This is a genomic window from Chryseobacterium carnipullorum, from assembly GCF_003815695.1.
GTDB classification, from domain to species: domain Bacteria; phylum Bacteroidota; class Bacteroidia; order Flavobacteriales; family Weeksellaceae; genus Chryseobacterium; species Chryseobacterium carnipullorum.
The window spans coordinates 3,312,554-3,427,896 of the sequence record NZ_CP033920.1 but is presented as its reverse complement, the minus strand read 5'-3'; the positions used below and the strand labels follow the sequence as shown (position 1 = coordinate 3,427,896).

Genomic DNA, 115,343 nt, shown 5'->3' with positions numbered 1-115,343 from the left:
TGTCATCCGGTGACGATATCTTTCCGTCATTGTTAAAATCAGTGAACTGATACACGCCCGTAGCCGGATTGATGCCTTCAAACTGATAAACCTTGACAAGATTTGTCGGATATCCGATCACATACTGATTCGCATATGTGGAGCCTTCAAGATTTGGGAATTCCAGAAGTTTGCTGTTGGGAATAGAAATATTAAAAGACGTATCATACCGCAGCTTCGAATTTCTGAGCACCTGCACAGAGGTTTCAATTTCCCATCCTCTATTCTGTACTTTTGCAGGAAGATTGGACTGTATGCTCGGAAAGCCTGTCGTTGCCGGCAGAGGGATTCCCACCAACTGATTCGATGAGGTATTTTCATAGTAAGCAGCCGACAGATTCCAGCGGTTCTTAAACAATGAAAATTCCGCAGCCACTTCTTTCTTCAAAGTCTTCTCCCAGCTAAAGTTCGGGTTGTACAATCTCGAAGGATTAAGCCCTGTGATGTTATTATAAATATTGGTTGAGACGGTGTAAGTGTCCAGATACTGGTAATCCCCTATCCTGTCGTTTCCTGAAGTCCCGATGCTTCCCCTGATCTTGGCAAGGCTCAGCCATGACATATTTTTCATCCAGGATTCTTCCGAGATCAGCCACGCCGCACCGACCGCCCCGAAATTCCCGAAACGGTTGTTGGGTCCGAAACGGCTCGAACCATCCCTTCTCCCTGTTACATTGACAATATATCGCTTCAGATATTTATAGTTCAGCCTTGCAAAGACAGCCGTATAGTTATACTGGTTACTGATCTGATCACCGATCACCTTTGTTTTGGCAGCCGCAATATTTCTTATCAGCGCATTGCTTTCAAAGCCATAGCCCTGTAAGGTTCCTGACTTGGTCTCAGACTGCTGCAAAGTTGCTCCAACCAGCATTTCGACACTGTGGTCATTCCACGAATAATCTCCGACAACCTGCGGTTCAAGGATGTACGAAAAACTGGAACTGTTATTTTTGGAAGAATTGGAATTCGCACTGGTCAGCCCGGATGACGGATTGTACATCGTATGTGGTTTCAGTGAATATTCCTCAAAATTATTATACGTCATTCCTCCGTTGAATTTCAGGGAAACAAACGGAAACAGCTTGTAAGCAATCTGTGTTCCTGTATTGATAAAACTTGACGAGTTGAGATACTCACTAACAAAAGATGCGACCGGATTGGTAAATGTGCTGTTCTCCCAGTTCAGAGAACCATCAGCATTATAAAGTGCCGGCGCATTAGGACTCAAAGTCAGACTCCTTTTGGTCAGGTCATCATTCACCACATTGTTATCCTGAAATGAGACGGTATTGGTCAGATTGACCTCCAGTTTTCTGTCAGGACTCCTATAACTAAAATTCCCAGTAAGATTATTGGTCTTGTACTGAAATCCTGCCGGATAAACAGTAGACTGCTCCTGATGTCCGTAACTGATGAGGTAAGAGGTATTGTCAGAACCACCGCTTAATGATAGCTGAACCACCGATGCATCAGCATTATTCCCGATCAGTTCTTTCTGCCAGTCAGTCTCACGTTCCTGACTCCAGGTATTCAGGTCATAGGCGATTGCAGGAATAGCAATCCCGTCATTCTGAAAAGCCTGTCTCCGCATCCCGAGGTACTCCGATGTATTCATCATCTTTAGACGATTGGCCACTGTACTTATGGAATAGGAAGTATTGAGCTTAAGTTCAGACCTTCCCTTTCTTCCTTTTTTCGTGGTCACAATAATGACCCCATTGGCTCCACGGCTCCCATAGATCGCAGTCGCATCTGCATCTTTCAATACCTCGAAACTTTCGATGTCATTAGGATTGATCGTATTCAAAGGACTGATCGATGAGTATGGTAGTATGGCCGCACTATAAACAGAAGGCGATTCAGAAAGGATCGGTATGCCGTCAATAATATACAAAGGCTCATTCCCTTCACGACGGATGCTGTTCTTCCCCCTGATCTGAATATCAAACCCACCTCCCGGTGTTCCAGAGTTCTGAGTAATCGAAACCCCACTCATCCTACCCTGCGCTGAAGCAAGGACATTGGTGACAGGCTGGTTCTCAATATCTTTAGCAGAGACCTTAGCAATACTCCCCGTTCTCTCCTTATCCCGAACCTTATAATATCCTGCATTAAGAACGACCTCCTCTATTGATTTCTCTTTCTCATTCTCTTTACCTAATGATACATCAAAAGATACCCTATCTCCTAAAGAAACTTTTCGGTCAGGATAATCAGGATGCTTAAAGACAAGAACAGGATTCTCACCTGATACCTGAACCCTATAAATACCTGAACTATTAGTAGTAGCAACCGAATCACTACCCTCCTGAAATATACTTACCCCCGAAATCGGTTTATTATTATTTGTAACAGTGCCTGTGATTACACGCATCTGCCCTATTGCTACGCCGGAGGCGAGCAAGGTGAAGCCAAAAGCCAATTGGATATGACTCAGGCTGCAAAAGTTTTTTTTCATACTTTTGAAAAGATTTAATTCGTTAAATTTTAGGCTCTCTTCTGCACTGCGTAAATTCCACAATACTTATAGTGCTAAGAGGGCTTTCTTGTTTCTATGGTTAGTTATTCTATATTATACTCTCTGTTTCTTAAAAATTCAGTTTTTTGTTTAGCATAGACATAGTTTATTTCGATGATGCTCGGTAGGAAGCCTCAGTAATAACATAGCAAAAACCTCCTGCCCCAGCATATCTTAAAAAATTAATATGAATGAAATTTGTGTCCCGTGTAAGCTTAAAAGCCGCAATGAGTTGTACACCCCATTGTATAGTGCAGTCTGATACTGTATTTTGAGGAAGCGGCTTAGGGTGTAGAGAGAATATCGGACAACATTGGAATAAAACGGCGTGGAACTCTACTTAACGGATTGGGGCACTGGTATACCTGACAACGATAAGAGAGCCCACGCCTAGGTCGTGAGCATCTAGCTTATCATCTCGTTGTCTAAAAATTACCAGTTTTCAATCCGAGAATCTAAGCGAATGCTTCTAATATTTCTTTGAAGTATCGCAAAATTACTTTAATAAGTAATTTGTTCCAAATATAATAAAAATTCTTTTCATTACCGAATTCGGTAATGAAAAATATTATAATAAATGTGAAATTGCAGTAAACAGTGCAATTATGAGTGAATTTAAAACTGATGAAATTAAAAAATTAGTTGCTGAAAAAATTAAAGAAATGAAAGGAGATGCACCTTATTCTAAAATTGCGGAAAAGTGTAATATTACTGCTGCAAGAATTAGCGATGTATCAAATAATAAGATAGATTGTCAATTAAGCACCTTCATTGAAATAGCAACTGGTTTGCGTATTCATCCTAAAGAGTTATTGGATATAGTATTCGATTTTAAAGAATATTATTCAGATTTAGATAAATAAATCCTGACGAGAGTAGACTTCACCCAAAAGTTTAGACAAAAAAAATATTTACAGAAATGATAAGACTGTAAATTTACTAATTCTCATTAAGATAACTATTCATTCCAAAAAATAGAAAGTAATCACATGGAACAGAATATTCGTTAATGTTATACTGATTCGCAGAAGCATAACAAACTTGAACATTATCATTATTTAAAGCTACAAAGGCTACTGCTATTGTTGAAATTTTATTATTTAGTGGAGATAAAACAATATTATAATGATCTCCATATTTTTTTATAAGATTTTCTATGGTTTCCATAGTCTTTTCAATTTCAACACAAGAAAACTCGAATTCTTCAATTATTTTAGAAGAATGCTTGCTCTTAATCTCTTCAAATTTCGCAAGTCCTGTTTCGCATAATTCTTTATTAATCGATTCTGAATAAGATGGTTTACCAAGTAATATGGCATTAGGTTCAAATGATTTAATTATTTCTTCTGTTCGTTCATTTTCAAAACCGTTCAGAACTACTAACATTAATTTTCTACTTGGTAGCATCATTCCTGAAAATCCGAAAATTGAACGAATATAACGGACACCCTTCGTAAGCCAATCACACGGGTAACTTTCAGCTGGAGTATATACTAGATTAATATGTGCCTTATTTAAATAACATGTGTGATTTAATGCCTTAAAAAGAATTAGCAACACCTCTCTAGTAAAAGTAGTTACATCTACAATAATTTCAAACTTTTCTTTTGTCAGATTTTGAGCGTAAAAATTGTCCAACCTTTTCAATATTATATCATATGTTTCAATGGGATTATTTTTTGGATGCTGGATAGTCTCTAAGTTTGTGATTCTACTTTTCAGTTCAATGAGATTTTCGTAGGAAACAGTATAATTTTCATCAATATGAAAAATTATAGCATTTTTGACTTTTTCCTTATCAACAGCTAATGCAAAAGATTTGGATCGGCTTTCAAACCCAGATGAGCATATAAATAAATCAATATTCTTTATATGCGAATTTATTTCAGTGGCAGCTATTCTCATAAATTAATCTTCTATGTTATCAAATAATGATTGTTGTACACCTCCATTCGAGGAAAAACTTTTGGTAGCGTTAGTAATAAATGACTGTGGATTAGTTAATGACGTTTTTAAAAGATCACTATTCATAAATTTATAACCTTTAAAACCTGTTGGATCAAGTTTAAAATATGGAGCTAAAGTCCTGCTTAAAATAAATAATTTACTTCTTCCTGTACCTTGTTTATTTCCTATAGTACTTTGGTGCAAGTAACCATAATGAATAGCAAGTTCAAGTATTTCCTTTAATTCTTCATCTGGTAAGTCATTTAGTGCAACTGAGAAAACAACTCTTTCTGTTCTATCGCTAACAAATATTTTGCGAAACATTCCACCTAAACCAGTAATTAAATTATATAGTTTATCCGCTTTACTCAATCTTTCCGAGCTACTTTTCTCACCATGCTGTTCTATGACTTTTTTAAATTCATCTTCCAAAAATTTCTGCGAAAACTCATTTATAATATCATTTTGAATATTATCAGGAATATATAAAATATCAGATGCTTCTTTGTTATTTCGAGACAAACTTTCAGAAAACATTGTAGATGCTGGTTCTAAAAAATATCTAATTATACCTGAAGATATATTTACCAAATTATCAAATCCTGCATAGCTAAATGTACCACCAGATCTCCCAGCAACCAAACCCTTTACATACTCTGAGGTAGCATAGCGCCTCGCTGCATCAGGTCCAGCATATTTTTTATCTTCCTTAGTAAACTGCTCTTTGATCTGATCATATTTTTTTGAAATTGAGTCTTCCTGCTTCAAATCAGGCGGAAAAAAATCTTTGGGTAAAACATCTTTACCTAGATATTTTTTTATTCTTTTTGTAACTATACTTTCAATCCTTTGATAATAATTTCTACCAGATGAAGTATAAACAGTAGCAATATTTATCTGTGAATAATCATGAGGATAATCAATTGTTTTTTCATTAATAGTATTATAACTTTTATAATCTAATTGCGTAGATATTTTTAAGCTCACAAATTTTGAAGTTCTATATGACACCCAAGTGTTGAGAATTTTAGTTTGTGTGAAATTTAAATATCCTGCATCATCTATTAGTAAAAACAAGGGTTTACTTTTAGGCATGAAAGGAAGTTCCTTTAATTTTAATAATATTGGATACAAAAAATCTAAATAATTACATAACGCACCCTTATATTCATCATATTTGTCTGGAGCAAACGCAATTTTTCTACAGTATCCTTTACATTCTAACAGCATTTTTTCAAGAATTTTAATAATTGATTCAAAATACTTTGTTCCTGTGGCGAAATCTACTTTATATTTGCTTATATCCTCTCCAGAAATATCTACATACCATAAAAAAACATCATCATAAAATTCTTTTATTTCAATCGTAGATTTATCTAAGTCAACATGAAAATCCAGTAAATGCTTGAAGCATTTAATAGCAACATAGGTTGTCAATAAATGTTCATTAAAGAAAGTATTGGAATTACTCTTAAGCCTCTCCAACTCTGGATAATTTATATCTGTTAATTTTACAGGAACATATAAACTAAAATAATCAAGTTTGTCTATGGTGCAATTTTTATCAATGATCTGACAATCAGGCATCATATATCTAAACATCATGCTTTTACCTGAACCTCTAGGTCCATTCAGAAATGTGTGTCCAATTTCTTTTACTTGATAAAAATCTGTAAAAACATCAACAAACAACTCATGTACTTCTGTTGCGGTAACATCTTCAGGAGTCTTAACTTCAAATGGATTCATGATTTAAATTGTTTTCAATAAAGTTTTTAATATATTCTCCATCAATATTTGACTGATCATCTTTTAAAGATTCACATAGATCATAAATATTCTTATTTGAAACATAGGGATAACCTGTCTCTTTTAATTCATATGAAATATTTTTAAGTTCGTCATCATCATCACTTTTTAAGATGTGAATACTTACTTTAACACAATTAATTCTCGCTTTTTCTGGTAAAAATCTACTACAATACAATGATTCCGTAAATGTCTTGAAAGTCCGATCATATATTTCATCTATCAGATATTTATCATCTTTGTCTTTGATTGAATACTTTTTCAATAAAACTTCATCATGAATGTAAAAATCTAATTTCAATTCTCCTCCTGAAAGTACAATGCTCTCAAGTGATGCAGAATAAAGGTGAAATATTATACTAGTTTCTTTAATTTTTCCAATATCTAATAAAAAATTTGATGCTCGAGTCTTATCCTCTGCTAATTCATCAGCTAATCTAAGGATAGATGCTAATAATTGAGGTCGTATTTTCTGATGTGATAAATTTTCTTCTATTGGAAGTTTACCAATTGGATCTTTTTTTCCGCCATGAGCTTTTGCAATATCTCCAATATGTTTCCTTTCAGCAGCTGAAAGAACCTTTCCAGAATCAAATTTTGCCAATAACTCTTTACCCTTTGCGGCATGCTCTTCTCTAGAAGCTATCAAATGTCCGGCATCATGCAATTGAATTGCCATAAGAAGGATAAATAATTCAAATGGTGAAATATAGTACCCATCACTATTTTTATCAAATGTGATTTCTAACGCATTTAAAAGCCACGTAGCTCGAAGAATCACCATCTTTATATGATCTACTCCATGATCATTATAATAGCCATCCTCTTCTATTTCAAGGATTTTAGTTTTAATTTCTGGATGAACTTGAGTATCAAATTTTAACTTTAAATCTTCATATGTGTTTATATAATTTTTTCCAATAGGGAAATCATCTTCATTTCCCCTTAAAGCTAAAAAAGCACTCTCTATATTCTTAATTATTTCGGTCACTACTTGATATATATTCGTTGTTAGTTTTAATAATTTGAAGGACAATGGCATTTGCCAACAAAGGTGGAACGGCATTTCCAATTTGTTGTTGCTTATTCATTAAGCTACCTTTAAAAATAAAGTTGTCAGGAAAGCTTTGTAGTCTAGCAGCTTCTCTGACAGAGAGTCCTCTGTCCTGAAAAGGATGAATTAACATGTTTTTCCTGTAGTTCGCTATTACTACCGAAGGGCTATCTGCCCTTAATCTCCTATAAATACCACTATGACAATTATTTAAATCTTTGTAATTAGCCATTAATTTTTTTGGAATTGCTTGCCAATTTTCACCTTGCTGTATATGCTTATATCTTTCAATAACATATTCTTTATTAGTAGAGACAAGATTTTGGAAAGATTTTTTAGAATTTTTCCTCATAAGCTCAGCATATTTGCTAGGTTTCTTTCTATAAGGTAATTCATCAATTTTACTACCGTTTTCCAATTCAGGTAGATCAGCAATGGCTTCAGCTACAGAAACTTTATTTTCAGTTTGCAAAGGAAATTCAAAGTTTACTCCCAATCTGTTACCAACCATAAAAAATCTATTTCTATTTTGCGGCACTCCATATTCAGATGCCGTCAAAACCTTTTCTTTAGTAACATAACCTAATTCGAGCATTGCCTCTCGTAATATCCTTAACACCTCACCTTTCTTGAACAAAGTAATCCCTTCGACATTCTCAAATATAAACCATTTTGGATTTAATTCTTTCACAGCTCTTATGAACTGATAGAATAATGAATTGTTAGAATTTTGCTCATTACGTGTTTTAGTATTGGAAACAGAAAAGCCTTGACAGGGTGGTCCACCCATCAAAATAAAATAGTCGTCTATAAAATTTTCAAAATTAATTTCTTTAATATCGCAACATATGGTTTCAGCCTCTGGGTGATTGAATTTAAAAGTTTCAATAGCATCCTTATTGTGATCAATTGCTAAGGAAATCTTTATGCCAGCCATTTGTGCTCCTAGGCTCATCCCTCCTGCCCCACTAAAAATATCAATTCCATTATATCTTTGATTATTGGTCATTAGTTTTAATATCTTTTGTACATAAAAAGCACAAAAATACAAATATAATACTTTCTTCACTAAAAATAAATTAAAAGACTGATATTAAACGTATTGCAAAAATTCGCTTGTATCTCGTATTTGTCGATTTAAATAAACTTTTTAAACGAATAAGAATTAATTAATGTTCTGTGTTTAATCCACTCTCCGAAGTCTCTAGACTTTGAAGTTTTATTTTTCAGGACATTATAAGTATCCTTTTTAACGTAGATTTTGATCACACATTATGAATTGGTATGGGAAAATATTTGCTATTATATTCATCATCAAATTATATTTTCGTTTACTGGAATCCGTAAAAGTAATAGGTGTAAGTTTTATATATTTGATTTTTCTCTCTTATAAATTTATTAAACTAAACCATGATTAAGAAAATTACTATTGAAAATATTAAAGGTATTGCTAATAAAACCTTTGATTTAGATATAACCCCAAACAAGCCAAGTATTGTTGTAGCACCTAATGGATTTGGGAAGAGTTCTTTTGCAACCGCATTTAACTCGATGAATAGACAAAGAATCAAACTTGCAGAAGATGATTTTCATACCAACAGTCCTCTACTAAATCCAAGAATTTCAATAGAATATAAAAATGATGATAATTCGATACTCAATTTGGAAGCAACAGAAAATTCAAATTCTATAAGCTCCGTTCTGGATTGTTTTGTTATAAATAATCAGCTTACGCCAAGAGGAATTGGAAGCCAATACGGTGGCAGGGCAACAGCAGTTCTTGATATTAAAAACATAATTTTAGTTGACAATATACCATCTAGTACTGGATTCCCATATCATTTTAGAGATTATAAACAGAAATTTGGCGTCAATTCTAAAATTTTACCAAATGCCAATATATTATTTCAAAATAAAGTTTTGATTGAAAAAATAAGTGAAAATTATCTTTCATTAGAAAGGGGCAATGGCTCAACTTTTCAATCAAGAATAAATAATATCATAATTCAAATTAATAGTAAAGCACAAACTATCACCATGAGTGATTTGCTAGATTGGATAACAGCTAATTTAATATCCACTTTACAGTCAATACCTCATCTAAGTACAATTGCAAATATCATCCTTAGTTACGATTTAAATCTGGGAACAAATTCAGAAACGAAATCATATCTATTAGCAATACAATGTATATGGTTATTTAATGATAATAAAGAGACATTCAAAAATGCTTGCAATTATTCTAACTATCTTTTGGATAAGTCAAGATTTGACACTACTCTATCACACCTTAACAGTACTTGGAGAGGAATTAGAAGTAATCAGATCAATGGGCAATTAATAGTGAAATTTCCTAAAGCAATAGATATATCAAATGGTCAAAGAGATATTCTGACTTTTGTTTCAATGCTCTTCCGAGCGCAGAGAAGTTTAAAAAAATCCTCTAATATCCTTATTATAGATGAAGTTTTTGATTATCTTGATGATGCAAATTTAATTGCAGCTCAATATTATATCACTCTATTCATAAAAGAGTTTAAGGATTCCGGTAAAAGAATTTACCCTATAATTTTGACACATTTAAATCCCCTTTATTTTAAAAATTATGCATTCAGTAATCAAAAAATATATTTTTTGAATAAGACCTCAGCAGTTGCCAATAGTGGTTTAGTTAATCTCTTACGTAAAAGAAATGATGTTTCGATAAAAGATGATGTATCTAAGTATCTATTACATTATCATCCGACCTCAATTAATAAAAGACCGGAGTTTAGAAGTTTAGGACTTAATGAATTGTGGGGACTAGATCAAAATTTTCATTCTTTTTTAAGTCAAGAAATTTCAAATTATTTAAATGATTTACCATACTGCCCTTTTGCTGTTTGTGGAGCAGTAAGAGTAAAAATTGAAGAAATAGCTTATAATAAAATATTAACTCCTTCTTTCCAACAAGAATTTTTGGAGACGTGGAAAACAAGGGATAAGTTAAATTATGTATTTTCAAAAGGCTCTCTTTCGCCAGAAACACACTATTTGTTAGGCATAATATACAACGAAGGCATGCACTGGAAAGATAATATTGATAATGTAACCCCTATTACAAATAAATTAGAAAATTTAACAATTAAAAATATGATTAAAGAAGTTTTTCTCTGACCTCAATTTTAATATTTTCAGACCTTATCCAAGAAATAACGTATTCACGAATAGCGTATGTGGCGAAGAAACTAAATTAATATCAAATTTTAGAGAAGGTTCTATCCTAGAACTGGCATTATGTATTCGAAATGAAATCTGCCAGCCTTCATTCAGCGTTACGAGCAATGTCGTTGTAGAGTTGTTTTGATAGACTACTTCAATAAGCCTTGTTGGTAATTTTAATTTGGGAACCTTTGCTTTGGGCTTCACATTACCAAACGGCAAATTTAAAGTGCCTTGCAAATTATACGCCTGAATCTCTACCTTTCCCTTACCTTTTATAACTTTATAGAAATCCTGATTCCCGATCAAATATTGAACTAATCTCTGTGCAACAATTCCCGGATTATCACGGTCTAAAGCAATCAGTTCATCTCTAAAAGCATCTAGGACAGGCAGGTAGACTGATGAATGATAATCTCCAAGGCTTGCCCATGTTTTAGTTGCTTTACTCTCTCTCCGTAACTGTCCAAGCTCATCAAATATAGGCTTGATCACTGTAAAATAATTTTCAGAACAAGGCGTTTGTAACCATTTTTCACCAAAATCGATATCATTAGACAGTCGCGAATGCTTTACCGCCCGGTGATTATTTTTAGCAGAAATCCCGATCTCCCATTTTTGCAACGACCTGATGGCTAAAACATCACGAACATCACCCGACTGCCCTGCTTTATCAGCAACAATTTCAAGTTCCAAAATATCTTCCTCGTTGATACCATTAGAAAGGCGAGGCTCAAGATCTAATAAAAAGTTGACTGAGAAACTTGCATTTAACCTGTATTGGCTTCTCTCTTTTTCACCGAAACTTTCAAAACAACTTATAGCTGTTTTATAAGAAGCATTATCAACGATGGAAACTTTAGTAAGTAACTTCAATTTTTCGTAAAATTCCAGTAAAAGCGCATATTCGAATGCTTTTCCATTGATGGTCTGAGTTGCGATTTTTGCCATTATGCGGTTACTTTATTTACTATTTCCTGTAATTTTTCGATTACATTATTTCCATTAACTTTTGATATCTTATTTAAACCTTCCTTCATTTTTAAGCTACTCAGGTCGTTATAAATTTTTTCTGCCAATATCTTACCCATCTTCACAGGAACCGCATTTCCAATCATTTTATACCCAGCAACAACACTTTTGTATTCAAAACTGAAATTATCCGGGAATGTTTGGATGCGTGCACACTCACGAACACTGAGCCTACGATATAATTTCTCTTTACCTTTTTTAAATTCACGTACATCTTGTGCAACTAAAGTCATTTTAGGTGCCTGAGGATGAAGCGGAGCATGTCTCCCACCAGCCTGAATCGTGAATGAAACTTCATCCCATGATCTAACCCTATTCCTGGACATATAAATAGAAGAAAAACCACCAATCATATATTCATGATTAAGGACTTTACATTTCGTCCCATTGGTGAAATTCCCTTCTTTAGCAGGCAATACAGTATTTTTCAAATCACCAATCGCCTTATCTAAAGTAATTTTATCTTCGATGGTAGTTCCCTTAGGGAACTCAAATTTGCGTTTTAAATCTTTGCGATAACCAATAAAGAAAACTCTTTTCCTGTCCTGAGGCACACCATAATCTGATACGTTCAAAAGTTGGAAAGATAAGTCATACCCTATTTCTGTAAACATCTGCTTAATATTTTCCAGAGCTTCTTTATGTGCAGGTAATAACATGCCTGACACATTTTCCGCTAAAAAAAACTTAGGCTTTTTATCAGCTAAAATTCGCATAAATTCATAAAAAAGTTGACCTCTTTTATCGGCAATACCTTTTTTTGAACCTGCCTCTGACCAACTTTGACAAGGTGGTCCTCCAATAATTCCGTCACAATCAGGAACTTCTTCCGATGGTATATTGACAATACTTCTTTTATCTAAAATTGTGTGAGTATGGTTCTTCTCGTAAGTTGCCCAAATATCCTTATCGTATTCATTCGCCCAAACCACATCAAAACCAGCTTGCTCAAAACCTAAATCCAAACCTCCTGCACCTGCAAAAAAAGACACTACTTTCATAAATATACCCCCTAAATTTGTTTACAAAATTACCTATTAAAAAACAATTGGCCAAATTTAATATTCCAGAAAACTCATCAAAATATTTCGTGATAAGATACTTTAGCCAAGATTATATAACAAAGGTATTTTTATAATGCGACAAAACTTGACGTATTATCTTTTTTATAGGTTTAATTCCTTATTATCTATTTCTAACAATTTTTCAATAATGTCGTTTTTAAATTTGCTAAATGGTCTTTTATGATAATTATTAGGATTTTTTTCTACACCAAAAAGCAATCTATAGTGTACTTCATCAGAGGGTTCAACTATTTTAAGTTTATCCAATAGAAATGTAATGTAATTTTCAGTATATTTTTTTTTTAGATCATACAGGTCTTTTAGCTCTAAGTAAGCATGCGCTTGATAATTTTGCTGTGTTAAATTAAAATCTAAAGTTTTAGATATTTTTTTTCCTATCATATCACGGAATAGAACGGTAAATTCTTTTGTGGATTCTTTGTAAAAAAAATCAAACTTAAAACTTTCGTTAGGTTCTGGAAAATATGGATGTAGCATTTCTATCAAAGACCTCTTCTGCCACCAAATTTCTTTTTTTTTCGATTGACCTTTAATATGATTGCAAGTACTACATGAAGGAATTAGATTATAAAAGGAAAGTGACAAGAGCGGAAAAAGTGTTTTTGGAAACCAATGATCCATCTGTGCAGAAGCATGATTTATAGAAACATTTAATGTATAATTCCGATTACAGTATGTACAAGTTGATCTGTTAAGATTATTTAAAAACTCTTTTCCATGATTTTTTTGAAAAAAAATAGTATATCCAGCTACTTTAAATAAATTTTCAATGAAAGGTTTATCCACGATAAATGAATTATCTCTTTTATATCGCACATTAATTTTTAATAAATCTTCCGGTTCACTGCTAAGCAAATCATCAATAATCTTTTCTGTGAAAAATGATTTTGTTTCTAGTGAAAATGTATGCTCATAAGATTTTGTAAGCTTACTTTCACAATCACTATCCCCACAGAATTTACAAATTTTATTAATTTTTAATTTACCATGAATTTTTATTTTTAGCCAGCAAGACAAAACCTTTCTATGATACTGTAAAGCTCCCGTATAATTATCAATATAAAGCATATCCAATCCTATTTCAAATTAATTGGCAAAAATAATTTCAACCATTTCCATTATTTTATTTCTCACCAAAGGTTCTCCTACCAATTCTGCCACCTCTAATATTTGATCTTTAGAGTAAGAAATTTCTTTTTCAAGCTTATTATTAATCGAAGAAATCTCCTCTTTCATATGATTTACTAAAGACTTCGAATAAATATCACTAACAATATTTTTTTCCAATTCCAAAATTTGGTTTTTTAGAAATAAAAATCTGATGATTTCATCAATCTTTGAGCTGGCAAATGTACCAACTGTATTTCCCTCTAAAAAAAATTCATCAGCTAGAAGATCATGAATATTAGCTCCAAATGAGTTAACATTATCACTATCTTCAATAGGCAGACCCTCGCTGAGTTTTAAAATATTTTGACTTGGGATATCTGAAAGTATAAAGGGTGAATGTGTTGAAAAAATTAAATTAAATGAAAAATTTTTAAAATCATTTACAGTTAATTTTTGAAGTAGGTTAGCTATAAATTTCCTCTGATATTCGGGATGAAAATACAATTCAACTTCATCGAATATTATATTAATGTCTTCATATTTTCTTTTCCTATCTTTTTTGACAGATTTAATGTTGTAAAGATGATAAGTAATATTAAGTATAGAATGTATCATTTGCTGCTCACCGGAGCTTAGTCGATTAAAAGGATAATTTTTCCCATTTTTATTCATCAGTATTTCTGGTTCAAAGAAAGATATAGGAATATTAAAGATATCTGTGTTCAAAAATTTTTGATTAATATCGACTTCATATAAATCAGAGATAGCCTGGTTATTTTCATCAAATAACGGTTTAACTTTCAAAGAACTAAAAAGTTGATTATTAAAATAGTTGACAGCTTGTTTAAACTTGAACGCTATGTGAGTATCATCTGCATTTAAATCATTAATATAATCTGAAAATAATCCAATTCTTTTAAAATCAATGATTTCGGATAGATTTTCAAATATCAAATTAATGACATTATCTACGCTTACATTGTGTTCAACAGATTTAGACACTTCTTGAATCTTTTGATTAACATCTTCTTTTAGTAAGCTTAAAATCGAATGATTACTAATGTAAGAATTAAAAAAGTCCATGAGAGGGTGATAAAATCTATCAAACGTAAAGAACTCCTCTGATGCCAAAGTTTTTATAGATTTTCTAAAATCCTTTTTGAATTTTAAAATATCCTTTTTTGAAAAATCATAATTCCATGTAAAATCAAATAAAAAATGATACTTCTGATATTCTTCGTAATTGTACGTCTTCAAACCAACTTAGACATTTTAGTTTAAATCCTTAAGGAGGATTTTCGATTTATAAACTTACTAATTTTTGTTGATTATATATTTGTCTTCTTTTTCGGATGGATTCCGCTTTTGTTTGCTTTCTTTTTTCCAAAATCTGTTCTGATCTTCCGAAGTACACATCTGCTGGAGTGAGGTTATTTATCGACTCGTGATAGCGCTTGTTATTGTAGTTTTCTACAAACTTCCCCAGTGCCTGGATGAGTTCCTCGGGGTGATAAAAATGATTTAGTTTCACTACGTTTTTCATCGTTCTGTGATAACGCTCGATCTTACCTTGGGTCTGCGGATGCATTGGTTTTCCGTGAACTTGCTTCATCTTTAAATTATCTTTAAGATAGGTTTTCAGCTCACTGGAGACGTAGCAGGAACCGTTATCTGAGAGCAGTTTCGGTTTAGCTTTGGTCTTTAATTTCGCTTTTTTAATGGCCGTGTCCACCGTTCGTTTCACATCTTCGGCCTTCATCGAGTCGCACAGCTCCCAGTGAATGATGTAGCGGCTGTAATCGTCCAAAATCGTGCTCAGATAGTACCATCCCCATCCAATGATCTTGAAATAGGTAAAATCTGTCTGCCACATTTGATGCACAAATTTCGTTTTGTCTTTGAACTCATTTGCTGCTGAAAGAAGAAAATGATTCGGTGCCGGGATTAAGTCTCTTTGCTTAAAAATACGGTAAACACTGGATTCTGAAATAAAAACACCTTGTTCATCGGTAATTTTGTAGGCCAGTTCCCTTGCAGATAATTCGGTGTGTTCCAAAGCGATCTCTACCACCAGATCTTTCTGTCTTTCAGGAATGCTGTTCCATTGCCTATGGTTTGTTCTTTTCGTAGTTTCCAACCCATCATAGCCGTATTCGAGGTAGCTCCCGTACCATTTGTAAAAGCTGCTTCTTGCAATTCCAAAACTTTCCAAGGTTCGTTTCACGCCGAGTTCACTTGTGGTTACCGTTTGAATGATCTCGTATTTCTCAGCTGCCGATAATCTCATATATTTTCTGTATTTATCGATTAATCCAGCCTGTCTAAACTTTTTTTTACAATGTCATAGCGAACGACCAGATCAGCTACGATCTCTTTCAAACGTGCGTTTTCCTTCTTCAGATCTGATACTTCATCACTCGTAGCCTCGCGAGCGACATCTCCATTGAGACGCTTCTTTCCTGCTTCCATAAACTCCTTGTTCCAGGCATAAAACTGCGACTGTGCAATATTATGATTCCTGCAAAGTTCGGCTACGGAAGTCTCCGCTCGAAGACCTTCCATCACGATTAAAATCTTTTGCTCTGCAGTGAATATTCTGCGGGTGTTTTGCCGAATATCTTTTACAAATTTTTCGGTGGGTTTCTTTTTTGGTGTTGCCATAATTAAAATTACTCTTTTTATGAAAACACTCCTTAACTTTTTAATATCTAATGTCCACTTTTTGCTGACGATTTACAAGTAAAAATTATTGTACCACTTAACGGGCTTATCTGCTCTTATGTGAGAAGTAAGGGTATTAACATAACGCAGTTCTTCCTCAATAAAAGTTTTACGCTTTTTCTTAGCTTCGATAAAGGAGCTAATCTCAAGATAATTCATTAATGTTTTAAGTTATTAGTTTTTAATTTTGGATAAAATATACCAAAACACGGTTTTTCAAATATATTAAAAAAAAATGTTTCCCAATTACGGAAACACTTATTAAATATTTGTTCTCATTCCAAAACTTACTGATATAAGCATATTTGCTAATTTATTCTATTTCAATAAACAAAATCTCCGCAACCTTTTTTCACAACATAGAAAGCGAAGCCCGCCAATGTTTAAGAAATGGGGTTGCTCCAAACTCTGCAAAAATGCATTTCCGACTACAGGGAGGAATTGCATTTTTGCAGCCAAATTTTTCAAATACAAAACTTAACTGATAAAGTAAAAAATTTTAGAATTTTCTGAAAAATAAAGTGTAATAACCCGGTGTCGGTACTACCTTATATCCTTTAAAAATTAAAATTCCTACTCTTTCAAAAGAATAGGAAATCTTGTTAAAGCGATTTTTTACACTTTTAATCCTGCGTTATCTGTTTGATTATAATTTCAATTGCTTCATCTTTACCAACTATATTACCAAACTCTCTTTGTGAGTCCTCATCTTTGTAAACACCATTTCGGTCATTCCAATCTAACCATTCTATTAAATCCATCCTTGGCCACGAATTTAATTCTTTTTCCAATTCAGCACCTTTCAATTCCATTAATTGATAATAAGGATGTTTAAGCTTTTCTTCGTCATTCAAAAAATTGATCATAATAATTTTGCTTAATTTTAAGTAATAAATAATTTTAAGTTCTATAATTCGTCTGAATTATCTAGAAATCATTCTGAACCGTTTTATAATTTTTAAAATGCATTCTTATTTTTTAAAATGCAAATTTGAATTTTTATAAAGTAAAGATAATTAATTTCTGGAAATTTGCATCTTTATCCTTTCTTCGGATTCTTAAACGAAAATACGATTCTCCCTATCGACTTATCAAAGCATATATAACCCTGATAGGTCTTGCCTTTTCTACTCTCCAGTCCCTTGATATACGCCGTCTCCCCTGCCTTCAACTTATCCATCTGCCATTTGCGAAGCTTAACACCTCTGAAATGTGAAGAAACTTCCCTTTCAGAATGATGTACTTCGTTAAAACCAGAACTTCTCAACTTATTCTCAAACATAAACTGCACCCACTGCCAGTCCGCATTGAACTGCACCGTTGCAGAAAAAAGCTTTCCTTTCTTCGATACCATATTTTCAATAAACAATGCTTTCCCATCACGAAGCATCTGTTTCTGTTCCAAATCCAACTTCACCCCACATATCACATCAGGAATCCTCACAAATTCCATCCTTAAAGAGATCAGCTCATTGGTCAACCTGTCCAAACTTATCAATGAAGGAATTATCTTTCCTGTAACCGTATCAATAAGATCCACCACTCTGCCCATATTCCCCGAATTTAAAAGATTGACCCTATCCTCTTTTGTAAACTTATGCCCGTTAAACTTCTTTCTGAAATCCACTTTCTTACAAACCTGATACACCTTCACAAACAATTCTCCATCATCATCGATCCGCAACTGCAAGCGTGCATCAATCTGACTTACCGCTTCCCCATCATTAACAAGTATCGGGATTAGCATCGGTGTCTTATAGCCTTTCAACAGAGCATCCAACGCACCGATTTCTTCCAACTTTTCCCTGTCAAGAGCTAATTCATACATCGTGTCCCACGGAACATCTTCGATCTGATAGCGGTATTGAGAACTATTATTATTAGTAACTGACACGTTACTAAAACCCTTTTTCAAAACAGAGGGTTCATTTTCAATGGTTTTCTTATTTCTGATGGATTCAATCGCTTCAATAGACACTTGAACCGCTTTCAGATCTTGTCTCTCAACCTCCGATAAACAATCAATGTACTCCTGTAAATCTATTGCTGTATCGTGCGCCTCAAATTCCCTCACTTTGAAAAACGAATAGTTGGAGGGATCTTTCAGCTGATGGTAAAAATCTGAATAGAAGTCCATAAAAGAATCCTCCGCCGAATCAATCCGCATGACCGAATCAATGTTGTTGCGGTTCGGCGGAACGTCTATAAGATTTCCGTTGTGTTCGATGCCCTGTACAATTCCGATGGAATTGCTACTGTGACGGAGTACTAATAAAGTACTGACTTCTGAAACTGCTGTATGATTTCCTATTTTGTTCATGATCTTGATTTTAGATATTATTTGATTCTATTATTTTTTGATTGCTTATTATTTTACTATTCAGATCATACCATCATCCGCAAAAGAATAATGAGAATCAGAAGTCAAGATCACATGATCCAGCAACGACATGCTCAGAATCTTCGCAGCCTCTTTGATCTGTGCAGTCATCTTAATATCACAACTTGAAGGTTTCAAATTTCCCGAAGGATGATTGTGGGAAACAATGATCCCCGAAGCATTGCAAAGAAGTGCCGCCTGCATAATAATTCGAACATCTACCAATGTGGAAGTAATTCCGCATTCAGATATTTTCTTAATTCCCAAAACCTTATTCGCCTGATTCAAGTACAGCGCAAAGAAAGATTCCCTGTAGTCCATTTCATCTGCATCAAAATGTTCCCTGAAAACATTCACCGCATCCGCTGACGATGAAATAGACCTTTCACAATTTCCCTTTCTTGAGTAGCTCAATTTAATTTCGTTGACTATATTGAATTTCATAATTTCCTGCTCCGAGTACGGCGGAGACCTGTTTTTCCCGCACTTACATTTAAAAACCTGTCGATTCTGTAAATTGCAGATTGAAGGAAACTTTGACTTTTCTTATCTTTTACTTTGTCATATGATCTGATAAATTGATTTATACTAACATCTGACGAAATGGTTTATAAAATCTGATCAATCGATTTATGAAAGAATCTGATCAATTGATTTTTACCAACATCTAATGAGATGATTTATACCAAGAGAATAATAAGGATCAAAATTTCAATGAACTGCATTTGCATCTTGTGAGGTTTCTGACTTTTTCTATGCAGGTAACCATTCAGGCAGGCACAAGGAAAACTGCAATCAATACCTTGAAAACAATAAGAAAGAACATTGATGAAAGCTTGAAATATTTTTGCGGAGGTTCTGGGAGTTCCGATCCCGGATACCCAAAAAGATTTTTTCCCGCAGTGACCACGGAATATATTTGCTATAGAAAATCAGGTAACCTCATAGGGAATGAGTGTAGTTGAAATAAGATCTGTTTATGAAATTTTCAATAAAAAGAATACTATGTTCTAAGAATAAAGAGATGGTTTGACAGCTTTTAAATGGCAGAGGATAATCGTTAAATGCAGTATCTCATTTCAAACAATGATAATGATGTATGACTATTTCAATATCGCCTGAGTTTGAGTGTAAGTTGAATATGTAATGGGAACAGGATTGTCGAACAAAATTTTTTGCCAGGATTAGTGAAGATTTTTCCTCAGATTCATAAAATATGATTCGGGCAGTACACCTACTGTCAACATAATTTAAAAGCATAGAGAAAAGCCTGGAAGAAATTTTTGACACTACCATTCAACTTCAAAAAAAGTATGAATGTTCAATTAAAATCATTTTTATCATTTTTATACTGACGCTTTTTATAAATTTGTTAAAAAGCAAAGTAACGCAAAGCCGTATAATTTAGGGTCGATATGCGCTACTTTGTAGCGTATATAAATAAGTTAGCAGTAATGCCGTGACGCACTAAAATAACAACCAATTTCAAATATGAAGATTTTTTTTCTACTAATAAGTTTAAGCTTTACAACAATTTCATTTGCCCAGAAATTCGACCAAAAATTTGTTTCAACCGATATTGACAATTTTTGGAAAGCCTATGAAAAAATTGTATCTACGAAAGACAGCGTAAGTCAATACACTTATTTAAAAGAAATTTATCTTGACAAAGCAACACCAGGATTAAAAGGTATTATTGAAGTTCGTAACTATAAAGAGAAGGATTTTGTTGATATGATTACAAAATACCCTAAATTTTGGATGTCTATAAAACCCAATACTTTAAAGGTTAAAAATCTTCATTCTACTATAAATTCTGACATAAAAAAACTAAAAAAAGCTTATCCAGATTTAAAACCATCTACGATATATTTTACAGTTGGTGCATTCAGAACAAATGGCACCATTCAAGGAAATAAAATTTTAATTGGTAGTGAATTGTCTTTGGCGGATAGAAATACTGCAATTGATGAACTTCCAGATTGGAGAAAACCATTTTATAAAACGCAAAATCCAATAGGCGAGGTTGCTTTATTATGTACACACGAGTATGTACATACACAGCAAAAAGAATTGGTGGAGAATTTACTTTCTATGTGCTTATATGAAGGAGTTGCGGAGTTTATTTCTTGCAAAGTTACTGGTAAAAAATCTGCATCTCCAGCAATTGCATTTGGAAAAGTCAATCAAAAAATTGTAGTTGACAAATTTGTATCTGATATGTTTACAATGAAAAATAATTACAATTGGATTTGGGGAGAAAATAGAAACGAATTAAAAATTAGAGACTTAGGTTATTACATTGGCTATGAAATTTGTGAGCGTTATTATAACCAATCAACAAATAAACAAAAAGCAATCAAAGAACTAATTGAACTTGATTACAACAATGAAAAAGAAGTTGAAAGAATTGTAGATGGAGCTAATTTGTTACCTAAGTCATTAGAAGTGCTATATAATGATTATGAAAAACATCGACCAAAAGTAGTTTCATTATCCCCGTTTGAAAATGGAAGCCAAAACGTAAAGTCGGGAATTATTCAAATTTCGATTAACTTTTCTGAGGAAATGGACATCAATTTTAGAGGGTTTGATTATGGTCCCCTTGGCGAAGACCATATTTACAAATTCAAGAAACTTATTGGTTGGAGCAACAACAACAAAACTATTACTATAGAGGTTGAAATTGAACCTAACAAACAATATCAAGCACTAATTACAAATAACTTCAAAAGCAAAAATGGCAATGCACTTAAACCGTATCTTATTGAATTTAGAACATCTGAATAAAGGCACTACTGCTAATAGCTAAGTTTTCGTTGCGTGCGAAGCACGAACAATGAAAACCCTGTTGAACGGAAGCTTCGGGAGCTTTTTTCAACATTATGGGTTTACCGACGAAGGATTTTAAAGATATACAGGAGACTTTCAGAAAGGTCTCTTTTTTTGTTGGTGAATTTGGTGGTTTTTCCAGGTTTTATCGTGTTTTCCTTTACTTTTGGGCATAAATTCCCTTACCCAAAATGCTAGATTTTAGGCGTTTCATAGTTTTGGCTCATCTCCAAAAACCAACTTGGCGGACCGCGTAAATCAAACGTTGCAATCGTTACCAAATTTCCAATTTTGCAGCAAGTACATTTTGGCTGAAAAGCTTTGGGTGGTAGTTTTTCCTTGGGCTGAATGCCTAAATTCTGTTGCAGATTTTTAAGCTTCATCCGTTTCCACGTGCTGCTGAGAAAACCGTAATGGCGGATTTTCACAAATCTTTTCGGCAAAATATGCATCGCAAAACGGCGGATAAACTCCTCATGGCTCAAAACCATCTGCTTTTTGATGCCTTTTTGGCGGTAATCCTTATAACTGAACGTTACATTTTCCGCATCAACTTTCCTGATTCTCTGGTTGCTGATCGCGATTTTGTGCGTATATCTTCCCAAATATTCCACCACAGATTTCGGGCTGCCAAAGGGTTTTTTAGCGAAAACTACCCAAGGTTTTTCCCAAAGTTTTTGTCTGAGTTTTTCATAAGTTTCTGCTTCATTTTTTCGGTTTTCAAATTGATTTTCATCATTTTCCGTCTGATTTTTATTACATTTTAATGATAACCGAACCTTCAGTTTCTCACAAAATTTAGCCCTGAAAACTTTGCTCAAAGCCTTTACAGGAAACAAAAAATTACCGTCGCTTCTGATGTTTTTCCAAACTCCGTTTTCATCCACGCCGCCACCCGGAACGATGCAGTGCAAATGCGGATGCAGACTCAGATCCTGTCCCCAAGTATGCAAAACAGCGATCATTCCCATCTTTAAACCTCGATTTTCACCAAAGGTTTGCAGCGTTTCCCAAGCCGATTCAAATAAAATATCATACAACATTTTCGGTGCATGAAGTGCGGTTTTATTTAAAACTTCCGGAAGCGTAAAAACCACATGCAAATAAGGCACAGGAAGCAGTTCTGCCTCTCTGCTTCCAATCCATTTCTCCCGGTTTTTGCCCTGACATTTCGGGCAGTGTCGGTTACGGCAGGAGTTGTAGCTGATGCTGATATTTCCGCATTCGTCACAAGCGTCAATATGACCGCCCAAAGCCGATGTTCTGCACTTTTTTAACGCAAATAAAGTTCTTAATTGCCAGGAATTTAATCCTAAATTTTCTAGTTTTGAACCTAAAATATTCAACACATCTGCGACTTCGTATCGAGGTTGAGATCCAGGTTGAGCAGACTGTATTTTTGAGATTTCTAAACGTTGATCTTCATTAAATTCAAAGCTTGAATTTTGGCTTTTAACAAATTCAAAACCAACTACTTCGCTCTGCATTCCTCAAACAAAGTATCCAGTGGAGAGAAGAGTTTTTGGGTAGAAAGTTGGGCGATCTGAAGGTAAACGAGGGTCGTTTCGATGTTTTCGTGACCGAGGAGATTTTTGATGCTCACAATGTTCATCCCATCCTCCAAAAGATGCGTCGCAAAACTGTGCCGAAGCGTATGAACACTCACTTCTTTCAATATTTTTGCGGTTTTTGAAGCCTGTTTCACCGCCCATTGTACGCCACGTTGCGAATATCTTGAATCGAATTCTCCACCTGCACGATTTGCTCGAGGTTCTCCAAAGAGAAAATCTTCCGGTTTTTCCGCTTCAATATATTTTTTTAAGCCCCGAATCAAATGTTCGGAAAGTGGCAAATAGCGGTCTTTTTTGCCTTTGCCCTGAACCACTTTCAGCTGTTTTCGGTAAAAATCCAAATCGCATAAACGGAGATTTCTGACCTCCAGACAGCGCAATCCGCAACCGTAAAGCAACCCGATTAAGATTTTATGTTTTAAAAGTTTACAGCATGATAACATCTGCCAAACCTCCTGTTTACTGAGCACAACAGGCAGTTTTTTCTCTTTTTTAATTTCCGGAAGACTCAGAAAATCGTAGCTTAATCCTTCCGATTTCAACAGAAACCGAAGTCCGTAAACCGTGTGTTTAAAATACGATTGCGAGGGTGACCTTGATTTTTTCTGAAGGTAAAAAAGGTAATCGTGGATCTGCTCAGGATCCAATTCTGTCGGGATTTTCCCAAAATGCAGCGACACCGCCGCGACGTGTCTGGAGTAATTATTGAACGTGCTCTGACTGCGTCCCAACACCGAAACCGTACGTTCAAAACGGCTTAAAAGTTCTGTAAAACCAGGCACTTCGCGCTTTGCCTGATTGATGATTTTGTTTTCTCTGAGCTCGTCTAAACTCTTTTTTTTGTAGCCATTCTATTGATTTTTTAATTAACTTTACAAAGTAACTGATTTATGCGATTGGGAAAGCTACCGAAGGTTTAGTTCAACAAGGGTAACCGTTGCACAACTCCTATTTTTCAAAACTTATAAATAAATATGACCTCTTTAGAAGCGATTTTAGAGAGGTTTTTGCTTTTTTGGCAGGTAGATTTTTAATATTTTGAGGCTCTTAATTCAGAGATATAACACTCGTATTTTGCAGTTTGGACAAAAACCAAGACTTTACTTTGGGAAGGTCTTGAATTTGAGCTTTGATTTTTACTTTTCGGGCAGAAAATTTCAGTAGTTTCTTTAAATTATAAGATAATGCCGCCATCAAAACATGCTTGTTGGCAGATTTTATGCCGCGAGCATTGATGCGTTTCATCGAATGATGATTGATAAGCGTGCCTAAAACAGGCTCCACCGTAGAACTCCGGCGTTTGGTGAGGTATCTTGTGTAGTTTTTATCTCTGTTCAGCTTTTCGTGCATGGCATCGTAAAGGGGTTTATGAATGCTGTCGTCAAGCTTTTTAAATTTCGTCACTTTACCACAACAAACCTCTCTAAGTGGGCATTTCCCACAATCTTTTTCGCTGCTTCGGTAGACTTTTTTTCTGTAGCCTTTAGAATCAATCGCTTCTTTTTTGAATGGTAAAAAAGCCTTGTTCCCTCCTTCTTTTGTGCATTCGTAGCGGTTTTCTGATTGGTTAAAAACAAAACCATCACGATGAGATTTGTACTGTCCAAAATTGGGGATAAAAGCATTAATACCGCGTTTTTGACAATAGCTTAAACTTTCTCCACTGCTGTAACCCGCATCGGCTAAAATTTCATCGGGTTGTAAGTGGTTTTCTTTAAAATTGGCTAAAGTCTGATCCATAATTTCATTAAAAATTGCTGAATCTTTACTCCCAGAAGTACTTCCGCAGGCTCCTGTAATCACGTGATAAGCATCGTCTACTGAAACTTGTCCAGAATAATTCAACTGTCTGGCTTTCCCTGGTTTTACAGAGATTTTTGCATCGGGATCTGTGGGAGAATAATGCGTATGGTTACTTAAAAATTTGGGCCTAATTGCGTTACCATCTTCATCTTTTCTTTCGCTTTTAGTATTACCAGGCATGCCTTTATAAGCTTCTTCTTTCCAGCTATGGTGCTGATTGACGAGTTTTTTACGCGTGGTCGTCACTTTATACTCAGAATTTTCTTCCAGTTCATTAACAAAAGCACTCGCATCGTCTAAAACTTCTTTCTCCTCCAAACTATCCATACTCGCATTGGCTTTGATGAAAGCGGAGTCTACCGCCTGACGTTTGCCTCTCACCATTCCTTTTTCTATACATAAACTCAGGATTTTCCGGAAAAGCTGAAGGAAAACATCCTCTCCCAAAAGACCTCTTGTACGAGAAATAGTGCTGTGCCAAGGAAGTTCTTCATCCAGATCATATCCTAAAAACAACCGCACATCTAAGCAATTACTACAAAAGCGAAGCAAAGCCCTGTCGCTATTGATATTATTGAGGTAACCTACCAATAAGATTTTAAAAAACACAACCGGATCAATACTTTGATGACCTTCTGTGCCGTAATATTTTTTGGTGCTTGAATATAGAAATTGAAAATCTAATTCAAAACTGATTTTTCTATAAAAATTATCCATGGGAACCAGCCGATCTAAGCTGAGTTCATAGAATAATTGTGGTGTAAAATTTTTTCGTCCCTGCATATATAAATTTACCAAAAAAACATCACAACACAAAGAGTTTTTTACTATATTTGAGTTGTGCAACAAGCACAAGGGTTTGGCAATAGCGGGCGGAAAGTACAAAGTTCACGTTTTGTGCTTCGGTAGAAATTTGTATTTTAGTTGAAAGTTTCTGCTTCGATTTGCCCGCCATCGCCAAGCCCCGAAACGTCAGGCTGTGAAAAAACCCCAAACTACCTCTCAAAACATGATAAATGGCACGCTCCTGAAGACCAATAAGCGCTTTTAATGAACCCCATTTTTCATGCTGCTAATTTCTGCCAATAATTTTGCTTGCTCATTATCGCCTTAAAATATGCTAATTTTAACAAAAACAAGACTTTCCTTTTGTAAGGTGACTTCCAGCTCTTTAATTTCGCAATTAACTCCGGAACTCCCAGAATATTCATCGCTCGCTTGATGTTGTAAACCAGCATAATTAAACTGTGTTCACCATTGACCTTATCCAGTCCCGTTAAATTCGTATGATTGTAACCCCACTGCCGCTTGATAGTGCCGAAGATATGCTCGTTGATTTCTTGTCGCTTTCGGTACAACTGCCCATTTTCCCGATAACGCTGATTGTTTTCTTCAACAGCTTCTGCAAACTCACTTCTATCGATTTCTCGACCGCCTGATCGGCTCGTGCAAAGGGTTTTCACAGCACATTCTTTGCAAGCCGAACTCCGGTATTTTTTGAAGAGATAACCACCTCCATCACGCGATTTTTTGTGCCACGAACCCGTGGTTTTTAAAGTCTGACTTTGCGGACATTGGTAAGTATCTGATTCTTTATCGTAAATAAAATTGGCTACCAAATAGCCTTTCGTAGTCCCATTCTCATTGGTTTGTACCAAGGTCGGATACGCAACAATAGTTCGGATGTTTTCCGCTTTGCATTGCGTGATTTCCCTACCATTGTGATATCCTTTGTCGACCAAAGCGGTGAAGGTTTCTACACCTAAATTTTCTTTCGCTTCCATTGCAATTGCCGCCAAAGCATTTCTGTCATTGCGATTAATGGTGTGGGTGGCCACAACAAGTTTGTGCTTTTCATCTACCGCTGCCTGAATATTGTAACTCACTTCCACCAACTGCCCCTGAACCAAAAGTGCCCTGGAATCTTCATCCGTCGTGCTGATTTGAGGCTCACCGCTCACTTTCAGTTTTTCTTCCAGAAGTTCGTACCTGATGCGGTTGGTTTTCAAACGTTCTATTTTCTGCTGAATATTGTTAATTTTTTCGCTGTTTTCTTGTACATCATTTTCGGCCAACTGGTCTAAATATTCTTGTGATTTCTCCTCAATATACGCCAGATGTTTCTCAATTTTCTTTTGATTAAAATTGGCTTTCTTGCTATTGTGAGCCCTACTTTTGGTACCATCAATGGCAATGATTTCTCCGCCAATCAAATCAGCATCTTTTAAAAATGAAACAAATACTTTGAAGAGTTTTTTTAAGCCCGAAGGATTGTCTTTCCGAAAGTCTGAAATGCTGTGATAATTCGGAATCAATCCGTACAAAAGCCACTGCAGTTCCATATTGCGAGTGCACTCTTTTTCCAGTTTCCTCGAGCTGCGAAGGCCATTGAGATAGCCGTACAGATAGATTTTGAGAAATATTTTGGTGCTGTAACTCGGTCGTCCTTCTGTTTTCAAGGTTTGAAGCTCGAAACCCAAAGCTCCCAAATCAATATTCTCTACAAAAGCATCAAGAAAACGAACCGGATTATCATCCGGAATATTCTGTTCTAAACTCGTAAAAACCATCTGATTGCGGGCGACCCCAATAATATGCTGCATCATTAAATATACAAATTCCCAAAATCAATTATTGAATTTATTTCCCTATTTTTGAGTAAATAAACGGAGGTTTTTTCACAGACTGACGTTAGCGGAAACCCTTGGAGAACTCAAGAAAAAATGAGTAAAATAACTTAATCCTATAATAATGTTTGATTTTCGTTTACAAGTATTTCACAAAGTAGCAAAACGACTTAATTTTACAAAAGCTGCCGAAGAATTATTTATTACGCAGCCAGCAGTTTCAAAACACATACAAGAAATTGAAAGTTTTCTGAAAACTAAACTTTTTGAAAGAAATGGCTCAAAGGTAAAATTAACAAAAGCAGGACTTATATTATTTTCTCATACCGAAAAAATATTTGAAACCTATCGTAATTTAGAATTTGAAATTAATTCTCTTTCTCAAAATTTCAACGGAAAATTAAGAATTGGTGCGAGTACAACAATTGCTCAATATCTTTTACCTGAAATTTTAGCATCATTTCATAAAAAATTTGACCAACTTATCGTTTCTTTAGAAGCTAATAATACAGAACAAATTGAAATTGCGCTGCAAAAAAATGAAATTGATTTGGGTATCATAGAAGGAAAATCCAAAAAAGCCTATCTAAAATATACCGAATTTGTCAAAGACGAAATTGTTTTAGTTTCAAATAGCACAAATCCTCTCTCAAAAAGACAAAACATTACTATTGATGAGCTGAAAAACATTCCTCTCTTGTTTCGCGAGCAAGGATCAGGAACACTAGAAGTTATTGCACATCATTTAAAATCTTTGAATGTAAAAATTTCAGATTTAAAAATTGAAATGCAATTAGGCAGCACTGAAAGTATTAAAAATTATATACTTCACAGCAACACTATGGCTTTTATATCATTACATTCCATATACAAAGAACTTAAAGAAAATAAATTTACAATAATAGATGTTCAACATTTGTCTATCGAAAGGAGTTTTTACTTTATCCAACAACAAGGTCAAGTTGAGGCTTTACCTGAATTATTTATGAAATTTGCCAATCATTATAACTTTAAGTAATGACGCATAACTTTTTACAATTTCCAACATATCCTTTATTTCAAGAAATTTGTACTAACAATAATATATAAAGTAAGATGGAAAATCAAAAAGGATTCAAAAATTTATTAGACAAAAGTATAACCACTAGAGAAGTGATTTTTTTATTAGCAGTTGTACTCTGCTTGTCTCCATTAATATCACCGCCAATTGCCCTACTTATGGGTTTAATAATTGCGCAATTTATTGGACATCCATATTTACATCTAAATCATAAAGCAACTCATATATTGTTACAGGTTTCTGTTGTTGGTTTGGGCTTTGGAATGAATGTTACAAGTGCATTAAAAGCGGGTAAAGAAGGTATTTTATTTACAATAGTTTCTATTATTGGAACATTAGCAATTGGTTTCTTTATGGGTAAGTTTTTAAAGATAGAAAAAAAGACTTCTTATTTAATATCAGCTGGAACAGCCATTTGTGGTGGAAGTGCTATTGCTGCTATTTCTCCTGTAATAAAGGCAGAGGAAAAACAGATATCGGTTGCATTAGGAACCATATTTATTCTAAATTCTGCAGCCTTATTTTTATTTCCTTTTATTGGGCATCAGTTAAATTTATCACAATCACAATTTGGAATGTGGTGTGCAATTGCTATTCACGATACCAGTTCAGTTGTAGGTGCAGCAAGTAAATATGGTCCGCAAGCTTTAGAGATTGCTACAACTGTTAAATTAGCACGAGCATTATGGATAATTCCTGTTGCTTTTTTATCAACTTTTATTTTTAAAAATAAAGAAAGTAAAATAAAAATTCCTTACTTTATTGGATTATTTGTTCTTGCAATGATTGCAAATACCTATATTCCTTTTGTTCAACAATACAATCATTATTTAACTAATATTGCAAAAGCAGGATTAACGCTTACCTTGTTTTTAATAGGATGTGGATTGAACAGAAAAACAATATCTTCTGTTGGATTTAAACCATTAATTCAAGGTGTAATTCTATGGGTGATTATAGCAACTGCTGCACTTTGGGCTGTAACAACTTTAACAAACTAATAAATTAAAAATATGAAAAATGAATTCAAAATTGGAATGTTAATACTATTCTTTAGTATTATTGCTACCAAAACTCAAGCGCAACAAATCTTTGACGGTAACATAAAAAATAATTCTTTAGCAATAAGTCCAACCGAAAATATTGCATTAGCATCAAACAGCGACGTAAATTTCGTAAGTGTTTATAATCTAAAATCTCATAAATTAATAAAAAAGATATTTGGATTCATTAGTCCAAGAAACATCATTTTTTCGCCTGATGGAATGAAGTTTTACATCACTGACAGCAGCACCGGATTTTTAACTGTACTGGAAACAAAGAAATTTAAAATCATTGAAAAATATGCGGTAGGCTTTGGAGCATTTGGTTCAGCAATTAGCAACAATGGTCAAGAAATTTATATTAATAATGAGGCAACAAATACAGTAACGGTAATTGACCTTTCAAGTAAATCGGTAAAAAAAATAATAACAGGTTTTGCCGAACCAAGACAAGGTATTAAATTAAACGCAACAAATACAAAGATTTACGTGACCAATTTTGCCAGCGACGCTATTTCGGTTGTGGACGCAGCAACTTTAAAAATCGATACAACTATTACTGGTTTTAGCAAAATAAGAGCTATCTCTATTACTAAAGATGGTGAAACATTATTTGCTGCTAATAGTGGTTCCAATTCCATTGCAGTAGTTAATTTAAATACAGGTATAATCGCTCAAACAATTTCTGTAGGCAAAGATCCTTATGGCGCATCATTATCTTCAGATGAAAACATTTTATTGAGTGGAAATAAGGAAGATAATTCTCTTTCAATAATTGATGTATCAACACTAACTAATATTGGAGTGATAACAGGATTTAATGAACCAAGACAAGCGATTGTTTACTCTAAAAACGGTAAAAATGTATTTGTACTAAACAAAGATTTATCTATTAGTGTAGTTAATCTTTCTGAAAAGAAAATAATATATAGTATTCAGAATTAATAAATTTCCTAAAAAAGGTAAAAGGGCTATCCGCTAACAGCCATTTAGCAATATTGCGAGTTTTGTGGTAAATTCACGTTTACGTTTCGCAAGAAATTTTATCTTTAGCGGAAAATAATCGGTCACGAAGCTCGCAACATCGCTAAGTGGCATAACGTTAGGCGACAGTTAACCAAAAATGCCGTAAAGAAAGGGCGAAATAAAAATATGCGATTAAACAGACATCTATTTTCCATTATCATTTTTCTATTATTGTTGACAAATAATGTATTTGCTCAAACAGAAGAAACAATGCAAATTGACTCTTTAATGAAATGGTCAAATAAGATTGGAATTTTTAATGGAAATGTGCTTGTTTCAAAAAATAACAAAATAATTTACAGCACTTCATTTGGTTTTACTGATGCAAGTAAAACAAACCGACTAACGACTGATTACAGATTTAATATTGGTTCTATTACGAAAGAATTTAGTGCAGTTGCTTTAATGCAATTGAAAGAACAGGGCAAACTGAAACTCAACGATAAGATTTCTAAATTTATTCCCGAACTTCCAAAATGGGCAAATGAAGTCACAATTAAGAATTTATTGAGTTACACAAGCGGAATACCTGATGTGAATTGGAAAAACATAAAAAGTGACAAAGACCTTTTTAACGGTTTAATGCTAATTGATATGCTTAATTTTAAGCCTGGTGAAAATTACGAATACAACAATAATAATATTTTTTTAAGACATTTTATAGTTGAGCGATTAACCGGAATGAATTATAAAACGTATGTCGAAAAATTCATCTTTCAGCCTTGTGCAATGAATTCGTCAGTTATGACACTTTTTGAAAATGAAGAAAACATAGCCAAAGGATTTAATAATGATTTTGTACCTGACAAACCAGACTTACCAATAACTGGCGGAACCTATTTAACGACAATCGACTTATTGAATTGGGAAAATTGTCTTTGCTCAAAAAAAGTAATTAACAAAAAATCACTTTATGAAATCGGTCAACAATTTAATTTACCTGAAACTCAATCCGCTTTAGGACAAGCAAAATATAAAAACAAGAAAATAATCGAACATCTACACGATGGCAGAATGGGAAACTATGAAGCTCTTTTGATTTCTAATAAGAACGAAAAGTTCACAATCATTTTATTAGATAATAACTATAACGGAAGAGTTTTTGAAATTTCTGACGCAATAATATCAATCTTAAAAAATCAAAAATATAAACTTCCAGAAAAAACAACTGGAAAATAACCGTCGCCTAATAGCTAAGTTTTCGTTGCGTGCGAAGCACGAACAATGAAAACCCTGTTGAACGGAAGCTTCGGGAGCTTTTTTCAACATTATGGGTTTACCGACGAAGGATTTTAAAGATATACAGGAGACTTTCAGAAAGGTCTCTTTTTTTGTTGGTGAATTTGGTGGTTTTTCCAGGTTTTATCGTGTTTTCCTTTACTTTTGGGCATAAATTCCCTTACCCAAAATGCTAGATTTTAGGCGTTTCATAGTTTTGGCTCATCTCCAAAAACCAACTTGGCGGACCGCGTAAATCAAACGTTGCAATCGTTACCAAATTTCCAATTTTGCAGCAAGTACATTTTGGCTGAAAAGCTTTGGGTGGTAGTTTTTCCTTGGGCTGAATCTAAAGGTCTCCCTGTTTTAGGAGTCAAAATAAAATTAGAAAAGTATAATAACCAATCTAAAATATGGACTTTTGTAGACGAGAAAAATACCGATACAAACGGCAGGATTTCGGATTTTCTACCTTCAGAAAAAGATAATCTGGGTATTTTTAAATTGACTTACTTCACCAGCGATTATTTCAAAAAAAACAATACGGAAAGTTTTTATCCATTTATTGAAGTCGTATTCGAAATCAAGGACAAAAATCATTACCACGTTCCGATAACATTGTCTGCTTATGGCTATTCGACGTACAGAGGGAGTTAATTACCGAATTATCTCACCCATAATTACTATTAGATTTTTATAAAAGACAAACGTTGAATCATGATTCAACGTTTGTCTTTTTGTGATCTTCAAAAAAAAGTTACTGATCATCTAACAATCTTCACTAAAAAATCGTTGTCACAACGTAGGATATTTTGATTGTAAGTACACGGCCACCCTAATGCAGTTATTAAGTGATAATTTGCATTTACCCGCTTAAAGTATGATCATTATCTGATCTTAGTGAGTTCTGAGGATCCAACCTTTATAATGAGCAGAAAGTTCTTTTCCGGCTAAGCCACCAACCACGTGTATTTTAGATGATACCTCGTTCAAATACATATCTGATAAATTATTCATCATGGAAAATAACATATTTAATTTCTAGCGACAAAATATTTCAGTTGTAGCTATGTCTGTATTCACTAGGTGTCAGATTGGTTTTACTCTTGAATAATTTACTGAATGACTGTGGATATTCAAATCCGAGCTGATAAGCAATTTCACTTACTGTCAAATTAGTAGTTGTCAAAATCTCTTTTGCTTTTTCTATTAACTTCTCGTGGATGTGTTGCTGTGTATTTTGTCCAGTAATGTTTCGCAGCATATCACTTAAATAGGGAGAAGAAACATTTAATTCGGTCGCTAATTTTTCTACTTTTGGTAATACAAGATTTGAATTGTCACTAAAATAATGATCTAGTTTTATTTCAAACTTTGTTAACAAGTCGTTTGTTGCCATTTTCCGTGTAAGAAATTGTCGGCTGTAAAAACGGTTGCAATAACTTAATAGCAGCTCTAGGTTTGAAACGATGACATCTTGACTGAATAGATCTAATCTTGAATTGATTTCTTTTTGAATGTTTTGAATGATTATTTCGATTGTTTTTTCCTCTTCGTCCGAAAGATGAAGGGCTTCATTTACGGTATAAGAAAAAAAGCCATAACTTTTAATTGCTTTACCCAATGGGTATTGTCTTATTAAATCAGGATGAAATAATAAAGACCACCCATCCATATTTCTATCTTGGTCATTATCCACACTAAGGATTTGGTTTGGCGCGATAAAGGACATCGTACCATCATCAAAATCATAATTATTTTTGCCATATTTCAATTTCCCTTTAAAACTTCTTTTGATTGAAATATTGTAAAAATCTAAAAGTAATTTTTGATCACTTTCCTGGCTTTTATTTTGTGTCTGTGAATGATCAATGATTGTGATTAATGGATTTAACGGACTTGGCAGCCCCATATAAGAATGCAATTCTTTTACGGAAATTATTTTTTTTATGTTTTGCTCTGTATTTTTCATAATCTAAATAGGCAGGCAGCAATGTCTGACTGCCTAATTGATGCTTTGTAAATTTAAGAATTTAAAAAATCATTTCCTTCGCTTCTATCCATTGTCATTATTTCTAAAACGTTTCCAGGATATTCAACAGGCAATTGACTTACTTCGTCCAGCTGATTGATTTCTTCAGCTGTAAAAACGACATCAACACATTTTAAATTGTCTTGAAGTTGTTCCAGTTTTGTTGCACCGATGATGACACTGCTTACAACTTGCTGATGTAACAACCAAGCCAGAGCCAATTGAGAAATTGAAACTTGTTTTTGCTTTGCCATTGGCGTAAGCACGTCTAAAACATTATAAGCTCTTTCTTCGTGAAAAGGTGGAAATGGAAAACTATTTAGTCGCCCTTCTCCTTTTTGACTATCCCTTTTGTATTTACCAGTTAATAATCCCCCGCTCAATGGACTCCAGACCATCATTCCTACTTTCTGATCAAGTAGCATTGGTACAATTTCACGTTCTACATCTCTCACGTCTAATGAGTAATTGGCTTGCAGGGATGCAAATCTGTCTAAATTATTGTATTGTGAATAATCCAGTGCTTTCATCAATTGCCAAGCCGCAATATTACTAGCACCAAAATATCTTATTTTACCACTTCTCACCAAATCATCTAATGTCCGGATGGTCTCTTCAATTGGCGTCAGCGGATCTGCAGTATGAATTTGATAGAGATCAATATAATCTGTACCAAGCCTTTTTAGGCTACCCTCTACCTGTTGAATGATGTGCTTTTTAGAAAGCCCCAAGTCGTTTTGACCTTTGCCCATCGTACCTCTAACCTTAGTCGCCAAAACCAAATCGTCTCTGTTGATGGAAAGATTTTTTAGTGCCTGACCGATCATCACTTCAGAAAGTCCCTCTGAATAAATGTTTGCTGTGTCAATAAAGTTAACACCAGCTTCTGTTACTGTTTTAATTTGTTCGTCAACTGCATTTTGGTCAAGATTACCCATATAGCCAAAGAAACCTTGTCCGCCATAATTCATTGTTCCTAGACAGAGCGTAGAAACCTTCAAGCCTGTATTTCCTAAAATTTTGTACTTCATTTTTTTATTTTATTGTGAAGTACAAAGGTCAGAAGACTTTAATCTGTCTCTGTGTTCAAAATGAAGTTGTTTGTGTTCAAAATGAGGATTTAATCTAATTTAGGTTTTTCAGTACTGTTCCTTACTCAAGCTCAAAAAATTGAGGGTTATAATGTTACCTTTTTCTGTTTATAGCTGTCCAGTCCTCCAAATTAGACTCTTCTCGCAGACTTAATAATATATCTAAAGAATTTTCATCCTTCGAATTAATAGGATTCTTTACCTGATGAACTTGAAAGAGCATACTATTCTCAATCGCCCTTTCTTTTAAATAGTCCCTAACGCTGTCAACCATATTCGCATCTTTTACTGAATTTTTCTTACTCAAATTATTTTTATTCCGACGATATTTTTTCCCACTTTATCAAAAAAAAAAATTATTACCTCTTAAGAAAAATACCTTATTGTAAGTTGTTGATAACCTGTATTGTATTATCTATATCCTGCAATAATTGGTTTGAATAGAGTCCTGCCAAGTTCACATGACCGACATTTGAAGATTTCACTCTTCGATGTCGGTTTTTTTTATTTCCTAATCCATTATTATACTGATAGATACATTGGGCGACAATGTTCATTTTAGGTGTTTGAAAACTTTTTCCGTCAAATTCGACTTTTTGGGGAAATATCAAACACCCTATTGTTCTTTTTGTTAGCAAATCGCCCTGCTGGTAAAGGTTTGCAAGATTTTTCATTGAATCAAGCGCATTCTCTATTTTTGTTTTGATGTCAAGTTCTTTGCTTTCCGAAACAATGTGTTGAAGCTCCTGCTCCAGTTGTTCAATTTGTGATCTCGTGAGCATTTTGATGTCTTTATAATCATCTTCATCTAATTTGTCCGCAAGATATTTATCTCTCGCACTAGCAACTTTTTCATTGAGTAAATTGATATCTTTTGCTATTGACTTTCTTTTCGCTTCGATATCGAAAGTAAACTGTTTGCGGACGTATTTTTTTGTGCGATGTACCGGCTTGCGGATGCTATAAATGGCATCACAGCCTGGATCAATGGTACATCAATCAATACCTTTCATAAAAGAAGCATTGTTATTTCCGATCCATTTCATGGAGCAATTCAGAGACTCCCACATAAATAGCAGCTAGGCCACAAACTATTCCTTCATAACCCGCCAATTTTGTGACTGTATCACTTGAACTAAAATCTCCTGCGGCTAACAGTATGAAAAGTAATGTCAATAGCCCAAAAACAACCTGCAGCCCTCGGTTTATCCTCAGCGTAGCCATAAAAAGTGAAAAAGTGAAAATCCCCCAAAGCACGAGATACGATCCCATAGCTACCGGTGAGGGAGCGACCGCTATTCCCAGTCTGGGAAAAATAAGCAGAGCCACCAGTGAAATCCAGAAAAAGCCGTAAGAAGTAAAAGCGGTAAGCCCAAATACATTCTTGTTTTTTACTTCAAGCATTCCGGCTATGAGCTGGCCAAAGCCTCCAAAAAAAAGGCCTATTGACATCAATCACCATAGCATTCATTTCATAAAGCCCCGCATTATGCAGATTGAGCAGCACGGTACTCATCCCAAAGGCACACAGTCCCAGAGTGGCTGGATTTACTGCGTTGCCTGCTTGCTCCAGCATGTTCTTTGAAACATCATTTTCCATAAATTATTTTTGAATTAATTGTTTTTGTTCAGCTCACTTATACTTTGGTTTTTAAGACGGCCTAAGGAGTTTACCGCTAAAAAGATTGCGTAAGGAAAGGTAAGCGGTAATCGTGATTAGGACCACAAGCAATGCCAGCATGGCTCCAGCAACATCCCTTACCATTGGATCTTTGCTAATGAAAGCATATTTCAGCGATGCATTTGCCAATGCGCCGGTAGAGAAGCAAGCCCCCCACCAGGATATCATGAACTTCAGTCCTTTTTTGAAAACATTGAAGAATAGGACCACATAGATGAAAAAGCCAAAATAAAAGAGTACGCTTCCAAAGGCATCTATCGAAGTAATCCGCGTCATATAGCAAATAAAACTGACTGTAAAAGGTGCGGACATCAGAAGCAGCGTCGGCACAAGAAAAGGGATTACAGGAGCACGGTGCACGAGGCGATAACTGATTATAACAAAAAATGTAAAAACATAGGCAATCCCCAACGAAAACATGATTGTGTCGATCTCATCTCCAAACCATCCGAATCCCATTGAAATTCCTGTAGTTGCAGCATTTAGGACAGTAAGCCCGGGTATCAGGGTCGGCGGGACGGCATCCAGAACGTTTAGGTCCCCCCTAAATAAACGAGAGGTTAGCACATACATATATACCAGCCCTCCCAGAGCACCCGCAAGCCAGGTGATCTGTGCCAGGAGTAGACAATAAGGTACAGCCAGACCAGCAAGCAAAACCGCCGAAATAAAAAAGGTTCCTAAAAAATTAGCCTGTACCGGATGTTTTAGCTCTGCCATGACCTTATCGGGATATCGAACGAATTTGATTCCATAGCATACGATAAGAAGCAGGAAGACACACCAACCCAGAACAGCGACTATCGTTCCAAGCTCTTTAGGCAAGCCAAATATTACAGCAGACTGTTTGAAAGCGATTCCCAGTCCCGCAAGTGCGACCGTGGATCCAAACAAGCTCACCGGAAAATACTGTAAAGCATTTTCTTTCTTCTGGATATTTTTATCTAGGACTATATCGTTATTCAAATCCATAAAAAAATAATTTTTAAAAACGTAATTGTAATTGTATGAGAAAGCGGGAGCTGTTGTACTGAACGGAGTTTTCAACGTTGTGTCCATAATGGTCAATCACCATTCCTACCTGCAGGCGGACAGCATACTTTTCCGCAAAGTCAATGCCCAGCATAGGTACATATTGCTGACGGACATTACTTCCGCTCAGCACATAACTTGGATCAAGGTATTCATACTTGAAAGATGCTTCAACAGCTTTTACAAAGCTGCCGTAAACTTTGTACTGCACACTAGGCAATACATAAACTCCACGAACTTTATAATCCTTGATCCTCAGGTCAGCGTTACTCTGGTTAAAAAGCAGACTTTGGTTACTGCCATCTTTATATTCTGAGAGGATTGCCAGCAACAACCTCTCATTGAGTTTTTTTTCATAGTTCAGATCCACCCCCCAGGCTTGTACGCTATTACCCCTGCTCTTTCCAAAACCTCCGTTCAGTCCAAGTTCAAGTCCCGGGATCACCTCGGCTGTAACACGGGCTGGAACCTGCTTTCCATTGTCACTGTCCGTAAAACCCTCTCTTCCATTACCGTTAAATACACCAATTGAGTAGGTTACCGGAATACTTGCCACTTTTGTCTTACCCAGTAGGCTTAATCCCAACTGATAGCTCATCCAGCCATTTTCCGCAAAAGCATTGTACTGGTTCGTGTAGTCGAAAGACTGCAAAAAATCAGTGGCAATATCATCTTCCCTTCCGAACTCAGGCCTGAATAATCCAGCCCGCAAGGCCAGTGACTTATTGAAATGATAAGTGGCGTAGGCATATTCTAGAACCTTGTTCTGTGGATTTTGAGCAAATTCCGCAAAGTTCGCCCTAAAATAAACATCCAGTTTATCGGTAATATTACCTGAAAGAACAAGCCTCACCTGAGGTAATGTAAAGGCATTTGTAGTGAACTCATCCGTTTTATCCGTGCTGTGCTCTTTCCCGTTTACGTCAATGTTATTTTCAAGACTCGAAGTATAGCGCATTCTGATCGTACCCGATAGCTCCAGCTTCTTCAATACTTTTAAAAGTGGCCGCTGTAATGTATCGCTCACAGCTGGCTGCTTTGCGTCGGCAATGATAGTTATAAAACTTAGCGCAAAAACAAGAACCATTGTACTCACTGAGGCCAAATATCCTCCGATAAACTTTTTTACCTGATATTTCATTTCCTAAAGATTATTTGAGATTGTTCCACAATGTTGTTCGATCTACAAGGAATGGTCCGGCATCCGACTTCAACAGTACATTGCGTGATATCGCGTACTCCTTCATCGAAATACCTCCTCTAGGAGTTTCAAGTTGTATATCCAGCCTACAGGCGGATGTCTTTTCAAGCAGCGTCAATAAATCGCGTGCTGCCTCCACACTCATTTTTTCGCCGGCGTAGACAACTAGATCCAGATCGCTTGTATCTTTAATCGACTTTATGCCCGTAGCAAGTTCAAATCCCGTACTGCCGGTCGGCCCCCATCTCAGTCCAGTATCCTGAAAGATCGACGTAGCATTGATCAACGAGGTGATTACTTTTGGAATGAATTCCGTTCGGCGGGTTTTCCAATTCAGAGTACTGACAAGCGATTCCGGAGTGATAATTTCTTTGATTGCCTCGTCTCTTATCCAACCGCCACAACGTTGCCCACGCTCAACACCTCGCAGTCCGATCGGAATCAGATTTTTATCACTGCGCGAGTCCCTTCTTATAACTCCATAGATAGCCTCCTTATGGCCGAGAATTTCCCACTCTGGAAAAGATCTGGCCATAAGAAAGTCGTCCATAGTTTTAAAAGACACAATATCATGTGGTCTTAGTTCCACTGCTCACTTATTTTAGATCTGACAAGGATTGAGCTTTTTCTTCCACTTTCCACAGCAGGCTGTGTAGTCAGCCTACGACCAAGTGTAAAATCATTGGCTTCTATCGCTTTGATCAATTCTTCAGACACTTTTTGGAAATCCTCCGCGGTTGGCTGATCAGCGTCAGCCACGTCTACAAGTACATCCAACGCGCCCAAACTGTAATAATTGTGGATATCATAAGCCATTGCGGGAACTTTTTTGGTTGCTTCCTCCAGCTCCGCGATTGTACGTTTGGTAATACGGGCTGCCGATTGTTTAGACATCGCCTGTACATTGATGGAGTCGTCATTTAAGGCGATCAATCTGCTCGATTGTAACCCGTGCGCAAGGAACGCCCCTGAAATTGCATTTCCGACAATTACACCTGTAACCGAGTGTCCTCGAAGTCTCGCTGTCGCATATCCGTCCGCGCTTGCGGCACATGCGTAATGGATACCGAAAAGCTCCTCATTAAATCCGTAAGCCTGGCTCGGAACATCTATAATCGCCACAATATTTCTTTTTTCCTGTTTATCCACGTCTTCCTGGATGGCCTCACGTACATATTTTGCCAGTACCCATCCTTCCTGTAATCCTACCTCGCCGTGTAAAGCTCTCGGAAAACTATTTTTGGCGTTTGGAACCACACTGATAAACCGGGTCTGTTTACCGTTAAACTCGCGATCAGCGACCAGAACCGTAGGATATTCACTTATCGATTCAGCATTATGAGTAAAGGCTGAAAACCATGTTCTTCCCCTGCTGATTGTCTTCGCGTCTTCAAATTCGGGCAGCTCGTAATCCTCATTGTTTAGCAGTTCTAAAATCTTATCTTTGGTAGCTTTACCGTTCATGTCCAGACGGTTTGCGACAGAAAGGAAACGATCTACCTGATGTGTGCGCGGAGCAGTATGTTCTCTATGTACGGCAGTATCGATCGCCGTGATGAAGGACATGATATCATCCTCTACAAGTTGGTCAACAAGACCGATCTCATAACGGGCTTTTCCACCAATAGTGTTCCAGATCAATGCTCTGTCCCTGGAGTTAAATTCTGAAATTCCCGCCTCCTGTTCAATCACTTCAGGACCATTCAGTCCAAAACGTGCCGTTTCGGTCATAATCAAATCGGAACATAACGCCGCTGTGATGGACATTCCACCGAAGCTTCCTACATTACCGGGAATAAGACCGATGACAGGTACGTAATCGCGAAGGCCAACTATTGCTGACTGGATTTCTGAAATCATCAACAGGCCATAATTCGCTTCCTGAAGTCGTACGCCACCGGTATCGAAGATAATAATCGGAATGATCTTCTTTCCTGCCTTGTTGTCTTCTAAAGCTTTTTCAAGCGATCCCGCAATTTTGGTTCCACATACCTCGCCGATTCCTCCACCCTGGAACAAGCCTTCAATTGAAAGTACAACCGCAGGAGTTCCTTTAAAGGTTCCCTTTGCGATGATAACCCCATCGTCACTTTCGGGTACGATTCCCTGTGGGGCCAAATGTGGCGATTCCACCTGGTCAAATGGTCCTAAAATCTCTCTGAAACTTCCATTATCCAAAAGAGCTATGGCACGCTCACGTCCCTTTAACTCTATAAAACTATTTTTTAACATAATTAATTGATTTTTTGGTTAGCTAATTCTAAAACCTGAGAAAGACGAAGACTTACCACCCCCGGTGTAGCTCCGAAGTCATTCAGAATGATCTTCGCGCTGATATCGTTCAACGCTACAAAGCGATCAAAAACTCTCTTCCAGATCTCCTGAAATCCATCAGAAGCAGTTCTCACAACAAATTCCGTTTCATTGAATGCTGTCGGTTCCAGTAAAATTTCTAAATCTCCAGAGCCTAACACTCCTGTGTGGGCTCTCCCTGCGACAGATTTCGTCGCAGGATATTTGAATGAAAATGATTCCATATTATTTTTTTAAACTATCCGTAATTTTTTCTAAATAAATAACCGCTGCCAATAAGTCAGCGCTTCCACCGGGGGAAACCCAGTTTTCTGTAATAAATCTGTCAAGCTCCTGAAATCTTGCCCTATTTTGGACTTTTCCCATTCCACCGTTCTCAACAATCTTATTTGACGTCGCCTTTATTTTATCCAGAACTTCCATATCACTTCGGTTAAGGATACAGGTATCATCGGTGATGGCCATCAGCGAAAGTAGAACGTTCAGTCTTTGAATCTGTTGAGGCTCATGACTAAAATTAGCCAGGGCCGGTAAGGCAACGTTTTGAAGTGAGGGAAACTTCATCGCTGCTTCTTCTCTCGCGCTTCTAACTGAATACCTTTTACGCACCAGCGAACCATTTGTGATACTTTTTGGAACATACCGATCCTGAAACACGGCAATCTGACCGGCGACATTCAGGATAGATTTCGTCGTGATTTCTTCGGGGTATTTCACAGAAAGTAGCATCGCTGCCGCTCCGGTGATCAGTCCTAAAGTCCATATAGCGCCCTTGTGCGTATTTACATTTCCGGTTGCGGCCAGCATTTTCCTTTCACCATCCCTGCCGATCATGGCCAGGATTTCCCTCACCTGCTGTGAAGGTCTTTGAGTGCGGACAGCCTGAGCCATCTCTTTAAATGTGCTACGGAGGGTATTGGCCGACAATTCCATTAAAGAAAGATTCAGATCAAAATGACATCCGTTATTATCATAGTCCACGAGTCCAGGTTTTGGAGTAAGCCTTACTTCCTCAAGTAACGCCTGAACGGCGAAATCAGCCAGCACATCTGCATCTATAGAATGATCGATAGGTTTTTTTTCAGTTACCATGACATCTCTTATTAAATTAGATTGTTTACCAGTTTTTAAATTTTGCTGGTGGATTGTAAAGGCCGTCTGACCATTCTACCAGATCTCTCACATTTTTTGCAGCAAGCAATGATCTGTTCGCCTGATTTCTGTGAATACCTAGATCTTCAGGGTATGCCACAATTCCTCGCTCTCTTAGTGAACTTATAACTGCCGCGTCAGCCTTAGATCCTACGGATGTTACACCAGCAACAGCGCTTAATGCCTGCTTACGCTCTTCTTCTCCCTCCGCTTTATAGATATAGGCAACTCCTTCTTCAGTTACAACGTGTGTAACGTCATCGCCATAAATCATCACTGGCGCTGTAGCAAGATGTGCCTGTTTCGCAACTTCAATGGCATCAAGTGATTCGACAAACACAGGTGTATTCCCATTTTGGAATGTTTCGACGGTTTGAACTACCAGTTTTCTACCTTTACTCAACGGATCATCTGATGTGATAAGATCCAACCAAGCTTCCGATGAGTGTCTTCTTCCTTTAGGATCATGTCCCATGTTTGGAGCGCCCCCGAAACCTGCAAGCCTTCCGGAAACAACTGTTGAAGAATTAGCTCTCATATCCATCTGCAATGTTGATCCTACGAACATATCTATCGCGTACTGGCCAGCAACCTGTGCGAAGGCACGGTTTGATCTTAGGCTTCCATCTTTACCCGTAAAAAATACATCTGGTCTTGCTGCGCAATATGCCTCCATACCAACTTCTCCCCCAAAACAGTGCACCGTATCTACCCAGCCACTTTCAATGGCGGGAATCAATGTCGGATGTGGATTTAAAACCCAATTTTTTGCGATCTTACCTTTTAGCCCGAGACTTTCCGCATAGGTGGGCAACAATAGTTCAATAGCAGCTGTATTAAAGCCTATACCGTGGTTTAGTGATTTTACCTGATGTTTCTCGTAGACGCCACGGATAGTCATCATCCCGATGAGAATATGCAGCTCACTGATCAATTTTGGATCACGCGTAAAGAGCGCTTCTAATTGATAAGGTTGATCTGCCTCAACAACAAAATCGACCCACGAAGCCGGAATATCGATGCGGGGCAGTTCATCCACGATCTCATTTACCTGGACGATGACAATACCGTCTTTAAATGCTGTGGCCTCCACAATGGCGGGAGTTTCCTCGGTATTTGGTCCAGTATACAGGTTACCAAATCTATCTGCCTTATCCGCAGCCACCAAGGCGACATTCGGAATTAGATCAATAAATAAACGGCCATAAAGCTCCAGATAGGTATGGATCTCCCCTATTTCCAGAGTACCATCCTCTATCATCTGCGAAACACGCAGACTCTGTGGACCTGAAAATGAAAAATCAATCTTTTTTGCAATACCTTTTTCGAAGATATCCAAATGCTCCGGACGGGAAACGCTCGACATGATCATGTGGAGGTTGTTCACCTTGGAAGCATTTACCTGTAACAGTGATTCAGAAAGAAAAGATGCCTGTTTCTGATTGTCACCTTCCAGAACAACACGATCACCCGGCTGGATCAGCGCTTCCATTGCTTCAATGATATTTTCTTTATTAAGTATGGCGTTCTGAGTAAGATGTGCGATACTTTTAATCCTGCGGGCTTTTTCATCCCGTCTTGTTGTCCATATTCTTGACATACTGACTTTAATTTAAGTATTAATAATTATTTGAGTTATAGTGGTCATAGAGCCACTTTATTGTATTTAAGTCCTGTTCATCGAAACCGATCACATTCACCTCGGGAAACGTCGAAGAGGCAATTTTCGCGAGCACCCCCGATGGCGCCATTTCTATAAATAGCCTTACTCCGGATTCATAGAGCAATGTGGTGCCTTCATACCACCTGACCTTTTCGGAAATACTCTTGTACAGATCTTTTCTAAGCAGCTCGGCACTCTTTACTATCCGTCCTGTATGGTTCGAAACACAGGGATATATCGGTTCCTTAACTTTAATTTCCATAAGCGCTTCCTCCAGTGCCACCGAAACATCGTTTAAAAGTGGGCAATGAGAGGGCACAGAAACTGAAAGTACCTGTACTTTCCTGGCACCGCTACGCTGAAGTGAAGGGATCAATTTATCGATACTGGACAGCTGTCCGGCAACGACCTGCTGATCATACGCGTTGCTGTTAGCCAGATACAGGGCGTCATTTTCCAGGTTGTGCGCTCCGAGCAGACAAGACAACCTAGATTCAGAAAAACCGACAACCGCGGCCATACCATAACCTTCGGGATACGCCTGTTCCATCATCGTGGCACGCAATAGAACCAAATTCAAAGCATCTGTAAAGGAAATGGCTTCACTGATAACTGCTGCGGCAAACGCTCCTATAGAATGCCCCGCTAAATAATCGGGAGTTATCTTTTGGGAAAGTAGTTGCCTTGCGGATATCACGCCGGAAATAAGCAGGCATAGTTGAACATACACTGTCGAATTTAGCTTTTCCGCCGTATCCAATGATTCCACGGATACCTTCAGCTGGTTTTCAACTTCGGCAAATACCGTATTGACTATGGGATCTTCTCGATCCATTGAACTTAGCATTCTAATGGACTGGGATCCCTGACCCGGAAATAAAAATGTTGTTTTCATATTCTCGTCATATCATCAGATGAGTTAAAGCTTAAAAAAACACCAGTTTAATGGTGCTATTTTTTTATTATAATCTGCGCATTTCTACGATACCTGCGATAGCATCCTCAGGTGATCTGCGGATGATTGCATCAAGTAGACTTTCGTGAACTTTAGTCAGCCTATGCATTGAAACATCCTGTGAGTAACTTTCTTCTATTGAACTTTTTAGCTGCTGTTCGGCAAAGGTTTTATATAAACTTGTCAAAATAACATTTTTGGATGCTTCGGCTATTTGAACGTGAAATGCGATATCTTCCTCCAGCCATTTTAAAAGATCTTTGTTATCCGCAGCCTTATTTCTCTTTTTAAGGGTCTTCTTTAGCGCTTCAATATCTTCCTCTGTACGGTTAAGTGCCGCTTTTTCCACAATTTTCATTTCAAGTAGCTCCCTTACTTCTATCACGTCCGCTGTTCTGGCTCGTTGCAATTGCTTTGATAAAGGATCCTTCGCCGCGGTTTTAGAAGCTAAAAAAATCCCAACCCCCTGCTGAACGCTGATAATACCCTTGTTTTCAAGCATTTTAACTGCTTCACGTACACTTGAACGTCCAACGCCATATTCCTCCATTAACATAGGCTCGCTCGGTAGCTTGTCACCTACACGATAAGATCCAGAAACAATATCCTGCTCTAAACGTCCCGCGACTTCCTCAGCCAAACTCTTTCTTATGATTTTATTTTTCATTCATCCTATCATCTGATGAGACAAAGGTAAGCACAAAATTTTGTCCAACAATTTTTTTCTTCTTTTTTTTTGCTGACTTATATCATAATGAAATTGAAATGACATTTACTTAAGAATAACTTAAACCCTGTGAACTATAACAGACTGAAAAATTTTGGATATATAAATAAGTACACGTGTTTTTAACTAAAAAATACGCTTATACCACACTTCCAATTTCACAATTAAACTTCACGTGATTGATATTCCTCAAATAATTTGGCGGTATCTCTCTACCTAAACTCCACTTTTAAGTATTCATAAAAACTTTCAATCTGATATTTCTTATTATCATAGTCTGCATGCTTTTCTGAATAGATTTCTTTAAGAATATTGGCGTTCAATTCAATAAAGTATTTCTCAGCTTTAAGGCCTTATATTCAATAAGTGTTTACTTTCCAAATAAATGAATTATTTTAAGGCGTTTATTAAGCATATGCAACGGTATATAAAAGCATATAAATAGTATCAATTTTTCTTGATAGTTGTTTATCTTTGTACCGTTCGGGATAAAAACCCGACTTGATATGCAAAAAAACATCGAAATCACATTGCTTCCTCACGAGGTAGAGCAAACTGAGCTAATCAACCAAAAACTGGCTGAAGCCTTAAAACTATCCGAATCTAGGATAAAAGGCTTTGAAATCCTGAAAAGATCTATAGATGCCCGTTCTCGAAAAGTCATTTTTCGCCTTCAGGTAAAGGTTTTTGTGGATGAAGAAGCAGTTCCGGAATTTTACACTGTCAATTACCCTAATGTAGGTACGGCAAAACCCGTAATCATTATCGGTGCAGGCCCAGCAGGTTTATTTGCTGCTTTACAGTGTATCGAAAATGGATTAAAACCCATTATTATCGAACGCGGTAAAGATGTAAAGCAACGTCGTAGAGATTTAGCTGCCATAAATAAACAGGGTTTGGTAAATACCGAATCTAATTATTGTTACGGTGAGGGTGGGGCAGGTACTTATTCAGATGGCAAATTATACACCCGGTCCAATAAGCGTGGCGACATTAATAAAGTGCTTCAAGTTTTTGTAAACCATGGTGCACAGCCGGATATCACGATCGATGCCCGTCCGCATATCGGTACCAACAAACTTCCACATATTATTACTTCCATAAAAAACACTATCTTAAATGCTGGTGGTGAAGTGATGTTCAATAGCCAGATGACCGATATTTTAATCGAATTTGGTAAAGTAAAAGGAATAGAAGTTAATTTTCAGGACAAGTTATTTGCCGATGATATTATCCTGGCAACAGGCCATTCGGCAAGAGATGTTTACGAATTGTTAAATAAAAAAAATATTCTGATCGAGGCAAAACCTTTTGCTTTAGGGGTAAGGATAGAGCATCCTCAGGAAACTATTGATAAGGCACAATACCATTGCGATATCCGATCAGAATTTTTACCACCGGCCAATTATAGTTTGGTAGAGCAGGTTGGTACCCGTGGCGTATTTTCTTTTTGCATGTGCCCGGGAGGTATTATTGCGCCATGTGCCACAGGTGAAAATGAAATTGTGGTTAACGGTTGGTCGCCATCTAAGCGGAACAACCCTTATGCCAATTCCGGAACAGTGGTTCAGGTTACCTTAGAGGATGTTCAGGGTTACGATCCGCTAAGAATGTTACATTTTCAATCAGAAATCGAAAAGAGAGCCTTCGAGGCTGGTGGTGGCAATTTGGTTGCGCCTGCACAAAGAATGGTCGATTTTGTGAACAATAGATTATCGATCGATCTGCCACGAAATTCTTATCTCCCAGGTACCAAAAGTTCAATGCTTGATAACATTTTGCCTGATTTTGTATCAGATAGTTTGCGTGCAGCATTGCCCTTGTTTGGGAAAAAAATTAGAGGTTATTATACTAATGAAGCCATTTTGGTTGGTGTTGAAAGTAGAACATCATCGCCGGTTAGGATCCCAAGGGATAAGGAAACCTATCAGCATCCGCAGGTAAAAGGTTTATATCCCTGTGCAGAAGGTGCCGGTTACGCAGGCGGAATTTTATCTGCCGCAATAGATGGAATTAACTGTGCGAATGCAATATTAAGCGCATCATAACAAACTTTCTATTATACCAATTGTTGTATCCGGGAAATACATAGTTTAACCGTTAGAGGGCTGTGTAACAGTCAATTTAATATACTTAAAAAGAATTTTATAAAAATATTTCAGCCAGAATTTGACGCCTGAAATTTCAGCATTGGTGCAGTCACAGGTACTGAAGCAATCTTTTTAGCAAACTATTGGAGAATAAATGGATATATGAACAACAATTCCAGTCAAATTATTACCTTAATTTACATGTTCGGAACAGTATGGTTCATAATAAAGAAAGTTAGTTTCATATTAATACTTCTAATTCTGATGAATACGCAGATATTCTACATTAATAAAAAGATTTAGAAAAGTTTTAGAAAAATAAATTTCAGATAAATTATCAGTATATGCTCCACAAATCAGTTATCTACCATTGAAATCCTTTGTCAATATTTCACTACATAATTTGATTCTTCTTTGGTTGTGGATACTAGACCATTCAAGCCATCTAATTATTGGAAAATGATAATTTAACTTTTTATGAATGTTCAAAATTAAATTGATAAAAATGAGCTTTGTAGTTCTTGCTTAATTTGGCTCAAACGAACCAAATCATTGATAAAAGTGTTTGAAGATACGCTCGTCTTGGTCACAAGACCGACATTTGAAGATTTCACTCTTCGATGTCTTTTTTTTATTTCCTAATCCATTGTTATACTGACAGATACATTGATCCACAATATTCATTTTAGATTGAAATTTTTTGCGCTTGATCCGGTGATGATCAATCCCAGTAAAAATGCTTTTTGAAAACAACGCCTTCCATTTGAAAAAATGGTATTCTTTAGTTCTGGCTCCTTTTATATCCTTTTTTTCCATTTATAAATCTCCTGATGGATACCTTTTTGCGAAAGCTTTCACTATGCAGATTGATCTCTAAGCTCCGATTTTCCAATATTTTGGTCACATAAGTATGATCAAAACCAATCGGCAATAAATATAATATTCAAAAAAATAATAATGACAGGATATTCGGCTTTGATAAATCCCATAATATTTACAATTTGTTGAATACGGATAAATAAAATACACCAATAATCTAAAACAAATAAATAATAATTCATAAGTTGATGAAAAATCCTTATTTTAGTAATAAATAAAAATTAAAACCAAATGGGGACTTTCAAAATTTTCATAGTTGACGATGACCCTTTTTTCGGAGAAATGCTGAAATACCATCTCCAGTTAAATCCTGACTATGAAATCCACCTTTACACGACTGCTAAGGAATGCCTTTCAGGCCTTTTTCTTAATCCTGATATCATTTGTATTGATTTTGGACTCCCGGATATTCAAGGGGATGAGCTTTTTAAACAGATCAAAAACCTATATCCTGATCTTCCCATCATAATTATCAGCGGTCAGGAAAATATAGAGGTGGCCATCAATTTTCTGAAACAGGGAGCAAAAGATTATATCGTAAAAAATGAGCACACCAAAGAGCTCCTGTGGAGTTCCATTATCAGGCTGAAAGAAAATATATCGCTGAAACAGGAGGTGGAAGACCTGAAAGATGAACTTGAAAAAAAATATACTTTTGAGAACACCATCATTGGACAAAGCGAATCTATAAAAGGCATATTCTCAAAAATAAACAAAGCTTTAAAATCCAGTATTAATGTTTCAATTACCGGAGAAACAGGTACAGGAAAAGAAGTGGTAGCGAAAGCCATTCATTATAATTCACCCAGAAAGAACAAGCCTTTTGTAGCGGTGAATATGGCTGCCATTCCTAAAGAACTTGTAGAAAGCGAATTTTTCGGTCATGAAAAAGGGGCATTTACGGGAGCTGCGGAAAGAGCTTCCGGAAAGTTTGAGCAGGCTAATGGAGGAACCATTTTTTTGGATGAGATCGCAGAGCTTGATCTCAACATCCAAAGTAAACTGCTCCGCGCTCTACAGGAAAGAGAAATTACAAGAGTAGGCGGAAACCAGAAAATAAAGCTTGATGTAAGAGTGATTACAGCAACCCATAAAAATCTCGCACAGGAAGTAAAAAAGGGTACTTTCCGGGAGGATCTGTATTACAGAATTATAGGCCTCCCTATTGAACTTCCTCCCTTACGGGAAAGAGAACAGGATACTTTAATCCTTACCAGACACTTTATAGACCTATTTTCAAAGGAAAATAAAATCAAACCTTTGGGATTATCTGCCGATGCTAAAAAAAAGCTTCTCGCTTATAGTTTCCCCGGAAATGTAAGAGAACTGAAATCTATCATTGATCTGGCCTGTGTAATGTCTGATAATCCTGAGATAACGGCGGATGACATTAGTTTTTATACCCTTGAAAAAGATTCAGAGTCTTTTCTCGACGGGCAAAAAACATTGAAACAATATACTACAGATATCATCCTACACTTCCTGAAAAAAAACAATAATGATGTGATTAAAACATCAAAGGCTTTGGATATAGGCAAATCAACCATTTATAATCTTATTAACAATGTTGAAATAAAAAAATACTAGATGAAAGTTGCCAAATTACTTTTTATAAACGGAGAATGCAGACATGAAAGGAATGATGAAAATCTTGACTATCAGAAAGCTCAACTGGTAATAGGATACGGAGCCAGACACCTTATTGAAAACAATGATTTTTATTTTCAGCTAAAGGAAAAGTTTCCCAATGCAGAGATTGCCTTATCATCATCGTCCGGAGAAATTTTCTGTAATGAAGTATATGATAATACAGTAACCGTTACTATTATCAGTTTTTCAACATCTCATATTAAAACTTCACAGATTAATATAGAAGACTTTCCGAACAGCTACAAAGCTGGGAAAACCCTTATGGCAAAACTTCCTAAAGAAAATCTCAAATGGGTATTTGTTTTATCAGATGGCAGTCGCGTCAACGGCAGTCAACTGGTTCAGGGATTAAACGCCGGACGCCCTGATCATGTATTAATTTCAGGAGGATTGGCAGGTGATGGGGATAAATTTGAAAAAACAGCAGTTGGCTTAAATCAGGTCCCTGCATCTAATCAGATTGTAGCAATTGGGTTTTATGGAGAAAATCTGGAATTATCTCATGCATCATACGGCGGATGGGAAAGCTTCGGATTGGAAAGAACTGTTACCCGTTCTCATCATAATATTCTATATGAAATCGATCATAAAAACGCCCTTGATCTTTATAAGAAATATCTCGGAAAGTACGCAGAAGAGCTACCCGGTTCTGCGCTTCTTTTTCCTCTTTCCCTTAAATCTGATGACGACTCCTCCCCTGTTGTACGCACCATCCTTTCTATTAATGAGAAAGATAATATGATGGTCTTTGCAGGTGACCTTCCCGAAGGAAGTAAAGTAAGATTTATGAAGGCCAATATGGACCGGTTGATTGATGCCGCCAATGATGCGGCTAGTGAATGCCTTAAAATAAGTCATAATAAACCTAAAATGGGAATTATTGTAAGCTGTGTAGGAAGAAAATTAGTTTTAGGAGACCGGACTGTTGAAGAAGTGGAAATGGTAAGGGATGTTTTGGGCTCTGATACCATCATTACAGGTTTCTATTCATATGGAGAGATATCCCCGCTGAAGCCCTTTGATGATTGTGTCTTACATAACCAGACTATTACCATTACCACCGTTAACGAAACTGAATAAAAATGGAGCCGGAATTTCACAACCTATTAAAAAGACAAATCAACAAATATCTTACAGAAGACTGTAAGTCTCATCCGCAGTTCAAAAATTTCATCAATGCTGTAAATCAGTCTTATCAATCTTTTGAAAGAGATAAAGAACTCATGGATCATGCTTTTAAACAAAGTGAGGAAGAGTATCAGGAAATCTACATCAACCTTAAAAATGAGAACATTTTAAAGCAAAAATCGATCTCTAATCTTTATGAATCCATCAAAATTCTTGATCCTACGATTGAACATCAGGATTCTGAGGACCTGACTGAGCTGTCCTTTTATGTATCTGAACAGCTGAAAAAAAGAATCTTCCTGGAGAAACAGCTCAATCAGCAACTCCAATTTCAGAATCTGTTAGTGGACATCTCTTCTGAGTATATTAATATCCCCTTTAAAAAGGTGTCAGAAAGTGTCCAGAAATCACTTCAGGAAATGTCTGAATTTGTGAAGGCAGACAGAGCCTATATTTTCAGTTATGATTTTGCAAACAGCACCTGTTCAAACATGTATGAGTACTGCAATGAAGGGATCAGTCCTCAAATAGACAATCTTCAGAACGTACCTCTTGACATCATCGGCGAGTGGGTGGAAGCCAACAAAAAAGGGGAAAGTATTTATTATCCAGATGTTCAGCGATTACCGGAAAGTAATCTCAAACAACTCTTGCAGGAACAGGATATCAAAAGTCTGCTTGTAATACCTGCTATGCTGCAAAATGAATGTCTGGGCTTTATAGGCTTTGATTTTGTAAGGGATTATCATAAAGTATCAGATACCGAAAAAAATCTACTCACCATATTTACGCAGGTTCTTGTAAACGTGAGGGAGCGTCTTGTTCTTGAAAAAGACCTTTCCAGAACGGTGGAAATTCTGAAAAAATTGTTAGCAAATCTCCAGTCCGGAATCTTAATGGAAGACGAGAAAAGACAAATAATCTTTACCAATGATTTGTTTTGCAAAATGTTTAATATCCCTGTTCCCGCCGATGATATGATTGGAATAGATTGTACAAATTCTGCAGAAGAATCTAAAGCTCTCTTTACTAATGAAGATCATTTCGTCCAGAGAATTAATGAAATACTTAAGGAAAAGAAAATCGTAACCAATGAGCTCCTGGAAACCAAGAACGGAAGGTTTTTAGAAAGGGATTATATTCCTATTTTTATTAATGACTATTACAAAGGGCATCTCTGGAAATATAATGATATAACGGAACGTGTTGTTATCCAAAACCAGCTCAGACAAAGTGAAGAACGCAACAGGATGATCATGGACTCTGCCATGAGCGCCATCATCATTACCAACCACAAAGGCCAAATCACTTTTTGGAATAAAAGTGCAGCTTCTACCTTCGGCTGGACAAAAGAAGAAGTAGAAGGTGAAAAAATTATTGAAAAAATCTTTCCGAAAGCAGATAAAATGCTCTACACATCAATGCTGAATAAACAAGTTGAACGAAGCATTATCAAAAAAAACGGAGCAGAACTTACGGTAGAAATATCGGTAATTGCTGTAGAACAGGATAATAACAAATATTACTGCTACTTCATCAAAGATATTTCTGAAAGAAAAAGAGGGGAAGACCAACTCAGAAGGCAGGAAGAAAAATACCGGAACATCATTGCTAATATGAATTTGGGCTTGCTGGAAGTAGACAACAACGAAACGATCCGTTATGCCAATCAAAGTTTTTGTGATGTATCCGGCTATGATCCGGATGAGTTAATTGGCAAAAGTCCTTCCCAGTTATTTGTATACGGAGACAATAATCTTGAGTTTGTAAAAGAGCAGATCCAATTAAGAAAAAAAGGAGTTTCAAGCGTATATCAGCTTCCTGTAAAAAATAAGAGAGGAGAAATCAGATGGTGGGCAATAAGCGGAGCGCCCAATTATGATGATAACGGTAATCAACTTGGTTCGATAGGAATCCACCTTGATGTTACAGACCAAAAAAAACTGGAAGAAGAACTAAAACAGGAAAAAGCAAAAGCATTGGAGGCATCCAAAGCCAAAGAAGTTTTTCTGGCCAATATGAGCCATGAAATAAGAACACCTCTTAATGCTATTATAGGTTTTCTAAGAGAGTTGAAAAGAATAGGCATTAATCCCACCCAAAAACAGTTTGTAGAAAACAGCTATAATGCTTCGCAACATTTGTTATCGATTATTAACAATATTCTTGATATTTCCAAAATCGAATCCGGTGAAATGTCTCTGGAGAGCAAAAGCTTTTCATTACAGGAAAGTATCGAAAATGTTATTACCATTCTACAGCCTAAAGCAAAACAAAAAAAATTACAGTTATACGCTGTTTTTTCAAAGTCCCTCGCACCTGCTCAAAAAGGAGACTCCTTAAAGATAGAACAGATTCTGTATAATATTATTGGCAATTCATTAAAATTTACAGATAAAGGTGAAATAAAGGTAGATTGTACTATTCTTAAAGACTTTTCCCATTATCAGACAGTCTCTATCTGCATTACTGATACCGGAATCGGAATGAGTGAAGAGTATGTAAACAATATCTTTAAAAAATTCAATCAGGAAGACAGCTCTATTTCCAGGAAATATGGCGGTACAGGTCTTGGAATGACCATTACCAAAGAGCTGGTCTCATTAATGAAAGGAAAGATAGAAGTGAATAGTGAGAAAAATAAAGGAACTGCTATCACCATCACATTCAATGTGGATAAAGGAAATGAAGAATCACCTTCAAAATCTTCCCAAAAGAAACAGAAAATTTCTATTCAGGGAGTTCATGTCTTGCTAGTTGAAGATAATGAACTGAATCAGCTGGTTGCTGAAAATTCTCTGAAACATTTCAAATGCAGCGTTACAAAAGCTGACAATGGCAGAATGGCAGTAGATCTCTTAAGGAAAGAACAGTTTGATATTATCCTGATGGATATCCAGATGCCTGAGATGGATGGTATAGAAGCCACCAAAATAGTACGGGAAGAACTTGGAATTGAAACACCCATTATCGCCCTTACCGCAAACGCTTTCAAAACCGAGATAGACAATTGTATCAGTGCAGGAATGGATGACTATATTACCAAACCGTTTATTGAAGAGAACCTGCTCAATATTATTCACAAATACACCAAAATTCAAAGAAGAACCAACACAACGATATCCAATATGAGCGAAACACTTTATGATCTTAAAAATATACAGATCCTCAGCAGAGGAGATGAGGATTTTATTCAGAAAATGCTTTCGATATTCATTTCGCAGACCCAGGAAACAATTCCTTTGGTAGAAAAAGCATTTGAAGAGAAAGACCATGCAGAAATAGCAAGGCTCATCCATAAGATCAAGCCCAGTATAGAAGGCATAGGTATCTATTCCATTAAAGAAGATGTTAAACAACTGGAAGTCTTAGCGAAGGAACAAAATACAGAACTCTTTGAGATGTATGCCCTATTTGAAAGTATAAAAAAGACGCTTACTACCGCAATAATCCAGCTGAAGGAGGAGATTAAATAAAGAAAAACCATCCAAAATCAAGACTCAATTCCATATTTTGGAAAAAGCAAATGTTTAAATATCTGATTTTCAAATAATTAAATACAGGCACAATAATAGACTTATTGTTTTCAAATTAAAAAAGATGGAAACAAATAGTCAAAATTTAAAGTTCTTTATTGTAGATGATGACAGATTCTGTGCAAGTGTATATGAACAGTATTTGAAAAATCATAGCTATGAAGACATTATTTGCTTCAGCAGTGGAGAAGAATGCCTGGATGAGCTTCATCAGAAACCAGATGTTATTTTTCTGGATCACAACATGGAAGACCTGAACGGCTTTGAGGTTCTAAAGAAAATCAAACGTTTTGATCCCAACATTTATGTGATCATGGTCTCTGCACAGGAAAACATCGATACTGCTATAAACGCGCTTAAATACGGAGCATTTGACTATCTGGTAAAAGATGCAAATGTCTGCGAAAAAATGACAGAAACGATAGACAAGATCTTGAAAATAAGAGAAGAAATGTCTCAAAACAAATTAAAAGGTTTCCGCAAATTCTTTTCAATTTTATTTTAAAAAAACTATGGCCAAAAAATTCATCATATCATCCATTTTCATGCTGTTGCTTTTTTCCTGTAAAACATATAATGTGCTGGAAGAAGAACAGCCATCCCGAGCTATGCAGGATTTCAGTTTCGACCCGAATTACGAATACAGAATCCGCAAAGATGACAAAATAACGCTTTCAGTTTGGGGACAGGATGACCTGAGTGTGGGATCCGTATATGGAATTTACAACTCTAACGAGGTCTATGGAAAATGGCTTTTGGTGGATATTAACGGAAATATTGAAATTCCAAAATTAGGAACAACTTCTGTGATTGGGAAATCTTTGCCCGAGCTGAAGGAAGACATAAAAACCAAGCTTAAAAAATGGCTTGTGAACCCAATTGTTGATGTGAAAGTTCTTAACAAAGAAATTGCCGTGATGGGTGAAGTACGAAATCCGGCAGTGATTCAGGTCGATAAGGATCAGAATACATTACTTGAGCTTATCTCAAAAACAGGAGGTTTTGAAATGTATGCCAATTTAAAATCGGTGAAAATTTTAAGACAGGAAGGTGAAAACGTAAGGGTTACCAACATAGACCTCACCAAAATGAAAGATGTTCCTAATCAAAATATTATGCTCCATCCGGGAGATTACGTTATTGTACCGTCCAAGAAAAGCAAGGACTTTGATAAAAGAGTTTCCACCATAATTCCTTTTACAACAGTGACATCTGCTGCTGCCATATTAATTAACCTGCTGTAAAGATTACCATGATGAACAATGAAAATGTCCGGTTTCTCAAACCTTTGCTAAGAGGTTTACCCATTATAATCCTTGCCATGGCAATTTCTGTATTGGCGGCAAAAAAGTATCTCAACTATGTAACACCCATGTACGAAAGTACAGCAAAACTAAAACTTGCCGATACCCAGCAAGGCGTTCCCAGTGCCAATCTTTTTAAAGATTTCGATGTGTTTGCCTCTGCCAACAAAATCAGTACAGAGATCGAGGTTTTGAAATCGACCTCGTTGATTGAAAAAACACTTTCGAAGCTCCCTTTGTCTACAGAAATCTACAGAAAGGGAAAGGTTCAGTCGGTTGAGCTTTTTAATGATTCGCCTATTAAAGTAGCAGCAACCTTCGGTGATGATAAAAATAATGATAAAAAATTCCTGTTAAACGTCCTATCCAAACAAGCCTACTCTATTACCGTTCCCGGTACTGCCACACCGAAAAAGGGAAATTTCGGAACTCCGGTTCGTATAGACAATGGACAAATACTCATCAGCCTTAATGAAAATTACATCCAGTCCAGACCAGATGTTAAAATCATCGATCAATATGAGATTGAATTTTTAAGCAGAGAAAAACTTCTGGATAACATCAATAAAAACCTGGATATCGTTTCTGTTGACAAAGACGTTCCGGTAATCAGAATCAATTATAAAAGCAATGTACCCGAAAAAGCGGCATTGATCGTGAATACCCTTGCCGAAACCTACATTCAGGATTATATCGAAAATAAATACCGTGCCGCCAATACTACTGTAGATTTCCTCAAAGGAGAAATTGGGCAGGCCAATCATAAACTTTCTGATGTAGAAAATAAAATTGAAGACTACAAAAATAAGGAAAACATCATCAATATTCCACAGGAAACAGAGACCGATCTTAGGAAAATATCCCAGCTCAAAATCCAGAAAAGCAACCTGAAAATGAGTCTGGATGCGATAAAGGATCTTAACGGATATGTTGAGAAGGGTAAAGACAATTATCTGGATCTTGCCACCAATTTTGAGGCCTTTAACGATCTTCTTTCTACGGAAATGATGAAAAATATAAAGCAATTACAGGCAGAAAAGAAAGACCTTCTTCTCACCTACACCCCAGAACACGAAAAGGTAAAAATAATAGATACTAAAATCAAAGATCTTACAGACTACCAAACCGAAAGTATCAGGAATACCCAAAAAAATCTACAGATCAAATACAATGATATCGATCAGGATATCCGCGTCGCTGAACAGGCTTTTGTAGGCTTACCGGAAAAAGAAAAGCTCCTCAACATCATGAACAGAGAGTTTAATCTGTATGAAAAAAATTATAATTTTCTAAATGAAAAGAGAATAGATGCTGAAATTGCCAAAGCAGCGAAAATTTCATTTCACAAAATTATTACCAGAGGAGAGATTTCTACCCATCCTGTATCTCCCATGCGTTCCATCATTATCATTGTGGCAGCTATGATGAGCATGATCGGATCTATTGCCCTTATCTATGCCATCCATTTTGCCAAAGCAAAAGTAAATGATGTCTATACGATCGAGAAAAACAGTTCCATCCCCATCGCTTTTACAACCCCATTTATTAAGAAAAGAGAAAGAATACCTTATTATTTTCTTGAGAACATTCTTGAAATGGAACTCAAAGGCATCATCGCGGAAAAAAATATCATCTGTATCACTTCCTATGACAATCCCGAACATCATACCTTCCACGCCAAAAATCTCATCAAAGCACTACAGATGCAATCTAAAAAAGTTCTGATGGTGGATGTTTCCAATACCTTGAAAGATATTCAGGCAGAGCATTATATCAATTTTTCCGGGGATGAAAATCTTAAACTTACCTCAACGGATATTCAAAATATGATTCGTGAAAAAATAAAAGACACAGACCTTTGTATTATTAATAATCAAGCCATAAGACAAGGGAAAATGCCGCTGCTTTTTCTGAAAATTGCCGATCAGAATCTTTTCCTTTTAGACAGCCGGAAAACAGCCACCAAGAGCATTATGAATGTAGAACTGCTAAAAGATGAATATAAGCTTGATAATCTATGGTTCATCCTTAATAAAGAAGGCTACAATCCGAGCATTCTCACAACCTTAAAAAAATTAATCCAAAAAAAATAAACGGTGAAAAAGCTGAAAGAAATAGCGTCCAAACAATCATCTCTGGTCTTCACAGATCAGCTGATATTCAGTGGATCCAACTTTCTGCTTACTTTTTTACTGGCCAGGAAACTGAGTATTTCAGATTTTGGTTTGTTTTCTTCCGTTCTTTTGGTAACCTATCTACTTGTCGGGATCTGCAATGCAGTTATTGTGCAGCCGTTTCAGATTTCAGCGGCAAAAGAATTCAGCCGAAAATCGCTGGGATTTGTTTTTCAGGCTTCCTTGCTGTTGATTTTTATTTTTGCCCTGCTATTGTTCGCAGCAAAGTTTTTACCTATTTCCGCCATAGAATTTTTTAAGAACAACTTATCAGCGGTTATTCTTTTTACAACTGCTTATATTTTTCAGGATTTTGTCAGAAAGATCTTATTGACGGTTGATCGCATTTACCTCGTACTTTTTATTGACAGCATTTTTCTGGCTGTTTTCCCTTTAATCTGGTTTGAGCAGAGTCTCAATGTATTTAAAAGCCTGTATATCATAGGTATTATTAATTTTATAGCATCCATTCCGGGAGTCATCTACTGCATAAAAAATTCAGACTTTAGCTTCAAAAACAACGCACTCTTCCGCTATCATTTTATGGAAGGGAAATGGCTCCTGAGCGCCTCTGTTGTACAATGGTTTTCAAATAACTTCTTTACTCTGGTCGCAGGTATTTATCTTGGTATTAATGCGTTGGGAGCATTAAGGCTTGTTCAGTCTTTTTTTGGAGTCATTAATATTGTTCTGCAGACTGTTGAAAACTATTATCTTCCGAAAACTGCTCAGCTTCATTATCAGAATAAAGGACAGGAAAAAAAAGAACTTCTAAAAAATATGTCGAAAGGAATGGCAGTACTGGGAATTCTTATTGCCGGCTTCTTTATTTTTTCAGAACCTCTTATTACTTTTCTGGGAGGGCAGAAATATCATCAGTATGGTTTTGTTATCCGGCTAATATCCGTTTTGTATATCGTTATCCTTTACGGCTACCCTACCCGAATTGCCATCAGGGTTTTGGAACAAAATAAAGCTTTCTTTATCGGTTATTGCATTTCTTTTGTTTTCTCGCTCCTGAGTTTTCATTTCCTTTTAAAGTATTTTGAACTGTACGGAGCCGTTTCAGGTCTTGTGATCAATCAGATTCTAATGATTGTGTACTGGAAGGTTCTTCTTAACAAAAAAAATATTTCTGTATGGGCATAGTGCATATTATATTAGGTAAAGCCAATCCCGAAAAAATGAACGGGGTGAATAAAGTCGTGTACAATCTGGCGACTCAGCAGGCAGAAAAATCCGGGAAGGTAGAAGTGTGGGGAATTGCTGAAAATACCGAGATCAACTATCCGGAAAGAAATTTTAAAACCAAAGTTTTTCAAAAAAGCAAAAACCCTTTTTCTATTCCTCAAGCCCTTACAAAAGAAATTCTGAATGCAGATCATAACACTATTTTTCACTTTCACGGAGGATGGATTCCGGTATATTACTCTTTAAGTAAATTTCTGAAAAAACATCAGCGCAAATTTGTAATTACCCCTCACGGCGCTTACAATATCATTGCCATGAACAAAAACAAATGGGTAAAGAAGATCTATTTCAGGTTTTGTGAAAAGAAGGTGGTCAAAAATGCATCAAAAATACACTGCATCGGCGAAAGTGAAATAGAAGGACTCCAATCTATATTTCCGACAGACAAAACCGTTCTTATCCCCTATGGATTTGACAAAATAGTAAACAGCTTTCCTGAAAAAGCACACGACAGCACGATCCTGTTCGGCTTTATAGGAAGACTTGATATTTTCACCAAAGGACTGGATATTCTCATGGACAGCTTTTCAGGTTTTATCAAAGAAATTCCTGATGCAAAGCTTTGGATCATTGGAGACAGCAATGAAAAGCATCAACTTCAGCAAAAAATAAAAGATCTTCAGCTTGAAAAAAAAGTGGAACTGTTGGGAAGTAAATTCGGAGATGAAAAGAATTCTCTGCTGAATCAGATGGATGTCTTTGTGCATCCCTCCAGAAATGAAGGGCTCCCTGTTTCGGTTATAGAAGCCGCCAATTTTGGAAAACCTTGTATCGTTACCAAAAACACCAATATCGGTTATTTAATTGAAGAATATGGTGCCGGTATTACCATTCCCTACCCTGACCGGAAATTATTACTCCAGGCTATGCGGGATATGTACGCAATATGGACAGACAAAAACCAATACAACACAACTTCTCAAAATGCCCTGAAAATGGTTGAAAAAGCATTCGATTGGGAACATATTATCACTGAAATGAATTCCAGATTTTATCATCTTTAAAACATGGAAACTTTACCTATATCCCATCAAAAATTTTTAAAAACGATAAACAACCAACTCTTTATTGTTCTTTTATTAATGGTTGCCTGCTTTTTTACCTGGAGTGAGAATGTTGCGATTACAAGAGCCATAAAAGTAGTGGGAAGAATGGGCGTCATGTTTTCATCTATATTGATTTATCAAAAAATAATCAGGTATGGCAGCATCAATTCTCTTGCCTACAAAAATATTTTCTCTCCTATTCTCTATATGGGTTATCTTACGTTGGGATTTATTTCCTTTTCGTGGAGTACTAACCCCGGTTTTAGCGCTCTCCAATGGTTTATGACTTTCCAGAGTTTTGTTTTTGCCTACTTTTTTGTGAAAAGCCTTAAAATTCTGGATATCTATTTTGAAGGACATACTATCAGGCTCTATCATTTGCTTGGAAACACGGTTTTTATCCTTCAGTTGGTTTTCGTTATTGGAATGTGGGTAGCTCCAGATGTTTTTTTCCGTCTCACAGATGGCGGTGAGGAAGCAAGACTTGGCGGAACCTTAATGAATCCCAACGAGCTGGGAATGTTAGCCGGTGTGGGATGTGCCTGTCTTATTTTTGACCTTTACCGCTTTAAAAATAAAGTATGGACCATCATCAAAATTCTTATCATCATGTATGCTCTGTATATGACAGGGTCCAGATCTTCTCTGATCGGGGTGTTGCTTATTATATTTTTTCACATCAATCAAACCAAACAAAAAACACTGAAATTTTCTATTCTGGCGCTTGTTGCCATGGTTGCCCCTTTTGCTGTATACACGGTTATTTTAAAAGGCGGCGATCAGGAGAGATTAGAAGAAGTAATGAGCCTTACGGGAAGACTGCCTTTTTGGAAAGCACTCATTACAGAAGGCCTTCCAAGAGAGCCCCTTTTTGGTTTTGGTTTTATGCGGATCGACTACAAAGAGTTTTTCCAGAGTGCCCATACCTATCCCGGAAAAATGACCCATAATACCTTTATGCAGGTACTAATGAATCTAGGATTTGTTGGTTTTACAATTGTTTTATTTCAGGTATTTTTTACCGTGAAATCAATTTTATCCGAACAAAAAGAAACTAAGCTCATGCTGATCGGAATCCTGATTCCTATTGTTATTAATTCTTTCACAGAATTTGGAATCTTTGGTGAGAGTAATTATGGCATCATGTTTTACCAGATTATCATTTTTTCCATTGCCTTCAGGAACAATAATCATCTTACCCGCCCGCAAAAAATTATATTAAGAAAAAAACGACAGGATCTTACAGTCTGAAATTCCAACCTTTACACTATTTTTCCATTTTTTGGAAAATAAAAATCAAACAACCAATCATAAAATACTGAAATATAGACACTTAAATACTTGGCAAACTATTTACATCCTGTTTTACTATACAAGAAACGCCATGAAAAATATATTTAAAAATACAGGATACAGATTGTTTACAAAACAGCAGCCGGGAAGCGTGAAAATTGCTTTCTCCTACATCCCTAATCCCGATGGAAGTGTGAGATGGTTTTGGAACTCAAATTCAAAAAGACCGCTATTTTTAAAATTCTATAATATAGCCACTCTTAAAGCAAAACTCTTCTCATGGTTGGTAGAATTTCTATTTGTACTTCGTTTACAGAAACTGACTTTCAAAAAAGAAACGGTATATTATATCGCAGATGGAAAGCCTATTTTCGACATTGAAAACGATTGGGCCATTTTTACAGGAACTGTAGGTCCTAATAATAAATGTCTTTTATACTCTAATGGGTGCTTTTATAAAATAGCAGACACCGTAAATGCAAAAAAACTCATTAAAAAAGAATGTACCGCTATTAGCTATGCCGCAAAAAGCAGCCTGTACACTATTCCATCGGCTTTACTTCATAATGAAAGCATTCTGCAGCTCAGCGATATTTCTGAAAACGGGAATAGAAAAAATGAGTTTGGGGAAATTCATGCCAAAGCTCTGCTGGGAATTAAAGAAAGATATCAGGGAAGCTGCAGAATATCGGAATGGAAGTATTTTCAGAGCCTGAAAGAACATTTCAGTGCAATCAGAGACGAAAGGATCCCGCCCAACATGATAAGAAAACTCAATACGATTCTTACCTATATCAATGAAAATGAAAGCATAGATCTTTCTTTTTCTCATGGTGATTTTACTTCCTGGAACTGCTATATAAAAGATTATACACTGGCAATTTATGATTGGGAACTGGCATCCTTCGAAAGACCAAAAGGGTTTGATTTTTTTCATTTCATCATCCAAAACGGTATTTTAATTCAGAAAAAATCATGGAAGAATATTTTTAAAGAGATTAAGGAAAAAAATGCAATAGCCTTTCAGTATGACGATAAAGAACTTGAAAAGTATTTAAAATTCTATCTTCTCACCAACCTATTATCATATCTTAAAATATATTCGGAACAGGAAAAATGGCATGTACAGATTCACTGGCTTTTACAGACCTGGACTGAAGCTTTAAATATTTTTCTTACAGAAAATAATACAGAGAGAGAACTTTTGATCATGGATATTTTTGATCAGCTGTATCATACCCCTTATGCCACTTTAAAATTTCATAACGAAGCTCCTGAAAATCTGAAATTAAATTCTGATATCGATATGATCATATCTTCCCGGAATGCAAAAAAGATGATCGCTTTTTTATCTGCCAACAGTCTTGTACAAAACATTACAACTGTTAAAAAATCGTTTATGTACTCTGTAAGAATTATCACAAAGCATCATGAAATTCTTAACCTTGACCTCATCTCTCAGTTGAAATGGAAATACCTGCAGATGATGGATACAAATGAAGTTTTGGCAAACAAATTTAAAAACAGTTTTGGAGTTTATAAAGTTTCTGAAAAAGATGCAGCCCGGTTTATTCACCTGTTTTATCATCTTAATGCATCGGAAATTCCTGATTCCTATAAAAATTTTGTTTCAGAACATGTGGATTCAAAAAAAACAAATGATAAAAAAACAATCATAAAAGTTCTGAAAACAAAAGATTATAACAAAGGTTTCCGATTTATAAAAAATGTATGCCAGTATCTGAAAGATTCTTTCTCAGAAAAAGGATTTATCATGACATTCAGCGGTGTGGACGGAGCGGGAAAATCAACTGTTATTTCTGAAGTTTCTGAGCTGATAGAGAAACGTTACCGAAGACCTGTAAAAGTGTTGAGACACAGACCTTCCCTTCTTCCTATTTTAAGTGTCTGGACCAAAGGCAAAGAAAAAGCCCACCAGGATGCAGTGAATTCTCTGCCAAGACAAGGGAACAATAAAAGCTCTGTTTCTTCCTTATTCAGATTCGGGTATTATTACACAGATTATATTTTAGGGCAGTTTATTATTTATCTCAAATATGTCCTAAGAGGAAAAATAGTGCTGTATGACAGATATTATTTCGACTTTATTGCAGATGCTAAACGAAGCAATATCCTACTTCCAAAAGTGGTAACTGAAACCGGATATCATCTGTTGATGAAACCGAAATTCAATTTCTTTCTGTATGCGGCTCCCGAAAAAATCCTCAGCAGAAAAAAAGAACTCTCTTATCGTTCTATATGTGACCTGACTGCAGAATACAGCCAATTGTTTTCAAAACTGGAAAAAAAAGACCAGAATGTAAAATATCTTTCCATCGAAAATAATGATCTTGATACGACTTTGGATACCATAATGAACACCATAATTACTACAAAATGAAAACAATTGCTGAAAAAATCATAAGACTTAGAAATCCTGATTTTACGATCGATGATTCGTTAAATTCCGGAGCCATTCTTCAGATGATATGGATTCAGCTCTGGAGCATCATCAGGGGATTAAAGGTTATTGTCTTCTTTAAAAATCCAAAAGGAATGCTTTTAGGGAAAAGAGTCAGCTTTTTTAATCCTTCAAAAATGAAATGGGGAAAATTCTTGAGACTAGGAAACGATGTCTATGTTTCTGCATTGTCAAAACAGGGAATAGAATTCGGAAATAATGTTTCCATCGGAGCTTTCAGCAGAATCATCGTTTCCACTTCTTTTAATAATATCGGAGAAAAGATAAAAATAGGAAACAATGTAGGCATCGGAGAGTTTGCGTATCTGGGAGGTTCCGGAGGACTGGAAATCGGCGATGAATGCATCGTTGGACAGTACCTGAGCTGTCATCCGGAGAATCATAATTATGAAGATCTTGATATTTCTATAAGACATCAGGGGGTTAGCAGAAAAGGGATCAAAATCGGGAAAAACTGCTGGATCGGCAGTAAAGTCACCATTTTGGACGGTGTAGAGATTGGTGATGGCTGCATCTTGGCGGCAGGAAGTGTCATTACAAAATCTTTTCCCGACAACAGCATTATAGGAGGTATTCCTGCAAAACTATTAAAAACAAGAACTCATGACAACCAATCAAACTGTACTGGCAACCTGCTACGCAGTGAATCCTTATAAAGGTTCAGAAGATGCGATGGGCTGGAATTTTGTATATCAAATTGCCAGATTCCGAAAAGTTATTGCTATCACAAGGGAAAATAACAGAGAACATATTGAGAAATATATGGCAGAAAATCCTGATACCATTTATCAGAATATGAGTTTTCTCTATTTTGATCTTCCCTATTGGATGCGTTTCTGGAAAAAGGGAAACCGGGGAGCAATGCTGTACTATTATCTGTGGCAGAAAGGTATTGTTTCGTTTATTAAAAAACAAAAACTGGACTTTGATATTGTGCATAACGTCAATTTTCATAACGACTGGACCCCAAGTTTTTTATGGAAGCTTAATAAGCCAATGGTATGGGGCCCTGTAGGACATCATCCGCTGATTCCAAAGCAGTATCTGCAGGATTATTCGAAAAAATATTTTATAAAGGACCGTCTCACATGGATGGTGAAAAATTTCTTCTGGAATCTTTCGCCTTCATTGAGTAAGACCATCAAACATTCAGATCATATCTGGTGTATGAATACCGGAGTTCCTGAAAAGCTCGGTCTTTCTGAAAATAAATATTCACTCTATCCGTCCGTAGCTTCGGAAGACTTTTTCCAAAACAATGAGATTCCTGCAAAATCTGATTTTACGGTGATGAGCGTGGGAAGATTTGTTCCGTTAAAAGGCTTTGATTTAACCATAAGATCATTTGCCGGATTTATCAATAAACTTTCGGAAAAAAACAGGGCAAAATGCAGACTGATACTAGTAGGAACAGGTGAACAAAAAGAATTTTACCTACATCTTATTACCGAAAACCAGATGAATGATTATATTGAAATTATTGAATGGATCGACCGAAGAGACCTGATGAAAATGTACCGAAAAGCTTCCGCATTTCTTTTTCCTTCGCATGAGGGAGCAGGAATGGTGGTTCCGGAAGCACTTTCGTTTGGATTACCGGTGGTATGCCTTCAAAATGAAGGTCCAGGAGAATTTGTGAATCATCAGTGTGGCATTACAGTTCCCCAACAGAAATATAATAAGACCGTAGAAGGCTTAAGCGGCGCATTGCTCAGATTATTTTTGGATAAAAATATTCAGAAAAAAATGAGTACCGGAGCCAGAAAGCATTATCTTGAAAGATTCTCCTGGGAAAAAAGAGGAGAACATCTCAACAACATTTATAACCAACTTTAAGATGAAAAGAATTGTTGCCATCCATTTATTGAACGATTACAGCGGAAGTCCGAAAGTACTGATGCAGCTTTTGAAAGCCTGGACAAAAAACGGAATTGACGCCCATCTTTTTACTTCCGGCGGAAGAACAGGGTTTCTTTCCGATATACCCAACGTTAAAAATCACTTCTTTTGGTATCGGTTTTCTCCCAGCTCATGGGTCAGAATAGCGAATTTTTTTGTGAGTCAGTTTCTTTTGATGATCAAGCTTTTGTTTTTTCTAAAAAAGCAGGACATCGTCTATATTAATACGGTACTTCCTTTTGGGGCAACTATTGCCGGAAAAATAAAAGGCTGCAAAATCATTTATCATATCCACGAAACCTCCGTTAAACCTAAAATATTTAAAAATTTTCTTTTCGGAATCGCAAAGCTCACTGCAGATAAAATCGTTTTTGTTTCAGAGTATCTTTTACAACAGGAATCTCTGATAGATGATCAGGTCCTTCTCTATAATGTTTTGGAAAGTGATTTTACAGATCAGGCAGATCAATTCCAATACGTGGAAAAGCCCGTTCCGATTGTCCTGATGATCTGTTCTTTAAAAATATACAAAGGCGTTGACGAATTTTTAAAATTAGCAGAAAAAAACAACAGCTACCTATTCAAATTGGTTGTGAATGCTTCTGAAAAAGAAATACAGGAGTATTTTAGAGGAAAAACAATTCCGGATAACCTTACCATCTATCCTACACAAACCAACACCCATCCTTTTTATCGGGAAGCAAGCATCATTGTCAATTTATCGCATCCAGATCTTTGGGTAGAGACTTTCGGACTGACGATTCTGGAAGGAATGCGCTATCGTCTCCCGGCAATTGTTCCTCCGGTTGGCGGGGTGACCGAATTGGTGAAAGACGGTAAAAATGGATTTTTGATTCATTCTAAAGATATCGACAAATTATCTGAAATGATTACTTATATATTGAGCAATTCAGACGTGTACCAATCTTTCAGCGAGGCATCTTATCAGACAAGTCTTTTGTTTTCAGAAGCCTATTTTGAAAAAGAATCTCTGAAAATTATTTCCAATTTATAATATATTTTCCATTTTCTGGAACTTGGCACCGTGTCTGATAAGATTTAAGTTATTGATTTTTAATCACTTAAAAACAAATTTATTTTTGGAATATGAATAGTAATACTGTTATCAAATACATCTATTATGAAGACAAAAGTAGCCATTATCGGAACTGTGGGTTTACCCGCTAAATATGGAGGATTTGAAACTTTGACGGCGCACCTTGTAGAAGAGCTTGCTGATACTTATGATTTCACAGTTTATTGCTCGTCAAAAAAATATACAAAAGAAGAAAGAACCGAAAGCTGGAAGGGCGCAAAACTAAAATATCTTCCTCTTGATGCCAACGGAATTCAAAGCATCCCTTATGATACCTTGTCTATTCTTCACGCATTATTCCGAAGTGATGTTTTATTGGTTTTAGGTGTTGCAGGCGCATGGTTATTACCATTTGTAAAACTATTTACTGGTAAAAAAATCATCATTTCGATTGATGGTATAGAATGGAAAAGAGACAAATGGTCTTTACCTGCAAAACTATACCTGTGGTGGGCAGAAAAACTGGCCGTGAGATTTTCTCATATTGATATTTCTGATAATGAATCTATTCAGGATTATACTTCATTACGATATAAAACAATCAGCAGAGTTATAGAATACGGCGCTGACCATACAAAAGTAAATTTGACCCCAACTTCTGAAAATATAGAAAAATATCCGTTCTTATCAAAAGAATATGCTGTAAAAGTATGCAGAATAGAACCGGAAAATAACGTTCATACTATTGTAAAAGTTTTCAGTGAACTTCCTGATCGTACACTGGTATTGGTAGGCAACTGGAAAAACAGCCAGTATGGTATTGATATAAAGCAGCAATATTCAGACTACGAAAACATTCATCTTCTGGATCCTATTTATGATCAGGAAATGATAGACCTTATCCGCGGAAATGCTTCTGTCTATATTCACGGGCATTCTGCAGGCGGTACCAATCCTTCTTTAGTAGAAGCGATGTTTTTAGGGCTGCCTATTATAAGCAATGGAGTTTCATACAACAGAACCACAACAGAGCATCAGGCTTTTTATTTCTCCAATGAGGAAGATCTTAAAAATGTTTTAAATGAAATTACAAAAGAAGATCTCCGTAATTGTGCCGTACAGATGAAGAAAATAGCAGAGAGAAGATATACCTGGAAAAAAATCGCAAAAAAATACAGCCAGCTAATTGAAGAAACCTTTACGGTCAATAAAAAAACCAATGTTTACCCTATAATTTCAGGATTAGACAAAAAAATTCTTGAAAAATATAATCTGGAACATTTGAAAAATATAAAACTATTCAACAGTTCAAATAAAACCGCTTAAAACCAAACGCCATGAAAAATTGTATAGAACTATCCATACTGGGAATTCTTGCTTTCACTTTATCGATGTGTATCATTCCGCTGATGAGAACTGCTGCCCAAAAACTTAAATTAGTAGATGTTCCCAATTCAAGAAAGGTTCATCACAAGGCAATTCCTTTAATTGGAGGTTTAGTAATAGGTATTGTTGTTATTTTGCTAATGGGTGTCACCGTAAATAACAGCCTGAAAGAGATGCTTCCCATCATCATCACTTCATACATTATGCTATTAGTAGGAGCTTTAGATGACAAAACGGACATCAGGGCAATCTATAAGCTGGGGATACAACTATGTGTGAGTGTAATAATAGCAACATCCGGAATCAGAATATCTTCTTTGTACGGACTGTTAGGAGTCTATGAAATCAACATTTACCTGCAATATATTCTTACCGTTTTGGTTATTACCACTGCAGTGAACTCCTTTAATCTGATCGATGGAATAGACGGATTAGCAGGAAGCGTTGCAGGAATAGGTTTTGTTTTGTTTTTCATTATCACACTTATAGAAGGCAACATTAGCCTTGCAAAAATTGGCATTTTGTTCATTGGAAGTATCCTGGCTTTTCTCAAATACAATTTTTCTCAAAAAAACAAAATATTTTTAGGAAACTCCGGGGCATTATTTTTAGGATATCTATTAATTTGTCTGGGTATTTATATTACGAAATTTGACCACAGTACACCTCATTTACCTTATGGTATCTTCTTCATTCTGTTTGTATTTACCATCCCTGTCATAGATTCTGTAAGAGTATATACTGATAGAATTTTAAGAGGAAAATCTGCCTTCAAAGCAGATAAAACACACATCCATCATCATCTTTTACAACTGGGTCTGTCTCACAAAAAAATTACTTTGATCTTTTTATCAATCAATGTTTTCGTTCTTGCTATTCAGATCATCTTTTTCAAAAGCTATTCAATTTACACCGTATTATTATCCTTCCTTGTTTTCATCCTAATATTTAAGCTGATCAAAACGATCAATCTATTTGTAACCTGGAAGAAAAAGATAAAATAAATAGAGAATTAATGAACAGATTTTATAAATGAAAATAAAATCATATAAGAGGCAGTCTTGAAAATTTGCTTAATAGGCCTAAAATGATTCGGGCGGTAAAACACTTGATATCCTTTGTAAAATATTCCAGTTTTTTGGTTGTCGATAAAAGACATTGAAAAATATGAATTTCACTTTTTTTGAATTTCAGACATCAGATTAAAAAAACACATTTTATAATACTGAAAATCAAAACCATACATTAAACAACCACTAATTTCCAAGAAAATTTGCATCAAAAGAATTCAAGGATTTCGATGGTTTACCCGGAGAAATATTAGAATTAGCCCTCTGAAAAAAATTTGGAAAAAATCTTAAAAAGTACGTCAGCTAAAATCGTTTTGGCAATAGACGACCCGTTAATTAGTGGTACCTTTACAGCAGACAATAAAATCAGACAATAAAATATATTAAGTCATGAAAAATCTTAAAAAGATACTATTCATTACAACAATGACTCTATTAGTTTACAGCTGTAATACTGAAACCAAAAAGCAAGAAAAAGAAAATCAAACAGAACAAAAAGTCGCTGAAAATGTTAATTTTGAAGGAAACTATGTTAACAATTCCTACAGCCAAAGAAAGGAAGGATACGATTGGGTTGCTGTTATTGTGAGTAAAGAAAGCGACAATCAATTAAAAATCGTAGTTCGTTCAAGAGCAGACAAAAAGAAACCTACTTGCACATTTGATATTATTGCCCAAAAATTTGATGAAAATACTTACACATCGGTTGTTCAAGATAAAAAAGTAATGTTTCGTTTTAGTGAAAATGGTATTACCATCGAAACCGAGAAAAAAGAAGATAGCAGCATCCTCAGTTTTTATTGTTCAGGCGGAGCGAGTATTGCAGATACTTATACCAAAATTAATGAGCCGTTGGACGAAACTCAAATTGATAAAACAAAGTTCAGTAAAGTTCTCAATTTACAAGATGTTGGCTTTAATATTTCGTCTACTGAAAAAAATGGAGCAACACAACTCAGCATCTCTACTTTCGGACTTCCAAATGATTTCAAAGAAACCCTAAACATTAACAACCAAATAGTTGTAAATGCAGAAGTAGATGATTTAGATGCCGACGGCTCACCAGAATTGGTGGTATTTACCAAAGATAGCAGTAATAAAGAAAATGTGTATGCTTATTCTGTAAACAACAAAAAATCTATGAGCTCTGTATATTTCCAACCCACTGTAGAAAATAACAAGATTAACATTGGCTATAATGGACAAGATAGATTTACATTGATGGAAGGTAATTTAGTTCAACGTTTTCCGGTTTTTGAAAACAATGTGGAAACCAAAAAAATAAGACAAGTAGCCTATAAACTTAAAGATGGAGAATCCTCAAAAAAGTTTGAAATAAGCAAACATACCGATTACGAAAAATAAAAAATCGGCTTTTGAGACTTGATTTGAATACATTAAATGAGAAGCTCCAAAAACAGTTATCGATAATCCTTAAAAACAGAAAAATTTGAAAACGGAAAGAAAAACATATTTAATTTTTGGAATAAGTAAAGGTCTCGGAAAAGCAATTACTAAAAGCTTACCTACTGAAAATGATGAAGTATTTGGAATTTCAAGAAGTAAGCCTAATTATTTAAATGAAAAATCGAATGTAACTTGGATTAGCACAGACTTGTCAGACCCGAAAAATTCATCAGAAATTATAAAAGAAAATATCGGGAATAGAAAAATCGATTATTTTATTTATAATGTTGGAATATGGGAAAGTAATGCTTTTACGGAAAAATATAGTTTTGAAGAAAATTCTGAATTTGAAATAGCCAATATGATCAATACAAATATCACATCTTGTATTTTGAACATCAAATCAGTAATTGAAAATTTAAAACAATCTGAAAACGCCAAGATAATTTTAATGGGTTCAACTTGGGGATTAGATAATCACAATGGAAAAGAAGTAACTTTTTCTGCCACAAAGTTTGCATTGAGGGGTATAGTACATTCATTAAGAGAAAATCTCCGTGAGTATAAAATTGGGGTTTCAATAGTAAACTTAGGATATTTAGCGACCGAATTTGAAGATGATGAAAATATCGAAACTATAATAGAGCAAACAGAAGGAAAACTAATTCCTTTACAAGACGTTATTGGTGCTTTGAAATTCATTATATCAACTTCTAACGCAAGCTGCGTAAAGGAAATTAATATGCCTGCAATGAATGATTTTAATTTATAAAAAGGACTACCGATAGCTCGCTGCTGTACTTCAGGCAGAAGATGCTGCAAATTCATCAACAGTACTTCGATTGAATTTTTGTAGTACTATTAAGGCTTCTGTACCCCTATTTCACTGCCATCACAAAGCTCCGAAGTAATATAACCAATCCGTAAACCGTACAAAACAAACTAGAGTAAATCCGGAATTTTACTTCATCAATTTAAAACGATGAAAATAACCGTAAGTAGATTTCTTTTAGAATATTAGCGTTTAATTCAATAAAATATTTCTCTGCTTTAAGATCTTTCAAAAAATAATAGAACATATCTGTCATTTTATGAGCCATAGTTGGTGTTTTTTGTATGACGCTAAGAATATAAAAAATCAGTAATAGTGTATTTCAAATTTAATCCATCAACTTGGTGGTCAATCTGACTGAAATTTAAATCTATTAAAGAGGCAGAGCATTTTTCTGTACCGAACACACCAGCATATCTGCTTCAAAAAGAATATGGCCGCCCGTTTTAAAACCAGACAAAAGCGAATAAATATGTTGTTCCTTTTCCTGGCGTTCATCACCGGAAAGCGCAGACAATAATGTATTTATTATGGGATTGCAGTCTTTGAAAAAGCCCCACAATTCCTGTTCGCTGCCTTCCCAGTTCAAAACGGTTTTTCTTGATACTACCAGAAGATTGCTGACGGGCTTATCTTCGAACAACGTCTTAAGCGTCTGGGTGTCAGAAAACATAAAAGGATCCTGGCCGTCGGGATATTTATGGTCCTCCATAGCGAATGTATCCTTGACGAGCCGGAACAACTGGTTGTCGCCGGTCCAGGTCGTGATTACCATATGTCCTCCTGGTCTGAGTACGCGCAAAAACTGATCTATGGCCCCTGATGGATGCCTGAGGTACATCAGGGAAAAAAAGCAGGTAAGCAGGTCGAAGCTGGCATCGGGATAATCCAGCATTTCTGCGGCACACACTTTGAACGAGATATGGGACAAATTTTCTTCCTGTGCCAGCAGCCCGGCAATTTCGATCGATTCTGTGGCAATATCACACGCCTCAAAACGGCATTGAGGCCAGGCCTTCGCCAGATCAAGTACCGGTGTCCCCGTTCCTGTAGCAACGTCAAGGGCAGCAGCCGGCAATGGCATATCCTCCATCAATTCCTGAATAGCAAGACAGGCGTCTTCTGTCCATCGGGTGAGGTAAGCATGCCACCTGATCCAGGGATCCGAAGTTTTTGCTATGATGGCCGCCCTTCGCGCCACCTGTGCGAACCTGTTATCTAGGGTTAATTTTTCTCTGTTATCCATAATGCTGTTACTTATTTCTGGCCCGTTAAAAGGAGTTATTTAATTTTACAACAAACGGTTCGGCTCAATCTGAAAATCCTGACCGGTAAGTGATGCTATTTCCATTATTGCTTTATTCCAGACTTCTTCCGGTGCATAAATAACCAGTTGGCCCAGCATTTCTAAATGCTCCACTTTGATGTCCATTTGTTCCAGTCGGGTTTTTAATGCTATGAGCCGGTCTCTGTCTGCTTCCTTTGCATCTGGTGCAAGCGATCGGGTATCTGATAAACTTACCAGGAAACTGATTTCTTCTTTTTTCATGACCCTTTCTTTAGCTGCTTAAATTGATTCTGCCTTTGCCGGCCCGCTCTGTATCTTGCAAAGGTATTACCATATTAAGCAATAATTCTTTGAGCTTTAGCGGTTGCGTGATCAGTTCGGGCTGCCTTTCCAGCAATAGTGCCGCTATCCCTGCTGCTACCGGCGAAGCCATTGAGGTGCCGCTTTGTTTGAAGTATTGGTTCCCAGGTCCTGACAGGCTGGAGTACAGCCAGACCCCCGGAGCACTGATGTCCGGTTTGTTGATATTGCCCAGCTGGGCTACTGTGCCCCAGGAGGAGAAAGAAGCTACCTTGTCATTTTCGTCCAAGGCACCGATCCCCAGTGTAAGATCATAATTACCCGGGCTGGAATCGCTGTTTTTTCCTTTGCTTCCGTTATTGCCTATTGCTGCAATCATCAGAGTGCCCGGATCCGTAAGCGCCATGTCCAGGGCACCGTGCAGGTAATCATTAAAACCAGATGCAGATTCTATGGAGGCATTGATCAGATGTACTCTTCCCGCCTGCGTATCATTGTCACGGCCTTGTTCAAGCAGGTAATTCAGACCGCCCAGTATTTGCGCCAGGTATCCTGCGGTACCACCGCGTTCCGTAAGGCAGGCCGCTACAGTCAGCGAAGCATCCGGTGCTACCCCTGCATTTCTGCCGGCCAGCAGACCACATACATGGGTACCATGAGTACCATAATCTTTCGGGGTTGTGCCTACAAGTCTACCGACACTGTCAAATTCTGCAAATGTTATCTGCTTGCCGGCAAACTCCTGGTGACTTGCGTAAATTCCGCTGTCGATAACGCCTACATTGATATTCCTCCCGGTAAGGCTGCCATCCAGGTTAAGCTTTTTCTTATGCCAGAATTCCGGTAATTTTGCCTGTGACTCCTGTGATATTTCTGCAGGTGTAACCGATGCCACTTCTACATTTTCCCTGATCGTGGCGCCAAAAGTATCTTTGAAGTAAGATTCATCGATCTGCTCTTCGTCCATAATAAAAGTACAAAGATTATCGAGCGTGTGATAAACGCCCTGCGACCGGGATGCAGCACGTGCCGATCGCATCTTTTGTTGATATGGCCCATTTTGAATAAGATCATGAATATGGGCGGTTTTACCTTTTGCTGAATAGAGATTAAGATGGGGGCCTGCACTTCTGAGGTTTTGTCCCCTGGACTCCAAATCCTGCAAAAAGGCTTTGGATGGAATAACGATTTTAACTGCCATAACTATTGATTTTTGGGTCTGGTATCCCTGATTGTGATTACGGTATTTTTTCCTTTTAGTTCCTGCGGATCGAGCTGTATTATCCCCATGGGATGCTTAGGCATATACGCCGGCATGGGAATATAAAAGGCCCAGGTAAAGGTAAACCCGACCGGGCCGCTTAGCTGATCTTCGCTAAGGAGATGCGTGACACGGAAATGTTCTCCGCTCCTACCTTTTCGCGGCTGCATATCATGAAGCAGATGCTTTTCTGCAGATACCAGGCCACATTCCAGCTCAAGGTTATAGCTGATGTCCCAGGTAACAGTCGCTTCGTTCTGGTGATCAACGTCATACTGGTGTTTTTCAACAGAGCAAGCCGGCAGGTTAAAGGGAAAATAGTCGGCCGGCCAACGGAAATAAGCGTCCCAGTAAGGGTCCAGGCGAACAATGGATGGTGTTTCAGTATTTATATTTATCATTGGGTTATAGATTTTTGAAAGAATTTAAACGACGGAAGGAACCAAACTTTCCGGCTTGGTCTAACCTTAAAAATAAATGGCATAATGCACCCGTTCCATGAATAACGGACAACAGGTGTATATCGGAAGCCCAGCTATCGGCAAACCATTGGCCTGTTTGCTCTTTCCTGGAGACGATCGTTGCAGCAAAATGACTTGCCTGTACGAGGTATTGTCTGTCTCCGGTAATATCAGATAGATTTAGCGCCAGTTCTGCATAATCGATCAGCTGTTGTACTGTTAACTGCCGGATATCCCGGGACAGAAATGCTTGATAAACATTGGCGCTGTTTTGATCATACCTGTACTCCAAAGCTGTAAATAAAGTTCCCATATCCGGGGATTGCCCGAATGAAAAATTACCGGATTGCCCCTTCATGATCTGGTCGAGGTAGTCGTACCCCGGTTGTAAGGAAGGCAGTACCTCCAGCGGTCTTGCATATCCCGGGAAAACGCTTTTGGATTCGAAAGAATGCCGGGTAAGTTCTGCCAGTTCCCCAGCCGGTTTAAGCCCGTGAAGACTGAACAGCAACCCGGAGTAACCACTGATAAAATCCGGGGAAGTATACTTCCGGAGTTGCTGGAGGGGAATTGCATCGACGTAAAGTTGTAAAGCGGTCCTGGCTTCGGCAGATTGCAAATGCCGCGCGGCATATTCCAGAGCGATGATCTGGGATCCGATCCCTGCATAAGCGCCAAGTAATAAGGGTTTGTCTGTAGTGCCCCATACCAGGTCCAGGTGAGTGAAGTTGGCTATAGAATTTTTCACAACGGATAAGGTGGAGGCCAGGCTGCCCAACGCATAGGTTTTATAATCTTCCAGGCCATACGCCCGGTAAAGATCGATAAACATCATGCTCAGACCGCAGGTACCCGATAACAGGTCAGGCTTCAGTACCTCCAGCATATAAGTCCCTATATGTGGCTGATAATCCAAGCCTATCCAGGCCATATCACCCTTCGGGCTTTTTATAGCTTGATTCATGATCAGAGAGGCACAAGCCTTTGCCTGTGCAGCCCAGTCCGGAATTGGCACCTGCCCGGTTATTTCTTTATAGCCGCCTACAGGTGCTGCATGATCCCCGCAATAGAAGGTGCTGGAAACGATTTGCTGATTTTTTTTGATGTCGAATGAATCGATCGAGCGTAAACGGTCGATCATCAAATCCAGGGCGCTATGGTCAAAATAGTTAAATACAGTCTTATCCACCTTCAGTTGTGTGCTGCCGCCCGTGGCCGTAAAAAGCGGGATGTCCAGATGGCGCATCGACACAATCTCATTGGCCAGGATGGTTGCTTTTTCCTCATTCAGTTTATTGTCTTCCCATACTTCTTTGAACAGTGAGAATAGTGATTTATCCCTGATGATACCATCAACCAGATTTTGTGAATGGGTCGAAATTTTGATAATACGCATATAAGTCCAGGTATCGCGGTGGATATACCGCAGGAGAGCGTCCGAGAATTGATGAAGACAGCTGTTTTCCGCCAGCAGCTTATCTTTTAAGCGTACCAGAGCATGATTCATTTCTGCATAACCTTGCTGGAACTCCTCCATATAATCCGAAGAAAGGGCAAATACTCCCTTGACACTCGGTAGGTAATCCTTTTTTTCCCAGGTAATATATCCCGCCTCCGATTTCTTGATCCCTATACTGATATTGTTATCGGCGGCCAGCGAAAGTTTGAAAGGAGAAGAAAAGGGTTTGATGGCAGCCAGGGTACCCAGATCTTCAGCTTTTACGCCCATGCCTATCGGCGTAGGGAAAGAAATGATGCCGATTTTGATCACGGACTCTTCCAGTTCCTGTAATGCATTTTGCTCTGACGGTAGCAGGTCTTTACCTGATTCTTTTATATGCTGAATCACCATTTCCAGGTCGACAAATACAGGTTGATCTCCGTGTGCCACCAGGTTGTCCAGCCAGAAATCCCGGGCACCGCACAACTGGAACAAACGGGTAAGCATACCCATCCGCCGGAAAAAAGCCGGGAACTCAGAAGTCTCGCTGCACTCCTTATGCGTGATAAACTCCTCCCAGGTATAGTCGCCCATTACCGCTATCCGGCGTGTAGCCAGGTTCAGGGGTAATACGGTATTCAGCTCTGTGATCAATTCAAAAAAATTATTGGCGATCTGTAAATTCTTGGGTTTGTAAACCAACTTCCTGCCGCCTGAAAAAGTAAGTAATGCCACCGATCTTCCGTTGCAATGCACATCACCCGCATCTCCGGAGTAATCCACAAGCAGACCGAGCTTATCCGTATTGAAGAAGGTCTTGGCGATCATCGCCCTATCCCTCGACAAACGTTCTAAAAACTCGGTGATACTATCGGCCCAATTGGTGTAGGCAACGGCTAGTAACCGGCCAAGAACGGGGTAATGTTCGATACGTTGCAGCCATGCCTCAAAACTTGCCAGGTCTGCTGTTTTATCACCAGCGGCAAATGAAGGAATAATACTGTTGAGATAAATCTCGTTATCCAGTACAGAAACAGAAAGCGTAACCAGCCTGCGGCCAATAGCCTGCACCATCTGTGCACCCGACTGGTAAGTGATCCCTAAATCAAGCCTGTCCGATTCAGCAATAACATGTGCTTCCGCCATTTTAACGAAGGGAAGCAATATACTTTCTACGGAGTTATCCTGCTTATTTCCGGGGTGAGACAGGATGGTACAAAAATCGGAAAGATGATGAAAAACTTTTTTTAGCGCTCTGGCCCAGTCCGGCAACAAATCCGGATCGTCAACGATCACATCGGACTGAACTGCACGTAAGAAGGTGGTTTGATCCCAACCCATGAACTCCAGGAACGCATTTAATCTGGCCACATCGCCATAACCTACTATATCTGCCCACTCCTGCTCTATGGCGGGTGTGGAACCTTGTATCTTTTCCGAACAGGTAAAAGCCTTATCGGACATCAGCTCATCAATAGAGCAGGCAAGTGCAATAATCCGGTGCAAGCGCGCTGTTGTTGCTGAGGGAGATATTATTTCGTTAACATCCATAAAAGAAGCCTTTTTTATAAAGTTCGTTAATTAATGAGTCTGATACTTGCGGTGGGATGGAAAGGTGAGCCGCCGCGTACTGCCGGATATCTGCAAGTCTGGCCGGAGCTTCGGTGATCTGCTTTATCAGATGGTACAGGGATGGATTGGCCGGTTCTTCTATAATTTCCTTCTGATTAAAACGTCCTTTTATTTCGATACGATCCGGTGACACACTTACCCCCAACCAGGGATGGAAGCGGAGGATGTCATTATCCTGCAGCTTCTCCTTAAAATACTCCGTGCTCCACGACTGCAGGATCATTTCCAGTCCGGCAGCATTTTCATAGGTTGCCTCCGCAAATATGATATAACCCAAAGGCCATTCATCTGATGCTGTTGTGGGGCTTATCAGTTGTACCTTCCTGCTTACCGCATTAATCAGGAAGCCGGTTACACAACAAATGCTGCCATTGGCATATTCTTCCGATCCGGCGTAGTCGGGGTTAGAACGATGCCAGGGTGCTTTGCGTAGCTTATTGTCTTGCTGCGATAGTATTTCCGGGCGTTCCAAAGCTTTCTTTCTGAAATTTCCGGCATTTCCGTAAGCAAAGCTGGTATTCATATTGAGGGCCAGACATTCCACTTCAGCGAGCTCTTCAGCACTAAATGCTTTATGAACTTTACTCATAATGCCGAGCGAGGTGAGGGAAAACCGGTTGAGCCAGCAGCCATGCTCTGCGGAAAGCCTTATAAAACGGCGTATGCGTTCTGTATCTTTATGAGCTACCGCCGTAGTGGTAGGCGGGAAAACCCCACATGATTCATAAACATCAAGGCAGAATTTTTCATAATCAGGGTTGTCAAAAGGTTCGGTGGCCCAGTAAAGAAATGTGGATTTCATAGCGTCGCCAAGAAAGGAATGCATCGTATCGAGCAGTCCGAGCCACTCTTCGCGGTTGTCATCGTAATTATAGTTTTCTTTAAAGCTATCCGGCGACAGGGCACAAAACCAACATCCTACGGAGCATCCCTGTGTTAACTCAACCGTCATGGAAGAGTGAATATTAGTATCCGTAAAGAAAGGCCCGAGATCGAATCGCTGGCGTGCGATCTGCCGGTTCCTCCAGGCAAGCATGCCTCGATGACTGGGCAGGTTTTCAGACAGGTAAAATGACTGAATAAGATCCTGCTTGCTCTTCGATATTTCCCACATCGTTTGTACTGGTTGCGGCAACTCTGTTATTCGCTCATCGATCATGTATTTTATGTCATCAGGCGTGACCGGTATGGCATGTTTTTCCAGTGTCTCCGTTGTATTGTTGATCAGGTCTTGTTTGAAATCGGGATCGGCCGACCAGCGTTCAAAAAATCTCTTCAAACCTGCATAACGATGCAGATTATCGTGATAGCTGTTTCTGTAACTCAGGCTCTTTTGCATGTTTTTCTAATTTATAGATGGTTTCCTAAAATAAATTCTCCAACAGAACTCTCCTGCAGGACTGTTTTTTTCGTCAGTCTGCCGAGTGTCTCAATATTACCGTTGCCTATCGCACAGGCACCCAGGCCGAGGTCGGTAGCAACAAGGTACAGGGTCTGGAAAACCACGCCGACATTTTTCAGAATAGCGGCGTAAGCCATATTTTCATATTTCCAGAACATACGTTCGAAATCGGCGGCGAAGGTAATAACGGCGGGGGGTAGCTGCTCACTGCCGGTACAGGCCCTGGCATACCACATCATGGTATCGGTATCCTTGTTTTTATGCTGCAACAGGCATAACTTATGCTCAAACGCATTGTATTGATAAAATCCGGGTTCGAGCCCTTCACATTCGTAAATGGTTAAGTAAAATATAAGCTCGTACATACTGCCTCCCGAAGGATAAGGCGCGCTTAATGTTTCTATTTCCGCGGTATCACCTGCCGCGTTGGCTACCGGGTACGGGTGGCTACCCTTGATGCGCAAGCAGCGGTATAACAGTATGCTCAGCAACCGGAGATCGAGACCGTTATAGGCCCGGGTAGAATGTCTTTGCCCCATACAATGATCCAGTGACTGCGATAGGTGCATTTCTTCCGGACCCGGTACGGAAAGGTAAACTTCTGCCAATGCCCCTGCTTCTCCCCTGCTTGCCTTCTTGGGAAGAATACGGTTTATAAATCTATAAGTCGCTCCCAGATTGTAATTATGTCTTCCGTACCGGGTGCGGGTATGAAACAGCAGGTCGTGAAAATTCCATAATTCCTCTGGGGAAGGCGTGTTAACAACAGGGTCAAATTCCAGGAAGTCGCCGGTATGCAGCAGGGTCATAAAAGCTTCAAGGGTAGATGCACTGATGTGCTTCTCCCGGCTTAATGTCCCCGTTGTGGTAAAAGTGGATAGTAGCGAAGTAAGCCCCAGGATACGCTGATCATAGATGAGGATCCTGGCCTGGCCAAGCGCTGATTCCAATAGAAAATGCGATTCTTCACGGCGGATAAGGGCAAACTTTGAAAGCCGGAATCGTTGGGTGATTTGATCCCTGCAAAAAACAGTGGTGCCAGTCATCTGTTCGTAACTGCAAAAAACGGTATGGTCCTCCATCAATGTGTAAGCCAGATAACCCGCTTTTTCAAGTCTGCCGAGGTACAGGTTTAAGTGGTTTAACCCGTCATAGCCCTCTTGTTCAAAAGCAATGCTGCCCAGTTCTGTTTTTGTATATTTATTATTTTCCAGGAGCTTTAACGCAGTAAGTGTAGAAGGACGTAGATTTTCGATCATGAAAAAATTTCCCTGGTTACCAAATAGCAGACCATCTTGTCCTTTTACCTCGACCCGGGTGTTCTGTTTCAGTGAGAGCTTAAGCTCCGATAACTTCTTTGCTGTGATATGTTCCATGGTCATCTGGATAAAGGTTGATTAAATAAAGATGGAAATCGGGTTTAGTTCCGATTCTTTTAAAGGGGCCGGAAGCCAGCCCATTTTTACAGGTACATCATATATACGGCCATCGGCATACCTTGCCCAGAAGTGACGTAAACCCGGCACAACAACCTTTACCACATGCAAGCCGATGTCTGGCCTGGTTTGATCAAGGATGTGCATATCAAGTCCCATCTTTTTTACAACCTCAACACAATAGTCAAGGTCATTTTTTATATCTGTAAACCGGGGAACATTAAAGCTATCCGCAGTGCTTTTCGGGCGTCGTGTATCGGGTACCAGGTAAGGCTGATTTTCCAGGTTTGCCGTTTGCCACCAATGTACGGTTTCCGGGTCGTCATACCGGTATTGGCCCGGTGGGAGGCTTTCGTCCATAGAGGGCATCATTTGGTTCAGCTCGGTCAGCGCCCGTCGTAATGCTATGCTTGGGTCGAGGTGTGCGGCAGGGGCAAATACAATATCCTGGTAAGTGGTACGGTCGTTGCGAGCAGAGATGGCAATAAATGCAGGAATACCGCTGTCGCCGGTGATATCCAACACCCACATATCCCGGTTCCTGCTTTTGTGATAGGCTTTAAGTTTGAGTGCATAGTCATCGCTAAAACTTTCAAGGTCAAGTTCCGGCATCTTCAGCCTGTTATACCACCATATCGCTACACTATCTCTTTCTATAAGTTCCATGAAGCCCTGTAGTACTGCTTCTTCGAGTGTATTACCAGCAGCACATCCGTTGGAATCCGGTGCGCAGAAGAAATGTTCCCCGCCGTTATCCGGATGGCTGTAATAGCAATAAGCGGTTGGCAGATAGACGACTTCATTTCTTGTAACGGACCATAGCGGGCTCCATTCGATAACTGCATTTTCTTCGAGAGGAAGGGGCACTATGTTAAAGAAGCTTTCGCGGGCATTCCACAGATTCATGTCTTCTACTTGCTTTTTGCTGAAAAGCATACAGTCATTGGGATGGATGGCCTTATCGCCAAGAGCTTTAAAACTGGTAAGCTGGCGTGGCTCGTCTCCCCTGTAAACACCTGAGTAACGTTCAATGGCTTCGCCGATTGCACTGACTTTGGCTTGAATTTCTGTAACGCCTTTGCCGCAACTGTTGCTTCGCAGGTTCTTTCGTAACGATTGCAGATTATTGGTTTTTATCGCCATATTCTGACCAGAAATAAATACATGTTGCAGTACATCATCTCCGTTTGTAATACGTTCCAGTTTATTGACAATGCCCGTTATCGGGCTGATGAGGTGTTTAAAACGGTTGTAGGTTTCTTCAGCGGTAACGGACCGGTGACCACCGTCGATAAAGCTTTTCGGGCTGGATTGAAATTGAATATTTCCGGGTATCCTGTCTGTATCTGGTGTGCCGCATACCCTACATTGTGGTCTCCTCACCACTACGTGTTTATGGGTTTCCAGTGTTCCGTAATGGATCGTCAGCATTTTATTTTCCAATTGCTCGTTATGCCCCAGCACGATAAATTTCAAAAGTTCAGTCAATGCCGTGCTGAGGCTTGTATCGATCGTTGAAGGTAAACTGCTGGCTGCAACGAGAGGGGTACTAATTTTACCGGTTTCTTTCAGGTAAACTTCAACATCGCGGTTGGCTATAAGGCGTTGTATCAAACAATCGAAACATGCGGTCTTGCCGGGTCTGAATATGGGGCCAAGCCAGATTTCTATCCCATTAGGTTTACACATCAGGAAAGGAATGTTTTGATACCATAAATCCCTGGCCTTTTCAAGAACGCCATCCTGAAGGTAGTCATCCGTTAAGATTACGGCAAGGTTTTCCGCTTCCCCGACAACAGGAAGCCCTCCAGCATCCATCTGCCGGATAAAATTGCTACTTTCGGCGGTACCATAAGTATAGACACGGACGCGAGCCTGTTCCTTATTCCTTTGTACCACAGCTTCTTCCACACCGAGAGAACTCCAAAATGCAGATTCGGAAACGCTTAATTTATTCTTGGTTTCAAAAATATATTTTTTCTCTTTCAACAGGGACAGTACATACAAAATCTGCGGTGCATCAACCACACCATCGAGATGCTGAATAATGTCGTCCACAGTTTTGACACCGTCCAGGTACTTCGCTACGTGGATAAGCGACTTGCCGGTCAGTAATTGCTGGCCAAATTCCGAACTGAGAATAAGCTTGTCGTCTTCTACAACTATCGGGTGTATATGATCTTTAAATTTTGGGATACGCATGTTGATCTCTTTTATAAGGATAAACGATTTTTCGGAAAATGAACGGGGAAAACCAAAATAGCATCGGGCCTATCAGAAACCCTGTCCATTCGCTAGGGATGAATCCGCTATAACGGGAACCGAATAACCCGGTTCCCGCTATACCGGACCTTTTGGAATAAGCTTATCTAAACCGGCTCATTGTGATTTTTGAACGGAATGATATTTATTCCAAAATGTATTAGCTGCAAGAATTTGTAGATGCGCTTGATACGCAACTTACACAAGATGGTACAGTAACACAGGTACTTGATGTGCTTTGGCAGCTTGCAGCCGCCGCCGTTGCAAGCGATTCATCTTTAATTTCTTCGTTAACCTGTGGTAAAAGCAGATAAACATCTGTACTGGTGCTGTTAGGGATTTCCGAGTTGGCCGGAGCTCCTACAATAACGTGGATATTCATCCCCTCCGGGATTTGCATACCTGCGTCAGAAAGCACTTTGTTCGGGTTGTTTACATACTCATGTGCAAAATCAGGGTTTGCCTGTGCTTTTGCTGTCACTTCGCTGATGACTCTTACGGCTTGGTTTTCCATTGTTTTAATTTTTTAGTTAATAAATTTTGTGATTGTGAAATTCCACGTATTAAAGGTACTTCGAATAGGGAGACAGCGATTATGTAGAAATACTGGTTTTATGCAATGGGTATTTATACTGTAAATATCACTTATTTAGGATTTATTGTATTTATGCAAATGACTTTTCCTTACCAAATGATTAATCAGGAACTTCTATAAATCCGGAAAAGGGTAAAAGGAAGCGTTCATTATTCGCAGCTTTTCAGCAGTGATGCGAAGGTAAAATTGCCTGTTTTTCAGATCAATTAAAATTATTAAATTTAGTTTGCTAAAACTTCTAAAAAAGAGCAACTTTTCAGAAGATCAGATTAGTAATATTCTGAAAGAATATGAATCTGGAAAGCTACAAAAGACATCTGTCGAGAACATGGGATTCCTTCCACTGCCTTCTATCAATGGAAAATATATTATTGTTGAAAAGAATTTGGATTCTGGTTCGGAAAAAACATCTGTTACCAGGTTCTTCATCAAAAAACAAGACACCTAAATAGCAATATGCTTAAATAGGAGAAAATTTACTAAACAGAGGGATTAAAATTCGAAACACCAAAATTTTTTTGATTAATAATCAAGAGGGATCGTCATTCTTTCTCATGACTTAAATACAACCTGCATCTTCAGGTGAGCAGCGAAGAATATATGCTTAGAAGATGTATAAGAAACTAAAGATGAGGAGCCGTTTTTATCATTGGAAAAGAAAATCTACCCAGAACAAGAGCCAATCTATTTTTAGAAATCACCTTTATTTATCATTGGTATCGTGGCAAATATGCAAGTCCCCGAACAGCCAGGTGATCAGGAACAAAGTGGGTGAAGGTCTCGCATCTTTTTTGCTGTAAGACTGACCGGAGAATTGTTGATGTATTAATCTGAAGAATTCACATAGTTTCTGCTACAGCACTATTTTATCCCCGGAACTGCTTCTTATACTCCGAAACCATTATTGGAGAAAGGCTCCGGCTTAAAGTATGTTCTACAACTTTATTATATTTGTCTCTGTACAGTAAAATTGCAGTACCTGGGTTCTGATTAACCGGCAAGTTTAAAAAAAGCTGCAATAAAGATTACAGATGTAGCTGAATATTAACTTCTATCTTGTTCTAAAGCTTTTTATGATATTAAATGATTCATTTCTCCCGGTTCCGGTACTTGAGTCAACCTCTCTGTAAACAAGATTTCCTCCGGTAACTTCAAAAATAAGATCATCACCTGTCTGAACATCAAAAGTGAGTATATTGGTCCCTGATCCTGTAATGTTTAATGAATTAGAGTTATTGTTTCCAAAGTCATGGCCTTTAGAACTTATTATAAATCCTGATCCTCTAGACCATGTAACCGTTGCATATTTAACTACGCCTACCCCATTTTGTCCTTGAACAAAACCTGTATAGACGGTAAATCCCAGGATACTACCGGAGTTCACAGAACATAATATCTTATTGGTTGCTCCGCTATTTGTATAGCTTCCGTCGAAAGTTATGGCATTGGAACTGGCCGTTTTCAGATCAAACTGCTTGATTACTTGTCCACTTTCATCCGAAATTAAAGGCGAAAATATATTATAATTGATGCCTGTATTTTGCTTACCGTTTGTTGTACTTAATGTATTAATCTTTAAAACAGATTTTGTATTAGATCCTGCATTAACAACTAATTCAGCAATTGGCGAAACCGAGTTAATTCCAAAGTTACCATTGTTTAAAAGTGTCACTTCTTCCTTTAAGCCGGAATTAGAAACTCTCAAAGCTTTTGTAGAAGCTGAATTATCTTTAGAGACAATATCAACTTTTGAGGCAGGCGTATATGTATTGATTCCAAAATTGCCCATCTGTGCATTAATAAAACTTCCGGAAAGAAAGCAGCCAATGATAAAGATATCTTTCATAACTATCTTGATTTAAAGCTGTAATATACATTAAAAGGAACTGAAGTTGCCCCGGAGCCGGTAATGCTATAATTTAAAGTCCCCATATTGGAACCTGCTCCAACACTTCCGGTTAAATTTACAGAAAAGATTAAGTCTGTACCATTTAAAAAGTCGAATGTCAGATTATTCGTTCCTACTCCCGTTATTGTCATGGGATTGACTGTTGCAGAAGAATTATCATATCCATAATTACTTACTACAAACCCCGCATTACGAGTCCATGTAATATCAGCATATACTACATCACCTGTTCCCAATGTAAATTCAGGAGTTAATATTTGAAACCGGATAACATTTCCTCCGGAAAGGTTAGTAAGGGTAGCAGCAGCTGACGTGGCAGTATACGATCCGTCAAATATTGAAGCTGCAGCATTGGTAGTTCTTATATCAAACTGCTTAAATACATTTCCATTATTATCCACAACCAAATTGCTGAACTGGTTATAACTTACGCCTGAGGATATCGTTTTATCTTTCGTATTGCTGAGATTTTCTAGTTTTAATACAGATTTTGTAAGAGCTCCGGAATTTATATTTAGCTGCGCAGTATTAGAAGCTGCCAAGGGGCTATTGATACCTACATTACCATCATTCTGTATGGTAAAAATTTCTGTAGGAGTTGAGTTCGAAACTCTCAATGCCTTTGTTGCATTCGTGCTTCCAGATGATATAATATCCAATGTTGCTGAAGGTGTGACATTATTGATTCCGACGTTTTGGGAAAAGACCATCGATGAAATAAAGAGAAAAATAATTTTTTGCATTATATTATTAATATTATTTAAAGTACCTGTTTTGTGTAATACCCCAACTTGATTTGACCATTTTTGATTTCCGTATCTATACCAACTTGTGCTGTAATGTAAATTAAAAAAATATCCAGATCCACAAATTCTTTTCAAATGTTATTTTCGTTAAAGATAAGTTAAAAAAATCAACAATAAGTGAGTTTTAACTTTATTTTTAACACACAAATTTACAAAAAAACAGCAATTTTGGACTGCTCTTAAAAGAACTAACCGCTGTAACTCATAAGCAAATATAAACTGGAAAAATTTATTTTACCTCATCAGGTAGAGATAAAAGAGGATTTTCAACAAGATTTGACTCAAACGAACCCAATCTTTGATAAAAGTATTTGTAGATACGCTCATCTTGGTCATACAAAGTCAAACGGCGACACTTGTCGTAAAGTGGCGCCGTTTTTATAATTACTAAATCCTACATTTAATTTTATACAAATTAGTAAATTATTTTTAGTGAAAATCATTTCTCAATTCACCATATTATAGATGTGTTGACCTATCAATTTGTTTACTGATCATCAATTTCAAATCTCAAAACAGACCGATACGGAAACATAACCAACTTTAAGGCTACAATACATTAAATCATCTTCATAAAACGAAGATAAGCTTCTATTACTTTCTTGTTAAAAACGGCAGGCCGGATATCGGTATCTTTTAAAAAACGCTCTGTATTATCGCTTTTAAAGTAATAGGTGTTTTCATAGGATTCTACGAGAGATTTACCCTCATGAACATCATCGGTAAATAAATAAAGCAGGGAATAAATTGGCAGTTCCTGATTTCGTCTCCAATGCTCAAACCATTTTTGAAAATCTATACCTTTCATTTCCAAACCGCAGTAGTCGCTTATGCGTACACAAAAATCTGTAAGCGACAGATCGTGCTCCGGCAAAGGATTAAGGTTAAAATTCAATCCTATGGCATCTGGTTTCTGACTAATATGGGCAATGGCTTTACAAACGTAATCAACAGTAACAACCTCATCTTTCAGCCCCATCACCAGGGGAAATGCTTTTAACTCTATACAGGAACGCATTAAAGAGCTCCACCACTGATTCAAAGGTGTTGCACCGGTATCTCCGTGGCATACTACAAAGCCTAAACGGAAATTAATCACAGGAAGTCCTTTATCACGAGCTTTGGAAGCCATACTTTCCATTACCCATTTACTTCGTATATATCCCATATCGCGGCATACAGCAGGAAGATTCTGCTCTATTGGCTCATCTTCGGTCATCCACGTTTTTCCTGTAAAACTTCTGCCCCAGCTGTAAACCCCCATTGAAGATGAAATGATAAGAAACTTAATTTTACCACTTATTGCCAGATGCAGTATATTGGCCATGCCATCTACATTAGGCTTTTTGATATGCTCATATGGTTGAACATAGCTTACATCGCTGCCCATATGATAAATGACTTCCATTTCCTTTTGCAGCTCCTGGTATAAATTTTCCTCAACTCCAAGATTGGGCTTCGTAAGATCTCCCAATACAATTTTTATTTTGTCTTCGTACGTTGCTTTCCATACCAACTTGAACTTTGAGAATGTACTTTTGATGCGTTCCATGCCAAGCTTTTCATTTTCGGCGCGCACAAGGCAGTATATGATGGCATCAGGATTTTTGGGGATAAGTTCTTCTAAAAGATGTGAGCCAACAAATCCGGTAACGCCTGTAAGAAAGATCCTAGAAGGATTGGCCAGGACCTGAGGATTGGGTTGTTCTGTAATTTCGAAATCAAAAGGCAATTCAGAATCTTTTAATAATTGCTCTTCTACCAAGCGGGCCTTTTGCTGTTGCGTGACTTCACTCTGGATCAAACGGTTTTGGGCTTCTGTTACAAAGAGATTAATTGTTGGGAAACGATACAGTTCTGGTAATGAAACTTTTTTCCGGACATTTAATGGCAGACGATCGTGCATTTGGGCTAACATTAAAGAATGCCCTCCCAATTCAAAGAAGTTGTCATTTTCGTCAATTTCATTCAGATTAAGCAGATCCATCCAGATTTCGGTCATCTCCTGCTTAAGATCTGAAGCATCAACCTTTTCTTTGGCCTTTTTAACTGCTTGCTGTAGCGGAATATGGAGTTTGCTTTTATCAATCTTCCCTGTTAAAGTGAGTGGAAGTTTATCATAAAGAACAATTTTTTCGGGAAGCATATAAGTAGGAAGACTTTGTTTTAATCTTCCGCGTATGTCTTCTAACGTTATGTGTTCCTTATCAGTATCGTAAAGCTCAAGAAAAGCAACAAGCATGGGCATTCCATGCTCCGGACGGTGGACTTTTACGGCTGCATTGGCAACCTGTGCGAGCTGTCCGATATGGTGTTCAATTTCTTTCAGTTCAATTCTAAAGCCTCTTAACTTAACCTGGTCATCGAGTCTTCCTACAAACTCAATATTGCCGTCTTTTCTCCAAAATGCCCGGTCACCTGATTTATATAACCGGTAATCTGTTCCATAGGCAGATTTCATCCATTCCGGTCCTTCAATATAGACTTCAGAAGTTTCAAGAGGCCTATTGATATACCCTTTTGCCAATTGTTTTCCACCGATATATATTTCTCCGGTGATCCCCTGATCTACTTGTTCAAGATTTTTATCCAGTATGTATATCTGGGCGCTGCTTAGAGGCTTTCCTATAAGGTGAGGGTTTGTATCTTCTTCTTGAAACTGATGGCTCACAACACTTACTGTGGTTTCTGTAGGACCATAGACATTAATGAGCCGAACACGACTGCACCAGTTCTTCACCGTTTGTTCCGAAGGAGCCTCCCCTGCAATGGATAAAGTATGAAGAGATCCGATAGGGATATCCGTAGGAAGTGTACTTAATACTGCAGGAGGAAGATACGGAACAGTATCAATTTTATGATCAATAATAAAATCTAACAAAGGCTTTCCAATAATTTTATTATCAGGATACAAAACTATAGTGGCGCCGGTTAATAAAGGTATCCAGATATCAATGATGGACACATCAAAGCCTATGGAGCTGAATTGAAGAGTTTTGTCCTTACTGGAAAAACCCCAGAGCTCCGTAAAAGATTGCACAAAAGTACAGAAAGCTTCATGATGAATTTCAACGCCTTTTGGTACTCCTGTACTACCAGATGTATAAATGATATACGCAGTCTGCATTGGATTGATATCATCAGGATTCATAATCTCAGTACTCACTTCCATTGGCTTAGCTTTCCATTGATCTATGTTTAACAATCTGATGGCCGTTTCTGAAAACTTCTCAATATAGGTGTTTTCAGTGATGATAAGTTCCGCTTGGGAATCTTCAATCATCATTTTTATCCTGCTTTCCGGTAACTGCGCATCGATAGGAATATAGGCAGCACCTATTTTGAGTACCGCTAAAAAAGAGATAATTCTTTCCACAGACTGAGGCATACAGACTGCTATCGATGTCCCCTTTCTCAGCGGCAAGGAAAGAAGGTGCCCCGCTAGCTCATCAGACCGACGGTCCAGCTCCTGATACGAAAGAGATCCATTCTCTGAAATTAAAGCTAACTTCTTTGGAATAGATTGACTTACTGTCTTAAAAATAGACATCACATTTTTGAATTGACTTTGCTGAATGCGAAAATCATCATTAACATTTTCATGAATGGTTTGGTTTTTCATTGTTTTAGTTTTTGGATTAATATTATTGAACCTGGTATTCTGCTTACTAATACTAAATTTGTTACTGCTTTATTTGCTGTTTTTCAGCTGTATCTTTCGATGGACAAGACATTATAGCTGATAAAATATCAATGGGAATATCTCTAATCATGGGAGCTTAAAACATCCAACAGCTGAATCCAGTTACTTATTTTAATTAAGGTAAGCAACGGATGCCTTTTCATAAGCTTTAATAAATTTAGGATGCCTGCATCTTGCCATAGAACATATCATAACAAATCAGAAAGTCAATGGCAGAAGTATCTCTGGCTAAAAAACATACTTACTTTGGTATCCAAAGCAAGTATATTTAACCTATCTGCAGCAGAAAGCTCAAAACTAAAGACGTCCATTTTTTCAATCAAATGTCGTTTCTTAACTGATTTTGGAATCACCACAAAATCACGTTAGGTTGACCTACGCAGTACAATCTGTACCAGAGATTTATTGTATTTTGCACCGATAGAGAAATCATTTTTATCTTCAGGAAACGAAGTATAATTGATTCAATAGAGTTGAGCAGATTAAAATTTTCTACTATATCCTGACCATTTACTTATCATTACTATATCTAAATTTTTGGATGTGTTAATTCCAAGCTATTAGTATTAAAAAAAAGTATGGGAAAAAGAAAGTTTCATCTTATTTGATTTTTAGAATCATCTACAAAATTATATAAGCAAATATTTCAGTTCTCAGTAGAATATAAATTTTAATTTTAATAAATCTCACTAATTTATTTTGTGTAATTCATTCATATTGTTAAAAAGCAACATGGATGTGAATATTTGGATCAATTGCATTAATTCATTACTAGACATTCATTTACATATAATACAATCGATTCTGCAACTCATTTTTCATCTCAGGGAATTTTTATTATTTTATCCGGACTAAGATCAGTTAGCATTCACCCTAATCCATTCTCCAGAACCTAAATGAATATATTCTGCAGATGTATTAATCTGTATGGAAGTATTATTATCAGACATTATAGAACCGCCCACCGGAGGATCTGTACTTATATCTTGTGTACTTTTATTGACTATAAGAAGCGATTTACCTGCCGGATAGGAAGAAGTAAAAGTATAGGTAACAGGAACAGCGGCATCGTTTACAACAATTTCATCAGTATCTAAAATGGTACGGTTTTGAGTAGTTCTGACAATAGCACGGCTTTGAGATGCAGAAGTACCGGGCGTTCTCCACACTGCTTTTACCTTAGTTATGTCGCTGGGGTTTTGGATTAATGTTAAAACCTGACCTGCTGCTTCAGTTGATGGAGTTACATTTTCTAAGTTAGTTAAATACAGGTCGGTATTATTTATTGTCACCGTTGATCTATAAACACCGGCGCTGATTTCTGTACCCGTTCCATTGATAACCATTGGTGTAGTTGAATTATCAAAGGCATAATTATTTAAATTCAGATCTGCATCAACTACGAAAGAAATAGTCCCGGGATTTGCAACAATTTTACTGTCGGGTATCCCTCCTATAAAAAGATCATTTGTATCAGTCCCATTCGCCGCTCTCCCCGTCATCATCTGCCAAAGCCTTGCTACATCGCTAAAATTACTTGAGAAGAGGTAACTGTATTTAGGATAAAAGCCTACTGTGCTATTAGAAAATAAAGCCCCTGTCGATTCAAATTTATAATCAGCAGTACTTAACGATGATCCATTTTGAAATACCATATTGTTTACTTCCCCACCTAGAAATGAAAAAGTTGGCATACGTGTTTTTTGACTAGTACTGGCAGCACTAAAACTAGCATTAAAACCAATTTTAGAAGCAGTACTGGTATACATTCTAACCGTTCGAAATGGATTCGCAATAGTACCATCATTGGAGTAGATATTTTGATTTGCGACTTTCTGCCATAATGCTCCGTCAAAATAATAATATCCTATAGTGTTGACATTAATACGCTGACCTAAAGCATCTCCACCAGTAATATCAGTAATGTATACCAATGCGCCGTTTTGATTGGTCCCATAAGGTGCAGTGAGAGAAGCTAGTTCTGCCCTGGTTAATCTGGGGGCCTGCAATCCATAAGTTTGAGCTGTGTCAGTTAAAACATTAGCTGAATTTCGTTTTGCAGAGACATCAAGTGTTGTATTAGGTTCTGCAATATTGACACCCACTTGAGCCGTAGTTAATCCTGAAATTAACAACGACAATAAAATCGCTTTTCTGGTCATTAATATTTTGTTTTTATGGTTATTGTTTACCGTAATATTATGTCATAAAATGAAAATAAAAAATGTTTCAGGTGTGAAAAGCTTATATTTGATGAACGTGAAAAAGTATTAACAAATTGATTTTCAGAATAATTTATTTGTAAATCATTGATTTTTCGGTTTCAGCTTTCCTTTGTTCGATAAACGTAGAAGGCGATATACCTGTAATTTTTTTGAAAACTAAAGCAAAAGTATTATGTGAATTGAACCCGGAAATATCTGCCAGGTGACTGATTTTATAATTAAGGAGTTTTGAATCACTGCAAATCTCTTTTATGATATAATCAATTCTTAGTTCATTGATATATGTATTAAAATTTTTATTCTTTGATCTGTTAATTATATCTGACAGATACGAGGCATTGGTATTTAATTCCACAGCCAATACAGCTAAGGTAAGATCTTTCTTCAAAAACCTTTTTTTCGCTTCAAACTTATCTAATCTTTCAATAATATCTAATTCGGTTTTAGTAAATTCTAACTTACACGCCCCTTCATTTTTTATCTTCTTACAAACTTCTACTGGCAGTTTATTATGTATTTGAGACTCTAAATTGGTGATGATCTCCTGATATCTTTCTCCTTCTTTTCTCAGCCTAACATTATACTTTCTGAATAGAAGATAGGTGATGATTAAAGATGATAAAACCCCAGCTACGGTGATAATCTGTAAAAAAGTATGTTGTTGTTCCTTTCGGTTTAATTCATTGTCAACTTTAACAAGTATATCTTTCAATGCCTGAGACTGCTGTGTGGACATTAATGACCTGACCGAGACTATTGCCAGTTTTTCTCTCTCTGATTTTATATCATCCCCTATTTCTTTATAGGCATGATATAAGCTTTCATGAATATCAAGTTGAAAAGGAGGTTCTATATTTTTATCATCTTTTAAAGGTTCCAGTATTTTGATAGCTTCCTGTGGTCTATTTGTTCTGGAATAGATGGTCCCTAATCTTATATTATTTATCCGTGAAATATAATAATTAGTACTGGTTGTCATTAATTGATCAGCCTTATTAGCATAGATTTCGGCTTTCTTGAAGTCGTTAAGAAGCATATAAACATTACTGGTCTCTGAGTTGAGTTGGGTAATGTAATTCATTTTAGTCTCCAGTTGTTTTGGATCATTTACTTTATTGAAATATTGTAAAGCTTTAGAATACTGTAAAAGTGTTTCTTTGTATTTTTTCTGATCTAATAAAATATTGGCATACACCGCATAAATCATTCCTTTCAAACTATTATTTTCCGGATCTTTTTCTTCGATGAGCGCAATTGTTTTTTTAATTTCAGATACACTTCTATCGATCAGCCCTATCCGATAATACGTTTCGATAAGGCACATATTATTATAAACGATCTGATCCGTTGATATTTTATGTTTAGAAAGTTCTTCCTGAGCTTTCAGACAATTTCTGAAAGAATTGAGGTAGTCACCAATACTGTAATATGAAAGTCCTAATGTAGAATAGCTGTGAGCCTTTATACTGTCACTATTACAATTTTTGATAATATTCAAACCTATTGTAATGGATTTTTCTGCCTCACTTACACTTAGCTCTTTTTGTCTGGCAATTTCAGTTTTCCAATTCGGAATTTTATTATTACAATCGAAAAAAGCTGATATGAAAAGAGCTATCATAAAACATTTGTGATGGGAAAAGGGCATAAATTAATTTTTCAGTTAAAATACATACTTAAATTAATATATTCACTACATAATGATATATTCAATAGCAAAACTAAAAAATATTAAACACAATTAACAAACAATTAAAACAAATAATTATTTTATGTTGTTTTTTTTCAATACAACATAGAAGAATTTGCGTTCCGATTAACTATAAATTTTTGAATAAGATTCATAGTATCGATATACTTGAATGTACCATTGTATAGAGCGTTTTGGGTGTTGGTTCATTATAAATAATCTATGCGAAATTACGATACCACCTATTGTATAGTGAACTTAAAATTTTTAGCACATTCAAATCTACAGTCACTGTTATTTAATGAAAATCAAACATCAAAAACACTTATAAATAGTATTTATTTACGAAATTTTAAAAATGAAATAAAAAAAATCCATTTTTAAAAATTATCTATATATTTGCAATAATAAAAAATCCAACAGTAGTGAATAATTCAGATTTTTTATGAAAAAACTAAACCACAAAAACAAATACCTTGAGAAAGAAATTTTTAGTAATTTTTATCTTGTATGAAAATTAGACTCATAAAGATTACTCTGAGCTTTTAGAGTTAAACTTTACACAATCTTTATATCGGCAAAACAAGTTCAGGAATTTTTTAAAAGAACATCCATAAAAATGCATACCTTAAGATCTGTGAAGTTGTCTATTGAAGATTTTAAGTACTCCTTTTCCAAATGCTTCTTACTGCTTTACCATGAAATGAAAAACATGATTCTAACCACATCAAATGATTTTAAAGAACCGGACAAAAGTTCCCTGCGCATCGGCTATTAAAATGTAAGAAAACTTAATTTTTTCCGATTCTTACACCTTGTAAAAGTTATCAGTGCAGCAGGCAAAGGATTTTATTATAACATCCTCCAGAAATGTCGGGGTTAATACTCTTCTACTCAAAAATTACAGGATGAAGATGCACTAAGAATCTGTAATATCGTAAGGCAGGTAACTATGACACAGCTAGTACTATAACATCTTATTTTGACATTAAATAATATTATACTATAATTATAGAAACATGAAAAAAATTATTATTATTTATGGGCTCTTATCTGCGGGTTCTGTTTTCGCACAAATAGGCATAAATACTAAAAATCCAAATTCTACATTATCTGTCAACGGTTCTTTGGAAGGTAAGTATAATCAAATTACAAATTCTTATACTTTAACTCACACGGATTTTTTAGTTTCCTATACAGGTGATTCTGATGCCATAATCACTTTACCGTCGGTCGGAAGTGGAAGTAGTTCTTTTGCCGGAAGATTTTACCGAATAAAAAACATTTCAACAAGTAACATTACTTTACAACCATCCGATGGAAATTTCATAAGATCAACAGATTTAACGGGAGTACCAAACTTTTTAATTCCACCAGGTAATTATGTTGAAGTGGTAAATAATAATAATCCTTCAGCAGCAGGGGTTGCAACATGGGATCTTACTTTTATTGCCAGTACAACAGTTATTAACTCATCTACCGATGCAACTCGATTTCTGGGAGGAACAGTCTATGTTAAATATGCCCAAAATACAGGCGGAACACTAACTGGAAAAACCATCAATGAAAATTATAATGTAGGAGCAAATAATACTAATATACCACCAACTATTGGAGGTATTAATTCTCTCCTAGGCTCTGGCTACACCGTATCCAATCCTTCTGCCGGAATATTTGATATTAAATTTGATACCCTCTTTACAGATATTTATGGTATCTCTGTAAACATTACAGATGCTTATGGTAATTCTGTTACAGCTGGTCAAAATCCGGATCCCACAAGAACAGGATCAAGTCTTAAATCCAATGATAACTCTCAAGTTTCGTTTATAAGTAATTCCATCATACGTATTAAAACAGGAGACTCAAACGGAGGTCTTAGTAATAGGCCTTTCACTTTTCTGGTGACCGGGAAATAAATGCAATTCATAATCCAAAATAGATTCACTCATAACAATTTAAATAATATGAAAAGATTTTTTATTACTTTTTGTTTTTCTTTTACAACCTTAGTATTTGCTCAAGTTGGTATTAATACTTCAAATCCAAACTCTACATTATCCGTCAACGGCTCACTGGAAGTAAAATATAATGAAATCAAAAGTTCGTATCTACTTACCAAAAATGACCATTTCATTTCCTACACAGGAAGCTCTGGTGCAATAATCACCTTACCATCAGTGGGCAATGGGGATACCTCATTTTCCGGAAGAATCTATAAAATAAAAAACATATCTGCCAGCAATCTTACCTTACAGCCTTCTGATGGTAATTTTATAAGATCAACAGACTTAACCGGAATGGCAAATTATACAATTCCACCAGGTAATTATGCTGAAATTGTAAATAATACCAATACTTCTGCAGGTGGAAATCCTACGTGGGACCTGACTTTTATAGGAAATACCACTATTATTAATTCTTCTGCAGATGCGACAAGATTTCTTGGAGGGACTATCTATGCAAGATTTGCCCAGAATTCCGGAGGAACACTTCCTGCGGGCAGCATAATTACAGGCAATTATTCGGTTGGACTTAACAATACCAACCTAACTCCCATCGCAGGTGGAATTAACTCCCTGATAGGTTCCGGATACAGAATTTCAAACCCTTCTAATGGAATATACGACATAAAGTTTGATACGACATTTACACAAATTTATGGTATTTCTGTCAATATTATTGATGCGTATGGAAGTTCAGGAAGTGGAGTAAGCAGCGGGCAAAATCCTGATCCCACCAGAGCAGGAGCACTACTTAGGACAACAGATAATGCTCAGGTATCTTTCATCAGCAATTCCATAATCCGAATCAAAACAGGTGATCAAAATGGAGCCTTGGCTAACAGGCCATTTACATTTTTAGTAACGGGTAAATAAATTTATCCTTTATATATTTAAGAAATTTCGAATATCATAATCAGAAACCGGTTCCATATAGATAAAATAATATTGCAGTATATTATCAAGACAAGAATATCTTCGTGACCCTTATCCGCAAGTCTTGGAGTAAGAATATCCAAACCTAACAGATTTTAGAAATCTGTTAGGTTTAATAATAATGCAAATGATATACTTGAATATACCATTGTTCAAATCGTTTTTGGAATAGGATTATTATCTGATCATCAAAACAGCATTGTGACATATCATTTTTTTGTAGTGAAATTAAAATTTTGGTACATAAAAGTATATCATTGCCGGATTCATTTCTATTCACTGGATTGGTTAGATTTCTTTCTAAATAAGGTTTCTCTATAATCGATTCCCCATTGTGCAATAGCATCAATTACAGGCTCTAATGTTTTGCCGAATTCTGTCAATTCATATTCTACGGTTATCGGTTTGGTATTTTTTACGGTTCTGGTAACCAAATGATTCATTTCCATATCTTGCAATTCCTTGGATAACATTTTGGAACCGATACCGGCTACTTCACGCTGTAAATCCATAAATCGCATTTTTCCACCATACAATAATGTGCCTAATATATGTATTTTCCATTTTCCTGTAAAGATATCCATACTGTCTTTCACAGCATTAATTCTAAATCTGCAAAAGCCTATAAACTGTTCTGAATCATTCATATTTTACTATTATTAATAACAAATATAGGTCAATATCTGTTTTTTTGTATACCCGCTTCCCTGTTGGAAAGCACTTTCCTGTAAGGAAGTGATATTCTTTGTTATAGATATCCTTTATACTTTTGTGATCTGCTATTTAATCAATTAAAAAAAATAAAATGATGTCAACACCAGCAAGACAAATAATAGATGAAATGTTTGCCGCATTTGCGACTAAAAATGTAGATGCCGTAATAGAAACATTTTCAAATGATGCCGAACTAATTTATCACGGTACACAGATAATGCCAGCGGCGAAATTCAAAGGAAAAGAGGGGGCAAGAATGTTTTTTGAGTTTAACATTAATGCTCTGGATGTTGTTTATTTTAATATCAATCAGTTTGTAGAACAAGGAAATACAATAATGGTTTTAGGTAACGAACATTTTATTTCCAAACAGGATGGTACCCATCTTAAAAACCAATGGGTACAGGTGTATACTATAGCCAACGGCCTGATTTCCAGAATGGAGGAATTTGCGACATCTGCACAGCCGGATCAATACGGTGGTAACGCAGGAGGGCAATGATTTTAAGTCAAATAACCAATATTTCCTGGTTCTGATATATTCAATAGTAAGATCAGGGATTTAATAGAAAAATAATATGATACTAATAACAGGAGCCAGCGGTAACCTGGGCTCGGCTGTAGTTGCTCAGCTTTTAAAAACTTTGTCACCGGAAGACTTTGTTACAACATCCAGCAATGCTGCAGGTGTTGAAAAACTGAAAGCTAAGGGATTGCAATCACGATTAGCAAATTTCAGCGATCCTATTACATTGAATGAAGCATTTAAAGGAATAGATAAATTGCTGCTGATTTCCACGATGGATCAAAACCGTTACGAGCAACACAAAAACGTAGTGGATGCGGCTAAGAAACAAGGAGTGAAACAAATCATTTATACTGGTTTGGCTATAAAAGACATTCATACCTCCGCTGTTCAAGATTTGATGATAAGTCATTTCCAAACTGAAGATTACATCAAAGAAAGCGGTTTAACCTATACTATCCTGAGAAATACAATGTATGCGGATGCATTATCGCAAATTTTAGGATCCAATGCTTTACACCAAGACATCAATCTTCCCGGTGGAATCGGAAAAGTCCCCTATGCCTTGAGAAGAGAAATAGGAGAAGCTACAGCGAATCTGTTATTGCAAGATGGTCACGAAAATAATACATATAATATTACGGGTTCAAATAGTTTGGGTTATACAGAGTTAGCTGCAGCACTGTCTCATCTTACACGAGATACAATTAAATACAATGATATTTCAGAAGATGATCTGAAAGCATTTTTGAAGCAAATCGGTTTCGCTGACTTTGCAATCTATCTGCATTCAGGCACTATTCACGATATCAAAATGGCACAATACGAAATAGAAAGCCATACGATGGAAACCTTATTGGGCCGTCCTACAGCATCTATTGAAGACATTATCAAGGAATTATTTAAAAATTAAATCAGATACAATGAAAAATTTTGTTTTATTATTAAGAGCAAACACAAGTATGGATCCTGGATCTTTCACAGACCCTAAAGAAGTAGCAGACAGAGCGCAATGGTTGGAAGATGTAAAAGCGCAAGGAGTTATTAAAAACCTGGGAGGAACAATGCCTCCGATACCTGCTATGGCAAGTTCAATTTTTGCTGACGGAACGCTTAAGGAAGGACCTTTCATGGAAGTAACGCACTTTTTAACAGGTTTTTTGATTATAGAATCCGAAGATTTAGAATCCGCTCAAAAAATTGCCCGATCAAACCCGATTTTGAAAGCAGGCGGAAGTGTGGAAATTAGAGAAATAATGCTTCGATAACAATAAATTTAGATAATGATATATCATTATCTAAATTTATATGAACGTAGTAGAAGATCCACTGGAAGCGACTATTTTAAGAGTTTTTTTAATTAAAATAAGTAAAAAGATGAACCTAAATAAACAAAAAAATTAAATTCTTTGTTTTGGACACCATTAGGTCATTCAGAATCCAAATCATCTTCTGTTTCTTAATAATCTTGTGCCAATTCACCGCCCGCAAACGATCCAAATTCTTACCAGATCAAACCCTCCAATCAAATACAGAAAAGAAAACGAATCAATAAAAGCAGCAGTAAAAAATAATCACTCATAATGATCGCAGACAATTACTCTGCATATCTGTAAAATAGGATCTACGTTAGTATAGTTTTCACTATCCTTTCTAAGGAGTTCTTCGTTGGGCAAAAAATTAAGGTAGAAGTCTTCAACTTTTTCAAAAAAAAGATGCCCGATAACTTTGTAAAGATACTGATAGGTTTCATTTTTTTCATCATTATAAGCTTCTTCTATAGCCAATCCCTTTAACGATTTTCCGAAAACAGATCTGGATAATGGAACGTGCTTTTGGAGATAATACTCCATATCAAACCAGTCATTTTCTTTAACAGGATAAAAAATAGTGACTTTAAACATCGCTTTATTGGTACTTATTATACTTTTTCACATTCAACAATGCTTGAGACTTCAGTATCAGTCTGAATGAGTCTTTTAAAAGTCAGTCCTGCTTTTTCAATCAGAACTTTGAATTCGTTCAATGTTCTTTCTTTTCCTGTGGTCATCGCCATAATATTGATATCCAATAATTTTCCGGCATGCGGAGTGTTTCGTGAATCATCAGGGATAACAGAATCAATAATCAACAGTCTCCCGCCTGTGGGCATTGCTTTATAAACATTGCTTAAAATTTTGATTGCCTCCTCGTCATTCCAGTCATGGATTACCCATTTCGTGGTATAAAGATCAGCTCCTGCAGGAATTTCTTCAAAAAAACTTCCTCCGAAAACCGTACATCTTTCTTTTAAATCTTCCGGAATGAGCAGAGCGGTCTGCTGTATTACATAAGGCTCATCGAAAATGATCCCGGTACTTTCTGAAGATGCGTTCAAAACAGCAAACATCAAAGCTCCGTTTCCTCCTCCAATATCAACCACCGTTTTATATGATGAAAAATCGTAGGTATCTATAATCGTTTTCAGAACAGCTCCAGACATCCCGGCCATTGCTTTGGCAAGATTCATCCCAGCTTCAGGATTCTGTTTATAGTATTCCCAGACAGGGATTCCATGGGCATGTTCAAAAGGAACTTTTCCAGTTTTCACGCCATAGGTTAATTCTCCAAAAGCCGGATAGTGCTCTCCGAGATTAGCCAGAGCCCATGGTTTTACTGATCCGGGAACGTCGCTTAGTAAAACAGCTCCCAAATCATTTAGTTCAAACGCTCCGTCTTCTTTTTCGTTAAAAATGCCTACACTCGTTATTGCCCTTAATAATCGATACAAAGACTTTTCATCACATTCTGTTTCGATCGCCAGCTGTGACAAAGTTTTAGGGCCGCTAAGTAATTTATCCGCGATATCAAGCTGTACCGCTGAACGGATACAGGAAGCCACCCAATACCCGCTTATCAATTCATACATTTTAAAGGTGAGCTCCGGTTTTTGAGGTAATTTTTCCATATGGTATTGTATTTTTGTATTTTTAATTACAATAATGTGAATTTAGTATTTTATTTATAATTTTATTACTTTTAAAAAAAACTTTAACCATAAAACTCAACAAAATGTTAAAATGCAAATCAATCCTATCGCATCTTGAGGATACAGTACATTTGTGCCCATCTAAACCGGCACTTATTTACGAAAACTCAACGCTTACATTTGAAAAACTAGACATTTTTTCGAATCAATTAGCACATTATTTAAAACAAAGAGGAAATTTTTCAAATATTCCTCTTTGTTTCTGTTTAGACCAGTCTCTGGAAAAAGTAATTGCTATGCTCGCTATATGGAAAGCTGAAGGCGCTTATGTTTCCCTCGATCCACTCTATCCGGAAGCAAGACTTCAGCATGTTCTAGAAGACACAGAAAGTCCTCTCCTTATCACAACACGATCTTATGCCGAAAAATTTTCTTTTTTTAAAGGACAGATCATACTCATCGATGAACAGAAAGAGGAAATCAAACAGATGCCTGAAAGCACTCCAAAATACAACATTGCAGAAGGTATGGCTTATTTAGCTTATACCTCAGGCAGCACAGGGGTACCTAAAGCTGTAATGGCTGAACACAAGGGGCTCAATAATTTTGTAGAGCAATTTGGCATTTTTCTGGATCCTCAAAAAGAAGATACAGCCCTTACCATCTCATCATCCAATTTTGATGGTATCGTAGTGGATCTCTGGGTTCCGCTTTCAAAAGGAATGACCGTATTCCTTTATCCCGATAACAGAATGGTAGGAGAACCTCTCCTTCATTATATTCGCGAAAGTGGGATCACTATGCTACCTTATCTTCCTGTGTCTATTCTGGCAACATTACCCACTGATCAACCTATTGGAAAGCTTAGAAAAATATGTACCGGCGGAGAAGCTCCGATACCGTCGGTAATAGAATCCTGGAAGAAAAGGACAGAGCTGATAAACATCTATGGCCCCACAGAAACGACAGTAGTCGTAAGCGGATTTAAATTTGATGAAAACCATCCGATAACTACAATCGGGAAGCCTCTTCCTAATGTAGATTTTTATGTGCTGGATGATGAAATGAATCCTCTTCCCGCAAATGAAACCGGAGAGCTTTATATTGGAGGAATCCAAGTAGCAAGAGGTTATTACAACCGCCCGGATTTAACTGCTGAGAGATTTTTAGAGTATAAAACCCCTGAAAACAAAACAGTAAGAGTCTATAAAACAGGAGATTTGATACGCCGTTTAAAAGATGATACCATAGAGTTTGTGGGAAGAGCAGACCAGCAGGTGAAAGTAAGGGGATTTCGCGTAGAACCAGCCGAAATTGAAGAAAATATCCGGCAGTCTGGTCTTGTAGAAAACTGTATCATTATCGTAAAGCAAAAAAAGGATCTAAAACAGCTCATTTGCTTTTATAAAAACAAAAAAAATAAAAATTCATATCCTGAAGATATCAGAACCTATTTATTTGAACGTCTTCCCTCTTATATGATTCCGTTTAAATTTCTGGAAGTAGAAAGCTTTCCGCTGACTGCTAATGGAAAAATTGATAAATCTGTTTTAAGTACCGATAAAGTTACAGAAGAGAAAAGAAAATTTTTTGTTGCGCCTCAAAGCCCATTACAGAATCTTTTGGCTGATGCATGGAGTGCGATTTTAGGAATAAGATCAATAGGTATTTATGATAACTTTTTCCACTTTGGTGGTAATTCAATTTTAGCATACCGTTTAGTTTCTCTTCTTCGCAGAGAATTTAATCTTTCTTTACAGGCAGCAGATTTATTTTTATACCCAAGCATTCACGAACTGGAGAATTATATTACAGAACAAGACAATCGTAATCAGACGGATGAAATAGATATTCTGGATCAGTATGATCCTGTACCGCTGTCATCGCAGCAGCAAAACTTATGGTTTATTGACAAGTTATATGGCAGTACCCCTTATAACATCGGTGTACTTTATCCTATGCATAAAGACGTTTCTTTTTCAATATTAGAAAATGCCCTGCACAGGCTTGTCAAAAAGCACAGTATACTAAGAACCACTATAGAGGAAAAGGATAATCACCCATACGTTTCGGTAACTAATGCAGACCACTGGTTATTGCATACACAGCACAGTTCAGACAACATAAAAAACCTTGTCACTATACCTTTTGACCTTCAGAGGGACTATATGCTCAGAGCCTATATTATTTATGATTCAAACGCAGCCGTTTCTTTATTATTGGTAATGCATCATATGGTTACAGATGGCTGGTCTATGCCGCTAATTGCTCAGGAAATTAATACATTATATCAAGAGATCATAAACAATAAAGCAGAGGATAGTTTTAATCCGATCATAGAATATAAACACTATGCAGTCTGGCAGTCTAAGCAGAATATAGGGGACGGAATTACTTTTTGGAAAGAATATCTCGAGGATGTTCCTGTATTGCAGACAGCTCATGATTTCAAAAAATTACATAATCATGTTGATTCGGGAGAACAGTATCAATTTGAAATTGATGAAGAACTTACTGAAAACCTTAAAAAAATTTCAGAAGAGCAGTCTGCGACTTTATACATGACACTGCTTTCTGCATTCAGCCTATTGATGCAGTATTACAGTGGGCAGCAGGACATCTGTATTGGAAGCCCGTCTGCCAACCGGCCGCATCCTTTTGATAAAACAATCGGCTATTTTGCGAATATGCTTCCCATCCGCATTAAAATCGATGGAAACCCTGCATTTGTCGATTTTTTACAACAAATCCGAAATATGATTCCACAGATTTTCAGGCATCAGGGAGTTCCTATAGACATTATAATAAGCCAAGTAATTAAAGACCGTTTTGCAGGGCACAATCCATTATTCCAGAATATTTTTGTCCTGCAGGATCCTGTAGAAACGTCCGAAAATTCATTTCCTGTACAGACTGAAAAAGTACAATGGATTCATAATAAACGTATAAAATTTGATCTGCAGTTTGAGGTTCTTCAGACTGATGGAAAATTAATAGTAAACATTGATTATTCTGATGCTTTATTTAAAAAGCAGACGATCATGGAAATGGCATCAAGATTCAGGTATCTGCTGCAATCAATAACTCTAGATCCTAATCAAAAAATTGGGGATATTGACTTGTATTCTGCTGTATCTGAAAAAAAAATCGAAACTCAAAAACAGATTGAAATTCCCAAAACACTCGTACAGATGTTTGAAGAACAGGTGCAAAAAACACCGGATAAAACAGCCTTGATATTATCCGGAATAAGTATTTCTTACCGCAGTTTAGATGAGAAATCAAGTTGTGTTGCAAACCATCTCATTCATCTAGGAATTAAAAGAGGTGATTTTGCGGCCTGTTATCATGAACAATCTATTGAACGGATCATCAGCTTATTAGGAGTTTTGAAAGCCGGTGCAGCCTATGTTCCTTTAGACACTACCTATCCGATGGAGAGAATTAAGCTCCTTCTGGAAGATACTCAACCCAAAGTTATCATCGGATCAGCAAAATTCAGTCAGATAAAAAGGGAGGTCAACCAGCCGGTATATTTCATTGAAGATCTCCTCAAAAACCGATCTGAAACTATACTGCAGAGTTATTGCAGTACCCACACCCATACTGATCTCGCCTATGTCATTCACACTTCCGGAACTACGGGAATGCCTAAGGGAGTTCTTATTGAGCATCAGTCATTGGGAAATTTTATCACAGAATACGGTAATCTTCTTGACATTAGTGAAGAAGACAGAACGCTCCAGTTCTCGCCTTATAATTTTGACGGGTCAGTCATAGATCTTTGGATTCCAATTACTAAAGGAGCTACCGTTCATCTCTATCCCAATAACAAACTGCTTGGAGAGCATTTATCTGAATTTCTTTTCATTCATGCAATTACAGTCATTCCATTCATCTCTCCTTCAGTACTTTCTACCCTGCCTCAAACTTTTGATCTTCCTTCCATAAGAGTAATTGGCACCGGAGCAGAAACATGTCCTTCACAGGTGAGCCAACATTGGAAGCCGCTTGTAAAACTGGTGAATATGTACGGCCCTACAGAAACGACAGTAGCTGTCAATGAATTTGTATTTGATGATATTCATCCTGATCATACGATTGGTACAGCAATTAACAATATGCGTCTTTATGTTTTGGATCAATATCTCCGAAAGGTTCCTGCCGGGGTCACTGGTGAACTTTATATTTCGGGAATCCAGCTTTCGAGAGGATACCTGAATCAGCCGGAACTTACCGCAGAGAAATTTATTAAAAATCACTTTATAAACGAAGAAAGTAACATTTACAGCACAATGTATAAAACTGGAGATCAGGTGAAAACATTATCTGACGGTATGCTTGAATACATTGGAAGAAGCGATCATCAGGTGAAGGTGAGAGGATACCGGATCGAACTTGCTGAAATCGAAAATGCACTGTTGCAGATCAAAGGAATAAAAAATGCAAAAGTACAGGTTCATAAAGCGTCAGAAACCATAAAATCATTAAGAGCATTTGTAACAGGGGACTCTCATATTTCCAATATTAGAAGTGAATTGAGCAGAAAACTCCCTACCTACATGGTTCCGAATGAAATTTTCACCGTCGATATAATCCCCCTAAAATCAAACGGAAAAATAGATATGGAAGCCCTTGCCTCTCTGGCACAACATAAGACCGTGGCACCATTAGAAATGGAAGATGAACCTTGCAATGAATACGAAAAAGTCATCAAAGAGATATGGACTGAGGTACTGGAATGTAGAATTCCAGGTATGGAAGACGATTTTTTCCATCTTGGCGGGCATTCTTTGTTACTGACCAAAATGTATAATAAGCTTTTCAAAAAATTTCCAAATACCATTACTCTCAGTGAATTGTATACCAACAGTACGATCAGAAAACAGGCTTTATTAATTGAAGAAAGAGAGAAGAATCCGCATACTCTACATTATGGGCTGGGAAAAGATCCTTTAAGTGATGAAATACGAAAAGACGCTGATGTAAAGCATGAAAAATTCAAATTCAATATTTCAATAAAAGGAAATTTTGAAAATCCTGAAGAAATTTTACTGACAGGAGTAACAGGGTTTGTAGGAGTAAATATGCTTGTGGAATTATTGAAATCCACCGCTGCAGATATTTATCTTTTAATTCGTGCAGATGATGAACGTGCTGCTGAAAAAAGATTATTAAAAGCGATGGAGGATCAACTCATTCCTTTAGAAATGTATGATAAGAAAAGAGTTATATTACTGCCAGGAGATCTTACAAAGCCATTTCTTGGCCTTACTCCTCAGAAATACGAGGATCTTACTAAAACCATCGATGTCGTACATCATGCCGGAAGCGCGGTAAACTTTATCCAGCCTTATTCCTACATGAGAGCTGCCAATGTAGATGCTTTACATACTATGATTCAGTTTGTAACAACGTACAAGTTGAAACAATTATCTCTTTTATCTACTGTAGGGGTTTTTAGCTGGGAACATTATTTTACCAAACCTGCAATGATCATGGAAAATACAGACAGCACATCTGCTTTTAAATATTTAAGCAGGGATATGGGCTATATACAGAGTAAATGGGTCATGGAACAGGTTGCTCAGGCAGCTATACGACAGGGTGTCCCCATCGTTATTTTCCGGTTAGGATATGTATTCTGCCACAGCTTAACAGGTGCTACAGCACGGTATCAATGGTGGGGACTTTTAGTAAAAACCTGTATCCAATTAAAAGCTTACCCCATATTAATTGACCAGAAAGAAGAATTGGTGATGGTCGATTTTGTAAGCAAAGCAATTGCTCATATTGCTAAAAATTCAGACTCTATAGGAGAGATATTTCATTTAAGCCCTGAAGCCGAAGATAATATGACGGTAATGGAATTTTTTGAACTCCTCCATACCGAATTGAACTTTGATCTGGAGCCCATTCCTTATCTTGAATGGAGGGCTCTTTGGGAGAATGATGAGAACAGCCCGCTCTACCCGCTTTTGAGTTTGTTTAAATTTCCTGCTTATGATCATAAATCCATTATTGAAATTCATCAGAATACCCCGGATTTTGATATCAGCAACACCAATAGATTCTTAAAAGGAAGTTTAATTGAGAATACAAAAATAAACCGTGCTACAGTAGAAGCATTCTGTAAATATTTAGGAGTTCTTTAATATCGGAATACTTGATATGAAAAGAGCTATCATAAAAGATTTGTGAGGAAAAAAGGGAATAAATTAACTTTTCAGTTAAAATACTTACTTTAATTAACGCATTCGCTACACAATGATATATTTAACAATAAAAACTAAAAAAAATTAACACAATTCACAAACAATTAAAACAAATAATGACTTATGTCACTTGTTCTGATCTATACAATTTTGTATAAAAATTATATAAATAAGGCTGATAATCTGGTCAAATTGGCCAGATTATTATGCATTACACCAAACAATACTTTCCGGTTCAAAATAACCATCTATCATCAGGTTCTAAAAATATAAGGGATAGATCCTGTAAAATAGATGAAATAATCCTGAAAAACGTTGATATAGCAAAACACACCTATTCAAAAGTATTTACATGGTCAACCAATGGTAAAAGAGAAATTACTTGAAAAACCTTCTGAAAAACAAAAAATCCTTACTTTTGGAAGTAAGGACTATATTGAGTAACTGACAATTTTTTTTAAAACCCAACTGTCAGATAAAGCTGTGGTGATTACACTGAATTCAAACCGGAAATTTCATTTATTTTTTTTAACTTTATTTAATTTCCGTTACAAACTGTTCTATCGGTTGTCTTACTTTTTTCAATGGAAACAGCCAGTCTTCATCTGTTTTACGCCTTCCCAAAGCCAGTAATGTTACAGACCTTAATCCCTTTTCTCTCAGTTTCAAAAACTCATCCAAACCCTCTTTATTGAAACCTTCCATTGGAGTTGCATCCACCCCTAACTGAGCCGCCGCCACAATTGCGACCCCCATACCGATATGTGCTTGTTTTGCAGTATGGTGGTACTGTTCTTCTTCGGTGAAAGTAAGAAACAATTGTTTCAAACCAGCTACGGTATCTGCAGTGGCAGTATTGGACACCCCTCTTTCATTATTTGTGTAGTTGTACACGCTATCAATTTGTTCATCTGTAATCTTATCCCAAGACGTAAAAACAAGCAGATGCGAGCTTTCTATAATCTGTGGCTGTCCAAAAGCGATAGGCTGAATCTGTTTTTTGATTTCCGGATTACTTATTTTGACAATATGAAAAGGCTGCAGTCCTGCGGAAGTTGGCGCTAATCTCGCGGCTTCAATAATTTCGTTTACAAGAGCTTCGTCGAGTTTTTCTCCGGTCATTCTTTTGGTGGCATATCGCCAGTTCAATGCTTCTAAAATGTTCATTATGTATTGATATTTTATTTTAATTGATATACTTCTTTTAGAAATTCGTTAAGCGGAGCCGTAGGTCTTCCCAATAACTTTTCTAAAATATCGCTTTTTATTTCGTACTGATGATTTTTGATGTCAGCAACTGTTCCGCTCAAAAGATAAATTGGAAAATCAGGAACACCCGCTTCTTTCAAAATATCATGAAAAGCATCTGCATCTGCGTTTATATATTGAATTTCTTTACCCGTAATTGCCTGTAATCCATTGGCAATGTCATGATATGAATAAACATTACTCCCGGTAATGTCATAAGTTTTATTTTCGTGCCCGTCCTGAAATAATAAGTTTGCAGTTGCTTCGCCCATTTCTCTACGAAGCGCGTAGGGCACTTTCCCATCGCCACCAGGCAAAAATATCCCCTGTTCAACTATTTTTTCTCCGGCAATAAGAGGAATGGCATCTGCATACATGGTGTTTCGCAGAAAAGTATAAGTCAAACCTTTTTCTTTGATATAGTCTTCAGTTTGAAAATGGTCAATCATCAAATCTTTAACATGAGAAGTTTGAATATCCCTGATTCCAAGACCTGTGTAAACAATGTGTTTAATATCTGTTTTCAGAGCGGCATCTACTACATTTTTATGTTGTTCAAACCGGTTCTGTTCCATTGTAGAAATCAGTACCAACTTCTCAATACCTGCAAAAGCAGTTTCCAAACTAGCAGGATCATCAAAATTACCCATCCGAACTTCTACTCCTTTTATTTTTAGTGATGATGCTTTCTCTTCATTTCTTGCTAAGGCAACAAATTTATCTGGGGCCGTGATTTTCAACAATTGATCGATTACACTGGATCCCAGATTTCCTGTTGCACCTGTAATTAGAACCATATATTAACTTGTTTTTTAATTGTAGTGAAGCATCTTATATAAATGCATAAAATAAATGTAAATTAAACTTTTATACTCACTGTCCTCCGGCATTTCCGCCGTATTGCTCGGGTTGTGCGGAAGTAGCAAACTCTTCCATACGGGAAATTAACCCATTCGTTACGGTGTAAACCTGTACCCAGCTATTTCTGATATGAGAGTTATCCTCATTGGAAATAAAATGCTCGTTTCCTAGAACTACGACCTTATTGCCTTCCTCAATAAATTGAGTTTTATTGAAGTACACCACTCGAAGCGCATTGATGTTAAATTCAAAAAACATACGAACACCTTCTTTTCCTTTAAATTTTGCTGCAGGCATTATTTGGGTCCCATGATAGATACATACCGCATCATCACTGAATGTTTCAACGATTCCGTCTATGTTTTGACTGGCAAATTCCTCAAACATCTTATCGATAATTATTCTAACTTCTGTTGTCATATTTTGTTATTTATATTGTGGATCTCTGTATATAATTTTCAACAAATTTATAAAGATGAAAAGTTAAAAATAGCATCAGTTTCCATCTTGAAAGTAAGTGTGATATTAGAAAGAAACGTATTAATTTCACTTAATAAGAGATTCAAGTATGGAAAAACAAAATGATACATTCTGCAGATTCAGAATAAATGCTGTAAAGGATAGTATGGAAATATTAAAAGGCAAATGGAAAATACATATCATCTTATGACACGTGCCGTTTTAAATACAAGCCTATTACTGTTGAATATGATTTAACCAATTTTGGAAGGACTCCAGAACCTTTTATTGATACTATCGCACAATGGGGTATCGACTACAGAGAAACTCTTTTCGGTAAAAAAGAATTTTAATAATCCGGGGCAATAATATATTTTAATGCACCAAATTATATTGCAGAAAGTTCGGCTGAATGAGACAACCGGTATATCGTTGTCTTTTTTTACAGCCATAAAAAAATCTTTATCAAAATTTTATAATCTGACATTCAGTATCCGATATGGTAAGCGTAACAAGCTTATTCTGACTGAAATAAGCAGTCTGAAATTTTCTCAATATTAATCTGTGATACCCTGTCAGAATTTTAAACAAAAAAAATCCCGCATTAACGGGATTTGAATTACTTATATTTAGATTTATTTGATCTCTACAGGAACTGAGATTTTATCCCAATCCATTGTGAATCCATTACTGTTTATTTTATACACTAAAGTTTCCTGTGTTGCTGGTAAAGCTTTTGTTTTTACATCTACACGTAAAGCATCTTTTGCTTCTTCGTATTTATAAGCACCCCATTGTTTTGGCTCTTTGTTAAAAATCGCGGTCCAGGTTCCACTCTCTTTAGGGATTAAGAAAAAGCTGTATTTACCTGCAGGCAGCGGTTTACCCTGAACGGTGATGTTTTTATCCGTTTCGAAAGTTGTTGCTTCATTGGCTCCCGCACGCCAAACTTTATTATAAGCTTCCAAACCACCCCAGATGGTACGCCCTTTTACAGAAGGACTGCTGTAGGCAATGGTAATGGTTGCATCTTTAATTTTCCCCGTTGCAGTAGCCGGAGGGCTGGCAGGTTTTTTAGTGTCCTGGGCAAATGCATTCACTGACATCGTCATTGCAGCAAAAAGTACAGTAACAGATTTGATCATTGTTTTCATAATATAATTGTTTGTTGTTTGTTGTTTGTTGTTTGTTGTTTGTTTACGAATTTACTGCTTTCGGCTTATAAAACAATAACCCCATTGCCGAAAATATAATGACGGCCGCTGCCCCAATGACGTTGAGCCAAAGGAAAGAAACGATATCGAAGTTATAAACGGCAATAACCACGATTTCTGATAAAATGGCAGCAATAAATACATTTGAGCCGGTAATTTTTTTATAGTAAAATGCGACCAGAAAAATGCCCAATATCGGACCGTAGAAAAGAGAACCCAATACATTCACCGCTTCAATAAGGGAACCCATCTGAGTAGCAAACATGGCTACACCAATTGAGAAAATACCCCAGGCTAAAGTATGCAGTCGGCTGTACTTCAGTTCCGTGACATCATCAGGAATTTCTTTTTTAAATATCAAATGTACATCTTTTAATGAGCAGGCGGCAAGGGAATTCAGCGCTGCAGAAATGGAACCCCAGCTGGCCAGAAAAATGACGGCAAACAGTAAGCCGATCATCCCTACAGGCAAGGTATTTTTCACGAAATACAGGAAAATATAATTGGTATCCGTTTTCTCCGCATTATAGTTTGAATGATTGATTGCTTCCTCTACCCTGCCGTGCAGTGCTTTTACCTGGGTTTGCGTATTTTTAAAATCCTGAATTGTTTTGTTAAGTTGGGGAGAATGAGTTTCTTTCAACTGTAGAATTTCTTTCGATTCTGCATTGAATTTTAATTGTAAATCCTGATGCTCTTTTTCAAAAACCGCAGCCTGTTCAGGTTGTGTTTCCTTTAAATGTTGATAAGAACGTTCATTAAAATAAATCGGAGCCGGTTTTAGGGAAAAGAATGCGAAAAGCAAAGCACCGATCAGGAGAATAGCAAACTGCATCGGAATTTTAACCAATCCGTTCAACAGCAAGCCCATTTTTGCATTGGTATTGTCTTTCGCAGTAATATATCGCCCAACCTGGCTCTGGTCTGTTCCAAAATAAGAAAGTGCCAGAAAAAAACCGCCAATCAGTCCGCTCCAGATATTGTATTTATCTTTCCAATCGAATTCTGTGGTGATGACATTGAGCTTTCCGGATTTCCCCGCCAGATAAAGCGCATCCTTAAAACCAATTCCATTCGGCATATTCTGAATAAGCAGATACCCTGCAAAAGCCATGGTTCCCAGAATAATAAGAAACTGTAGTTTTTGGGTGTGAGCGATCGCTTTTGCACCGCCAACATAGGTATAAATCAACAGAATTCCACCCGTTAAAACATTGGTTAAATAAATGTTCCAGTTTAAAACGCTTGACAAGATGATACTCGGAGCGTAAATGCTGATCCCTGTTGATAATCCTCTGGAAAAAAGAAAAAGCAGTGAAGTGAGTACCCTTGTTTTTTTATCAAAACGGTTTTCTAAATATTCATAAGCAGTATAAACATTTAAGCGCTGAAAAATCGGGATGAAAGTGATGCAGATCACAATCATCGCCAAAGGCAACCCAAAGTAATACTGAACGAAACGCATGCCGTCTGTATAAGCCTGCCCCGGTGCTGACAAAAATGTAATGGCACTTGCCTGCGTAGCCATAATCCCTATCAGCACAATGTACCAGGGCATTTTGTTATCTGCTTTCAGGTAGGATTCGTTGCTTTTTTGGCCACGACCGATGAATACGCCGTAAACCACCACTGCAACCAGTGTAACAATAAGAACGGTCCAATCTATAGTACTCATGCCCAGGATTTAGTAAACCAATAATAAAATACGATCTGCAATACTAATGCAGCTGCTAATAATACGTACCAGGTATTCCAATTTTTAAGTTGATTGTTCATTAGTTTTTCTGTGCAGATAAAAAGTTAAAAAATAAACGTGCCGCCCCAATATTTCCCGCAGGCAGCTGTCTGAAAAATGCCAACGGTGTATAGATAAAATTACCCTTTCCGTATTTGGCATATAAAGTAGATCCCTGCAGAGGCTCTTCACCGGTATCGTGCATTTCAAAAAGCGGTTCATACGCTGCATCCCATTGAGCTGGGAAATAGGCACCACGCTCCTGTACCCAGCCTTTAAAATCATCCGCAGTAATTTTGTTCGGGAAGTTCAGTAATTTATGATTTGGATTTAAAAAGGTAACCGCAGCATTTTCTTCGGTAACCCGCTTGTTGGCAATACTGAAATTGTACATTCCCAATTGGTCAACGGTTGTATCCTGGTTGGTGTTATACTGCATCACCAGATTACCTCCGGCTTTTGTATAAGACCATAAAAAAGGCATCCAGCGGCCCAGCTTTTTCTCTGTATTATTGGCACGAATACCCAATACGATGGCATCATATTGCGATAGCTTGTTTTGACTACCATTTCCGCCAGATTCATCTATGTTGCCATAAAAATCTTCGTCTTTCAGGACCTCTACCTGAATACCTGCCATGCGTAGAAACTCAGGAATGAAATCGCCCGCTCCTTCTATATATCCCACTTTTTTAACCTTAGCCTGAATATCGCCTTTCATTACGGTTACCGTTGCAGGCGCAAAATATTGTAAAGAAGGTAAATGCGGGTACTGAATTAATATTTGTTTTTTATTATACGTGACTCCATCTGCAACAAAATTGGCATCCAGTTGCAAGCGGGATGAATGTATTGCGGCAAGCTTGGTTTTTGGAATAAAGTAATCGATAGTAGTATCTTTTCCATTGAGCGAGCTTACATCAGCGCCGCCTAAACGTTCTCCGTTATACATCAGGTTTAGTGTACCGTTACTGAACTTTATGCTGGAATTCGCCTTAACATTTAAACTCAAATGTAAGTCTTCATTTTCTTTGACCACATAAAGGGGTTGCGTAAATTTCAGTTCCAATGCAGGAACAATGCGCAAGCCTTCGACTACATCACCCCGCACCGGGTCCAATTTCTTGAAAGATAAAGGAAGTTTAACCTGAAACTTTTCCGAACCGATTTTTAAACCAACCCAAACATTCAGTGGTGATTCTGCCTCAGGCAAACCGATTAAAGTATCACTTGGAACAGAGAAAGTTGCTGCGTTCGTCGGAGATTTCGCCAACCAGTAAGGTTCTGTGAGTGCGGCATCTGAAGGAATCTGAAGGTCATGCTGAATGGTAATTAAAGAATCTTTTGATAGTTTTCTGTTGAAACTTTCTGACTGATTTAACCATTGTACATTTTCTACAACAACAGGATCTGAAGCTCTTGAAATCAGATTTAACCTGAAATTGTAATGATCCCCGGCAACCGCTTCAGCCTGATTGGTCACTACCTCGCCCATAAATCCGGCACAGCTTAAAATGATTTTATCGAGTGTCGCAATTTTATCCTTTTTTAGATCTATATCTTTTAGCGCCATGACCTTTTTTCGCAAAGCAAGCAAAGAAGGTAAGCTGAGGTCAGGATTGTTGAAATTGAAAGTTGAAATAATTTGATCTAATGATTGGTCA

General features: G+C 37.0%; 87 protein-coding genes and 1 pseudogene (2 of these 88 running past the window's edge). 34 read left to right on the top strand and 54 right to left on the bottom strand.

Going from position 1 to position 115,343, the window contains the following annotated elements:
* Window positions 1-2,500, bottom strand: the 5' portion of a protein-coding gene (locus EG346_RS15355) for a SusC/RagA family TonB-linked outer membrane protein (RefSeq protein ID WP_123879782.1). It extends 494 nt beyond the left edge of the window; 2,500 of the gene's 2,994 nt are visible here — the first part of the coding sequence; its start codon is at window positions 2,498-2,500; its stop codon lies off the left edge, out of view.
* Between the two features lie 665 nt (window positions 2,501-3,165).
* Here EG346_RS15355 and EG346_RS15350 point away from each other — a divergent pair.
* Entirely contained in the window at window positions 3,166-3,423 is a 258-nt protein-coding gene (locus EG346_RS15350; protein WP_123879780.1) for a hypothetical protein, read from the top strand.
* A gap of 76 nt (window positions 3,424-3,499) precedes the next feature.
* Here the strand turns inward: EG346_RS15350 and EG346_RS15345 are convergent, their stop codons facing one another.
* From EG346_RS15345 to EG346_RS15330, 4 genes are read right to left on the bottom strand one after another with little or no spacing between them, the layout of a single operon-like run.
* Complete coding sequence (locus tag EG346_RS15345) at window positions 3,500-4,465, bottom strand: hypothetical protein (RefSeq protein ID WP_123879778.1); 966 nt, start codon at window positions 4,463-4,465, stop codon at window positions 3,500-3,502.
* A 3-nt stretch (window positions 4,466-4,468) separates the two neighbouring features.
* Entirely contained in the window at window positions 4,469-6,256 is a 1,788-nt protein-coding gene (locus tag EG346_RS15340; protein ID WP_123879776.1) for an ORC-CDC6 family AAA ATPase, read from the bottom strand.
* Window positions 6,243-7,307 carry an HD domain-containing protein gene (locus EG346_RS15335; protein WP_123879774.1) on the bottom strand — a complete coding sequence of 355 codons (1,065 nt, stop codon included), beginning with the start codon at window positions 7,305-7,307 and terminating at the stop codon, window positions 6,243-6,245. The genes EG346_RS15340 and EG346_RS15335 overlap by 14 nt, the downstream gene beginning before the upstream one ends.
* Window positions 7,291-8,439, bottom strand: coding sequence for a DNA cytosine methyltransferase (locus tag EG346_RS15330; RefSeq protein ID WP_228429339.1), 1,149 nt, complete (start codon window positions 8,437-8,439; stop codon window positions 7,291-7,293). The genes EG346_RS15335 and EG346_RS15330 overlap by 17 nt, the downstream gene beginning before the upstream one ends.
* Window positions 8,440-8,780: 341 nt before the next feature.
* Here EG346_RS15330 and EG346_RS15325 point away from each other — a divergent pair, with 341 nt between their 5' ends.
* Window positions 8,781-10,526, top strand: a complete 1,746-nt coding sequence (locus tag EG346_RS15325) for an ATP-binding cassette domain-containing protein (protein ID WP_123879772.1) — start codon at window positions 8,781-8,783, stop codon at window positions 10,524-10,526.
* A gap of 24 nt (window positions 10,527-10,550) precedes the next feature.
* Here EG346_RS15325 and EG346_RS15320 read toward each other — a convergent pair whose 3' ends face one another.
* The 8 genes from EG346_RS15320 to EG346_RS15285 all read right to left on the bottom strand — a co-directional run bounded on the left by EG346_RS15320 (window position 10,551) and on the right by EG346_RS15285 (window position 19,343).
* Entirely contained in the window at window positions 10,551-11,522 is a 972-nt protein-coding gene (locus EG346_RS15320) for a HaeIII family restriction endonuclease (RefSeq protein WP_123879770.1), read from the bottom strand.
* Window positions 11,522-12,604 carry a DNA cytosine methyltransferase gene (locus tag EG346_RS15315; RefSeq protein WP_123879768.1) on the bottom strand — a complete coding sequence of 361 codons (1,083 nt, stop codon included), beginning with the start codon at window positions 12,602-12,604 and terminating at the stop codon, window positions 11,522-11,524. The genes EG346_RS15320 and EG346_RS15315 overlap by 1 nt, the downstream gene beginning before the upstream one ends.
* Before the next feature lie 165 nt (window positions 12,605-12,769).
* Entirely contained in the window at window positions 12,770-13,756 is a 987-nt protein-coding gene (locus tag EG346_RS15310) for a hypothetical protein (RefSeq protein WP_123879766.1), read from the bottom strand.
* Window positions 13,757-13,774: 18 nt separating this feature from the next.
* Entirely contained in the window at window positions 13,775-15,055 is a 1,281-nt protein-coding gene (locus EG346_RS15305; protein ID WP_123879764.1) for an ATP-binding cassette domain-containing protein, read from the bottom strand.
* 46 nt (window positions 15,056-15,101) lie between these two features.
* A protein-coding gene (locus EG346_RS15300) for an IS3 family transposase (RefSeq protein WP_394343266.1) occupies window positions 15,102-16,459 on the bottom strand; the annotation gives its coding sequence in 2 pieces (ribosomal slippage) (window positions 15,102-16,121 and window positions 16,124-16,459; 1,356 coding nt in all).
* 683 nt (window positions 16,460-17,142) lie between these two features.
* Window positions 17,143-17,385, bottom strand: a complete 243-nt coding sequence (locus EG346_RS15295; RefSeq protein WP_123879762.1) for a hypothetical protein — start codon at window positions 17,383-17,385, stop codon at window positions 17,143-17,145.
* A 173-nt stretch (window positions 17,386-17,558) separates the two neighbouring features.
* The gene (locus EG346_RS15290; RefSeq protein WP_123879760.1) at window positions 17,559-18,839 is read right to left on the bottom strand and encodes a DUF3945 domain-containing protein; all 1,281 of its coding nucleotides are present in this window, start codon (window positions 18,837-18,839) and stop codon (window positions 17,559-17,561) included.
* Window positions 18,840-18,899: 60 nt separating this feature from the next.
* On the bottom strand, window positions 18,900-19,343 hold the full coding sequence (locus EG346_RS15285; protein ID WP_123879758.1) for a JAB domain-containing protein: 444 nt from the start codon (window positions 19,341-19,343) through the stop codon (window positions 18,900-18,902).
* A gap of 1,047 nt (window positions 19,344-20,390) precedes the next feature.
* On the opposite strand from EG346_RS15285, the gene EG346_RS15280 reads away from it, so the two are divergent.
* A complete protein-coding gene (locus EG346_RS15280; RefSeq protein WP_123879756.1) occupies window positions 20,391-21,689 on the top strand; it encodes an Ig-like domain-containing domain in 1,299 nt (432 codons plus the stop codon).
* A 236-nt stretch (window positions 21,690-21,925) separates the two neighbouring features.
* Here the strand turns inward: EG346_RS15280 and EG346_RS15275 are convergent, their stop codons facing one another.
* From EG346_RS15275 to EG346_RS15260, 4 genes are all read right to left on the bottom strand, one after another.
* Entirely contained in the window at window positions 21,926-23,218 is a 1,293-nt protein-coding gene (locus tag EG346_RS15275) for an IS91 family transposase (RefSeq protein WP_228425972.1), read from the bottom strand.
* On the bottom strand, window positions 23,203-24,084 hold the full coding sequence (locus EG346_RS15270) for a tyrosine-type recombinase/integrase (protein WP_228425970.1): 882 nt from the start codon (window positions 24,082-24,084) through the stop codon (window positions 23,203-23,205). Before EG346_RS15270 ends, EG346_RS15275 begins: the two co-directional genes overlap by 16 nt.
* 265 nt (window positions 24,085-24,349) lie before the next feature.
* Window positions 24,350-25,888 (bottom strand): IS1182 family transposase, encoded by a 1,539-nt coding sequence (locus tag EG346_RS15265; protein WP_034751733.1) that lies wholly within the window; start codon window positions 25,886-25,888, stop codon window positions 24,350-24,352.
* A gap of 281 nt (window positions 25,889-26,169) precedes the next feature.
* Window positions 26,170-27,711 carry an IS1182 family transposase gene (locus EG346_RS15260; protein ID WP_228425968.1) on the bottom strand — a complete coding sequence of 514 codons (1,542 nt, stop codon included), beginning with the start codon at window positions 27,709-27,711 and terminating at the stop codon, window positions 26,170-26,172.
* 145 nt (window positions 27,712-27,856) lie between these two features.
* On the opposite strand from EG346_RS15260, the gene EG346_RS15255 reads away from it, so the two are divergent.
* From EG346_RS15255 to EG346_RS15240, 4 genes are all read left to right on the top strand, one after another.
* Window positions 27,857-28,750 (top strand): LysR family transcriptional regulator, encoded by an 894-nt coding sequence (locus EG346_RS15255; RefSeq protein ID WP_055862367.1) that lies wholly within the window; start codon window positions 27,857-27,859, stop codon window positions 28,748-28,750.
* A 77-nt stretch (window positions 28,751-28,827) separates the two neighbouring features.
* Entirely contained in the window at window positions 28,828-29,793 is a 966-nt protein-coding gene (locus tag EG346_RS15250; RefSeq protein WP_123879752.1) for a YeiH family protein, read from the top strand.
* Window positions 29,794-29,805: 12 nt separating this feature from the next.
* Entirely contained in the window at window positions 29,806-30,780 is a 975-nt protein-coding gene (locus EG346_RS15245) for a YncE family protein (protein WP_202967110.1), read from the top strand.
* Window positions 30,781-30,987: 207 nt separating this feature from the next.
* Window positions 30,988-32,040, top strand: coding sequence for a serine hydrolase domain-containing protein (locus tag EG346_RS15240; RefSeq protein ID WP_228429338.1), 1,053 nt, complete (start codon window positions 30,988-30,990; stop codon window positions 32,038-32,040).
* 232 nt (window positions 32,041-32,272) lie between these two features.
* Here the strand turns inward: EG346_RS15240 and EG346_RS25145 are convergent.
* Window positions 32,273-32,428: pseudogene (locus tag EG346_RS25145) on the bottom strand (IS91 family transposase); the annotation flags it as partial.
* Between EG346_RS25145 and uraH the strand changes: the two are divergent.
* Window positions 32,404-32,736 carry a hydroxyisourate hydrolase gene (gene uraH / locus EG346_RS15235; RefSeq protein ID WP_394343265.1) on the top strand — a complete coding sequence of 111 codons (333 nt, stop codon included), beginning with the start codon at window positions 32,404-32,406 and terminating at the stop codon, window positions 32,734-32,736. The pseudogene EG346_RS25145 and the gene uraH overlap by 25 nt on opposite strands.
* Window positions 32,737-33,136: 400 nt before the next feature.
* On the opposite strand, the gene EG346_RS15230 is transcribed toward uraH, so the two are convergent.
* The 13 genes from EG346_RS15230 to EG346_RS15170 form a co-directional block, all read right to left on the bottom strand.
* Entirely contained in the window at window positions 33,137-34,051 is a 915-nt protein-coding gene (locus tag EG346_RS15230; protein WP_123879748.1) for a helix-turn-helix domain-containing protein, read from the bottom strand.
* Between the two features lie 53 nt (window positions 34,052-34,104).
* Window positions 34,105-35,142 (bottom strand): aldo/keto reductase, encoded by a 1,038-nt coding sequence (locus EG346_RS15225; protein WP_123879746.1) that lies wholly within the window; start codon window positions 35,140-35,142, stop codon window positions 34,105-34,107.
* A 440-nt stretch (window positions 35,143-35,582) separates the two neighbouring features.
* A complete protein-coding gene (locus EG346_RS15220; RefSeq protein WP_123879744.1) occupies window positions 35,583-35,984 on the bottom strand; it encodes a hypothetical protein in 402 nt (133 codons plus the stop codon).
* 244 nt (window positions 35,985-36,228) lie between these two features.
* Complete coding sequence (locus tag EG346_RS15215; protein ID WP_262511548.1) at window positions 36,229-36,654, bottom strand: acetate uptake transporter; 426 nt, start codon at window positions 36,652-36,654, stop codon at window positions 36,229-36,231.
* A 199-nt stretch (window positions 36,655-36,853) separates the two neighbouring features.
* Window positions 36,854-37,855, bottom strand: coding sequence for an SLAC1 family transporter (locus EG346_RS15210; protein ID WP_164466380.1), 1,002 nt, complete (start codon window positions 37,853-37,855; stop codon window positions 36,854-36,856).
* A gap of 13 nt (window positions 37,856-37,868) precedes the next feature.
* Complete coding sequence (locus EG346_RS15205) at window positions 37,869-39,056, bottom strand: porin (RefSeq protein ID WP_123879740.1); 1,188 nt, start codon at window positions 39,054-39,056, stop codon at window positions 37,869-37,871.
* Between the two features lie 10 nt (window positions 39,057-39,066).
* Window positions 39,067-39,705 (bottom strand): malonate decarboxylase holo-ACP synthase, encoded by a 639-nt coding sequence (locus EG346_RS15200; protein ID WP_228425962.1) that lies wholly within the window; start codon window positions 39,703-39,705, stop codon window positions 39,067-39,069.
* Window positions 39,696-41,348, bottom strand: a complete 1,653-nt coding sequence (locus EG346_RS15195; RefSeq protein WP_123879736.1) for a biotin-independent malonate decarboxylase subunit beta — start codon at window positions 41,346-41,348, stop codon at window positions 39,696-39,698. The genes EG346_RS15200 and EG346_RS15195 overlap by 10 nt, the downstream gene beginning before the upstream one ends.
* A 2-nt stretch (window positions 41,349-41,350) precedes the next feature.
* Window positions 41,351-41,653, bottom strand: a complete 303-nt coding sequence (gene mdcC / locus EG346_RS15190; protein WP_123879733.1) for a malonate decarboxylase acyl carrier protein — start codon at window positions 41,651-41,653, stop codon at window positions 41,351-41,353.
* Between the two features lies 1 nt (window position 41,654).
* A complete protein-coding gene (locus tag EG346_RS15185; RefSeq protein WP_123879731.1) occupies window positions 41,655-42,521 on the bottom strand; it encodes a triphosphoribosyl-dephospho-CoA synthase in 867 nt (288 codons plus the stop codon).
* A gap of 25 nt (window positions 42,522-42,546) precedes the next feature.
* Window positions 42,547-44,181, bottom strand: a complete 1,635-nt coding sequence (gene mdcA, locus EG346_RS15180; RefSeq protein ID WP_123879729.1) for a malonate decarboxylase subunit alpha — start codon at window positions 44,179-44,181, stop codon at window positions 42,547-42,549.
* Window positions 44,182-44,200: 19 nt separating this feature from the next.
* A complete protein-coding gene (locus EG346_RS15175; protein ID WP_123879727.1) occupies window positions 44,201-45,139 on the bottom strand; it encodes an ACP S-malonyltransferase in 939 nt (312 codons plus the stop codon).
* Between the two features lie 67 nt (window positions 45,140-45,206).
* Window positions 45,207-45,866 carry a FadR/GntR family transcriptional regulator gene (locus EG346_RS15170; RefSeq protein WP_123879725.1) on the bottom strand — a complete coding sequence of 220 codons (660 nt, stop codon included), beginning with the start codon at window positions 45,864-45,866 and terminating at the stop codon, window positions 45,207-45,209.
* Window positions 45,867-46,432: 566 nt separating this feature from the next.
* Here EG346_RS15170 and EG346_RS15165 point away from each other — a divergent pair.
* The 18 genes from EG346_RS15165 (at window position 46,433) to EG346_RS15075 (ending at window position 72,329) form a co-directional block, all read left to right on the top strand.
* Window positions 46,433-47,974: an NAD(P)/FAD-dependent oxidoreductase gene (locus EG346_RS15165; RefSeq protein ID WP_123879723.1), complete on the top strand. Its 1,542-nt coding sequence runs from the start codon at window positions 46,433-46,435 to the stop codon at window positions 47,972-47,974.
* Window positions 47,975-49,126: 1,152 nt separating this feature from the next.
* On the top strand, window positions 49,127-50,482 hold the full coding sequence (locus tag EG346_RS15160) for a sigma-54-dependent transcriptional regulator (protein WP_123879721.1): 1,356 nt from the start codon (window positions 49,127-49,129) through the stop codon (window positions 50,480-50,482).
* Complete coding sequence (locus tag EG346_RS15155; RefSeq protein WP_123879720.1) at window positions 50,483-51,625, top strand: FIST signal transduction protein; 1,143 nt, start codon at window positions 50,483-50,485, stop codon at window positions 51,623-51,625.
* Between the two features lie 2 nt (window positions 51,626-51,627).
* Complete coding sequence (locus EG346_RS15150) at window positions 51,628-55,149, top strand: PAS domain S-box protein (protein WP_123879718.1); 3,522 nt, start codon at window positions 51,628-51,630, stop codon at window positions 55,147-55,149.
* 124 nt (window positions 55,150-55,273) lie between these two features.
* Window positions 55,274-55,714, top strand: a complete 441-nt coding sequence (locus tag EG346_RS15145) for a response regulator (RefSeq protein WP_123879716.1) — start codon at window positions 55,274-55,276, stop codon at window positions 55,712-55,714.
* A 7-nt stretch (window positions 55,715-55,721) separates the two neighbouring features.
* Window positions 55,722-56,453, top strand: a complete 732-nt coding sequence (locus tag EG346_RS15140; protein WP_123879714.1) for a polysaccharide biosynthesis/export family protein — start codon at window positions 55,722-55,724, stop codon at window positions 56,451-56,453.
* 8 nt (window positions 56,454-56,461) lie between these two features.
* Window positions 56,462-58,606, top strand: a complete 2,145-nt coding sequence (locus EG346_RS15135; protein ID WP_123879712.1) for a GumC family protein — start codon at window positions 56,462-56,464, stop codon at window positions 58,604-58,606.
* Between the two features lie 3 nt (window positions 58,607-58,609).
* On the top strand, window positions 58,610-59,836 hold the full coding sequence (locus tag EG346_RS15130) for a lipopolysaccharide biosynthesis protein (protein WP_123879710.1): 1,227 nt from the start codon (window positions 58,610-58,612) through the stop codon (window positions 59,834-59,836).
* On the top strand, window positions 59,827-60,942 hold the full coding sequence (locus EG346_RS15125) for a glycosyltransferase family 4 protein (RefSeq protein ID WP_123879708.1): 1,116 nt from the start codon (window positions 59,827-59,829) through the stop codon (window positions 60,940-60,942). Before EG346_RS15130 ends, EG346_RS15125 begins: the two co-directional genes overlap by 10 nt.
* A gap of 3 nt (window positions 60,943-60,945) precedes the next feature.
* Window positions 60,946-62,235 carry an O-antigen ligase family protein gene (locus EG346_RS15120; RefSeq protein WP_123879706.1) on the top strand — a complete coding sequence of 430 codons (1,290 nt, stop codon included), beginning with the start codon at window positions 60,946-60,948 and terminating at the stop codon, window positions 62,233-62,235.
* A 133-nt stretch (window positions 62,236-62,368) separates the two neighbouring features.
* The gene (locus EG346_RS15115; RefSeq protein ID WP_123879704.1) at window positions 62,369-64,678 is read left to right on the top strand and encodes a nucleoside/nucleotide kinase family protein; all 2,310 of its coding nucleotides are present in this window, start codon (window positions 62,369-62,371) and stop codon (window positions 64,676-64,678) included.
* Window positions 64,675-65,415, top strand: coding sequence for an acyltransferase (locus EG346_RS15110; RefSeq protein WP_123879702.1), 741 nt, complete (start codon window positions 64,675-64,677; stop codon window positions 65,413-65,415). Before EG346_RS15115 ends, EG346_RS15110 begins: the two co-directional genes overlap by 4 nt.
* The gene (locus tag EG346_RS15105; RefSeq protein ID WP_123879700.1) at window positions 65,363-66,595 is read left to right on the top strand and encodes a glycosyltransferase family 4 protein; all 1,233 of its coding nucleotides are present in this window, start codon (window positions 65,363-65,365) and stop codon (window positions 66,593-66,595) included. Before EG346_RS15110 ends, EG346_RS15105 begins: the two co-directional genes overlap by 53 nt.
* Window position 66,596: 1 nt before the next feature.
* On the top strand, window positions 66,597-67,673 hold the full coding sequence (locus EG346_RS15100; protein WP_123879698.1) for a glycosyltransferase family 4 protein: 1,077 nt from the start codon (window positions 66,597-66,599) through the stop codon (window positions 67,671-67,673).
* Between the two features lie 126 nt (window positions 67,674-67,799).
* Window positions 67,800-69,020 carry a DUF1972 domain-containing protein gene (locus tag EG346_RS15095; RefSeq protein WP_164466181.1) on the top strand — a complete coding sequence of 407 codons (1,221 nt, stop codon included), beginning with the start codon at window positions 67,800-67,802 and terminating at the stop codon, window positions 69,018-69,020.
* A gap of 11 nt (window positions 69,021-69,031) precedes the next feature.
* The gene (locus EG346_RS15090; RefSeq protein ID WP_123879693.1) at window positions 69,032-70,084 is read left to right on the top strand and encodes a glycosyltransferase family 4 protein; all 1,053 of its coding nucleotides are present in this window, start codon (window positions 69,032-69,034) and stop codon (window positions 70,082-70,084) included.
* Window positions 70,085-70,540: 456 nt separating this feature from the next.
* A complete protein-coding gene (locus EG346_RS15080; protein WP_123879691.1) occupies window positions 70,541-71,515 on the top strand; it encodes a hypothetical protein in 975 nt (324 codons plus the stop codon).
* 85 nt (window positions 71,516-71,600) lie between these two features.
* Window positions 71,601-72,329 carry an SDR family NAD(P)-dependent oxidoreductase gene (locus tag EG346_RS15075; protein ID WP_073335628.1) on the top strand — a complete coding sequence of 243 codons (729 nt, stop codon included), beginning with the start codon at window positions 71,601-71,603 and terminating at the stop codon, window positions 72,327-72,329.
* Window positions 72,330-72,762: 433 nt separating this feature from the next.
* On the opposite strand, the gene EG346_RS15070 is transcribed toward EG346_RS15075, so the two are convergent.
* The 9 genes from EG346_RS15070 to EG346_RS15030 form a co-directional block, all read right to left on the bottom strand.
* The gene (locus EG346_RS15070; RefSeq protein WP_123879689.1) at window positions 72,763-73,635 is read right to left on the bottom strand and encodes a class I SAM-dependent methyltransferase; all 873 of its coding nucleotides are present in this window, start codon (window positions 73,633-73,635) and stop codon (window positions 72,763-72,765) included.
* Window positions 73,636-73,680: 45 nt separating this feature from the next.
* Window positions 73,681-73,938 carry a hypothetical protein gene (locus EG346_RS15065; RefSeq protein ID WP_123879687.1) on the bottom strand — a complete coding sequence of 86 codons (258 nt, stop codon included), beginning with the start codon at window positions 73,936-73,938 and terminating at the stop codon, window positions 73,681-73,683.
* Between the two features lie 10 nt (window positions 73,939-73,948).
* Window positions 73,949-75,016, bottom strand: a complete 1,068-nt coding sequence (locus EG346_RS15060) for a S8 family peptidase (protein WP_164466179.1) — start codon at window positions 75,014-75,016, stop codon at window positions 73,949-73,951.
* A gap of 164 nt (window positions 75,017-75,180) precedes the next feature.
* Window positions 75,181-75,639, bottom strand: a complete 459-nt coding sequence (locus EG346_RS15055; protein WP_123879683.1) for a hypothetical protein — start codon at window positions 75,637-75,639, stop codon at window positions 75,181-75,183.
* Between the two features lie 4 nt (window positions 75,640-75,643).
* Window positions 75,644-78,691: a type 2 lanthipeptide synthetase LanM gene (lanM, locus tag EG346_RS15050; protein ID WP_123879681.1), complete on the bottom strand. Its 3,048-nt coding sequence runs from the start codon at window positions 78,689-78,691 to the stop codon at window positions 75,644-75,646.
* Entirely contained in the window at window positions 78,681-80,111 is a 1,431-nt protein-coding gene (locus EG346_RS15045; RefSeq protein ID WP_123879679.1) for a radical SAM family RiPP maturation amino acid epimerase, read from the bottom strand. Before EG346_RS15045 ends, lanM begins: the two co-directional genes overlap by 11 nt.
* An 11-nt stretch (window positions 80,112-80,122) precedes the next feature.
* Window positions 80,123-81,550, bottom strand: a complete 1,428-nt coding sequence (locus EG346_RS15040) for a SagB family peptide dehydrogenase (RefSeq protein ID WP_164466177.1) — start codon at window positions 81,548-81,550, stop codon at window positions 80,123-80,125.
* A gap of 21 nt (window positions 81,551-81,571) precedes the next feature.
* A complete protein-coding gene (locus EG346_RS15035; RefSeq protein ID WP_123879675.1) occupies window positions 81,572-83,812 on the bottom strand; it encodes a TOMM precursor leader peptide-binding protein in 2,241 nt (746 codons plus the stop codon).
* A gap of 220 nt (window positions 83,813-84,032) precedes the next feature.
* Window positions 84,033-84,386 (bottom strand): hypothetical protein, encoded by a 354-nt coding sequence (locus EG346_RS15030; protein ID WP_073335637.1) that lies wholly within the window; start codon window positions 84,384-84,386, stop codon window positions 84,033-84,035.
* Between the two features lie 307 nt (window positions 84,387-84,693).
* On the opposite strand from EG346_RS15030, the gene EG346_RS25480 reads away from it, so the two are divergent.
* Entirely contained in the window at window positions 84,694-84,915 is a 222-nt protein-coding gene (locus EG346_RS25480) for a hypothetical protein (RefSeq protein WP_123879673.1), read from the top strand.
* A gap of 603 nt (window positions 84,916-85,518) precedes the next feature.
* On the opposite strand, the gene EG346_RS15020 is transcribed toward EG346_RS25480, so the two are convergent.
* From EG346_RS15020 to EG346_RS15000, 5 genes are all read right to left on the bottom strand, one after another.
* Entirely contained in the window at window positions 85,519-86,313 is a 795-nt protein-coding gene (locus tag EG346_RS15020; protein WP_073335639.1) for a hypothetical protein, read from the bottom strand.
* A 2-nt stretch (window positions 86,314-86,315) separates the two neighbouring features.
* A complete protein-coding gene (locus EG346_RS15015) occupies window positions 86,316-87,119 on the bottom strand; it encodes a hypothetical protein (protein WP_123879671.1) in 804 nt (267 codons plus the stop codon).
* A gap of 622 nt (window positions 87,120-87,741) precedes the next feature.
* Complete coding sequence (locus EG346_RS15010) at window positions 87,742-90,804, bottom strand: non-ribosomal peptide synthetase (RefSeq protein ID WP_123879670.1); 3,063 nt, start codon at window positions 90,802-90,804, stop codon at window positions 87,742-87,744.
* A gap of 938 nt (window positions 90,805-91,742) precedes the next feature.
* The gene (locus EG346_RS15005; protein WP_123879667.1) at window positions 91,743-93,047 is read right to left on the bottom strand and encodes a phage tail-like protein; all 1,305 of its coding nucleotides are present in this window, start codon (window positions 93,045-93,047) and stop codon (window positions 91,743-91,745) included.
* A gap of 133 nt (window positions 93,048-93,180) precedes the next feature.
* Window positions 93,181-94,731 (bottom strand): helix-turn-helix domain-containing protein, encoded by a 1,551-nt coding sequence (locus EG346_RS15000; protein ID WP_164466163.1) that lies wholly within the window; start codon window positions 94,729-94,731, stop codon window positions 93,181-93,183.
* 1,088 nt (window positions 94,732-95,819) lie between these two features.
* Between EG346_RS15000 and EG346_RS14995 the strand changes: the two genes are divergently transcribed.
* Both EG346_RS14995 and EG346_RS14990 read left to right on the top strand, forming a co-directional pair.
* The gene (locus tag EG346_RS14995) at window positions 95,820-96,719 is read left to right on the top strand and encodes a hypothetical protein (protein WP_123879663.1); all 900 of its coding nucleotides are present in this window, start codon (window positions 95,820-95,822) and stop codon (window positions 96,717-96,719) included.
* A gap of 48 nt (window positions 96,720-96,767) precedes the next feature.
* On the top strand, window positions 96,768-97,679 hold the full coding sequence (locus EG346_RS14990) for a hypothetical protein (protein WP_123879661.1): 912 nt from the start codon (window positions 96,768-96,770) through the stop codon (window positions 97,677-97,679).
* 332 nt (window positions 97,680-98,011) lie between these two features.
* Here the strand turns inward: EG346_RS14990 and EG346_RS14985 are convergent, their stop codons facing one another.
* Window positions 98,012-98,386, bottom strand: a complete 375-nt coding sequence (locus EG346_RS14985) for a winged helix-turn-helix transcriptional regulator (RefSeq protein ID WP_073335646.1) — start codon at window positions 98,384-98,386, stop codon at window positions 98,012-98,014.
* 158 nt (window positions 98,387-98,544) lie between these two features.
* Between EG346_RS14985 and EG346_RS14980 the strand changes: the two genes are divergently transcribed.
* The 3 genes from EG346_RS14980 to EG346_RS14970 all read left to right on the top strand — a co-directional run bounded on the left by EG346_RS14980 (window position 98,545) and on the right by EG346_RS14970 (window position 100,247).
* Window positions 98,545-98,955 carry a nuclear transport factor 2 family protein gene (locus EG346_RS14980; RefSeq protein WP_123879660.1) on the top strand — a complete coding sequence of 137 codons (411 nt, stop codon included), beginning with the start codon at window positions 98,545-98,547 and terminating at the stop codon, window positions 98,953-98,955.
* A gap of 76 nt (window positions 98,956-99,031) precedes the next feature.
* On the top strand, window positions 99,032-99,892 hold the full coding sequence (locus tag EG346_RS14975; protein ID WP_123879658.1) for an SDR family oxidoreductase: 861 nt from the start codon (window positions 99,032-99,034) through the stop codon (window positions 99,890-99,892).
* 10 nt (window positions 99,893-99,902) lie between these two features.
* Window positions 99,903-100,247, top strand: coding sequence for a YciI family protein (locus tag EG346_RS14970; protein WP_123879656.1), 345 nt, complete (start codon window positions 99,903-99,905; stop codon window positions 100,245-100,247).
* A gap of 306 nt (window positions 100,248-100,553) precedes the next feature.
* Here EG346_RS14970 and EG346_RS14965 read toward each other — a convergent pair whose 3' ends face one another.
* Together EG346_RS14965 and EG346_RS14960 are read right to left on the bottom strand one after the other, a co-directional pair.
* On the bottom strand, window positions 100,554-100,883 hold the full coding sequence (locus tag EG346_RS14965; RefSeq protein WP_073335650.1) for an EthD family reductase: 330 nt from the start codon (window positions 100,881-100,883) through the stop codon (window positions 100,554-100,556).
* Window positions 100,884-100,900: 17 nt separating this feature from the next.
* A complete protein-coding gene (locus tag EG346_RS14960; RefSeq protein WP_123879654.1) occupies window positions 100,901-101,926 on the bottom strand; it encodes a methyltransferase in 1,026 nt (341 codons plus the stop codon).
* A gap of 104 nt (window positions 101,927-102,030) precedes the next feature.
* Here EG346_RS14960 and EG346_RS14955 point away from each other — a divergent pair, with 104 nt between their 5' ends.
* Window positions 102,031-108,102, top strand: a complete 6,072-nt coding sequence (locus EG346_RS14955; RefSeq protein WP_123879652.1) for a non-ribosomal peptide synthetase — start codon at window positions 102,031-102,033, stop codon at window positions 108,100-108,102.
* A 594-nt stretch (window positions 108,103-108,696) separates the two neighbouring features.
* Here EG346_RS14955 and EG346_RS14950 read toward each other — a convergent pair.
* From EG346_RS14950 to EG346_RS14940, 3 genes are all read right to left on the bottom strand, one after another.
* Complete coding sequence (locus EG346_RS14950) at window positions 108,697-109,329, bottom strand: nitroreductase family protein (protein WP_073335653.1); 633 nt, start codon at window positions 109,327-109,329, stop codon at window positions 108,697-108,699.
* Window positions 109,330-109,343: 14 nt separating this feature from the next.
* Window positions 109,344-110,207: an SDR family oxidoreductase gene (locus tag EG346_RS14945; protein ID WP_123879650.1), complete on the bottom strand. Its 864-nt coding sequence runs from the start codon at window positions 110,205-110,207 to the stop codon at window positions 109,344-109,346.
* A gap of 76 nt (window positions 110,208-110,283) precedes the next feature.
* Complete coding sequence (locus EG346_RS14940) at window positions 110,284-110,691, bottom strand: nuclear transport factor 2 family protein (protein ID WP_123879648.1); 408 nt, start codon at window positions 110,689-110,691, stop codon at window positions 110,284-110,286.
* A gap of 236 nt (window positions 110,692-110,927) precedes the next feature.
* Between EG346_RS14940 and EG346_RS25135 the strand changes: the two genes are divergently transcribed.
* Complete coding sequence (locus EG346_RS25135; RefSeq protein WP_228426754.1) at window positions 110,928-111,083, top strand: HxlR-like winged helix-turn-helix transcriptional regulator; 156 nt, start codon at window positions 110,928-110,930, stop codon at window positions 111,081-111,083.
* A gap of 282 nt (window positions 111,084-111,365) precedes the next feature.
* Here EG346_RS25135 and EG346_RS14930 read toward each other — a convergent pair whose 3' ends face one another.
* From EG346_RS14930 to EG346_RS14920, 3 genes are all read right to left on the bottom strand, one after another.
* Entirely contained in the window at window positions 111,366-111,884 is a 519-nt protein-coding gene (locus EG346_RS14930) for a DUF2911 domain-containing protein (protein WP_123879646.1), read from the bottom strand.
* Between the two features lie 43 nt (window positions 111,885-111,927).
* A complete protein-coding gene (locus EG346_RS14925) occupies window positions 111,928-113,619 on the bottom strand; it encodes a sodium:solute symporter family protein (RefSeq protein ID WP_123879644.1) in 1,692 nt (563 codons plus the stop codon).
* A gap of 100 nt (window positions 113,620-113,719) precedes the next feature.
* Window positions 113,720-115,343, bottom strand: partial view of a PIG-L family deacetylase gene (locus EG346_RS14920; RefSeq protein WP_123879642.1) — the 3' portion only. 881 nt of this gene lie beyond the right edge of the window; only the last 1,624 of its 2,505 coding nucleotides appear in the window; its start codon lies off the right edge, out of view; the stop codon is at window positions 113,720-113,722.

What these genes read in the sequence shown, in the direction of transcription:
- EG346_RS15350 (WP_123879780.1), top strand. Translation starts at nt 3,166, where the DNA reads ATGAGTGAATTTAAAACTGATGAAATTAAAAAATTAGTTGCTGAAAAA.
- EG346_RS15345 (WP_123879778.1), bottom strand. Translation starts at nt 4,465, where the DNA reads ATGAGAATAGCTGCCACTGAAATAAATTCGCATATAAAGAATATTGAT.
- EG346_RS15340 (WP_123879776.1), bottom strand. Translation starts at nt 6,256, where the DNA reads ATGAATCCATTTGAAGTTAAGACTCCTGAAGATGTTACCGCAACAGAA.
- EG346_RS15325 (WP_123879772.1), top strand. Translation starts at nt 8,781, where the DNA reads ATGATTAAGAAAATTACTATTGAAAATATTAAAGGTATTGCTAATAAA.
- EG346_RS15320 (WP_123879770.1), bottom strand. Translation starts at nt 11,522, where the DNA reads ATGGCAAAAATCGCAACTCAGACCATCAATGGAAAAGCATTCGAATAT.
- EG346_RS15315 (WP_123879768.1), bottom strand. Translation starts at nt 12,604, where the DNA reads ATGAAAGTAGTGTCTTTTTTTGCAGGTGCAGGAGGTTTGGATTTAGGT.
- EG346_RS15310 (WP_123879766.1), bottom strand. Translation starts at nt 13,756, where the DNA reads ATGCTTTATATTGATAATTATACGGGAGCTTTACAGTATCATAGAAAG.
- EG346_RS15295 (WP_123879762.1), bottom strand. Translation starts at nt 17,385, where the DNA reads ATGATCAATTTTTTGAATGACGAAGAAAAGCTTAAACATCCTTATTAT.
- EG346_RS15290 (WP_123879760.1), bottom strand. Translation starts at nt 18,839, where the DNA reads ATGAACAAAATAGGAAATCATACAGCAGTTTCAGAAGTCAGTACTTTA.
- EG346_RS15285 (WP_123879758.1), bottom strand. Translation starts at nt 19,343, where the DNA reads ATGAAATTCAATATAGTCAACGAAATTAAATTGAGCTACTCAAGAAAG.
- EG346_RS15280 (WP_123879756.1), top strand. Translation starts at nt 20,391, where the DNA reads ATGAAGATTTTTTTTCTACTAATAAGTTTAAGCTTTACAACAATTTCA.
- EG346_RS15275 (WP_228425972.1), bottom strand. Translation starts at nt 23,218, where the DNA reads ATGCAGAGCGAAGTAGTTGGTTTTGAATTTGTTAAAAGCCAAAATTCA.
- EG346_RS15265 (WP_034751733.1), bottom strand. Translation starts at nt 25,888, where the DNA reads ATGCAGGGACGAAAAAATTTTACACCACAATTATTCTATGAACTCAGC.
- EG346_RS15260 (WP_228425968.1), bottom strand. Translation starts at nt 27,711, where the DNA reads ATGATGCAGCATATTATTGGGGTCGCCCGCAATCAGATGGTTTTTACG.
- EG346_RS15255 (WP_055862367.1), top strand. Translation starts at nt 27,857, where the DNA reads ATGTTTGATTTTCGTTTACAAGTATTTCACAAAGTAGCAAAACGACTT.
- EG346_RS15250 (WP_123879752.1), top strand. Translation starts at nt 28,828, where the DNA reads ATGGAAAATCAAAAAGGATTCAAAAATTTATTAGACAAAAGTATAACC.
- EG346_RS15245 (WP_202967110.1), top strand. Translation starts at nt 29,806, where the DNA reads ATGAAAAATGAATTCAAAATTGGAATGTTAATACTATTCTTTAGTATT.
- EG346_RS15240 (WP_228429338.1), top strand. Translation starts at nt 30,988, where the DNA reads ATGCGATTAAACAGACATCTATTTTCCATTATCATTTTTCTATTATTG.
- EG346_RS15230 (WP_123879748.1), bottom strand. Translation starts at nt 34,051, where the DNA reads ATGAAAAATACAGAGCAAAACATAAAAAAAATAATTTCCGTAAAAGAA.
- EG346_RS15225 (WP_123879746.1), bottom strand. Translation starts at nt 35,142, where the DNA reads ATGAAGTACAAAATTTTAGGAAATACAGGCTTGAAGGTTTCTACGCTC.
- EG346_RS15220 (WP_123879744.1), bottom strand. Translation starts at nt 35,984, where the DNA reads ATGCTCACGAGATCACAAATTGAACAACTGGAGCAGGAGCTTCAACAC.
- EG346_RS15215 (WP_262511548.1), bottom strand. Translation starts at nt 36,654, where the DNA reads ATGTCAATAGGCCTTTTTTTTGGAGGCTTTGGCCAGCTCATAGCCGGA.
- EG346_RS15210 (WP_164466380.1), bottom strand. Translation starts at nt 37,855, where the DNA reads ATGGATTTGAATAACGATATAGTCCTAGATAAAAATATCCAGAAGAAA.
- EG346_RS15205 (WP_123879740.1), bottom strand. Translation starts at nt 39,056, where the DNA reads ATGAAATATCAGGTAAAAAAGTTTATCGGAGGATATTTGGCCTCAGTG.
- EG346_RS15195 (WP_123879736.1), bottom strand. Translation starts at nt 41,348, where the DNA reads ATGTTAAAAAATAGTTTTATAGAGTTAAAGGGACGTGAGCGTGCCATA.
- mdcC (WP_123879733.1), bottom strand. Translation starts at nt 41,653, where the DNA reads ATGGAATCATTTTCATTCAAATATCCTGCGACGAAATCTGTCGCAGGG.
- EG346_RS15185 (WP_123879731.1), bottom strand. Translation starts at nt 42,521, where the DNA reads ATGGTAACTGAAAAAAAACCTATCGATCATTCTATAGATGCAGATGTG.
- mdcA (WP_123879729.1), bottom strand. Translation starts at nt 44,181, where the DNA reads ATGTCAAGAATATGGACAACAAGACGGGATGAAAAAGCCCGCAGGATT.
- EG346_RS15175 (WP_123879727.1), bottom strand. Translation starts at nt 45,139, where the DNA reads ATGAAAACAACATTTTTATTTCCGGGTCAGGGATCCCAGTCCATTAGA.
- EG346_RS15170 (WP_123879725.1), bottom strand. Translation starts at nt 45,866, where the DNA reads ATGAAAAATAAAATCATAAGAAAGAGTTTGGCTGAGGAAGTCGCGGGA.
- EG346_RS15165 (WP_123879723.1), top strand. Translation starts at nt 46,433, where the DNA reads ATGCAAAAAAACATCGAAATCACATTGCTTCCTCACGAGGTAGAGCAA.
- EG346_RS15160 (WP_123879721.1), top strand. Translation starts at nt 49,127, where the DNA reads ATGGGGACTTTCAAAATTTTCATAGTTGACGATGACCCTTTTTTCGGA.
- EG346_RS15155 (WP_123879720.1), top strand. Translation starts at nt 50,483, where the DNA reads ATGAAAGTTGCCAAATTACTTTTTATAAACGGAGAATGCAGACATGAA.
- EG346_RS15150 (WP_123879718.1), top strand. Translation starts at nt 51,628, where the DNA reads ATGGAGCCGGAATTTCACAACCTATTAAAAAGACAAATCAACAAATAT.
- EG346_RS15145 (WP_123879716.1), top strand. Translation starts at nt 55,274, where the DNA reads ATGGAAACAAATAGTCAAAATTTAAAGTTCTTTATTGTAGATGATGAC.
- EG346_RS15140 (WP_123879714.1), top strand. Translation starts at nt 55,722, where the DNA reads ATGGCCAAAAAATTCATCATATCATCCATTTTCATGCTGTTGCTTTTT.
- EG346_RS15135 (WP_123879712.1), top strand. Translation starts at nt 56,462, where the DNA reads ATGATGAACAATGAAAATGTCCGGTTTCTCAAACCTTTGCTAAGAGGT.
- EG346_RS15125 (WP_123879708.1), top strand. Translation starts at nt 59,827, where the DNA reads ATGGGCATAGTGCATATTATATTAGGTAAAGCCAATCCCGAAAAAATG.
- EG346_RS15120 (WP_123879706.1), top strand. Translation starts at nt 60,946, where the DNA reads ATGGAAACTTTACCTATATCCCATCAAAAATTTTTAAAAACGATAAAC.
- EG346_RS15115 (WP_123879704.1), top strand. Translation starts at nt 62,369, where the DNA reads ATGAAAAATATATTTAAAAATACAGGATACAGATTGTTTACAAAACAG.
- EG346_RS15110 (WP_123879702.1), top strand. Translation starts at nt 64,675, where the DNA reads ATGAAAACAATTGCTGAAAAAATCATAAGACTTAGAAATCCTGATTTT.
- EG346_RS15105 (WP_123879700.1), top strand. Translation starts at nt 65,363, where the DNA reads ATGACAACCAATCAAACTGTACTGGCAACCTGCTACGCAGTGAATCCT.
- EG346_RS15100 (WP_123879698.1), top strand. Translation starts at nt 66,597, where the DNA reads ATGAAAAGAATTGTTGCCATCCATTTATTGAACGATTACAGCGGAAGT.
- EG346_RS15095 (WP_164466181.1), top strand. Translation starts at nt 67,800, where the DNA reads ATGAAGACAAAAGTAGCCATTATCGGAACTGTGGGTTTACCCGCTAAA.
- EG346_RS15090 (WP_123879693.1), top strand. Translation starts at nt 69,032, where the DNA reads ATGAAAAATTGTATAGAACTATCCATACTGGGAATTCTTGCTTTCACT.
- EG346_RS15080 (WP_123879691.1), top strand. Translation starts at nt 70,541, where the DNA reads ATGAAAAATCTTAAAAAGATACTATTCATTACAACAATGACTCTATTA.
- EG346_RS15070 (WP_123879689.1), bottom strand. Translation starts at nt 73,635, where the DNA reads ATGGATAACAGAGAAAAATTAACCCTAGATAACAGGTTCGCACAGGTG.
- EG346_RS15065 (WP_123879687.1), bottom strand. Translation starts at nt 73,938, where the DNA reads ATGAAAAAAGAAGAAATCAGTTTCCTGGTAAGTTTATCAGATACCCGA.
- EG346_RS15060 (WP_164466179.1), bottom strand. Translation starts at nt 75,016, where the DNA reads ATGCGATCGGCACGTGCTGCATCCCGGTCGCAGGGCGTTTATCACACG.
- EG346_RS15055 (WP_123879683.1), bottom strand. Translation starts at nt 75,639, where the DNA reads ATGATAAATATAAATACTGAAACACCATCCATTGTTCGCCTGGACCCT.
- lanM (WP_123879681.1), bottom strand. Translation starts at nt 78,691, where the DNA reads ATGGATGTTAACGAAATAATATCTCCCTCAGCAACAACAGCGCGCTTG.
- EG346_RS15045 (WP_123879679.1), bottom strand. Translation starts at nt 80,111, where the DNA reads ATGCAAAAGAGCCTGAGTTACAGAAACAGCTATCACGATAATCTGCAT.
- EG346_RS15040 (WP_164466177.1), bottom strand. Translation starts at nt 81,550, where the DNA reads ATGGAACATATCACAGCAAAGAAGTTATCGGAGCTTAAGCTCTCACTG.
- EG346_RS15035 (WP_123879675.1), bottom strand. Translation starts at nt 83,812, where the DNA reads ATGCGTATCCCAAAATTTAAAGATCATATACACCCGATAGTTGTAGAA.
- EG346_RS15030 (WP_073335637.1), bottom strand. Translation starts at nt 84,386, where the DNA reads ATGGAAAACCAAGCCGTAAGAGTCATCAGCGAAGTGACAGCAAAAGCA.
- EG346_RS15020 (WP_073335639.1), bottom strand. Translation starts at nt 86,313, where the DNA reads ATGAAAGATATCTTTATCATTGGCTGCTTTCTTTCCGGAAGTTTTATT.
- EG346_RS15015 (WP_123879671.1), bottom strand. Translation starts at nt 87,119, where the DNA reads ATGCAAAAAATTATTTTTCTCTTTATTTCATCGATGGTCTTTTCCCAA.
- EG346_RS15010 (WP_123879670.1), bottom strand. Translation starts at nt 90,804, where the DNA reads ATGAAAAACCAAACCATTCATGAAAATGTTAATGATGATTTTCGCATT.
- EG346_RS15005 (WP_123879667.1), bottom strand. Translation starts at nt 93,047, where the DNA reads ATGACCAGAAAAGCGATTTTATTGTCGTTGTTAATTTCAGGATTAACT.
- EG346_RS15000 (WP_164466163.1), bottom strand. Translation starts at nt 94,731, where the DNA reads ATGATAGCTCTTTTCATATCAGCTTTTTTCGATTGTAATAATAAAATT.
- EG346_RS14995 (WP_123879663.1), top strand. Translation starts at nt 95,820, where the DNA reads ATGAAAAAAATTATTATTATTTATGGGCTCTTATCTGCGGGTTCTGTT.
- EG346_RS14990 (WP_123879661.1), top strand. Translation starts at nt 96,768, where the DNA reads ATGAAAAGATTTTTTATTACTTTTTGTTTTTCTTTTACAACCTTAGTA.
- EG346_RS14985 (WP_073335646.1), bottom strand. Translation starts at nt 98,386, where the DNA reads ATGAATGATTCAGAACAGTTTATAGGCTTTTGCAGATTTAGAATTAAT.
- EG346_RS14980 (WP_123879660.1), top strand. Translation starts at nt 98,545, where the DNA reads ATGATGTCAACACCAGCAAGACAAATAATAGATGAAATGTTTGCCGCA.
- EG346_RS14975 (WP_123879658.1), top strand. Translation starts at nt 99,032, where the DNA reads ATGATACTAATAACAGGAGCCAGCGGTAACCTGGGCTCGGCTGTAGTT.
- EG346_RS14970 (WP_123879656.1), top strand. Translation starts at nt 99,903, where the DNA reads ATGAAAAATTTTGTTTTATTATTAAGAGCAAACACAAGTATGGATCCT.
- EG346_RS14965 (WP_073335650.1), bottom strand. Translation starts at nt 100,883, where the DNA reads ATGTTTAAAGTCACTATTTTTTATCCTGTTAAAGAAAATGACTGGTTT.
- EG346_RS14960 (WP_123879654.1), bottom strand. Translation starts at nt 101,926, where the DNA reads ATGGAAAAATTACCTCAAAAACCGGAGCTCACCTTTAAAATGTATGAA.
- EG346_RS14955 (WP_123879652.1), top strand. Translation starts at nt 102,031, where the DNA reads ATGTTAAAATGCAAATCAATCCTATCGCATCTTGAGGATACAGTACAT.
- EG346_RS14950 (WP_073335653.1), bottom strand. Translation starts at nt 109,329, where the DNA reads ATGAACATTTTAGAAGCATTGAACTGGCGATATGCCACCAAAAGAATG.
- EG346_RS14945 (WP_123879650.1), bottom strand. Translation starts at nt 110,207, where the DNA reads ATGGTTCTAATTACAGGTGCAACAGGAAATCTGGGATCCAGTGTAATC.
- EG346_RS14940 (WP_123879648.1), bottom strand. Translation starts at nt 110,691, where the DNA reads ATGACAACAGAAGTTAGAATAATTATCGATAAGATGTTTGAGGAATTT.
- EG346_RS14930 (WP_123879646.1), bottom strand. Translation starts at nt 111,884, where the DNA reads ATGAAAACAATGATCAAATCTGTTACTGTACTTTTTGCTGCAATGACG.
- EG346_RS14925 (WP_123879644.1), bottom strand. Translation starts at nt 113,619, where the DNA reads ATGAGTACTATAGATTGGACCGTTCTTATTGTTACACTGGTTGCAGTG.